Origin of the sequence: Flavobacterium sp. C4GT6 (genome assembly GCF_036347315.1) — a bacterium.
In the GTDB taxonomy this organism is placed as follows: Bacteria; Bacteroidota; Bacteroidia; order Flavobacteriales; family Flavobacteriaceae; genus Flavobacterium.
The window spans coordinates 1-115,343 of sequence record NZ_JAZGZU010000001.1; the positions used below are offsets into that span (position 1 = coordinate 1).

Sequence of the window (115,343 nt, forward strand, 5' to 3'; positions counted from 1 at the left end):
GCTGTAATCATACCTGAAGTCACCTCACATTGTGCCGTTACAGCTGAAAGTGTAGCCACATCAGCCACAGGCGCAGTGGTATCATTAGCTGTAATAGTAAAACTATAAGAAGCAGTACAACTTTTAGCATCGGTCACAGTACATGTCCATGTACCTGCAGTTAGACCTGATACCGATGTTGTTCCGTCACCTGTAGGGTTGCCGGGAGTCCAGTTATAGGTATACCCACCTGTACCACCTGTAGCAGTATTAACACTTGCTGCACCTGTAGCACCACCAAAACATGCTATATTAGTTTGTGATGAAGGAGTAAGTGAAAGAGCAGATGTTGGCTGTGTAATTGTTGCACTGGCTGTGGCTGTACATCCATTAGAATCTTCTATTGTAACATTATATGTACCTGCACTAAGACTGTTTATGGTATTAGTGGTAGAAGATGTATTAGTGGTTGTAGAACCATTACTCCATGTATACTTATAATTAGCAGTACCACCGGAAGCAGTTACAGTAAGACTACCTGTTGAACCGCCATTACAGGCAACATCAGTGTGAGAGCTAATACTGGCTGTAAGTGCACAAGTAGATCCACCAAAAGTACATGTATTTGGTAATGTTACTGTAGTTGCGCTAAGAACCCAGTTTGCAGGATTCATAACAGCTGTTCTTATCTGGCTAGCTGTACTAAGTGATCCTCCGGTACAACTAAAATACGCTGCACCTGGAGTAGTAGTGCCTGATATAGCTCCTGTAAAATAAGCATCAAAACCTCCTGTAAGTCCGGGAGGCATTTGTGAAGCGTTTACAAAGCCATCACAACCAATATTCCAAACAGCAGTAGAGTTTGTTCCTCCTCCACAATGATAAAAATTAATACCGGCTATAATTGTAACACCGCTATCGCTAACCGATCCGCCACCTCCCTGATAAGCGATAATCTGATCACCAAAAGCTGAAAGATTTAAACCTAAAGTAGTAGCTGTACCACCTGCAGTTTTTACAACTGTACCGTTTGGGGTATATGTACCCCCTGCAGGATCAAATACACTTGCTGTAAAACCCTTTATATAAATTTGGGTTCCCAAGCTAAGTGCACCACTTGAAGTCCAGGATATATCTGATTCGGATGTACCTGCTGCAAGCCAACCGCTACCTGCAAAATATCCCCTGTCAGTAAAACTTATCTCTGTGCCGGATGAAATATCTGTAAGTAATACAAATGAGAATGCATCCCCATTAGAAGGGGAATAGGTTGCATCAAAACCGGTAAACAATATGTCCCCGGGGCTAAGGGTGGTTTGTGAATTAGCTTTTTCTCCTGCTAATAAAAACAACCCTATCATAAAAAATCCCGTTAAGCAGAATTTTAATTTAGAGTAAAAATACTTCATATAATATTTATTTATAAATGAACTGGTTAGATTTGATTATAAACTGACAAAATGTTCGCCTTTTTTCACACCAAAAGCAAGCAAACGATGCCCGCTCATGTATCCTTCGTCTGTATAAATAATATCAGCCCTTAGTTGGGTGTTATTATTACATTGTATAATGAGTCCGTTATTTTCATCAATACTTAGTATTGTTCCCGGATTATTTTCTGTTTCTGTAGGTAAATCAATAGCAGAAGCCTCTATTATCCTTATATTCCATCCTTTCCATTGTGTATAAGCCCCTTTATTCCAGGGGTTGCATGCTCTTATTAACGATTGTGCCGATTTTGCATCCTGATTATGCCAGTTAAGGCATACATCTTTTATACCCGGTCTTTTGTAATAGTTTACCTTATTGCTATCCTGTGGAATACCGTTAACACCTGATTGTAGCAGCGATATAGTCTCAGGTAGTATATGTGCACCCAGGTAAGAAAGACTGGTGCATAAAAAGCCATGAGTTGTAGTCGCCTCTACAGGAATTTGTTTTTTGAGTAGTATAGACCCTGTATCTATATCTTTTTCAATTTTATGAATGGTGATTCCGGTTTCCTTTACGCCCTGTCTTAAACACTCAAACACAGGATCGGCTCCCCTCATTTCAGGAAGTAGTCCGTAATGAAAGTTGTAAAATGTATTAGGGAAATCAGCAATCATTTTTTGGGATATTTTCCAGGGGAATGTCATCGTAAAAACATAATTGGCTTTTGTATTGCCAATAAGTTCACTTAAGCTTTTATCTAAAATATCTTTACTTAAAAGCAGAAGAGGTATTTTTAATGCTGTTGCAATAGCAGAGCATATTTCAATAACCTCCTGATTATTTTTTGGAACACCAATAGCACATAACATATTAAGGCTACCCAAGCTTTGCAGTGCCGGTATAGCCATACGGTTGTTACATAATACTATTATTTTTGGAGCTGTTGCTATCATGAATCTAAGCAGGCATAAGAGTTAAGCCATGAATTGGAGATGTTATTTTTTATATACTCAATATCTTTTAATAAGCCATTACGATCTTCGGTAAGGTCGCTTACTTCAGTAATATTGGTTAGAACACAGGTATTAGTATCACTTTTTTTAGTAACTGTGGCATAATACACAGGTGCTTCAGAGTGTTTTGTTGATGGGTTCATGAATACACTTCCTCTCGGTGAATCTATAATAAGTCCGTCAAAATTAAAGTTGTTTGATTTACTTATATACAATGCAGCTTCCCAACCCAGTAGTGAAAAAACGTTTATTTTTTCGGGACGGATGCTCCCCATTATATTTTTGAATTCGTTATTTGCAGGAGTATCTATATTCTTTGACCACGGCACAGCACTATACCAGTCATACCCCGGATAGGTAATTTTATCAAGCCAGTTTTCTTCTGCAGTAAAGCTACTTGCGTAAGTATTATTTTTTGAAAGGCTTTCAAGTTTCGCACTTTCATTTAAGTAATCTTCGGTCATGTCACCACAAAAAGAGGCAAAAATGGCTGTGTCTTTATTTTCGTTCAAGTAGTTAATAAGGGGATCAAGTGTAAAGTCTGCTTTTCGTAAAGGGGTTACATAATTAAATGTTACGGCTCCGCCTTTTTCTTCACTGGCAGCAGAATATATGTATGGTGAACGATATCCGGCATCAAAGAAAGAGCATGCTACCGCAAAATTTTTATTACCATCACTAAAAGCTTTATTAACAATTGCTCTTGAACATAAATTACCCTGAAGTGAAATGAAGTAAGTATTTGGTAATACAGACTCATAAACCGGCAAATGGTAACCACTGTCTAATACCAGTAATGTTTTACCGGAATTCTCAAATAGGGGAGAGATAGCCTCTGCCGCATGCGGGTTTATATAGCCAATAACAATATCAGCCCCTTCCAGTAGCAATTGCTCTGCACACGAATATATTTCATCGTTATTACCTCCTACACCAATATTTTTTGATAGTATTTGATATTCACTTTCACAGCCCTGATTTTTTAGGGAAGCTTTAAGTCCGTCAACAATATCAAAGCCAATTGAAGAATATATTACTGATTTTGTGAGTAGTAAACCTAATTTCATAGTAGGGTTTTTATAACCCCCGGGTTTAAAACCGGGGGGAGTTATTATTAAAATTTAGTTTCTGCTAGGGAATATCCCCTGAACACAAATAATGTAGTTTATACTTAGATAAGGTTGCATAATACTAAAAGGTGCGCCTCCACCTTTATTTCCAATTGTTATGTGTGCATCAGCCGGGTGTAAAGAAGTATTAGGTGGATTTGTAGAGAAAAGCCCACTTGCAGACGCTAAGCCGGCTCCTGTAGGTATTGCGGTATCTCCCTCATCCGAATATGCCGGCAGGGCATAATTTAGTATGCCAGAGTGAATATGTGCCGGTAAGTTTGCAACAGTTGCTGTTACCGTAGCTGTACCACTAACTTCGCCCATAGTGTATGCAGTAATCCCTGTATTTGAGGGGCCTGCTCCTACAGGTACCCTACTTCTAAAATCAGGTAGTTTAAATGTGGTTCTTCCATCACCGCCATAAATGGTGCCAATAAGACTAAAAAGAGCGGTATTACTTGATATTGCTAATGTTTGACCTTCACAAAACGACCAAGATTTTGGAGCAAAGTTTGGGGCAAACAAACGTATTTCTGCCATGGTTCCTTCCATAATTCTAATTTTATAAATTAATTAAAAGTTAGTTTCTGCTTGGATAAATTCCTTCCAGACAAATAATATAGTTTAAACAGGTATAAGGCTGAATAATTTGAAAAGGAACTGATAATCCTGAATTACCAACCTGAGCAGCAGCACTAGTTGCTGTAATTGTTGTATCCTGAGGTTCGGTCGAATAGGTACCTGCTAGTGAAGCAAGAACATGTCCTGTAGGTGTAGGTGTATTACCCGCGGCTGTATTTGCAGGTATTACAGCTGTTCCTGTAGCAGTATGTGTATGTGAAGGCATTTCGCCAACAATCATAGTATGTGTTTCTGCACCTCCTTTTTGTCCTAGTACAGTATTTATGGTATTGCCATCTGCCTGTCCCGGATTTATAGCGACCCTTCCCTGTAAATCAGGTAGTTGAAATGTAGTTCTCCCATCACCTCCATAAATAGTACCTATAAGGCTAAAAAGAGCATCATATGTTGAAATTGATAAAGTTTGTCCTTGGCAAAAAGCCCAGCCTCTTGGGGCAAAATTTCCTCCAAATAAGCGAACCTCTCCTATATATCCTTCCATAATTTTAAATTTTAAAAGTTTTACTTTATTAAGTTTTTAATCCTTTAGTTACGAGACGGAAAAATTCCATACATACAAATAATATAATTTGTAGCCTGTAATGGTTGGGTAATGTTTATGGGATAATTTGATCCTGTAACATTAGTCATAAATGTATTTTGGTATGAACTTAGACTTGTATCAGGGGCTTCAGTACTATACATACCTGATTTTGCGGCAAGAACATGATTTGTAGGAGAATCGGTATCTCCTTCATCCGAATAAGCCGGAGCAGCTACTGTAGCAGTAGCATCATGTGAGTGTACCGGTAAATTATTACTTAATAATGTTCTGGTATTTGTACCTCCCATTTCTCCCGCGTCGTAATAGCTAAGTCCTGCTCCGTGACCGGCACCTATTGCAGTTCTTCCTATAAGGTTTGGTAGTGCAAAAGTCTGTATTCCGTTACCACCATAAGTAGTGCCTAATATTGCAAATAAAGCAGTATTAGCACTTATGGCTATAAGGTTTCCGTTGCAATAAGCCCAATTTCTTGGTGAAAAATTGGCAGCAAAGAGTCTTATTTCTCCAATGTAACCTTCCATAATTTTAAAGTTTTTAAGTGAAACATATATTTGATTTTAAGATTTGGTTATTCACTCCATTTTCGCAGCAGGTTACTGTGACTTTGTTGTAGCACAAGTTGTTCCCTGCTGTTTGAAGCCGATTTTTTTAGAGTGTTTAAAACCTGTTGCATATCATACAATATGCCTCTCTCTTCATTTTCTTTTACCAGGCTTTGTATCCAGGTAACTGCAACATGTCTTTCGCCCGATGTTAATTGTTTTACCCTGTGTAAATACATACACGGGTAACATATAGCATCACCCTTTTTAAGCTTATAAAGCAGTGTACCGCTAGGGGTTTCGAGTTCCAGTTCACCACCCTCATACTCCTCTGGGTCGTTTAAAAATATTGTCATTGCAACATCTGTGCGCATCATGTTACCCATTAAAGGATTATCAACATGCCAGCCGTATTCGTTTCCGGCGGTATATTTGCTAATAAGAAATGGGTATATGTTTTTGGGGTAAAGAGCGTTTCTAAAGGTTTCGCTTTGGTTTAAAGCACCAAGTAAAATTTGCTGTATCATTCCGTATTGCTGACTTTGCATATTTACCTGTAGGTTGCTTTTTACGTCACGTGCCGAATCAGTGGCTGTGTTCTTTCCGTCATCATAGGGAGCAGAAGCTAATAGATTTTTTATATTACTTAACTGATCATTGTTTAGTAATTCTTTAATATGTATGAATGTTGACGAAATGCTCATTCCCAATAGTGTTTTATATTACTTTGTGTATAAGCATGATAGGTTTATATATCATGGTTTGTAACGAAATCTAATAAACTGGATTTCATTATATAAAGGTCTGTATATATACTAAATTACAACAGGTAGGAATTACCCGTTTTAAGAAAACAGGTAATTCTACGTGTTGTACATATTTATCTGTGAAATGCAGCTATTTTTAATTCTTAGTATTGATATTGCCTTGTATTGACCATGCAAAATCTACCTGAACCTCATTTTTATAAAGGCTCATATCATCCATGCTAATGTACTGATCTGCAGTATATCCTACATCTCCTTTAACTGTTGCCAAGGCATGGCAGCTCATACAGTTTGTTTGAACTCCATACTCTAAACCAAGTTTATTAGGATATGTTGAGTTATTATTTTGAAAAGTATTAGGTGCAAAACCAGCTTCCAGATATGGGTTAAAGGCTATAATAGGAGTAACATTTTTATTTGTACCACCGTTTATAGGCTGGTTAGGCCATACCATTGCATAAGCTGTTGCAACAGCATAGTGCGCAGCCGCACCTTTTATTTGTGAAGGGCGTGCGTTTGCTTCTGCAGTTGAGCTTGGTAACGCAGGGCTGTCCGGCTGGTAGCTCCAGTAAAATGTTTGCCATGTCCAGTTACTGATTTCTTTTGTTCCTACGTGCATAGCCACAAGTAAAATAAGATCACCGGCTTTAAAGTTTGAGTTACCATCTATATCTTCAGTTTTGTTAAGATAAGCTGCAGCCTCTTCATCAAGTTTGTAGTTTATAAAGTCGCTAACATTACAGGTAGCGGCTTTAATTTCGTCAGCAGTAGGATTTTCTGATGTTACAGGAACCAGTTTTTTATTAGCTGGCTGGCTATTGCTTAAATCAGCATATACATATGTATTCCATGCGTCAGGACCAAAGGTTTTTGCAGGGTTTGGCGTGCCAGGCCATGCCGGTACACGTATAAGTCCGTTTTCATCAGGGATACCGGCATAATAAGTTGGTTTTAGGGTGATACCATTATTTGGGAATTGAGGTATTCTACCTATACCATCCTTTACTTCGTACTTATTTAAAACCGATTGATTGAAAATTTTGTGATCTAAAGCATATTTAGCCGCACCCGGATTATAAGAAACAGTTTCAAAAATTTGGAAACTGGTATCTATTACAGCCTGTTTAGCAAATACCTGTGCATGTACAAACTGTCTAGGTACACTAAGTGCAGTACGGCCTTTTTTAACCTGTTGTGCTTCTTTACCTTTTGTTAAAGGAATTCTGCAAATAGCAGCCAGTTCTTTAACTCCCATCCATGTTTCAAATACACACAGAGAGTCACCTTTGTAAATTTGGTTTGACTTTTTAGTAAGTCCTGCCCAAATACCCCATGCGTGTTCTGTAATACTATTGGTATCCTGATTGTTTAACCATGTGTAGATTTTAGTTGAATCTTCAGGGAAGCTAAAGTTTGCTATTCCTAAGTCATTAGGGAATTCCTGAGGTATAATAATACCTTTTTCAACATTTTCTGCTTCAGGTTTGTTTTCCTCTTCATGTTTTTCTTTACAAGAAGACATTGAAAGTACCATTCCGCCTGCTATCAATACTGATAGTGCCGATTTTTTAAGAGCCGAAGCTACATTTTGCAAAGAGCGCTTTGCAGATAATTGCGGATGTACTATCTCTTCAAAAGAGAAGCCTATCCTGTCGATTGCGTCGCCGTGTAATCCCATAATTTGTGTGATTTTAGAAGGGTTATCTAAAGGCAAACTGTATTTCATATCATCTGTATGAGGTACAGCGCCATAAGTTGTTCCGTTAATTTTAAAGCATCTTACTACAGTGGCCCTGTAATAGTTAGAGTAGCCGGCATAAATTTCAAACTGATCTATTGGTTCACTAAGATTAATCACTATTGGATTAGAATCTGGCGAACCGTATGTTTTACCGTTTACAGTAATGGCACTTATACAGTCGCCACCCCTAGTGTATATAGCAAATGATGAACCTGACTGGATTTGCTCCTGATAGTAAATGGTTTTTACTGAAGCTCCGCCATAAGGACCAAAAGACATAACAGTACCTATTGAACTCGGGTTATTGTAAACAATAGATTTTGGATTATGATGTTCAAGAGGTGATAAGGCAGGGCTTGTAAAAGTTCCGTTTAGGTTTTTCACGATAGATGAAAATGCGTTAAGACCTGTTTGAAGAGCACCTTCTACCCATCCGCCAACCCATGAGTAACTGTCGCCGGCAAAGTAAATTTTTGCCACATTGTTGTTAAGGTTGGTAAAGTTGTAGTATAGCTGACTTAAATAATCTTCCTGAGTAGGTTGGGTTAGAGCAAAAGCACCATTGTAGTATTTTTGCAGTTGCCAGTCTATCATTACGGCATTTGTTTCATCTACATTTTTAGGCATGGCATCAATTATATAATCTATACCTTCAATTTTACCTAAGTCTCTTAAAAAGCGTTGATATCTTTCATCCAGTTCGCCCAGTGCTTCTGCTTTTTCAGAAAGATCTTCCCAAACGTAGTTCATAAGGCAAACAGCCTCGGTATCGTTAGGGTTGTAATCAAGAGTATAGAAGTTTGCCATAGCGGTATCAGTAGTGATACATCTTACCTTATCTTTATTAGCATCGCCTATCCACCATGGTTTTACCTTTAGGAAGAATTTACTGGACTGTGCCACATGAACATTTGTTACCGCTTCGCGTTTGTTCATATCTATAAGGTTGTTAGCTACAACTTTTTGATTAGCCTGCCATAATGAATCAATACCAAGTTCTATTTCGGCAGCACGTGTAGTAGTACAAACTACAAGGTGGTTTATATCGCTTTCAATTACATTCCCTTTATTATCAGTAAGGCTTACGTTGCCACCGTTATTTTTTGGATTTACAACTTTTACCGGAGTATTGGTAACAATAAAATCCCTTACTTTTTTACCGTTAATATCAAAATCAGCCAGTGCGTTTGCTACCGAGTCGGTTCCGGTTACAATAAGCGCATGGTTTTCTTCCAGTTTGTTAAGGGTAAAACGCATCATGCATACAAAACTGATAGGGAATAGGGGAGACTGTCCGCCAATACCTGTACCTACAGTTCCGAATTTTTCTATATCATCAGGATATTGCCACTGGTAGCGATCGCCCCATTGTTTAGTGATAGCATTGTATTTTTTTGGAGCATTAGGCTGACAGAAAATTTCAATAATCCCTTCAATAAACGACTTGTCTTTAAAGTAGTTTACATAACCCTGCCATGCATTTTGCGCTTTTGCCGGATTATAAGTTTCAGGGTTAGAAATGTCCAGCCATTCCATGATTCTTGCTGGAGCATCTAGTTGTACACCATTAGGTAGTAAAATAGGCTCCAGGGTAGTAACAAAACCTGCCCAGCTTTCGTTTATATCCCTAAAAATTTCGGGTACGGGCTGATTTGGCATTATGCTGTACTGTTCCCCTTTGTAACAAACAAGAGTAGGCACCAGTCCCGGATCAGGGAAATCACCATTAAGTTCAATGTTGTGTTTGTTTCTTTCAGGGTTGTCCTGCATGTATTTAATATACCAATACAAACAGTTTTCAGAAGGAGGAAACCTCATGGCTCCCAGTTCGGCAAAGTTGGTTTCATCATTAGGAAACTCATAAGAGTAAAAGCGTCCGCCCACTCTGTCTGTAGCTTCATAGATTTTAAAATTGGTGAAACCTGCCCTTAGCAGTTCAAAACCAGTAACAAGTCCGCTCATACCGGCACCAATAATTGCTATTTTAGCATCTTTTGGTGCGTTAGATAAATCGGCTAACCTGTTGTTAGAAGCCTCAAGCCATTTTTGGTAGTCCATCGCTGGAGTGTCTACCATTGCAGTTGGAATGAGCTCCTTGATTTTACCGTTAACAATGCCATTCTGGCTTTGCTCATCGGTAGTTCTCAGTACTTTAAGAAAAGGATGCATATGTAAAATATTTAGTTGGTTAAGCTGCTTATTTTCAGCTACCAAAGTACTTTACATATACTAGTTAAGTTAGGATAATTTTACGTGTTTTAACAAAACACGTATTTTTACCTGTGTTTATAAAACAAGGTTATTTACATCTATAACATTGTGTTTTATGGCAAATATTACCAGTCCGGCAATGTTTTTTGCACCGGTTTTGGTGAACAGATTGTTTCGGTGTCCTTCTACTGTTCTGGTAGTGATAAAAAGTGTTTCCCCTATCTCCTTTGCTGTTTTTTGCATGCAAATAAGCTTTAGTACTTCCATTTCGCGTTCAGAAAGATCGGTATCATCACTAAGTTCCGGTTTTGGAGCTTTTGAGGATATTTGTTCCCTAACACTTTCAATCTGGTCTTCCATGAAGTAAACGCCAGAGTCGTATACCTTATCTATTACCTGTTTTAATACTACAGGAGAAATACCTTTAGGTACAAATGCAGATGCTCCTGTTTTAAACATAAACCCTAAAAAGGAGCTTTGGTAATGTGAGGAAATTATAATAATTTTTATGGTTGGGAAATTATTTTTAAGATGCTCTGTAGTTTCCACACCATCCATTTCCTTCATTTTAAGATCAAGAAGCAGGATGTCAGGAAGTATGTCTGATGCGTTAAGTTTTTCAATCAGGTCCAGACCGTTAGATGCTGTAAGGAGTACTTTATAGTTTTCAATACTGTCTAAATAGTCTTTAAGGAGTGTAGTGATAAGGTTATCATCGTCGGTAATGGCAATCAGTTTTTTACTCATTGGATATAAAGTTTGTAAGGTTTAGAGCAATAATGGTTGTTGTTCCTTTATTTCCCGATTTGATTTTATATTTTCCTTTCAGGTAAAGCATTCGTAATTCAATATTTTTAAGGCCAATACCTTTTTTACCTTTATTAATATCAAATCCTTTACCGTTGTCTCTTACTGATACTGCAAGATGTTTATTTGAAACCCTCAAATTAATAAATATATCAGTAGCTTCGGCATGCTTATGAGTATTGATTATTATTTCCTGTACAATACGTATTATCTGTATTTTTAAGTCAACGTGAACTTCTGTTTCCTGATTAATGCTTTTGTGGAAATGAACCTTAAACTGTTCTTTCCAGGGAGCAATGGTATTTTTTAAAAGTTCATATAGTGTGGCATGATCTAACATTGGCGGACTCAAATCGTGTGATATTCTTCTTGCCTCTGCAATACTTTCTCCCAGTAAATGGTCTATATCCTGAATATCACATTGGGTTTGGTTTTTTAGGCGTAGTACGGTTAGTTTACCTATAAGTGAATCATGCAAATCTGCAGCGATACGTGTTCTTTCCTGTTCCTGTGCTACCACACTGGTTTCAAGTAACTGTTTTTGGTGCTCTAACTGCATGCGTGATTCTTTCAGGCGTTGTTCTACCATACGCCTAAAATTAATTCTTACAAGTCTGATAAATGAAACTGCCAAAAGGGATATAACTGCAAGAACAATTATAATCCAGAGTGCAATTGTTTTTGGGTCAAGCCATTTCTCCATATCTCTCTGCCTAAATATATATAAAAAGCTATTATAAGAAAAAAGTTTGCACACCAAAAATAATACTTAATAGAAGAAGGTACATTTATAAGAAAGTTAATTGGTAAGTAAAATATAAGGTGTAGTGAAAAAAAGATTATAATTACTGAATTTAGTTTTACAATATTATTGCTTTTATGTTTATTCTCTATTTTTTCAAATAAATAATTAATAGCCATAATTATTATTAAAAATGAACTCAGAGTTCTTGAGTAAGTTTGGAATTCATTAGGAGGGGTATTCCATAATGAAATTATTTCCCATAATATATATAATGTAGAAACAGTACTGGCTACTATATAGGGTAATATTTTTCTTTTATAAAGGCATACTTGGTAAAAAATAGAAAAGAATAATAGCTCAAAAAAACTGAAAACTATTATTAAAATGAGATTATTGTCATATAAAGTTCCTAAAACCCGCCCTAATATATCAGTTACAAAACATAAAGTAAGATAAAACAGCAGGAAACGATACTCAAATTTTATGAACTTGAAGTAATAGATTCCTGCTGAAATACCTAAAAAAAGTAAAATAGGTATTAGATAAGTAAGTATGTCGAGTATTTCATAAAACGACATTAACTTAACTAATTGTTAGCAGGTAAAAACTACTTTGTGAAACTGGTAAAGCATGAAAAGGTGGTACAGGCCTTGCTGTATCGTAGTATACATTAGCTTGTCTTAGATCGGTAGTAATTAGGTCAGCATCAAAACCGGTTGCGGCAGTAGTACTTGTTTGTAATCCTAAATAAGTGATATATTCATCATACTGCACCAAATAATCTGCAGGCATATAAAATGCTTGAAAAACACCTCCGCTAACAACTGATTTTGTAATTTGATTTCTGGTCCATGTAGGATAATCTTTTTTCCATGTATCTATTCTAAGAATTGCTTCCTGCGAAGGTATCTCGTGAGAATTTCCGATATTAGGTTCTACTTCGCATATTGTAATAGCATTGAATAATGCACTGTCTGATTGAGCGATATCTTCGGCCTGAGGTATTAAAAACATATAAAAAGTACCCTGATCATCCATTCCCGGATAAACATGTAGTACTTGATTTGCAGCTGAATATTGAGACATGTCATACTCATTTTTATATTTAAATGAGTTTCCCTGATCAAAACAATTCATTATAGAACTATCGTTACCTCTGTTTCCGTTCCAGTTTTTGATACATTTTTTAATCTCGTTGAAATTTGCAGGTTTTGCCATATTTAAAGGATTTTGGTTGTGGTTATACAATGGACCAAAATTACTTTTTTGTAGTTAAGTAACCAAGTCCAGTACTAAAGTAATTGAAAATATTTTTAACAATCCCTTTCTTAAAAAAAAGTAAGTTAGGGAATAAATCGCTGCTAAGCTCTCATGAAAGTAAAAAAATAATCTTAACTTTAGTTGAATTAGGTAGTGAATATTATTCAAATACAATTAAATAATATTTGCTTTACTTCTTGTAAACCAACCAAATCACCAAATAAATGAAAACAAAGTATTTAATTGTGGTATTAAGTTTATTACTACTTTCCTGTAAGAATAACGGAAAACAGAGGGAAGACTTATCTGAAGTTAATGCTACAGCAAATAGTAGTGATAGTTTAAATGAAGCCGTGCCTGCAGAAAACCCTAAAGGTATGATGTGGATAAAAGGAGGTCGTTTTATGTTAGGAAACAGTAATACCGATTCCCGACAAACAGAAGGCCCTGCTGTGCCTACAGAGGTTAAAGGATTTTGGATTGATGAAACTGAGGTTACAAATGCGCAGTTTGCAGCTTTTGTGAAGGCCACAGGATATAAAACAATTGCCGAGAGGGAAATAAACTGGGAAGACCTAAAAAAACAGTTGCCTCCGGGAACGCCTAAACCACATGATTCGTTACTGGTGCCGGGTTCGCTGGTTTTTACACCACCGTCTAAGCCGGTTCCTTTAAATGATTATACTTTATGGTGGTCATGGATACCGGGAGCAAACTGGAGACATCCTGAAGGACCGGACACCAATATTGAAGGAAAAGACAATTACCCGGTTGTACAGATAGCTTACAGCGATGCTGTGGCATATGCCGAATGGGCAGGTAAAAGACTACCTACTGAAGCCGAATGGGAATATGCAGCCCAAGCAGGAAATAAAGATACCAATTATGCATGGGGTAGTGAACTTAACCCGGGAGGTGTATATATGGCCAATTTTTTTCAGGGGGATTTTCCTTATAATAATACCAATGCCGATGGTTTTAATACCCTAGCTCCGGTAAAAAGTTTCCCTGCAAATGCTTACGGACTTTATGATATGATTGGTAATGTATGGGAGTTAACCAGTGACTGGTACAGGCCGGACACTTATTCGTCATACAAAAAAGGTGACGATAGTTGCTGCCGTAACCCTACAGGGCCTAAAGACAGTTACGACCCTAATGAGCCTTACACTCCAAAAAGGGTTATAAAGGGAGGGTCTTTTTTGTGTAGTGAACAATACTGCTCCAGTTATAGGCCCGATGCCCGTATGGCAAACTCTGAAGACAGCGGGCAGGAGCATGTGGGATTCCGTTGTGTGAAAGACATTGAGTAAATAAAGAAATATAATTACTTTTAGGCCTGTAATACTATTGCTGGCTTTTTTATTATAAGCATATAACCGTTAACAACCAGAAATTAAAAATTTATCACACTCAGGAAAAGGAAGATACCGTATTAACTGCAGAACGGCTATGGTTTAACCCTTATTGCAGACTAAGAATTCGCCATTGGGAAGAAACAAGGGCGCACTGGTAAATATGGTAAGTGCGGCAAACCAGTTACAAAAAGAAGTTATACAAGTTGTTTATACAGTTTTTAATAAATTTCCCCACAGACTTAATTGTATTGTGGGGATTTTTGCTTTTCACTACTAAAAACTGATACTTAATAAAAAAGCAGCTATTTAAATAGCCACTTTTTTATTGTTTATGAAAAGAAGTTAGTTTTTTAGTAACTTATAAGTAAAGGACTTATTATCTATAAGCACTTTTATAATATATACACCTGTTTGAAGGTTAGATACATCAATGCGGTTAACGTTTTGGTTTTGCTTTACCTTAACACCGTTAATGGAATAAATAGCAATATCTTCAATCTCTTTGCCAGTAATATTATCTATATTAAGGATACCCGAAGCAGGATTAGGATATAACCTTATATCATTTTTAAACGTATTTTCATTAATTCCTAAGTTTTCAATATCAAGATAGTCAGGTATACCGTTATTATTAGAGTCATCATCAGTAGGGTCACCATTTTGATTAGCATCTTCATATCTGGTTGGTATACCGTCTCCGTCATCATCATCATCTAAATAATTAGGTCTACCGTCTCCGTCACTATTATCGTCTGTTGGGTCATTGTTGTTATTTAAGTCTTCATCAACAGTTAGTACTCCATCCCCATCATCATCGGTATCCAGATAATTAGGAATTCCATCATAATCCAGATCATAAATAGCAGAAGAATTTGGATAAAATAGTTCAGTCTCGGTAGGTACACCATCACCATCATCATCAGTATCGAGGTAGTTTGGAATGCTGTCATTATCGGTATCATCATCTAACGGATCATCATTTTGATTTCTGTCTTCATGTTTTGTAAGAACACCGTCGTTGTCATCATCCTCATCAAGATAGTTAGGTATGCTATCATTGTCTGTATCATCATCTGCTACATTATCATTATTATTCAGGTCTTCACTAACCGTAAGTATATTATCACCGTCGTCATCGTTATCAACATGGTTAGCAATCCCGTCATTATCAGTATCATCGTCTGTAGGATTACCATTCAGGTTCAAATCTTCATTAACTGTTAGTATTCCGTCACCATCATCATCAGTATCCAAATAATTAGGAATTCCATCATTGTCGTTATCATCGTCTAACGGACTTCCATTTTGGTTAAAATCTTCAAGTGCAGTAGGTACCCCATCTCCATCATCATCGTTGTCTAAATAATCAGGTACACCATCTGTATCGTTATCAATATAATCATTGTTAGTTTCGTCAAAAACAGATTCAAAAGAAGTAAGGACTATATCATTATCATCGTCACTGTCTAAAAAATCAGGAATACCGTCACTATCATAATCATCATTGGCAAGATTACCATCGTTATTCATATCTTCATTGATAGTGGGTATTGTATCATTATCAATATCCTGACTACAATCTATCATACTTAATATTACAGGAATAATATCTTCATTATTTTTGGCATAAATTATTGTTGCTTCAAAAGGTTCAGTATTGGTGTAAGTACTACCTGTCAGCAAGTTTGTTTCGGTTTGAGCATCAGTTTCAGTGAGGTAAAAAGTAGTATTTGCACCAATATCATTTTGCATCAATATAAAATCAAATGTTTCTATACCATCAGCATCAGTATCACATTTTATATATGTATATGCATTTGTTGTGTTTTGTGGTGTAAATCGCCAGCCTTCTCCATATCCTTCTTCAACTTGCCATTGCCCTGAATTTCGACCTGGTGCTGCATAGCCGTCTAATCCGGTATCATTAATAATTCCTATATTAGCACCACCACCATTCCAACTTACACATACATCTTTTCGTAAAATTTGTACGTCGATAATGTTTAATGTTTCATACAAAATGACTTGAAAACTACTACGTTTTTCAAAACAGTTAGTTGAAAAATGAGGGTGATTATCAAAAATTAATACAAACTTTCTGTAGGGAGTATTACCGGTAATATCATAAGTGATAGAACCTTCATTACTGCTATTATCCATATCATGAAAACATGCCAGTATAGAGTTTTTAACAGAGGAACTTGCTGATGGTATATAAGGTACATCGTAAGAAGAACCGGTAGTTGCGAGTTCGGTTCTAAAATCAATATAACCGTTATTACTTACAATAAACTGATTGTATTCTTCTCCAAAAAATGTGAAATTGAAAGGAATTGTTATGACGTCAGAATACCTGTCATCAATAGGTAGATCAATGATTGTAGAAGCACTGTAGGTTTGATGTGCTATTGCCTGTACAGTATAAGTGTCCTGTGCATTTACTTTAGAAATAATACTTAAAGTAAACATTGAAACAGATAATAAAAGTGTTTTTAAATAATTTTTTTTCATAGTAAGTGTGGTTTGGATGCTAAAGTAAGAAATTATTTATAGTGTTTGTTTTTTATATAAAATATCTTATTAATCAACTCTTAAGAATAATTAATTCAGTCGAAAAAAAATTATTTATTACTTTTACCCCAATGCAACATACTAGGAACATAGTAACAAAAGTTTTGTCGGTATATCTTCTTATACTGATGTTTATACCATGTAGTGATGAGCATGCAAGCTTATACAATAATCAGAGTACTGAGGTTACTCAGGCTAGCGATGATTACCATGTAGGTATTGAAGTTTGTACACCTTTTTGTGTGTGCGGGAGTTGTGTTGCAGCTGTAATTATACATCAAATTACAGAATTTTCCCTTTTTATCCCTAAGCAGGGTAATAAACTTATTTCCAACTTTTATCAGTCACTTAAACACGATTTTTTTGGTTCCATCTGGCAGCCGCCCCAATTAATATAATGATGTGCCGGTGATGAACCGGCTATAACAGCGTGGCCTTATCCCAACCTTTAAGGCTGTTTTATAATCATTATAGTAATAAAGTAAATCGATGTTAGATAAGATTATCCATTTTAGCATCAACAATAAGTTTATTGTTGGTCTTTTTACATTGGTATTAATAGTGGTAGGTATTTTTTCACTTAAAAACCTTTCTATCGATGCCCTGCCTGATATTACCAATAATCAGGTACAAATAATAACCACTTCGCCCTCACTTGCCACGCAGGATGTAGAGCAGTTTATAACCTATCCCATAGAACTTTCGGTAAAATCTATTCCTAACATAGTAGAGTTACGTTCCATAAGTCGTTTTGGTTTAAGTGTTGTAACTGTTGTATTTGAGGAAGATGTAGATTTATACTGGGCACGTGCCCAGATATCTGAAAGGATACGCGAAGCAGAGGACGTTATCCCTAAAAGCCTTGGTACTCCAAGTATGGCCCCTATAAGTACAGGACTTGGGGAAATATATCAATATGTGGTATTCCCTGAAAAAGGATATGAAGATAAATATGATGCTACCGAGCTCCGTACCATACAGGACTGGATCATCAAACCACAATTAACCGGAACGCCTGGTGTAGCCGAAGTAAATACACTGGGAGGCTTTTTAAAGCAGTATGAAATTGCTGTGGAACCCGACAGGTTAAAAAGCATGGATGTTACCCTTTCGGAAATTTTTACCGCACTGGAATCCAATAACGAAAATACGGGTGGTGCCTATATTGATAAAAAACCTTATGCTTATTTCATTAGAGGAATAGGTATGGTTAGCGGTATAGAAGACATCAAAAAAATAGTAATAAAAAACAAAAACGGTATTCCTATACTGGTTCGTGATGTTGCTGAGGTGAAAATAGGAAGCAGTATTCGCTATGGTGCTGTTACAAAAGATGGTAACGGTGAAGAGGTAAGTGGTATGGTAATGATGCTTAAAGGTGAAAACAGTGGAGAGGTAGTTACCCGTGTGAAGGAGAAGATGGAGCAGATTAAAAAATCACTTCCAGAAGGTGTAGCTGTAGAAGCTTTTTTAGACAGGGCAAAGCTGGTAGATAATGCCATAGGTACCGTGTGTACTAACCTTATAGAAGGAGCATTGATTGTAATTTTTGTACTGGTTTTACTTTTAGGGAACTGGCGTGCAGGACTTGTAGTAGCTTCGGTAATACCATTATCATTACTATTTGCCATAACCATGATGCGTATTTTCGGGGTAAGTGGCAACCTGATGAGTTTAGGGGCTATTGACTTTGGTATTATAGTAGACGGGGCTGTAATTATAGTAGAAGCTATTATTCACAGGCTCGAAGCCAGGAAAAAAGCAATACTTACTGCAGATGAGATGAATGCAGAGGTGTATGAGGCATCTTCAAAAATAAGAAGCAGTGCCGCTTTTGGTGAGATTATCATTCTTATTGTATACCTGCCTATACTAGCCCTTGTAGGTACCGAAGGAAAAATGTTCGGGCCAATGGCACAAACGGTGTCGTTTGCTATATTAGGAGCATTTTTACTGTCGTTAACCTATGTACCTATGATGAGTTCCCTTGTGCTTAAAAAAGTAACGGGACACACTCCAAACTTTAGTGATAAAATTATAAATACCATATACGGTTTTTATCGTCCGGTTTTAAATAAGGCGTTGAAAATAAAAAGGTTTATAATAGGTGCAGCAGTTGCCATGTTTGCAGTTACTCTTTTTATTTTCAATTCTCTTGGAGGGGAGTTTATTCCTACGCTGGACGAAGGCGATATAGCCACCCACCTTATCATAGCTTCAGGTAGTTCGCTGTCGCAGGAAGTGGAAGCTACCACTAAAGCCGAAAAGCTCCTTAAAGCTAATTTCCCTGAAATTAAAATGATTGTCACCAAAATAGGTAGTGCCGAAATTCCTACCGATCCAATGCCTATTGAAGCAGGTGATATGATGATTATACTTAAAGACAGGGACGAATGGACATCGGCAGAAACAAAAGAGGAACTGATGGAAAAAATGGAAAAGGTTCTTGAAAACATACCGGGAGCTATTACCGAGTTTTCTCAACCTGTTCAAATGCGTATGAACGAACTTATGACAGGGGTTAGAAGCGATGTTGCCATTAAGATATTTGGTGAGGATATTGATATGCTTGTCAGCAAGGGAGAAGATGTTATGCAACTTATACAGGGTGTTGAAGGTGTTACCGATGCCAGAGCCGAAAGAGTTGCAGGACTACCTCAAATAACAGTAAGATACAACAAAGACAGGCTTGCACTATACGGACTAAACATAGGCGACCTAAACAGAGCTATACGTATGGGATTTGCCGGAGAAGCCGCAGGGAGAGTATATGAGGGAGAAAAACGTTTTGATCTTGTAGTTCGCCTTTCAGAAGAGAGCAGACAGGATATAGACAATATCAAATCACTTTATATTCCGCTACCGTCGGGTAACCAGATACCTTTAGGTCAGGTAGCTGAAATCAAATATGAAGACGGGCCAATGCAAATAAGCCGTGAAGACGGTAGGAGGCGTATTGTGGTTGGTTTTAATGTTCGTGGTGCCGATGTGGAATCTGTTGTTAAGCGAATTCAGGAAAAACTGGATACTAACCTAAAACTTCCGGCTGGATATTATATTACTTATGGCGGACAGTTTGAAAACCTCGTAGAGGCTAACAAACGCCTTATGGTAGCTGTGCCAATAGCATTGGGGTTAATATTTATTTTGCTGTATTTCACTTTCAGGTCGGTTAAACAGTCGGTATTAATATTTACAGCCATACCGCTTTCGGCTATTGGAGGTGTGTTTGCCCTTTGGCTTCGTGATATGCCTTTCAGTATATCGGCAGGTGTTGGATTTATTGCCTTATTTGGTGTGGCGGTACTAAACGGAATTGTATTGATAGCTTACTTTAACCAGTTAAAAGAACAGGGTATGGATGATATTTATGAACGAATTAAAGAAGGTACTAAAGTGAGGTTACGCCCTGTAATACTTACGGCTTCGGTAGCTTCAATGGGATTCCTTCCTATGGCTTTAAGTACAGGAGCCGGTGCCGAGGTACAAAAACCACTGGCAACTGTAGTTATTGGCGGACTTATAACCGCTACTTTACTAACCCTTATCGTATTGCCAATATTATATTACTACTTTGAAAAAGGTTTTTCTTCAAAACATAAAGGTACGGCTGTAACGGTTTTAGTACTATTGCTTTCAATTACCGGAGCTAATGCACAAACCCAGCCAATGGACCTGAACAAGGCTATCGCAATAGGACTGGAAAGCAATAAGGGAATACAGGTTTCGGCTCTGGATAGCGAAATGCAGGTACAGTTAAGAGGTACGGCTTATGACCTGCCTAAAACACAGGTTACAGGTACTTTTGGGCAGGTAAATACCAATGAAAAAGACAAGTATTTTAGCGTATCCCAAACGTTTAGTCCGTTTCAGTATGGAGCCAAGCGTAAGCTGTTAAATGAAAATGTAACAGCCGGAGAAATAAGGCTTGGTGTAACAAAACAACAGGTTATATATAATATCCGCCAGTCGTGGAATGCTCTGTTGTATTATAACGAACTGAATAAGGTATTACAGGAGCATAATAAATATATGCAACGTTTTGTAAAAGCATCTGATTTAAAGTTCAGGGTAGGTGAAACCGGTTCGCTGGAAAGTACTACAGCACTTGCCAAACAACAGGAACTGGAGCAACAGATATTGCAATATGAGGCGATGTTTAAAGTAGAGAAATCAAAACTAAAGGTATTGCTTAACCTTAAGGAAGATTTCACGATAGCTGACACTACATTCACAGCTTTGGCTGCTTTTAAAGTGACCGATTCGGCACGTATAAAGGATAATGCTAATATCAAACTGGCATTACAACAGGTAGAAATAGCCAAGGCTAATAAACGTGTGGAAAGTTCAGTATTGTGGCCTGATTTTACAGCGGGTTATTTTATACAGTCTATGAGAGGGGTGCAGGATGTAAACGGTACAGAAGTTAATTATGACGGAGCCTTGAGGTTTCAGGGATTTTCTGTAGGTGTGGGGATTCCTATTTTTGCGGGTAATAATATCTCGAAGATAAAAGCGGCAAAAACCAATGCCGAAATGCAGCAAATGCAGGCCGATTACCTGCAGGAACAAATAAGCAGTCAGTATACCCAACAAATGGATCAGTTGGAAACATTTCAGTCGCTTGTAAATTACTATATTACTACGGCGTTGCCTAATGCAGAGGTGATTTCCAACAATTCGTCTAAGGCGTACCTTAACGGTGATATTTCTTATGTAGAATATGTACAGGGACTGGAAACGGCTCTTAACATCAGGATAAACTACATTAATGCTATTAACAACCACAACAATGCAGTGATTAACCTGCAATACCTATTAAATCAGTAACATAAGATGAAAAAGATACAACTTAATATAGCCCTTTATACTATTACGGCAGCTTTTTTGTTTACAGGCTGTGGTAAGAAAACAAATGATGAGCATACTAACGAAGCTCAGACAGAAGAGGCGCACAATCATGCAGAGGAAGAAACAGGAGTTAAGGAAGTAGAACTTAATGAGGCGCAGTTTAAGGCAGCCGACATTGAGTTAGGAACTTATTCCATGAAAAACCTGAGCGAAGTAATAAATGCCAACGGATATACAAAGCTTCCGCCGCAAAACCAGGCCGATGTATCGGTACATATGACGGGGATTGTTACGGCAATCAAAGTGATAGAAGGCGAGGAGGTTAAAAAAGGTCAGGTACTGGCAGTGTTGGAAAGTCCGGAGTTTGCCCGTTTGCAGGAGGCTTACCTTACGTCAAAAAATAATCTGCAGTTCCTGGAACTGGAATACGAAAGACAAAAGATATTAAGCGAGGAGAATGTAAACTCTAAAAAGGTATTTCAGCGTACCAAGTCGGATTACGAAATCGAAAAGGCAAAATTCAATTCGCTTGATAAGCAGCTTAGCATGCTTAACCTGAGTAAAAGCTCTGTAAATTCTATTATGGCAATTACGGCACCAATCTCTGGGCATGTTACAGAAATCAATATCACACTTGGTGCTAATGCAGAGGTTGGTAAACCACTGCTTACCATTGTAGATAATTCTCAACTGCATGTGGATCTTTTAGTTTATGAAAAAGACCTGTATAAAGTTAAACCGGGACAAAACGTTCGTTTTGTACTTACCAATCAAGGTAATACCGAGATTACGGGTAAGATATTCAACATAGGCAAATCGTTTGAAAACGATACTAAGTCGGTTGCCGTTCATGCCGATATTATGAACAAGGAAGAGAAACTGATTGCGGGTATGTATGTAAATGCGCTTATAGATGTAGGAGAAAGGGCAGTACAGGCATTGCCTAATGATGCTATTATAAAGGCAGACGGAAGGGAGTATATTTTTGTTTTGGAAGAAGAACATCATCATGATGAAAAAGAAGGTCACTCTCATGATGACGGACACCATCATGACGACGAAGATACGCATAACCATGATGCTACCGAAGGACACTCTCATGATGATGGTCATGATCATGATAAAGAGGGGGAAATGTACCATTTTCAGCGTATAGAGGTGAAAACCGGTACATCTCAGTTGGGATATACTCAGATTACGGTACTTCAAAAAATAGACAACCATGCTAAAATAGTACTTAAAGGTGCTTATTACATTCAGAGCCATCTTATTAAGAGTGATGGTGGCGGTGGTCATGCTCATTAAAAAATAAAATCTACTTCATAGAAATAAAGCCTCCTCTTTTGGGAGGCTTTATTTTTTAACAGAGCTAACTGTAAGTTTTAATAAAAAAACTATAGATTTGTAATCTACTTTAGGGGTGTCTGCATATTTGCAGGCTGAGATTTTACCCTCTGAACCTGATACAGTTCATACTGGCGTAGGGAAAAGTAAGATGACTTCTTAATAGTGCTGTTGTGCACTTTTTTGCAGCCATTCCTAAAGTATATTATTTAACCTAATATACTGTGAGCGAATGGAATTACTCATTAACAATCAAAAAAAACAATTTGCACAGGAAACGCTTACTATTCAGGCATTGCTTGATATTGAGTCGCCCCAAAAGCAAAAAGGTATTGCTGTTGCCATAAACAATACCGTTATCCCAAAAACCAACTGGGATTCTTTTCTGTTACATCCTTCATATCAAATCCTAATCATTTCTGCCACTCAGGGCGGTTAATCCTTTATACCCAATTCTTAAAACTATTATTATGGAAAACAAAAAGCATCAAATATCCAGAACCCCGTTTGCTAATTCAAAAAAAATATATGTAGACGGACAGATTCACCCTATAAAAGTAGCCATGAGGGAAATTACCCTTAACGATACCCGAATGGCAAACGGAGGTTTGGAAAAAAATCCTCCGGTAACGGTTTATGATACATCAGGACCATATACTGATGAAAATATAGAAATTGATGTAAGGAAAGGACTGCCAAGAATAAGAGAGCAATGGATACTGGACAGGGGAGATGTGGAGGAACTTACCGAAATTTCTTCAAACTATGGTAAAGAACGTCTTAATGATTCGGGTTTGGATAACCTGCGTTTTGAGTACCTGCATAAGCCATTAAAAGCAAAAAAGGGAGCAAATGTTTCTCAGTTATATTATGCCAAAAAAGGGATAATAACACCAGAGATGGAATATATTGCCATTAGGGAAAATCAAAAACTGGAAGCTTTTGAGAAAGAAAACAATAACCTTTGCCAGCAGCACCCGGGTAACAGCTTTGGTGCTAATACACCAAAAAATAAAATAACTCCCGAGTTTGTTCGTAGCGAAGTAGCTGCCGGACGTGCCGTAATTCCAAATAACATAAACCACCCTGAAAGTGAGCCTATGATTATAGGACGTAACTTTCTTGTAAAAATCAATGCCAATATTGGTAACAGTGCCGTTACATCGAGCATTGAAGAAGAGGTTGAAAAAGCCGTATGGGCCTGCCGTTGGGGAGCCGATACTATAATGGATCTTTCGACCGGGAAAAACATCCATGAAACAAGGGAGTGGATTATACGTAATTCTCCGGTGCCTATCGGCACGGTGCCTATTTATCAGGCATTGGAAAAAGTAAAAGGAAAGGCTGAAGACCTTACCTGGGAAATTTTCAGGGATACCCTTATTGAGCAGGCAGAACAGGGAGTATCTTACTTTACAATTCATGCCGGGGTGCTTTTGCGTTACATCCATCTAACAGCCAGTCGTGTTACAGGCATAGTATCGAGAGGAGGCTCTATTATGGCTAAGTGGTGTTTGTTCCATCATAAGGAAAATTTCCTGTATACTCATTTTGAAGAAATATGTGAGATTATGAAAGCTTATGATGTGGCTTTCTCACTGGGTGACGGATTACGACCGGGATCTATAGCCGACGCTAACGATGCTGCCCAGTTTGCCGAACTGGAAACATTAGGTGAACTTACCAAAATAGCATGGAAACATGATGTACAGGTATTTATAGAAGGACCGGGACACGTACCAATGCACATGATTAAAGAGAATATGGACAAACAACTCGCGCATTGTGGTGAGGCTCCGTTTTACACACTTGGACCATTAACTACCGATATTGCTCCGGGGTATGATCATATTACATCCGCCATTGGTGCTGCAATGATAGGTTGGTACGGTACTGCTATGCTGTGTTATGTTACCCCAAAAGAACACCTGGGACTACCTAACAAAAAAGACGTTAAGGATGGTGTGATAACCTATAAAATTGCTGCCCATGCTGCCGATTTGGCCAAAGGACACCCTGGTGCACAGTATAGGGATAATGCTTTAAGTAAGGCACGTTTTGAATTTAGATGGGAAGACCAGTTTAACTTAGCCCTTGACCCCGATACTGCTCGTGAGTTCCATGATGAAACCCTGCCTGCAGATGGTGCTAAAGTGGCACACTTTTGCTCTATGTGCGGACCTAAATTCTGCTCTATGAAAATATCTCAGGAAATAAGGGATGTAGCCGAAAAAGGGATGAAAGAGAAGTCAGACGAGTTTGTGGAAACAGGCAAGGAAATCTATCTGTAAAACCATGATTATAATCACATCTCCACATAGTATAGCCAATGAGGCCGAAACGATTAATAACCTTTTTGAAGAAGGGTTACCGCTTTTGCACCTCAGGAAGCCCGAAATATATACTTCTAAACTAAGAAGGCTTATTGAAAGTGTAGACAGTGAATACCATTCCAAACTGGTGTTGCACCATAACTATGAAATTGCAGCAGATTACAATATAAACAGGCTGCATTTCACAGAAATGAATAGGGAAGGTTTTGATGGTATTTTGAAAGAATTAAAAACCGGTGCCGAATATATTATTTCGGCATCGGTACATACTATGCCTGATTTTAATCAATTATCATCACGATTTGATTATGCCTTTTTCAGTCCGGTGTATAACAGTATATCCAAGCCTGGACATAACCCTAAAAATGATTTGGGAGAAATACTAAAAAAACGTATCGCTTTTGATACAAAACTGGTGGCATTGGGCGGAATTACAGCTAACAACTGTGCTTCCCTGCTTACTAAAGGGTTTGATGATTTTGCTTTGCTGGGCGGTTTTTGGCAGGCAGAAAAACCAATGGAGGAATTTAGAAAATGTCTAAAAATAAGTAATGATCATGTACGATAAAATTCAGTATATATCTCAGGGAAATTCGATAACAGAACAGCTTACCAATATAAAGCAGGTTCTTGATGCGGGCTGTACCTGGTTACAGTTACGCTATAAAAACGGTACACAGGCAGAAATGAGTGAACTGGCAATTGCCACCAAAAGCCTTACCGAAAACTACAACTGTACTTTTATAATAAACGATTATCCTGAACTTGTAGTAGCAATAGGAGCCGACGGAGTGCATTTAGGCTTAGCCGATATGCCAATTGAAAAGGCAAGAGCAATTGTTGGAGACGATAAGATAATAGGTGGTACAGCCAATACTCTGGAAGATGTTTTGCAAAGGCATAGGGAACAATGTGACTATGTAGGACTGGGGCCATTTCGTTTTACCCAAACCAAGGAGAAACTGAGTCCGGTACTGGGGCTGTCGGGGTATAAAAGTATAATGACACAACTACAGGAGGGGGATATAAATATTCCGGTTTTCGCCATTGGCGGAATACAGCAGGAAGACATTCAACCCATACTCGATACCGGAATTTATGGGGTAGCCCTATCAGGGTATATTACCCAACATGAAAATAAAAAACAACTATTATATCAACTATACACACTATGCAGCCACTAACCATAGCAGATAAAACCTTTACGTCAAGACTGTTTTTAGGAACAGGAAAATTCGGTTCTAATGTTCAGATGGAAGAAGCTGTACTGGCATCTCAAAGTGAACTGGTAACTGTTGCACTAAAACGTATTGACAGGGAGACTGATACAGATGCTTTACTATCCTGCCTAAACCATGAAAGCATTAATTTATTGCCTAATACATCGGGTGCCAGAAATGCTAAGGAAGCTGTATTTGCAGCACAATTAGCAAGGGAAGCGCTGGAAACCAACTGGCTGAAACTGGAAATACATCCTGATCCTAAATATTTATTACCCGATCCTATTGAAACCCTAAAAGCTACCGAAGAACTGGCTAAACTCGGGTTTGTGATACTTCCTTATATTCATGCCGACCCTGTTTTATGCAAGCGCCTGGAAGATGCAGGGACATCGGCCGTAATGCCGTTAGGAGCGCCTATTGGTACGAATAAGGGATTAAAAACACTCGATTTTCTTGAAATAATACTGGAACAAAGTAATGTGACTGTTATTGTAGATGCCGGTATAGGTGCGCCGTCACACGCTGCACAGGCAATGGAAATGGGTGCCGATGCCGTTTTGGTAAATACAGCTATAGCCGTAGCAGGAAACCCGAAACTGATGGCTGAGGCTTTTAAGGAGGCTGTAATTGCCGGAAGAAAGGCATATGAAGCCCAACTGGCAGGTACTTTACAAAATGCGCAGGCATCGAGTCCGCTTACCTCATTTTTATACGAATAACATTGCTGATGACAACATTTAAGGAAGTTTTTGAAAACTACGAATGGGATACCATAAACAGTAGACTAAATCAGGTTACAGCAAGAGACGTGGAGAGGGTATTGGCAAAACCAAGAAAGGATATCAATGATTTTTTGGTTATGATTTCTCCTACTGCTACTCCGTATCTGGAGCAAATGGCACAGTTAAGCAGGTTGCTAACCCAAAAGCGTTTTGGGAAAACCATACAGATGTATGCCCCTATGTACCTGAGTAACGAATGCCAAAATATATGTACTTACTGCGGTTTTAGTTTTGACAACAGACTAAAAAGGAAAACCCTTACCGACAAAGAAATACTTATTGAAGCTGAAGCCCTGAAAAAACAGCGATTTGAGCATGTATTACTGGTAACGGGAGAGGCTAATTATACCGTAAACATAAACTATTTTTTAAATGCGGTAAAGATACTTAAAAATGAGTTTGCTAATATCTCGGTTGAGGTACAGCCGTTAAGTACAGAAGAGTATAAAGCCCTTCATGAAAGCGGAGTACATACAGTACTGGTATATCAGGAAACCTATCATAAGGAGGTATATAAACAATACCACCCAAAGGGAAAGAAATCTAACTTTGATTTCAGGCTGGAAACACCCGATAGGGTTGGTATGGCAGGTATCCATAAAATAGGGCTCGGAGTATTACTGGGACTTGAGGACTGGCGTATAGACAGTTTTTTTACGGCACTGCATTTAGATTATCTTCAAAAAAGGTACTGGCAAAGTAAGTATTCGGTCTCTTTCCCGAGGCTTCGTCCTGCCGAAGGTATTATAGAACCTAACTTTATTATGGACGACAGGGATATGGTTCAGCTTATTTGTGCTTACAGGTTGTGGAACGAAGACCTTGAAATATCAGTCTCTACAAGAGAGAATGAAAAGTTTAGGAATAATATAATTGCTCTGGGCGCTACGAGTATGAGTGCGGGCTCTAAAACTAATCCTGGGGGATATGTGGTAGACCAGCAGTCGTTAGAGCAGTTTGAAACCAGTGACGAACGTACTCCAGCACAAATTGCAGCCATAATAAAATCAGTAGGTTATGAACCCGTTTGGAAAGACTGGGACAGGGCTTACACATCTGTTTAAAATAGAATAATGATATCAATACAAAATATTTTACGTTACGGTAGGCAAATGCAGTTGCCGGAAATAGGGGAGGCAGGTCAGGAAAAATTACTTAATGCCAAAGTATTGGTTATTGGTGCAGGCGGGCTGGGTTGCCCGGTATTACAGTATTTGAGTGCGGCAGGTGTAGGAACCCTTGGTATTGTTGATTTTGACAGGGTAGAGTTACATAACCTGCACAGGCAGATTTTGTATAATGAAACTCATGTAGGGAGTTATAAATCGGAAACTGCTAAAGCTGTTTTGCAGCAGTTAAACACCGCTACAAACCTGATTGTTTATAACGAAAAACTCACTGCCGAAAACTGTGAAAGCTTATTAGCTGATTTTGATGTGATTGTTGACGGATGTGATAATTTTACTACCCGTTATATAGTGAATGATACCTGTGTTAAAATGGGTAAGCCGCTGGTATATGGCAGTATTTTTAAAAATGAAGGTCAACTGGCTTTATTCAATCATAACGGAAGTAAAAACCTAAGGGATATTTTCCCCGAACCTCCTAATCCTGAAGATGTGCCAAATTGCAGTTTAAATGGTGTTATAGGTACGTTACCCGGTATAATTGGTACTATGATGGCGCACGAAACCATTAAGATAATTGCAGGATTGCCTACTCTAAATAACGAACTGGTATTATTTAATACCCTACACTGGAATTTTACCAAGCTTATCTTTTGAGGTTCTTTTTGAGTTTTAATGTATTGGTTTACTGTTTTTTATGTAACTTTAATAGTACTAACCAACACGATTGTCAAAATGAAAAGAGCCTTATTATTTTTTATGTGCTGTGTTTGGTTTCCCATATCAGCGCAGGTTGACAGTGAAATTTACCTTGACACTATAGCAGTACAAACAGAGGAGGAACTGCCAGAGTTATATCAGGATGGTTTACCGGCTTGGTATGCACGCCGTTTCAGACTTAATTTAGGTGTCTTTTTTCCGTTAAACAATACTCAGGTAAGGGTTGGTAACAATAATGGGAATTTAGGTACTACTATAGACCTTGAAGACGATTTGGGCTTTACCAAAACAAGTGCTTCATTCATGGCAGATTTTCAATGGCGTATATCCCGAAGGTCAAGACTGGTATTGGAATATTTTTATTTGAGAAGGGAGTCATCTTACGTGTTAGACAGGGAAATAGAGTTTGGTGATAATACTTACCCTATTGATGCTTCCGTTACGGCTTATTTTGATACAAATATTGCCCGTTTAGCATATAGTTATGCCATTTTGAGCAAGCCTAAATATGAAGCAGGACTACTTATTGGTGCCCATGTTGTACTTGGCGATATGGGACTTCAGTTGGATACCAATATAGGCTCGGTAGGAGTTGAAGATGATTTCAGTTTCACGGCTCCCTTGCCTGATATTGGTGCCTGGGGAGAATTTGTACTCTCTCCAAAGTTCGGACTGTATACTAATATAAACTATCTGGCACTAAAAGTTGATAACATCAGGGGGCGTATAATAAGCTATAATCTTTCGGTGCTTTATAATGTATATCGTAATTTGAGCCTTACAGCCGGATATACCGGACTAAATATTCGTGTTGATGTTGAAAAGCAAAGACTTAACGGATTTTTTAAATGGGGCTACAATGGCCCTTCATTAACAGCAACTTACACTTTCGGTAACCAAATTCGTTTTTCCAAAAAGTAGTTTAGGGATTCATAACAAATTTTAAATTTTCAATAATTAATCTTTCAAAAACCTCAAAATCGTTTGGAATTTCTATTTTTGCAGTCCTAAACAATAAGAATAATGAAAATAGAAGAACAGCTTCAGCAACGAAGCGGTAATCAATGTGAATTAAGTGGTGCTACAAACGACCTTGTAACGTATGAGGTTCAGTCTATACATAAAAAAGGAATTGACAATACGATTTTAGTTACACAAAAATGTGTTGACCAGATTGAAAGAAGGGAAGAACCGGATGGTACTTTTTGGGAAAATATACTTCCTACTTCAATGTGGAGCGAAGTACCTGCCGTACAGGTAATGTCGTGGAGAATGCTTAACCGATTTAGGAATGAAAGCTGGGCTGCCGATGCTCTGGATATGATTTATCTTGAAGATGATAACCTGGAGTGGGCTAAAGAAACCGGAGATCATTTAAGTGATGTTAATGCCCAACTTCATAAAGACAGTAACGGAAACATTCTGCAAAACGGCGATACCGTAACCCTTATTAAAGATCTTGACGTGAAAGGATCATCCCTAAATGCAAAGATTGGTACAGCGGTTAGAAATATTAGGCTTGTACACGATAATCATGAACAGATTGAAGGAAAAGTAGAAGGTCAAATGATTGTTATACTTACCAAATACGTTAAAAAACAATAATATACTAAGAGAGTCGGTTTATCCGGCTCTTTTTTGTTTTTAAGGTTATTGTATAAATATAATACAGGTATAATTTGATTATCTTAGCAGTAATAATCAACCTAACCTTACTTATACCATGGATAAACCAGTACGCTATATAAAATTCCCTCTTACTTTTGATGTACATCGCCTAAAGGAAGATCTTGAAAAGGTTTTGTCCAAGAAATGGACATCCCATTATAATACTAATAACTACAGAGGAAACTGGACATCGGTTGCCTTAATGTCACAAAACGGGAAGTCTGATTCTATTTATGCAATGCCGTCAAACGATGGTAAACTTATAGCTACCGATGCTCTTGAAATATGTCATTATTTTAAAGAAGTTCTAGATAGTTTTCCGTTTGATAAAACCGCTGTACGCCTTTTACAGCTTGAGGCAGGAGCCGAAATAAAACCGCATACCGATAATGATCTTGGATATGAAGATGGTAGTTTCAGGCTGCATATTCCTATTGTTACCAATAGTGAGGTTGAGTTTATTTTAGACGGAAACAGGCTTGAAATGAAAGAAGGCGAATGCTGGTATATCAATGCTAATTTTACCCATTCTGTAGCGAATAGGGGAACCGCAAACCGTGTACACTTGGTTATTGACGGACTTCAAAATGAATGGACCGATGAAATGTTTTACAAAGAAGCTCCTAAAGAAAGTTTTGATAAGCCTAAACCTGTTATTAGTGATGAACAGAAACAGCTTATGATAGCCGAATTGAAAAGAATGAATTCTCCTGCTGCAGAGCAGCTTCTTAAGGAACTGGAGCAATAACAAAACTATTTTTCTACCATATAATTTTCCAGTACCATAATATCAAGGGCAGTAATATCAAACAGATTAAGGGCTTCCTGTGGCGTTTCAACTATTGGCATACCTTTTTTATTAAGGCTGGTGTTTAGCAGTACAGCAATTCCGCTTTGTTTGTAGAACTCTTCGAGTAATAAAGCAAATACAGGATTCCAATTTTCTTCTACGGTCTGTACCCTTGCCGAACCGTTTTTATGGGTAACGTTTTTCAATTGCTCCATATATTCTGGTTTAGTTTGGTCTACCAAAATCATATAAGGACTGTATCGACCTTTGGTAAAATACTCATTTACCTGGTCTTTGAGTACGGCAGGAGCAAAGGGACGAAAATCTTCCCTAAACTTTATATCTCTGTTAATATGATTTTTCATATCGTTTATACCCGGATGCGCAAGTATACTTCGCCTTCCCAGTGAGCGCGGTCCAAACTCTGAACCCGACTGAAACCATCCCACTGTTTTACCTTCATTAAGTTTATCTGCCACATAACTAACCATTTCATTATGGCGACTAAACTTTTTAGTAGTATATTGAGAGTAATTTTTTAAAGCCGATTCTATTTCGGTATCGGTGTATTGTTTACCAAAACAGGTACTGCCATTGTGTTTTTGTTTAGGCATTTTTAGGTATTCAAGCCAACCGTAAAAAGCGCAACCTAATGCGAGTCCGTTATCAGCAGCAGCCGGTTCAAAGTAAATATTTTCGGTAATACCGCTATCTTCCAGTTTCGAATTGGCTACTGCGTTAAGAGCCACTCCACCGCTATAACATAGGTTTTTATGAGGAAACTGTTCCAGCTTGTAGGTAATACATTGTAATACTGCTTTTTCAACCTGTTGTTGTGCCCATAGTGCAACATTGGCATAATAGTCAAAATTCTGCTTAAAGTACTCGTATCCCTGTGACGGATTGTTAAACCTGTTTTTCCAGTCGTTTTTTACAAACAGTCTTCCACTTTCAAATTTAAAAGCCTCAAAATCAAAAATTCCGCTTTCTCCAAAAGGGGCTAATCCCATTAGTTTACCTACATCGTCCATATCACCAAAAACATATTCACTTATTGCAGAATAGAAACCACCTATGGAATGCTGTGTTGTTGGCAGTGTAAAGGCAGTTTCCTCTTGTTTTGACATAGGGCTAAAATCCTTTACCAAAGGGATGAGCTCCTTACCATTGTAGTGGTAAAAGCTATCCTTTTCACAAAGCATTTCCATTGCATTGAGTATATCTTCAGAAACATATTTTTGCTGTTCAGGATGTATCTTCAGGAACTGCTCTAAAGGACTGCCGCAGCCATCAATAACCATTACGGCACATTCATCAAAAGGCGAGGTACCCACAGCGCTGTAGGCATGTGCCAAGTGATGTGATATATTTATAATTTCGGGTTTATCAGTTTCGGCAAATATTCTTTTTCCTTTATAACGATCTCTTTCAGGTATTTCAAAATTAGCACATTGTACCACCAGTGAAACATCTTTGAGTGTTATGCCTTCGGCATCCAGGCAGTACTGAATAGCCTCTGTATCATTACCACCATCATGTTTTATGCGGGTTAACCTTTCCTTTTCTATAGCGACACATATATGTCCGTCTTTTAATAAAACTGCCGATCCGTTGTGTGAAAGTCCGATACCTAAAACATAAACAGGTGTACTCATTATTATGTGTGTATTAATAGAGGGTTATCCGGTTGTAAATATACCCGAAACGTAAGTTTTTTTTGCAGGTATAAGTACCTGAAAAGTAAAAACAGGTGTTTCCTACCTAACTGTCAATTTTATTGCCCTATTACCTGTGTGGTTATTTCACTGTCATCAAGTAAATTAAATTCCTGTATTTTGTTTTCTGTGTTAAACAGAAAGTTACTTGTTACCTTTTCTTTAGTTTTTGGTTCAACAAAATAAAGATAAACCCTTGTAGCATTGGTCTCTTCTTTAACCTTTGTTACTTTATAAGAATCAAAAGGAGGGAGCTGCTCTACAAGTTGAGGGAGTATCTGTTTTTCAAAACCTTTAGGCATACCGGCTATGGTAAAGTTTTCGGCTAAAACAGTATTTAGTTTTGAAACATCCTGATTTTGAAATGCTTTTAGTACAGTATTGAGTTGTGGCTCAAACTTACTGCTGTCCTGGGCTGTGCCTGCTACAGATACTAATAGGGCAAATACGAAATAAATAATTTTTGTGGTCATAACTGTTATAAATTAAAGTTTATATGTTAAAGAGAGTAGCAGGTATCTTGGTTGTACAGTATACAATGAGGTACTGCTTGAAAACTGACTGAAATTGTCACTGTTTATCGTTTTTGTATTAAGTAAATTAGTAGCACTTATCCTGTAATCCCAAGCACCATCAGGTTTATGGTAGGATAATGAAAGGTCAAGGAAATCATATTTATTTTTAATGGTTTTAGAGTGGTTGCTATAGTTGTACAACTGATAGTTAGACACTAAACTAAAGCCGTTAAGAAAATAATACTCCAATTTGGCGTTTGGCCTATGGGTTAAATAAGCATCATTAGGGTAATTACTTACGTTTAATGAGTATCCAAGCGTTAGTGAGGGTAAGTTGTTAAACGTGGTAGTAATGGCCGTACTGTATTTTTGGTTGTATGACTCTAATGGTGATTCTGTCCACTCTCCGGTTTGGTCATTTTTCTGTATGTTATGAGCTTTAGACCACCCTAAGTTTGCTCCCACATTTATTTTATAGTTCCTAAATACCGATCTCCCATAACCAACTGAGGCTGTAAGGTTCTGATTGGCATACGCTGAATTGAATGATGTTTGTACACTGTTTATGCCATCAAAGTCGGCTTTAGCATTAACAGCATCAGTCACTTTATTGTAATTAATATTGGCGTTAAGATGACTCATGTTAAACGAGTTGAAGTTTTGATAGTAAAGCGAATGGTTTTGAGAAACCGAATTGTTTAACGCCCTGTTACCATTATAAAGGCTATTGTAGCTGTTTAAAAAGGTTCCTTCTGCCAGGTAGGTTATATCGGTAAAGTTGTTTACCAGTGCAAAATCATAACGTATGGATTCGTTTTTACCAATTGTATAATCAACATTAAAATCAGGTAACAGCCTTGTAAAGTTGTTTTTATAGTCGCTGTCCAGTTGGTTACTGGTGGTATTGTAAGTATGGAAAGTAACCCCTGGGTTCAAAGTGAAATCACCTAACACAAACTTATAGTGAATACCCGCAAAGGCATCGTTAAACCTATAGTTTACCTTATTGTTTAGCGTAGCATCATTAAAATCATTTTTAGTACCATTGTCCAGTAACTGGAAAATGTGTGAATTAAAATTTTGATAAGCATACGTATTGGCAAAAGTCAAATTAAGCTGATTTTGTTTATTGATGATGTAGTAATAATCCAGCTTAGCATCCAGTTTACTTGTTTTTACAAATTTTTCCTGATTAAGATTATTCCTTTCCTGCCCGGCAATAAACTCAGGGAATGTAAACGGAGTTTGTTGCTGTATGGCATTATAAAAAGGATCTTCATCCTGATAAAGTTGTTGTACGTTAAGCGCAAATACATTTTTCTCGTTTTTTGAGGTATGATATATATCCAGATTCTGACTTAGGGAAAACGGATTTTTTGAGTTACTATCAGTAATTTCCTGTCCCTGTTCGGTATTTGGGTATACGGTTGTATTGCTGTAATTACGGGTATTTAGTTTGGAACCCTTTACAAAAAGATCATAGTTTACCTCAAACCTGTCATTAGGTTTAAAATTACCATTCAGTTTAAGCATTGCCAAAGTGTTTTTACTAATAGCAGTACCTTCTTTGTACTGGGTTGTTACAGCCTCTCCTGTTTGGGTATCCAGTATGGAGCTTAATGTATTATTTTGGGTATCAATACTGTTGTTTGATAAGATTCCAAACCCATTAAAACTCCATTTTTTGTTTGGGTTATAGCCAAAGTTAGCTGCATTAAAACGCGATGTGACTTGTTTTGCCTTATTGTTTTGCATGATAAGCGACTCTAATTCGGGAGGGATTACAAAAAAGTTACTTCCGCCTTTTTTCATAAACTGTTTTAACCCGCCTGAGAACTTAAAGTAATCTTCAAACGTAAAAGGTATTTCTCCTGTATTATTATAATTACCTATAAGGTTAACCGAATATTTGGGGCTGTAATAAAACAGGTTAGGGTTAAAAGCAAAGCGTTCATCCGGACCTCCGCCTGCTGTAATATCTCCAAACCAAAAGTTCTTTTTACCTTCTTTCAGTTTAATATTCATGGCAACGTTATCCTTATTGTCTTCTACATATTTAAGCTGGCTTACCTCATTATAGTTTTTTAGTACCTCAATTTTATCTACCGCATCAGCAGGAATATTTTTAGTACCAATTTTGGTGTCGCCGTCAAAAAAATCCTTACCCTCTACCATCAGTTTGGTAACCTGTTTACCTTCGGCAATAATGTCGCCTTCAGGTGTAACCTCAATGCCTGGTAATTTTTTTAGTACTTCACCCAGTTTTCTTTCGGTGCCGTTAGTAAACGAGTCAGAGTTATATACAATAGTATCACCGCTAATCCTTACGGGGATATCGTGTACAATTTCTACCCCTTCAAGTAATACTCCTTCCTTAAGTTTTATTTCCCTTAAAACAGTCCTGTCGGTAGTGGTGAGTTCAAACTCTTCTGGCTCAAAACCTATAAAGGAAGCCTGTATCTTGTATGTTGTGTTCTTTTTTAAACCCAGTGAGAACTTTCCGTTCTCACTGGTTATACTATATGCTTCCGTCTCATTGTTACTGCTGTTTACAGCAAGCACATTAGCCATTTCCAGTGGTTGACCCAAGGTGTCTTTCACAAAGCCTTCAAATTTTATACTTTGCGCTTTTAACCCCGTAGCAGCAATAAGAACCAGCAATAAAATAAAACGTTTCATGGTTGTTTAGTTTTTAATTAATTACCTATAACTTCAATTTGGAAATTACCCTTACCGTTAGGATACTTACGTTTAATATCTTCCTGAATTTCTTTCATTTTCTGTTCAGATATTTTTTCAAACTCCTTAGCAGTAACCTTTTTACCTTTTTTAGGTGCTTTTATTTCAGGTCTTTTTTTAGGATTAAGTACAATTTGGGAACAAAGTATGGTTTGGGCTCCATCGTTTAACTCAAGAATAAGTCCGGGTAGACCACCATAATTAGCAGGACCAAACTGAACCGGTATTTGCGGAGTGTACCAAGCTGTTATTTCTTTATCTTCAGGAGTTTGATTACAAGCAGTTTTTGCCTCTTCTCCTTTTAAAATGTAGGTAGCCTTATAGGCCGTGTATTCACCTATTTTTTTAGTTTCCTGAGTTATTTTCCACTTGTAGTTGTTAATAGAGTCGGTTATAAGGAAAAGTTTGTTATACAAATCTACCTGCGCAATACTGATTCCTTCTTTTAGGTTGGTGTAATTAACTTGATCGCCACCTTCTGTCTGAATTATTATACTACTGTTTTGATCTATAGATTTTGGTGTTTCCTTTTTCTCATATAAAGACTCTGTTTTATTAAAGTTAAGCGTATAGGTATTTTGTCCTGCTGCCTGTAGTTGTTCTTTAATAAGAGCTTGCATGTCTTCAGGGATTTTTTGAGCCTGATCTTCGGGAATATCAAAATCAGGTATACTCAACTTAGTTTCATAAGTAACGGTTCCGAAAAAATCTTGGGCCTGTGTAGGCAGACTTATTAATAAAGCCAAAATGGCTACCGATGTATTTATTAGTTTTTTCATGGTTGTAATAATTTTTTTGTTATGATACAAAGTAAGTTGAGCCTGTTTTTTTATTAGGTTAACTAAGGTTAACGAGTGTTACCGTTTTTAAAAAATGAAGGAAATCCTTTATTAACAGGGGATAGCGGGAGTTTTTACAGTAGAAAAAGAAGTTTGTGATAACTGCTTTGTATAATGAAAGTTAACGTATGTTAACCGAAATGAAAAATGGTTTTTTGTTGCTATTTTTGAAGTTATGAAAAGAAGCAGTCAAACAAGGTTGATCTATTTTATAGGTATAGTTATCCTGATAACCTTATCTATACAAGCCTATTGGAATATTAAAAACTACAAAGCCAATAAAGTTGTACTTACCAATGAGGTTCTTTCGGGGTTAAACAATAGTATTGACGCTTATTATGCCGATTTGGTAAAAACGGATATTAAAGGCAGAGCCTCTACAGATAGTGTTTCGGGAGAGATGCGTACTATTACTATCGAAGCAACATCTGACGAAAACCTGGACGGATTATTGGATAGCCTTAAGGCAAAATATAACTTTGAAGATTCGGCTGTGGTGCTTTCCCCTTCACAAATGGGGCAAAATAGGAATATAACTATTACATCTGAAAGAAAAGCCGGAGCTCCGGGAATTAATGGTATACTAGGACACAATATTGTACCAATAGACAGCCTTACACAGCTTACAGAGATGGCTTCGAAAATTGTGGTATCCATGCTTAATCAGGATGTAGAGCTGGATAAGCTATCAGGCTATGTTAAGGATGAGTTTGAGCGTAAGGGATTTCATTTTGATTATGCTCTTTCGCAAACAACAAATCAGGAAACTATTAATACATATAATAACCCTGACGACAGTAAATTTAAATTGTCGATTGAAGCAAAATCAGGTTACCTGGCACGTAATAGTGCCATAAATATATTCTTCCCTAATATTACTTTATTGGTATTAAAGGAAAGTTTTGCAGGCTTATTTCTGTCATTTTTACTTTCGGTATTTATCATTGCATGTTTGCTGTATCTGCTAAAAATTATCAGTCAGCAAAAACAGATTATGCTCAGCAAAAATGATTTTATAAGTAATATTTCCCATGAGTTAAAAACACCTATAGCAACATCTATGAGTGCTCTTGAAGCCATTCAGCGTTTTAATAATGATGAAGACAGAGATAAGACCGACAGGTATTTATCCATTGCTTCAGGGCAGTTAGGTAAACTGAATATAATGGTAGAGAAAATATTGGAAACCGTATCTCTGGACACCAATAAAGTTGCTATTGAAAAGGAAGAATTTAACCTTATCGATATGGTTAAGAGTGCAGTTGAGAAACATCAGTTAAACACGAATAAAGAAATACTATTTGTTACCGACAGGGACGAACTAAAAGTAATGGCCGATTTGTTTCATTTTGAGAATGTAATTTCTAATATTATCGAGAATGCCATTAAATATGGTGGTGATAAAATTACGGTAAGTATAAAAGCGAATTATCTTAATGCCGATATACTGGTAGCCAATAATGGAAAACTGATAGATAAAAGCCAAAGGGAAAAGATATTTGATAAGTTTTACAGGATACCTACTCAAAACAAGCACGATGTAAAAGGTTATGGTATAGGATTGTACTATTCTAAAACTATAATGGAAAAACACAAAGGAAGCTTAACCCTGTTACCAGATACTAAAGAAACCACCTTTAAAATCACCCTGCCTTATGCCTGATACCATAAAAATATTATTAGCCGAAGATGAACCATCGTTAGCGCTTATTGTAAAAGAAAGCCTTGAAACGAGGAACTTTAAAGTAGTAGTTTGTGCTGATGGTGAAGAAGCCCTGCAAAAATATAACGAAGAGAAACCAGAGTTGCTGGTACTGGATGTTATGATGCCAAAAACGGATGGTTTTGCTGTTGCCGAACAGGTTAGGAAAACAGATAAAAGGATCCCCATAATATTTCTTACGGCAAAATCACAAACCAAAGATGTAGTAGAAGGTTTTCAACATGGAGGTAACGATTACCTCAAAAAGCCTTTTAGCATGGAAGAACTGATTATAAGAATACATGCACTTTTAAACAGGGTAGTAGGAGGCAATGAAGAACAAAAAAAGGATAATGATATTGCTATAGGCAGTTATGTGTTTAATCCCACCAAGCAAACGTTAACTTACAAAGAAGAGAGTGAAGTACTTACCCACAGGGAAACAGAGGTGCTTAAGCATTTGTACCAAAATAAAAATGAAATGGTTACCCGTTCTTTTATCCTTAATGATATTTGGGGTAATGATGATTTTTTTAGTGGAAGAAGTCTGGATGTTTTCATATCAAAACTACGTAAGAAACTAAGTGCCGATCCAACGGTACAAATTATAAACAGTCGCGGATTTGGCTACAAGCTCATTTGTTAACTAAACCCGCAACGTATTTATTTTTCATGTATTCTTTTTGTGAAAGAAGCTGTAATTGTATTCAGTTCTTTTACTTTAGCTGCAAAGTTCCCTTTTAAATGTTTCCTTATATCATTAAGCCTGTCAATAATTACATTTACATCATCAGTGATTTCCTGTTCCAAATATTCTCTTATACGCCTCGCTAAACGGAAGATTTACCATTTGTTGAAACAGCTATTTTCAAATCACCTTTGTTTAGTATTGAGCCCAGATAAAAATCGCATAGTTCCGGCTGATCGGCAGCATTTACCAATATGTTTCGTGAGTTGGCCTGTTGTTTTATAAGTCGGTTAACATACGGTTTGCCTTGTGGTAATTTTTAGAGTACCGGTACCATATTGTTAGGATATATCGTGTAACGACTGCCATTGCTGTGCATTGATTATACCACCGGGTATACGAAGACGTATCTTTAATAGATTCTAATTAAGCGTTTAGTGACCTGTTTTTAAGTTTATGGTAAAAAAAGTAACCAACTTGGAAACCTAGCAGGCATAACATGGCAATTATCTGCACATTAATAACCTGATCTAAAGAACTATGGTATAATACAATCAATAATATTTGTGTACAACCCAATAAGGCAGATATAGCTACCGGGAGGTACTTACCTATGGATAGGAAATAGTAGGCAAAAATGTTTGCTACAGCAAATATGGAAGTAGCTACAGCATATTTCCATAATAACGGAGCTATACTAATGTATTCACTGCCAAATAGCAACTTAACTGCTGTTACAGGGAACAGAAACGTAGCAAAAATGATTAGGACAGAAACTGATGTTACATAGCTAACATATTTAAAAAGTATACGTGTAGTATCACCACCTTCTTTATGCAGTTTAATAACCTTAGGTAAAAGCATCATTACAAACATCCAGGCTACAAAGTAAACCATACGACCTATAAGCGCCAGTGATGCATACAGTCCGGCTTCAACATCATTAAAATAGTGTTTAACTAATAGTATATCACTGTTATTGATTATAATTTGTGAAAGCTCATAAAAGCCCGTTAACATAAAAAATGTCATTATAGGTTTAGCATCTGCCTTATCTTCTACAGATGTAAATGTGAAGGCATCATGAACCAGATTACTTTTAAAAGGTATTAGTCCGAATAAAAGTGAAATGGCAATACCCATGGCAACAAAAACCGAAGATGCTCCAAACGGAATAAGTAATACAAGTGCTAATGTAATAACGAGCCTGCTGAACATTTCTGTTTGGTACGTAACCGATAATCTCTTTAAATCATTTTGTCCCTGATACAACCCTCTGTTTATACTCATTATGAAATACAGGGGTAACCCCATCCCGAAAATGGTAAACATTATAGATGTTTGCGTATTAAATACTTGCTGTAGTGTATCGGCCATCATAATAACGGTGATACCTAAAAGTAATCCGGCAGCAAAAGCCAGCCTAACGATAAACCGTTTAAAGGAAAATAATTTATTGTACTTAAGTACTACTGCATATTTTGCGGTAACAATTTGAAATGTCATACCCGCAAATGAAAGCACTAATAACAGCGTAATAAGAATTGCGGCATCAGAAAATGCAGCAGGTCCCAAAACACGTCCCAGTATAAGATTATAAAAGTAGTTACCGGCATTTACCAAAAGCACAGATAACATAAACACCTGCTCTTGGCTGAGCCTTCTTACAATTGCTGAATGAGTAGTCGTAGCTTTCATAATGCATTGGTTTAATTAGAATGATATTCGCAAAACATTTTGTGGTTTTGTATATACAAATTTCATTTTACTAATTGATTTTTAGCAGATATTTCGATTAACGTTGCTTTTGTATAGTTAAATTATGATTAGCTTTCTTTCAATTGTAGTTTTTACAGTTAGCCTAAACAGGTATTTTTACGCATAGTCAGGTTTATTTTTTGGGATATATTTGAGAACAAACCAATTTATAAATTACTGATTATGAAAAGTATTATTGAGAACAGGAGTGAGGATAATACATCCTGCGGATGCGAAAATCCTATAGAAGGGCTTAGGCACATGTTCTGTGACCTTGTACAGAAAAAGAGGGTAGAACAGGGACAATGTCCTGTGCGCAGACCTGTATTTTTACGTACACACGGTATCATAAAAGGAAATATAACCATACAGGAAGACCTACCGAAAGACTATAAACACGGAATGTTTAAAAAAGGAGGCGACTTTCCTGTATATGTACGCTATTCGTCAGACCTTGCAGATGGCAGACCTGACTGGATGAGTACCATTGGAATAGGAATTAAGGTTTTTGGAATTTCCGGAGAGAAAAAGGTAAGTGACGACGGAGCAGATACTGCCGACTTGTTACTGCAAAATGTACCTTTCTTTTTTGTGGATAACGCTTCCGATATGTGCAATTTCACAAAAGCAAGCCTTGAAGGTTGGGGTGACGATTGGGTACAGCAACATGCTCCAAAAACCAATGAGCTACTGGATAAAATGGCAAAACCTATACATTCGGTACTGGAAACACAACTTTGGAGTGTGGTTCCGTTTATGCTGGGACCGGATAATTACTGTAAATACATACTACGCCCGGGAACATCAACTTTTGCGGGAGAGGTAGATATAAACGACCCTGATTTTATGGGTAAAGATCTTGCTGCACGACTGGCAGCAGGACCTGTTACACTGGATATCCTTATCCAAAAAAGACCTGATGCAGCCCAATTTGGCGAGGCTTACATAGAACAGCATTTCCCGCTAGACAGAGCTACTGTAGTTTGGGACGAAACAGTTGCCGTACCTCTAAAAGTGGCTACTATACACCTGCCGCAACAGGATATTACTATTGATGAGCAGGAAATTTATGGCGACTGGTTGTCGTTTAACATAGGTAGAGTACCGTTAGAAAATCAGCCGGTAGGTAGCGTTGCCGAAGCCAGGATGAGCGTATATCAAACCAGTGCGAATTACCGCAGGGAAATTAACAAACAGCCTGTAACCGAGCCTAAAAAACCGGGTAAGCCTGTTATTAAAAATCCTAAATGTCCGTTTTCGGGGCATAGCCCGTCTGACAAGGAAAACCCAAAAGAACTGACTGACGACCAGATAAAAAGAATAACCCATGTAAGGATACACCCGGGTATAGGTATTGCCCGTGTAGGTGATAGTCCTGACGGATATTATATTGGTCCGGAAGTATTTAAACCTGAACCTACAAAATTTGGAAGTACCAGAGATGCCGGAGGTGCTATTAAGCGACAGGCAGCCCGTTTCCGTATATATGCTTACGATAAGTATGGCAATGTGGTGGGCGAGGTACAGCAAACCAAAAAATCAAGCGTTCAATGGTCGGTACATCTTGCTAATAAAAAAGCAGCCTGGTACCAGTTTAATGCAGCGCTTGATATACCTGCAACCGTAAGCCTTAGCGTACCTTTACGAAATGCTGATGTTAAAGGAGACGACAGGAGCGCCCTTTGTGTTGATACCGGTAAAAAATCTATTATGGGTATTGAGATGAAAGATTCCAGCTATGTAATGTCGGGTGATTTTGAAGGGACACCAGTTACTTTAGGGGAGTTAAGAACAGATGCTGTAGGGCGCCTGTTGGTTTTACCGGGCTTTGGAGTTTCTGCAAGTCCGTCTAACCAACCTGTATACAGACCTGCCGATCCGGATAGTTTTAATAATGCCAATGGATGGTATGACGATATTGCTGACGGACCTGTTTATGCAAAAGTGACCATAGGAGGTGTTGATTATGAAGCCGACCCGGCTTGGGTAGCTTCGGCACCGCCAAACTTTGCACCTGATTTGGTGGGATGGAGAACTATGGACGACCTTATGCAAAACCTGTATATGGAAGTAGGTATGCTAAAAGTGCCTCAGCAAATATCTTTTAATGATCATGTGCGACCTATACTGGAACGCCTTAGTGAACTACAGTGGGTAAATAAAGGATTCCTTTCCATGTTTGGTGCGGGAGGACCTCTAAACTTCAAGGACCCTGAGTTCATGAAAAAATTGTCTTACGCTCCTTTAGATAACTCTATGTATCCTGATCCTTATGCTGAACTGCGAAGGGGTATATACAACAGTTTCAGGCCTACTAATACTAAGATAGCAGAGGTAGCCGCATGGCCACCTATTTATGGCGATGCCTTTGGATATACTAACCCTGATCCTAACCTGCCACCGGCTCCGTCTACTTATTTACAGCTTCCGCCATTTTATACCTACGTACTTACCAACTGGGTAAACGGATTGTTTATTAACGACTATAATCCTAACTATAAAGAACCACATAAAATTGAAGATGTAGACTTGCAAAAGCAGCCTGAAACGCTGGACAGGACAGCAATGCACTATTGCCTTGCTGATGCTTTCCACCCGGGAGCAGAGCTTACATGGCCTATGCGAAACGCTTCAATGTACAGGGCACCTTACAGAATCAGGGAGCGTGAGGAAGGTTTAACAGAGCCTAATTATGGCGCTACGCTGGACAACAATTCGGTAATGAAAGTTAACGGACCTTTATACGGTCAGGCTGCCGGTGACCTTACCCGCTGGATGGCACTGCCATGGCAGGGAGATACTGCTTTCTGTCGTTCGGGTTACGATTTTGAGTATGATCCTTATTTACCAACATTCTGGCCGGCAAGGGTACCAAATCAGGTTTTAACCGAAGTAGATTACAATACCCTTTGTGATACGAAACAGCCAATGGAAATACGTATTGCCGCTTTCCAAAACAGGCCGCAATGGTTAAGGCAATTACCGTTACAAAACCCGGCTCCCGAACAAATGATGTACATGATTGCTCACTTTGGCAACATGGGGATACTGGAGGCAAAACCAAGACCTGAAGATATGGACTGGTTACCGGAAAATATTTACGTAGAGAACCTTACTAAAGCACAGCAGGCTAATCTTAAATCAGACCATAGTATGTATGAAAAAGCCTTTGATGAGCTTGGGTTATACAACCGCCAGTTAGCTGAAGCAGGCTGGATAAGTGAAGAACAACGTAATGAATTTGTAAACATAAAACGCAGAGGTAACTAATGAGTACCAATGTTTTTGAAATAATTGTAGCAGGTGGCGGCCCTTCGGGCTGCGCCACTGCAATTGTATTAAAGCAGGCAGGGCTTAATGTGTGCCTGATAAACAAAGATTATAACATGCCCTATAAGGCAGGGGAATCCATCCCAGGGGCTACCATACGCCTTTTAAAGCGCTTAGGCATAGATACTATTACCGATTTACTTGATGATACCGAATATAAACGTTGCAGTGCTAATGTCTCATCATGGGGTAGTGAGGACTGGGTGTATAGTAGTGGTATGCTAAACCCCGAAGGGGCTGGTTTCCATGTAGACAGGGTAATGTTTGATAAGGCATTATTAATGAAAGTTGATACTTTAGGTATACCGATATATTCTGCCATGATTGATGATGTTGTTTTGAGTAATAACAGTGATGTAAGATTTAAAGTAAGCTTAAGGGAAGGGGAGATACAAGAAGTTTCTGCCAACTGGCTTATAGACGCTACAGGGCGTAAAGCAGTTATAGGGAAAAAACTGGGTTATAAACGTACTAAGGTAGATAACCAGATGGCGGTAGTTAATTGGGTGTCTGTTCCTAAGCAGGATAATGATAATAGTACCCGAATAAAATCAGTGCAGGAAGGCTGGTGGTATACTTCACTTTTACCTGGAGGGAAAAGAGTTGTAAGTTTTCAGGGGCTTACTGATTATATAGGTACACTGTATAAAAACCCTGAACTGTTACTGGAAAAGTTTAATAATGAAGCTATATTACCGTATAAGCTGACTACAAAATCATTGCTTCACAGTAATGCGGTAGAGGCAGGTGTTTCTAAGCCTGAATCGGTTATTTATAACGGAGTTTTGTTTGTAGGCGATGCTGCCTTATCATTTGATCCACTTTCTTCACAGGGTATCTTTTTTGCGCTGTATAGCGGTATAAAAGCTGCCGAGTCTGTTATAGGTTGTTTAGATACCCCTTTACAAAAAGATAGTATCCTTAATCATTATCAGCAGCTTATAGGCCGTGTATTTATCGAAAACCAAAAGTCCAGAAAGTATTTCTATTCAACAGAGATGAGGTATTTTAATAAACCGTACTGGAAAGCCAGACGTGTTTTTTAATTATCCGAATTAGCCATAACCCTATAAAGCGCTACATTACTCATTAATAAACTGTTTTCCATGTTTATTTGCTGTATTCTAGCAGATATAAGGTTAGTTTCGCGCGAATTGATAATAAAGATGGAACTTTCCCCAAAAGAGAAAAGTCGGTCTTCGGCATCAAGCATGGTTTGGTAATCCTGTACAAGTGCGTTTAGTAAATCAGATTGTTTTTTAAGCGATTGTATTTCAGTTAACTGTGCATCAATCTTGTTTTTAATTTGAAGCTGTTCCTGCTGTAGTTCTAATTTTGTGTCCTGTAATTTGATTTTAGCCATATTAAGCGCACCTCTTTCTTTCCTTAAAAATATAGGGAAAGAGAAGTTAATCCCTATTTTATAATCATCCGTGCGGAAATTATCAATATAGGAAGGCTCTGAAAGATAATAATACCCCAAATCAATTTTAGGAAGCAGGTAGTTTGCCTTGAGTTTTCTTTCAATATCAAGCATCTCAACTTTAGTTTCCAGCATTTTAAGTTTAGGATGTGCTGAAATTATAGCCTCGGTATCATTAATTCCTCCGGTATTCAGTATATCTTCAATCTCTGTAAGAAGTCCCACTTCAGGTTTTAAATCTTCAGATGGTTCTACAGGAGTCTCATTTATCCATAAATAATTAGCCAGTTCGAGCCTCGCTTTATTTAATTTAAGTATGGAATTTTCCAGACTCAGTCTTCGGTTCTTCACCGAAATTCCTGTTTCCACACTATCTATAGCCGGTTTATCACCCTGTTCAATAAGCCTTAAAACACCTGTGTAACGTTCTTCTGCAGCAGCTAGGTATTCCTTATACATTACCATTTCGTTGTAATGCTTAAGCCAGGAGAAATAAGCAGCCGACGCATCATACAATACATCAAGGGCAGCAAGTCTTTGCTGTGATTTACTAAGGTTTATTTGTAGTTTGGCTTTTCTTAAATCGGCCATACGCTGATTGATAAAAAGCCCCTGTCCAACAGGTACGGTAATACCAAGTGACGTTAATCCCTGATTAGGAGTAGTATTTTGCGGGTTAAGATAATAGCCTTCACTATTGTCAAAAGCAGCTTTTATTTCAATACCATACCATGTAGGTATTTTAAAACTACTGTTTAGTAAAGAATAATATTCGGTATCCTTGAATTGTTTTTTATCAAAATCAACTTCAATTTTAGGGTCAAAACCGCCGCGAGCCTGCATTAACTGTGCTTCGGCCCTGTCTATTTCAAGATTGGCCCGGCTAACCAAAGGGTGGAATTTTTTTACATACCCCAAGTATTCCCTGTAGCTTAGTGTTTCTTCATTAAATTCCTGCGAAAAAACACAAACCGGAATTAAAATTAGTATTATATAGAATAAATGCCTCATTCCTATTTCTTTTCGTTATCCTTTGCTGTTGTGGCTTTATCTGTATTTTTTGCACTGTAATAGTTAGGAGGGAATCCGTTAAGGTTTCGCCATATTTCATACCATACCGGTACATTATCAAGTAGTGCGATGGTTTGTGCACCTGCACCTATACTTAACTGTTCCGGCCATGCCTGTTCATCGGCATCCGGTGATACAAGTACCCTGTATTTTCCGTTAGGACTAATAAAGTTTTCTATGGCAACTATACGTCCACCAAAGGTACCGTATGATATACCCGGCCAACCGGAAAATACAATTGTAGGCCAACCGTCAAACCACACCCTTATTTTAGAACCTCTTTTAATTAACGGAAGGTCAATAGGGTCTACATAGGTTTCTACTGCTATGTCATAACCTGCCGGCATAATACTCACAACAGAGGTCCCTTCCTTAATAGTTTCTCCAATACCGCTAAGTAAGGCTTTGTTAATATAGCCGTCCTGAGGTGCTTTTATGTAATACAACCCGTTACGGATGCTGTAGTTAACATACTGGTTTTCCAGTTTTGTAACCTGAGCATCGGTATCATAAAGGCTGCTCATGGCAGTATATTTGTCGCTGTTTGCTTTTGCTATCTTTTCGGTATACTCAGCTTTAATACGATTTATTTCAACACGTGAGTTAATAAGCTCGTTTCGAGAACCTAAAAGCTTGTTTTCCTGCGTAATGATTTTTGCCTGTGCTTCCTGTAATTTAAGGCGCTTTTCCTCTACATCGGTTAACGGTTTCAGTCCGTCTTTATTTAGAGTAACAGCCCTGTCAAATTGGGTTTGTGCAATGGTTAACTGAGTGTTTACCGCTGCAAGATCCATACTGTCGCTTTTTACTTTTAGCTGAGCCTGTTTTATTTTATTGCGTCCCTGTTCCAGTTTAAGGTTTAACTCGTTGTTTAGGGAAACTATTTGATTTTCCAGTGCCAGTACTTTTCCGTCATACGACTTGCGGGCCATTTTTTTAGCATCTACTTGTTGTTTTGTGTTTTCTACAAGGTTAGGGTCAAAGTAGTTCTCCTTAACTTCAGATATAAATACAATAGTATCACCTTTTTTTACAAAATCACCTTCCTGTACATACCATTTTTCAACCCTTCCGGCAATAGCCGAATGAATGGTTTGCGGACGCTGATCGGGCTTTAATGTGGTAACCGAACCAGTACCTCTTATATTTTGCGTCCATGGTAAAAACAGGCCAATAAAACATAAAAGACATACAAGTACTATTATCCTGTTCAGGATTTTATAATGAGGCCTGCTGTTAAGCACCTTAATGGTTTCATATCCGGTTGGGTTTTCAACGCGTACCGGATTGTTGTTAGATATATTAAGCATTGCCGTTTATGTTTATGTCGTTAATCACTTGTCCGTTTTCCATTTCAATTTGCCTTTTACAGGCTTTTTTCCAGTATTCATCAACCGAAGAAATAACTATTGTCCAGTTGTTTTCGGGGCTTACTAAAAAGTCGATTATTTTTTTAGCCGATTGCACATCCATACTAATGGTAGGTTCTTCCAGGAAAAGAATTTTAGGACGTTTTATAATAGCTCTTGCAATCATTATTTTTTGAATAATCGATTGGGTTAATTGTCTCCCGTCAGCATTAACAGGGGTGTCCAGTCCCATAGGCAGCCTTTTTGTAGCAGTTGTTAAACCCACGGCATTAAGCGCCCATTTTACATCTTCACCATTTATATTAGGGTTATTGAATGTAATATTTTCCAGTAATGTCCCTTCAAACGGAGTATCCTCTTGCATTACAACACCTATATGGCTTTTGTAACACTCACCCTCAGATCTTTTTACTATGTTATCATTAATATACAATACACCTGAGCTTGGAGAAAGGAATCCTGATAGCAGTCTTACTAATGTTGTTTTACCTGAATTGTTAGCACCTGTTATAAATACCTTTTCTCCCTGATTTATTTTAATGTTTACCTTTTTAATGATGTCTTTATCATTATCAGGGTACCTGTATGTCATGTCCTCAGTCTCTAATGTATAGTCGGTTTCTACACAATCTATGTTAGTATTTTTTGTACTTTTTTCAATTTCAAGATCGGTTACTACACCTATTTTTTCAACTGCTGTAAGTACATCATAAAGGGTTTCAAATCCTAAAATAAGTTTTTCTACAGAGTTGATTATTAAAAGTATAATAATCTCTGCAGCCACAAACTGACCAATATTCATTTGCTGGTTAAGTACAAGGAAACCTCCAACCGAAAGGAGCCCGGCGGTTATGAATACTTTATAGGCAATAAGTTGTGAAAACTGCCTTTTAATTACATTAAAGTGCTTTTCCCTGAAAGAAATGTAGTTGTTTACCAGTTTATCATTTTTATCAAGAGCATATTCAAAGTTGTTTTTACGGGAAAAACTGCTTTTGTTTCTTGCTATTTCCTGTAACCAGTAAGCTACCTTATACTTAAAGGTAGATTCTTTTAAACTGGTATTTAAACCATCCTGAAACGAAAACTTAAATATGATGTAAAGCAATATAAGTAGTAATACACCAAATATTATAAAGAACGAATGGTAAAGCGACAGTAGTACCAAACCAAGTCCAACCTGTAATATAGCTGTTGTAAAATCCAGCAATAGTTTTGATGTACCCTTTTGAATGGTTAATGTATCAAAAAAACGATTGGCAACCTCGGGCGGGTATTTATCATACAGGGAGTTAAAAGTAAGCTTAGGTAAACGGTGAGCAAATTCAAAAGAAGACCTGATGAATATTTTTTGCTGAAGGTTCTCTGTTATCCTTAACTGCATTAGGGTAAGTATACCTACCAATGCCACACCCAGGGTTACAATAATAATAAGTACAATCCAGGAAACACTTATTTGTCCTCCCTGTATAAAATTAACTATGGCCTGTATACCAAGAGGTAATGACATACTTATTAGTCCTGAGAAAGCTGCATAGAAAACAATCTGGTATATATCTTTCTTATCCAGCTTTAAAAGGTTATAGAAGCGTTTTAATGGGGTCATATATTTTTTAGTTTAAAACTTTATTAATCAAATTGAGGTAAAAATCACTTGGAGAAATTTCATCACTACAATTAGTGATGGATGTTAGGTGCTGTTTTAAAAAATGCTGATGCAATGCTCCTTCAACTATTGTACTGGCAAGCGAATCAGGGTAGGGATAACTGCTGTTCACTTCTTTAATTATTCCTGAAATGCGGTGTATTACTCTTTTGTAAATTACAAAAAATCCGTTTCTGTTCTCTTCATCAACCTCCTTGGTAAGTAAGGTTTTAGTAAAGTCAGATATTATTATTTGTTGTAACAGTGCCTCATTAATATGTTCGGTAGATTCATCATCTTTAGTTTCTTCTGTAAATAATGCAATGGTTTTATTAAGACGGTCTTTAGGGCTGGTTAAGTTAGCTGTTTCAAAAACAAGGCGGTATTCCATCCAGCTCCAGTACCATGAGGTAAGATAAACCAACAGTTTGTGTTTGTTTTCAAAATATCTGTATATGGAACTTTCGTTACTTTCAATACGCTGTCCCAGCTTTTTAAAGGTAAATGCCTCAAAGCCTATTTCCTTAATAAGGAGTATACTTTCATTCAATATTTTTTTTCCCAGTGCCGAGCTTTCGGGGTCTTTCAGATAAACATTTTCGTTTATCATAAGCTTTACATTGGATAGTACTATTCTCATTTTTGAAATATTTACATGCAAAAATAATAGTAATACTTTTAAAAATGAATTTTAAATTTAATTTTAACGTTTATTTAGTTGGTTTTGTAAAGGTTAAATTGTTGAAATTGTTTTAATAACATGATTTAAGTTACTCATTTTGATCGAAATTTCTTTACTGTAATATTAAAATAATTAAGTAATGCACTACTAAATTTATATTTTTGCACCTCTTTAAAAGATAAATTATGGCTTCAGGTATTTTTGCAGTTTTAGATGATATAGCTGCCCTTATGGATGATGTTGCTGTTGCAAGTAAAGTCGCGACAGAAAAAACGGCAGGTATATTAGGTGATGACCTTGCGGTTAATGCCGAGAAGGCTACAGGCTTTGTATCGTCAAGAGAGCTGCCAGTACTTTGGGCTATAACTAAGGGATCGCTTATCAATAAACTGATAATAATTCCTATCGCTTTACTTTTAAATACATTTTTCCCTATTGCCATCAAAGCAATTTTGGTAATGGGCGGATTTTATCTTGCTTATGAAGGGGTAGAAAAAATAATAGAGTATTTTTTCCATCATTCAGACCATAAAGAAGCTGCTGACGTAAAAGAAGTTACTCCTGTTGATATGGAGAAAAACAAAATTAAGGCAGCCATTACTACCGATTTTATTCTTTCTATAGAGATTGTGATAATAGCACTGGGTACTGTTTTAGACAAAAGCCTTACCATACAAATTGTAACAGTTACTATTGTGGCATTTTTGGCAACAGTTGGTGTGTACGGACTTGTAGCTGTTATTGTAAGGATGGATGATACTGGTTATAAACTGATAAAATATTCTAAAGGAAGTAGTTTTTTTACAGCTATTGGTAAAACCTTAATTAAGCTTTTGCCTTTAACCATTAGGTTCCTTGCAGTAATAGGTACTATAGCGCTTGTTTTAGTTGCCGGAGGTATATTTGTTCATAATATAGAATACCTGCATCATATATATCCTGATTTACCCTCGATTGTAAAAGAAACAGCAGCCGGTTTGATTGCCGGTTTGGTAACTGTAGCAATTATTACCGGTATTAAAAAAGTAGTTTCCCTTTTTAAAAAGAAATAATTATCTGTTTTTAATTTCTAAGGATTAAACATAAAAAACATCTAAAGCACTATGGGTTTTAGATGTTTTTTTAATTGATATAACTTTTAGCCTATTACAGCCTTTCTAATACTTTAATTTTTTGAATTAAAGCTTCTGATTCCTGAAAATTAAGTGTTTGCTGTCCGTCAGACAGTGCTTTTTCCGGAGTAGGGTGTACTTCATATATCACACCGTCGGCTCCGGCAACAAGAGCTGCCAGTGCAATACCCGGAACATAGTCTCTTATTCCTACACCGTGAGAAGGATCGGCAAGTATAGGTAAATGGGTTTTATCCTTTAAAACCTGTATGGCGTTAATATCAAAGGTATTTCTGTAGCTGGTTTCAAAAGTCCTGATACCTCTTTCACATAAAATAATATCTTCGTTACCGGCACTAAATACATATTCGGCAGAATATAACAGTTCGTCAATACTACCGCTTATTCCCCTTTTTATCATAACGGGCTTGTCACTTTCCCCCAGTGCATCCAGCAGATTGTAGTTTTGGGAATTGCGGGCACCCACCTGAAAGATGTCTATATACGGATAAAGTTCCTCAATTTGTGAGGCCTGCATTACTTCGGTAATAATTTTGATATCTCTTTTTTTACAGGCATTGTGAAATAGTTTCATTCCTTCAATGCCCAATCCTCTAAAAGCATAAGGCGAACTTCTGGGTTTAAACACACCGCCACGCATTATTTTAATACCTTGCTGTGAGAGGTGTTCTGCAATACTTTCAGCCTGGTCTTCGCTTTCAATGGAACAGGGACCTGCTATTATGGTTTTCTCTTCACCACCAATATATACATCATTCCCTAAAGCTATTGATGTATAGTTGGTTTTCCATTTGCGGGAAACCAGTTTGTATTGATCGGAAACATGGTGTATATCTTTCACAACAGGTAAATGCCCTAGTTGCCTTATGTCTATTTCTTTGTTACCAATACATATAAGATAATTTTCCCGTTGTGTTTTTACTTGGGTCGATTTATACCCTAATCCAGTTATGGTTTCGGTAAGGGAGAGTATGTCTTTTGGTTCTGTATTATGTTCTAACTGTAGTATCATGGCTTACTGTTTTAATGAAATTTGTAATTTGTTGTTTGAGCTCTCCCTGTGCTATGGCTTTAATAAATGCCGTACCTATAATTGCTCCGTCAGCATATTTGCTTACCTGTTTTACATCTTCTTTATTTTGAATACCAAAACCTACCACACAAGGATTATTCAGTTTCATGGAGCTGATTTTACTGAGATAAGCTTCACGTTTTTCTGAAAAACCTTTATTTTCTCCCGTTGTTGCGGATGACGATACTACATAGATGAATCCTCCCGACACAGAGTCGATGTATCTTATTCGACTATCAGAAGTTTGTGGAGTAATAAGCAGGATGTTTTTTAGGTTTAACCGTTTAAAATCAGTTTTATAATTCTCCTGATATTCTTCTATAGGCATATCGGGTATTATGAGTCCGTCAATACCAATAGCTGCTATTTTTTCCAGGAAAGTGGCAACACCATATTGCAGTATAGGGTTGTAATATCCCATAAGCAGTACAGGGATAGCGATATGTTCCCTTAGTGTACTTAATTGTTCCAGTAACAGTTCAATACACATTCCGTTGTCTATACCTATTTTACTGCTGTTTTGTATAACAGGACCATCTGCCAATGGGTCACTAAACGGTATACCTATTTCCAACATATCTACGCCGTTAGCCTCCAGTTCTTTTGCTATTGCAAGGGTGTCGTTCAGGTTGGGGTAACCTGCCGTAAAGTATACCGACAGTACGGTTCCCGACTTATGTTTAAATAATGAATCAATTCTGTTTTCCATGAGGTAAGTGTTTTGTATAGGTTTCTAAATCTTTATCGCCTCGACCTGATAGGTTTATGACTACAACATCATCTTCCTTAAAAGAGATTTGGTCAAGGCAGGCAAGAGCATGAGCACTTTCAAGAGCAGGGATAATCCCTTCCAGTTTACACAGTTCATATCCTGCTGACAGCGCATCTTTATCGGTTATGGCAATAACTTTAGCTCTGCCTGTTTGTGCTAAATGAGCATGCATAGGACCCACACCGGGGTAATCCAATCCGGCAGATATACTATAAGGCTCAACTATTTGTCCGTCGCGGGTTTGCATCATCATGGTTTTACTCCCATGAATGATTCCGGTAGTACCTATAGAGATAGAAGCAGCCGTATGGTTAGTATCGATACCTTTACCTGCGGCTTCGGCAACAATTAGTTTTACATCGGGTTCGTCTATAAAGTGATAGAAAGCCCCCGCAGCATTACTACCCCCACCAATACAGGCTATTACATAATCAGGGTTTTGATTTCCTGTTCTATCCTTTAGTTGTTGTTTGATTTCCTCACTTATTACCGACTGAAATTGAGCTACCATATCAGGATAGGGGTGTGGTCCCACTACCGATCCTATGATGTAATAAGTATCTTCCGGGTTATTGATCCAGTCCCTAATGGCTTCGTTTGTTGCATCTTTCAGGGTTTTACTTCCGCTAAGGGCAGGACGGACTTCAGCACCTAATAAACGCATTTTCTCAACGTTAGGAGCTTGTCTTTTAATATCTGTTTCTCCCATATACACAATACACGGAAGTCCCAGTAAAGCACATACCGTAGCGGTCGCAACACCATGCTGTCCTGCACCTGTTTCGGCAATAATGCGTTTTTTGTTAAGGTGTTTTGCCAGTAATATCTGCCCTATGGTGTTGTTTATTTTATGGGCACCTGTATGGTTAAGGTCCTCTCGTTTTAGGTAGATTTGTGCACCGTATTTTTGTGAAAGTTTACCAGAATAGTAAAGTGGGCTAGGCCTCCCTACGTAATCCCTTAACAGAGTTTTAAGTTCTTCTTTAAATTTCTCGTCATTTAGTACCGTCCTGTAGTTTTGAAGAAGTTCTTCAATATTACTATACAGTAATTCGGGGATGTAGGTACCGCCAAAATCACCATAAAATCCTTTGTCGTTTATATGATATTGTGTTTTCATACTCTGCTGAATAATTGCTTTAAAAGTGTTACATCCTTTAAACCATTAGGCTTTTCAAACCTGCTGTTTACATCTATACCTATACATTTGGGATGAATGAGGTTTTCAATAATTGCGGTAGCAGTTTTAAGATTGAGTCCGCCACTTATTAGAAACGGAGTTTCTAAATGATACCCTTTAAGCAGGTCGTGGTCAAATAGTTTTCCGCTACCGCCATAACTTTCTGTAGATGTGTCAAACAGAAATAAGTCGGCGAATCCCTCATACTCCTTACAGCTATTGAAATCAAATGAGCTATTTACCCCAAAGGCTTTTATTACAGGAACATGTTTTTGGATTTCTTTGCATACCTGCACCGATTCATCACCATGCAACTGAACGCTATCCAAACCGTATTTTTTAACCAGATTAATAATGTTTTCTTCAGTTTCATTTACAAAAACCCCAACTTTGTTGATAGTTTTTGGGATTTTTGCTATTACTTCCTCATTAATAGTTGGGGAAGCATATCTTTTTGATTCTATGTAAAAAATAAACCCCATATAGTCAGGTTCCAAACCTGAAATCTGTACTATGTTAGCCGGGTCTTTTAACCCACATACTTTAATTTTCATAACCAACAGTTTTAAGGCTTAAAGCATGTTGTACTTTAGAGATAAGTTCGTGGCAGGCTTTTTCGGGTTTTGCGTGCTTCATAAACTGTTCTCCAATAAGGAAACCGTTAAATCCGTTTTCTTTGAGTAATAGTATATCATCGGCTGTTTTGATCCCACTTTCAGATACTTTTACAACATTATCCGGTAGATGAGCTGCAAGTTTTAAGGAACGTTCAATATCAACTGTAAAGGTTTTCAAATCCCGGTTGTTTATTCCCAAAACATCTGTTTCCGGTAAGTAATAGTCCAGTTCGTTAATGGTGTGGGTTTCCAATAGTACCTCTAAACCAAGCTGATGGGCAAGGGTAGTGAACATTTTACACTCTTCTTTAGTGAGCACATTAGCTAATAACAGTATGGCATCGGCACCAATAGATTTAGCTTCAATAATTTGGTACTCATCAACTATAAAATCTTTCCTTAAAATAGGGCAGTAGTTAAACTTGCGGGCGGTTGTCAAATCGCTGTTGTTTCCGCCAAAATAAACATCATCTGTAAGTATGGATAAAGCACTGGCACCTGCCTGCATATAGCCAATAGATATTCTCTCTACATCTACATAAGGGTTTATATTACCTTTTGACGGAGATTTACGTTTAATCTCGGCTATAATACCAACTCTGTCCTTACACTGTAAATAGTGTTTTAACGATACTATGGGGCTGTCAAAGTAAATACTGCTTTCCAGTAGTTTTATTGGATAGAGTTCTTTTCTCTCAACTACTTCTTTCTTTTTATTTTCAATTATCTTATTTAAAATATCCATGTTAATTGCTGCTTATAAGTTGTTTAAATGTGTGGTATGCCTTGCCACTTTCTATAATTTCCCTGGCTAGGGTAATGCTTTCAAGCCTGTCTTTTCCGGTAGCCGACTCAATCGCTATACCCGCATTTACCGCAATGGTGTTGTTTTGTACAGCTGTGCCCTCGCCCTTAATGATATTGATGAAAATATCGGCAGCCTCTTTTACACTGTGCCCTCCAAATAATGCTTCGGGTGAAGCTGTAGGAATGGTAAGGTTCCGCATACTGATTTGCTCTTCGCCTTTACGGCTAAACAGTTTAAAGTCGCCCGTAGTAGAGATTTCATCATAACCGTCAATAGAGTGTACTATGGCATATTTGCATTCCTGTTGTTGTAACAGATAGTGGTAGTTACGGCCTATTTCGGCATGGTATACACCAATCATCCTGTTCTTGGGAAATGCAGGGTTAATTAAAGGACCCAGCATATTGAAAAAGGTTTTTATACCCAGTTCTTTCCTTACCGGAGCTGCGTGTTTTAGCGTAGGGTGAAACAATGGGGCATGTAAAAAGCAGATGTTATAATTATCCATTTGTTTTTTAAGAACATCAATATCATTGGTGAACGTGTACCCTAAATGCTCCAATACATTTGACGAACCGCTTATAGATGAAACTCCGTAGTTACCGTGTTTTGCGACAGGTACTCCATAGGTAGATACTATAAGTGCCGTAATGGTAGAGATATTAAAAGTGTTTTTACCATCGCCACCTGTACCGCAAACATCTATAACTTCCTGATCAAAGGAAACAGGGATGCATAATTGTAAAAGGGCATTGCTAAATCCGTTAAGCTCTTCGGTTGTCATACTTCTCATTAGGTATACTGTGATGAACGATGCAATCTGGCTGGGATTTGCCTTTCCGGTGGCAATCTGCTCCAGTGCATTATAAGCTTCGTTACTGCTAAGTGTTTGATAATGATATAGTTTTTCCAAATATGTTTTCATGTTAGTGAATTTAAGTTTAGACAATAGTTATCCGGGGTGAGTAAATCACCTTTATTTTTTTGGCTTCAGCCGATTAGTTATATGGAGGGGAAGAGTTAGGCGCTAAGCCAGCTGTGAAGTATCTGTTTACCGTATTGAGACAGTACAGATTCAGGATGGAACTGAACACCGCGAACATCCAGTGTTTTGTGTTTTATGGCCATAATATTCCCCTTGTCATCTGTAGCTGTGACTTCAAGTGTATCGGGTAAAAAGTTGTTGTCTATGGTCCATGAGTGGTAACGTCCGGCTAAAAAGCTATTAGGGCAGTCGTTAAAAATAGTATCGAGATTAGTGATAGTAATGGCTGTAGCAATACCATGATATACCTGTTCCTGATTTTTAAGTTTGCCCCCATAAGCCTCACCAATAGCTTGTAGCCCAAGGCAAACCCCCAAAATACTTTTGGTTTTACCGTAGGTTTTAATAATATCGGGCAGTAAACCTGCTTCACGGGGAATACCTGGGCCGGGAGACAAAAGTATTTTATCAAAACGATTTATGTCCTCAAGGTCAATCTTATCGTTTCGGTGTACTTCAAACGCCATATCACTTACCTGTTCTACTAGCTGAACAAGGTTGTAAGTGAAGCTGTCATAATTATCTAAAATTAGCAACCGTTTCATCTTCTGTTTTATTAATCATTTTTAAATTATTATTTGAATTGGCATTTTGGATAGCCTTTCTTAACGCGTTTATCTTATTGTTTACCTCCTGCAGTTCGCCTTCTTCACTGGATGAATGTACTATACCTGCACCTGCCTGATAGTGCAGTATGTTGTTTTTACTTAAAAACGAACGGATAATAATAGCGTGCTGGGTTTGATTATTAAAATCGATGTACCCCACACTGCCACCGTAAAAACTACGCCCCGATGTTTCATACTCATGGATAAGCTGCATAGCTTTGTGTTTAGGAGCTCCGCTTAATGTACCGGCAGGAAAGGCATCCAGTAAGGCGTTATATGCCTGATGGTTTTCTCTCAGCTCTCCCGAAACTTCCGATACCATATGGATGACATGGGAATAGGAGTGAAGTTCTTTATAGTAGTTTACGGTAACACCGGTAGCGTTTTTACTAAGGTCGTTACGGGAAAGGTCGACAAGCATAACATGTTCGGCATTTTCTTTAGGATCGTTTTTCAGTCTTTCAGCAGCCATGAAGTCTTCGGTTTCGTTGCCACTTCGTTTTACAGTTCCGGCTATAGGATGCACTGTAAGCCTGTTGTCTTTTACGATAATCTGAGATTCGGGAGATGACCCAAACAGTTTAAAGCTACCGTAATCCAGGTAAAAAAGATAAGGCGAAGGGTTTATACTACGCAAAGCCCTGTATACGTTAAACTCATCTCCATTAAAATGCTGGGTGAATTTTCTGGAAAGTACCATTTGAAAAACATCTCCGCGCAGGCAGTGTTTTTTTGCGGTACTAACCATGTCTTTGAAACTGTTGTCATCAATCTCGGTTTCTTCAGTACCTATGGTATAAAAGTCGTATACGTTAGCAGGCTTGTTTACTATATGTGAGCTGATATTGTCAAGGTTACTTTCAGCTGTTTCCTGCTTTGTGTGGTGAGAGAAGATATAAAGCTCATCATATTGATGATCAAAAACCAAAACATACTGATAAATAGCATAGAAAAGGGTAGGTATGCTTTCGCCCGATTTACTAAGTTTAATGTCTTCGGCATATTGTATTGTGTCATATCCGGTATATCCAAACAGTCCGTTTGAAGTAAAAGGGAAATCGAATTTTTCGACACCGAAAGATTTAATGTAGTTTGAAATGAAGTCGGTTATACTTTGATTACTGTCAACCTTTTCATTATCTATGTAGAAGGCTTTACCTTCTATCTGGATACTTGAAAGCGGATTAAGGCAAATGTACGAGTAACCGTGTTTCCTGTTTAATATCTCAGAATTTTCAAGTAGTAACGGTTTCTCAAAACTATCCCGTACCCTGAGGTATACCTGTATGGGCGTCAGCGTATCTGACGAGATTTTTTTATAGGATGAATACATCTTTTTTGTGTTCATATTGTAGGATTTAGGAGTGAATTAAAAACAAAAAGCCCGCTGTTAGTGAACAGCGGGCCCGTGTATATTGGTATCCTTTGAGTATATATAATAACTTAGCTGTTCACAATATTTATTGTAAACCACCACCAGTTGTTATTTAGGATATTTGTTGTCATATTTAATGCAACATTATAACAAATAAATTACATATCAAAACACTTTATCCTTTTTTAATATAAAAAAAGGAATGCTTTTATTTGAAAAGGTAGTTTGTAACGTGTTTATTATGAGTTTTTTAAAGCCTCTCTTATTTCGGGTATTTTTATTTCAAAAACTTCAAACAAGCCTATTTTCTCTAAAACAAGCGCCTGTTCTTTAATGGTATTCATAGTTGTTTTATACTCATTTGAGTTTTTATCCAGTTTCATTACTGCCTTACAGTTTAGGAGAAAAGCACCTATACTTCCTTTTCGTATTTCCTGTCCGTTAATGGTTATTTGGTTTTGATTATCGGGTAAAAGTTCTTCTGCTTTCATTTTATCTTTTTTTAGTTATTGAGCAAAATTCGGTATGTATTATTTTTTAGACGATAACAATTGTTAAGAAGCGTAAACAGAGTTTGATGCAGATGGAAACTTATTTTCTCCTAGTATACCAATCTTAATACTATCTTTATGGCAAATAAGCATTCATGAACTATATCATACCTGTTACCATAATTATAATCATCGCACTTTTCTTTATTCTTAAAAAGCCTAAAAAGGCTGTTGCAAAACCTTTTCCGCCACATTGGCACCAATTATTGTTGGATAATGTATTGTTTTACCGAAACCTTACACCTGAGAGGCAAACCGAATTTCAAAAACGTATTATGCAGTTTCTTAGCGAAGTTTATATTGAAGGTGTACAGCTTGAGGTAACAGATTTAGATAAAATACTTGTGGCCTGTAGTGCGGTTATTCCTGTTTTTGGTTTTACCGAATGGCATTATTATAACCTTAGTGGTGTATTGCTGTATCCTGATTACTTTAATGAAGATCTTGAATTTGCCGATACAGCCCAATCACGTAATATAGGCGGACTGGTAGGGACAGGCAGGTTTGAAAACCAAATGATTTTGTCCCGAAAAGCTTTATATCACGGTTTTTCTAATACTACAGATAAAGGGAATACAGGTATACACGAGTTTGTACATTTAATTGATAAAATGGACGGACTTGTAGACGGGGTGCCCGAAAAACTACTGGGACACCAATATGCAATACCGTGGTTAGATTTGATACATAAAAAAATGGAAGCTATTAATGATGATAAGTCCGACATACGTGAATATGCAGGTACAAATCAGGCAGAATTTTTTGCAGTGGCTTCAGAGTATTTCTTTGAACGCCCTGATTTATTAAAACGTAAGCATCCGGAATTGTATAAAATGATGGAAATGTGCTTTAATACAAACAAGTAATAAAATAGTATAGCTTTATCTCATTCGACAGGAAATATTAATTATGTAAACATTCTATATTATTCATCAAATCAGTTAATTATTTTTTGAATAAATAAATGTTTTTGATAAACTTAAAAAACGCCTTTATTTTTAAGGGTTATAGCTATTAATTTTAACAGATGTAATAAATAAATTACTATCTTTAAAATTAAATTCCACTTTAAATATAGGTATGGTAAAAGTGAATCTTTATCAAAAGTTTATCAGGTATATTGCTTTTGTACTTTGTTGTGTTTCATTATTGGCAATATTAGGCTGGATTTTTCATATAGAAATCTTTACACAGGTTCACAGCGAGTTACCCACAATGAAGTTTAACACTGCCTTTTGTTTTTTCCTATTGGCATTTGTTATTTTTTGTACAAGGGAGGATAGGTGTTCTAAAATTTCAATGGTTTTAAACCTACTACTTTTTACTATAGCTTTTGTAACATTTTTGCAGGATGTAGGCGATTTTAATTTAGGAATCGATCAGTTTGTGACAACTGACCATAAAGGTGTTGCAGCAGGAAAGCCTACCCCAGGAAGGATGTCAATGGCAACTTCATTATGTTTTACCCTTTTAAGTATTTCCCTTGGTTTAGTAAGGTTTAATAATGATAAAGCTAAAAAGGGAGCTTCTTATCTGTCTCTAATAGTAATTGTAATTTCATTTTTTGCCATTGTTACATTTATATATAACATTCCTACTTTCGACAAAGTAAGTTTTATATCATCAATGGCGATTCATACCGCTATAGGCTTTTTTATAGCAGGTTTGGCAATTACCTTAACTATTCCTAACCACGGAATAACAGAGCTTTTTACCAGTAGGAGAATAGGTAGTTACATGATACGCAGGATGTTTTTCCAACTTACTACTGCCTGTTTGTTATTATCATATGTAATACTTTACTATTACAGACAGGGCTATTTTGCAGCCGATTTCTCAATAACTATGGTAGCAGTGATTGTAATTTTTGCCACGCTGATACTGCTTGTTATAGTTTCGCGCAGTATGAATAGTATTGACAGGGAAAAAAGGGCAGCTGAAGAAGAACTGAATGTAATTAATATGTACCTTAATGCCACACCCGATCCTTTAATTGTGGTTAATAAGCAAGGTACTATTGAATTGACCAATAATCTTATGTCTGAGGTATTTGGATATACCGAGGAAGAACTGAAGAGCAAAACAATGGATTCCCTTATTCCGGTAAGGTATCACGCCGAATACAAAAAGCACTTTAAATATTACTTTGACTATATAAATGACGTTGAGAAAAAAGGAAAGGAATACCATGGCTCTTCGGTAATTGAGATTTATGCGAATAAGAGAGGTGGGGAAGAGTTCCCTGTAGAGATGACCCTAAACTCAACATGGTCTCCTAAAGGGTTGATTACAGTAGCTGCTTTTAGGGATGTTACCCGAAGAGTTAATGCTGAGAATAAGTTACAGGCAGCACTGGAAGCTTCTATTATAGGTATTTGGGATTATGATATTTTACAGGGTAAACTACATTGGGATGAAACTATGTATAAACTATATGGTGCTGATCCTGAAAAGAAAGAATCTCTTTATGACTTATGGACTACTAGAGTACACCCTGAAGATAGAAATAAAATAGAAACATTGTTAAACGATTCTATTGCTGGTCATTCGGTTTATGATACTGATTTCAGGATTATCCTTACAGGTGGTACTATACGCCATATGAGGGCAAAAGGTACTGTTTACAGGGATGAAAATAAAAAGCCTGTCCGTATGCTGGGAACAAACTGGGATATAACAGGGCAAAAAACACTTGAAGCTTCACTTATTGAAGCAAAAAAAGCAGCTGAGTCAGCAAGTAAATCAAAATCAGAGTTCCTGGCAAATATGAGCCATGAAATACGCACACCTCTTAACGGGATTATTGGTTTTACAGATCTTCTAATAAAAACACCTTTAAACGAGAGCCAGGCTGAATACCTTAAAAATGTAAATAATTCGGCGAACCTACTGCTGGATGTTATTAACGATATATTAGACTTCTCAAAAATTGAAGCTGGTAAACTGGAACTACATTATGAGGAAGTAGATGTTTATGAGCTGTGCGAGCAAACGATTGATGTTATTCGCCACCAGGCAGAACAAAAGAAACTGGAAGTTTTATTAAATATCCCACCGGACATTCAACGATATGTGTATGCTGATCCGGTAAGGTTGAGGCAAATATTAACTAACCTGTTGTCAAACGCTATTAAATTTACACATACAGGAGAGATAGAACTACATTTAGAGTCAAGAATAGCTGATGAGGATGAGAATAAAACATATTTCCAGTTTTCGGTTAGGGATACAGGTGTAGGGATAGCTTCAGATAAGTTGAGTAAAATTTTTGGAGCTTTTGATCAGGAAGACAGTTCAACCACCCGCAAGTATGGAGGAACAGGTTTAGGGCTTACCATAAGCAATAAGCTATTGGCCTTAATGGGTAGTAAACTTAATGTGGAGAGTGAATTAAATAAAGGTACTGAGTTCTCTTTTGAAGTACAGTTTGAAATCCCTGATGGGAAACTAACTGAGAAGACAGCGCTTTTCCGTAATGTAAAAAAAGTACTTGTTGTTGATGATAATGAGAGCAACAGGCGAATTTTAGAAGTAATGCTTGCCGAAATGAATATTGAAAGCCTGCTTGCTAATAATGGTATTGAGGCAATGGAGTTGCTGGAAGAGCATAAGGACTTTGATTTTGCAATTGTAGATTATAATATGCCCTATATGTCGGGAACCGACCTGATTTCGCAAATAAGAAATACACTCAACCTGTCTGCAGATAATCTCCCTATAATGCTTTTACACAGTACGGCAGATGACGATATTATTTTTAAAGCAATTAAAGATTATAATATTAATTTCAACTATACGAAACCAATACATTCCGGTAAGTTAAAAACCGTATTAGACAGATTAGCTAATTATTCTACTGCTACGGTAGCTATAGCTAATGGTAAATCTATTTCTTTACAGGTTGATGATGTTGTTTCTTTCTCAGGAGAAAATACAACCATATTGGTTGCAGAAGATAACCCTGTTAATCAATTACTGGCTCGTGAAATTTTAATGAAAATTGTTCCTGATGCTAATTTGATAATAGCCGAAAACGGGAAAGAAGCCGTAGAGATGTATCAAACTGAAAATCCTGATATTGTTTTTATGGATATTCAAATGCCTGAAATGAGTGGGTTAGATGCCACTAAAAAAATCAGGGATATTGAAAACCAGCAAGATAAGCATATACCAATCATAGCTTTAACTGCAAGAGTTTTAAACGGAGAACGCGAAACCTGTATTGAATATGGAATGGATGATTATCTTTCTAAACCTATTATTTTAGACAGGGTGAAAGCTATAGTAAAAACATATCTTATAAAATAGTATCAAAAATTTATTTCCACGATTGTAAAAGAAGAGAGTGGGGTTTTAAATTAGGAAATCAGGGAGATAAAATTTTACCGATTTCCATATATTTGCCTTAATTCATTAAACACCTTTCTTTTTGAAATCACTTATTATCTTTTTTGTTGCCATATTATCATCCGTAGGGTTAAGCGGACAGGGCTTATCTTCTGCAAAGCAGGAATTGGATAATGCCTTACTGCAAAAAGAGCATTTTGCAGACAGTAAAAGAAAAAGGATTGCCAGTTACAAAAAAGAAATTACTCCCGGTTTAGATTTAAAAGAAGAGTACGGGATTAATGAAAAGCTCTATGAACAGTACAGAAAGTTTTATCTTGATAGTGCTATTTACTACATAAACAGAAACATCTCTATTGGGAATACTCTTAATAATCAATACTACAGAGACCGATCATCAATACAACTGGCAAACCTATATTCTTCAAAAGGAAATTTTCTGGAATCACAGTCGTTACTGGAAGGTATCAATATTACAAAACAGCCTAATGATCTTAAAGCCTTATATTACGAGTTTTACAGTCAGTTTTACGAGCACTATACAACTAATAACCCAAGTGAGTATTATGCAAAACAAATAGAGGTATATAGAGACTCTCTGTTACAGGTGCTTAATCCTGATTCTAATAAGTACAAAATTAATTTGGCTCAGCAATTAATGTACAAAAAGGATTATTCTAAAGCCCGCGAACTGCTTAAAAAAATGGAAAGTAGCAGTACGGTAAAAGATCCTGATTATGCTATGTATGTTTACCTTTTAGGGGATATTTATATGCGGGAAGATAAGCAGGAGGAAGGTGTAAGGTATTATTACCTTGCAGCAGTTACTGATATTGAGAATGGTATTAGGGATCATGGGGCTATACAAAACCTTGCAATTTACTATTACTATCAGGGTAAAATTGATTTGGCTTATAAATACGCACAGTCGGCATTGGCAGATGCCGTAGCCTGTAATGTGAAATTCAGAACCCTTATGATGTCTGAATTTTATTCGATTATAAATGCTTCCTATCAGGAAAAAGAAAATGCTTCTAAAAGCACCTTACGTACTTACCTGACTTTAATAAGCATTCTCAGCTTCTTTTTGATTTTAGCAGTAGTCTATGTTTATAGCCAGATGAGGCGAATTTCAAAAGTAAAGGAAGAACTGCTTGTATCAGGAGAAAGGCAAAAAGATCTTAACATAGAGCTCAAAACCGCTAATGAACAGCTAAAGATATTTAACTCCCAATTACATGAATCTAACAGGGTAAAAGAGGAGTATATAGCACAGTTTTTTGATATATGTTCGTCCTATATAGCTAAACTTGATGATTATAGAAAAAAGCTCAACAAAAAGGCTATGAACAAACAGTTTGATGAGCTGTCTAAAATATTAAAATCAAGCAGTGTGACTAATGAAGAACTTCATGAGTTGTATGAACGATTTGATACCATTTTCATAAATCTGTATCCTAATTTCGTAAGTGAGTTTAACGATATGTTATTACCCCATGAAAAAATTGAACTCAAGCCCGGTGAATTACTAAATGCCGAATTACGAATTTTTGCACTGGAGAGACTCGGGATTAGTGATGCAGTTAAGATAGCCTCCTTTTTACGATACTCTTTAAGTACTATTTATAACTACCGTACCAAGGTGCGAAATAAAGTTGCAATATCGCGCGAAGAATTTGACGAAAGGCTTAAAACTATAGGTTAAGTAAATTGTTAAATTTCCCTTCTTCATTGCATGCTGTGGTAATGATGAGGCTATAATTACTCTGTTTTTTTCTACATAAACCCTTTTAAATAGCTACAATTTCTGGCTAATTATTTTATTTAATTAACTGATTATTAGTGTTTAGTGTTTTGTTTCTGTCTACATTTTGACTTATAGTATTTCGTATTGCTACTATAACGTTTTAGTTTTACCCTCAATAACATCTGTCGGTAATTAACGACGCTTAATACGAAATACAATGAAAAAAATTATGACAGTAGTACTTGCTCTACTAGCAGGTCTGCCATCAATAGCTCAGGACAGGAATACTGAAATGGATAATTTCATAGATAACCTTATGGGCAAAATGACCTTAGAAGAAAAGATAGGTCAGTTAAACCTACCAAGCGAAGGCGATATTATCACCGGCCTTGGCAGTAACAGTAATATAGCAGAGAAAATACGTAAAGGACAGGTGGGAGGAATGTTCAATATTAAAGGAGCAGATAAGATACGTGAAATACAAAAAATAGCGGTTGAAGAAAGCAGAATGAAAATCCCTATGCTTTTCGGGATGGATGTTATACATGGTTATGAAACAGTTTTCCCTATACCACTTGGGCTTGCCTGTACCTGGGATATGGATGCCATAGAGCGGTCAGCTAGAATAGGGGCAATTGAAGCCAGTGCAAACGGAATAAACTGGACCTTTAGCCCAATGGTTGATATTGCCAGAGACCCAAGATGGGGACGTGTTTCTGAAGGAAGTGGAGAAGACCCCTTTTTAGGTGGTGCTATTGCCAAGGCAATGGTAAGAGGCTATCAGGGAAAAGATAATTCGTTTTCTGAAAACTCAAATATACTGGCCTGTGTAAAACATTTTGCACTTTATGGAGCAGGAGAAGCAGGAAGGGATTATAATACGGCAGATATGAGTCACATACGTATGTATAATGATTATTTCTATCCTTACAAAGCAGCTGTAGAACAGGGTGTAGGTAGTGTTATGGCATCATTTAACGTTGTTGATATGGTTCCGGCTCACGCTAATAAATGGTTGCTTACAGAAGTGTTACGAAACGAATGGGATTTTACAGGTTTTACTATTGCCGATTATAATGGAGTAGGAGAAATTTCAAGTCATGGTTTGGGCGATATGAAGAATGCCAGCAAACTGGCTCTTGATGCCGGTTTGGATATGGATATGGTATCTGAAGGATATTTAAATAACCTTTCGGTATTGGTTAAAGAAAGTAAAGTAGATTTAGAACAGGTTGATAAGGCTTGTCGCCGTATACTGGAAGCTAAATATAAACTGGGACTGTTTAAAGATCCATACAAGTTTTGTGACAGTAAAAGAGCTAAAAAGGATATTTATACCAAAGAGAATAGAGCAATAGCAAGAAAAACAGCATCAGAGAGTTTTGTGCTGTTAAAAAATGAAGGTAATGTTTTACCGTTAGATAAAACTAAAACCATTGCAGTTATAGGTCCTTTGGCAAATACGGCATCTAATATGGTAGGGACATGGAGTGTGGCTGCAAAACTGGATAAACCGCTAACACTTTTAGAGGGGTTAAAAGAAGTAGCAGGAAAAAAATCAAATATACTTTATGCAGTAGGCTCTAACCTTTTAACTGATGCTAAAATGCAACAGGATGCTACTATGTTTGGCAGGGACATTCCCCGTGATAACAGAAGTGAAGAGGAATTAACTGCAGAAGCACTGGCTATAGCAGCAAAGTCTGATGTGATTATTGCAGCTATGGGTGAAGCATCTGAAATGAGTGGAGAGTCTAGCAGCCGTACTGATATTGGTATTCCGGCAGTTCAAAAACGATTATTGGAAAAACTGGTGGCAACAGGTAAGCCTGTAGTACTAGTATTATTTGCAGGACGTCCTATGACATTGGTTTGGGAACAGGAAAATGTACCTGCAATCCTTAATGTGTGGTTTGGCGGAAGTGAAGCAGCACAGGCTATTGGTGATGTGGTATTTGGTGATGTTAATCCTAGTGGCAAACTGGTTTCTACTTTCCCAAGGAGTGTTGCTCAAATTCCGTTGTATTATAATCACCTAATGACAGGAAGACCGGCTTCAGATAAAGGATTTGAGAAGTTCAGGAGCAACTACATGGATGAGAAAAATGCACCTTTATATTCTTTTGGATACGGGTTAAGCTATACTACATTTGAGTACACTGATATTACACTTAGTAGTACAGAGATGACTGCTAACGGTAGTATTCAGGCTAGTGTTACAGTTAAAAACACAGGTAACAGGGCAGGTAAAGAAACGGTACAGTTATACATAAGGGATATAGAAGCGAGTATTTCAAGACCTGTTAAAGAGTTAAAAGGATTTGAGAAAGTAAGTCTTAAAGCGGGCGAATCAAAAACAATCACGTTTACGATTACAGAAGACCTTCTTAAATTTTACAACAGCGAGCTACAGTATACAAGCGAACCGGGTGCTTTCCGTGTAATGATAGGAGGTAGTAGCGATGCTGTTAAAACAGCTTCATTCAATCTTAAATAGTAAACAAACAGTATATGATACGTAAAATCACCTTAGCCTGTTTATTCCTTTTGGCTTTTAATGCTAAAGCGCAACAGGTACTACCAATCTATCTGGATGATACAAAACCTATGGAAGAGCGTGTTGAAGATGCACTTTCCAAAATGACTACTAAGGAAAAAATAGCCATGATACATGCACAGTCAAAATTCAGTTCACCGGGTGTACCAAGGCTTGGTATCCCTGAAAACTGGATGACCGACGGACCTCACGGTATTCGTCCGGAAGTACTGTGGGATGAATGGGAACAGGCTAGCTGGACCAATGACTCCTGTATTGCATTTCCGGCTCTAACAGCGCTTTCTGCAACATGGAACAGGGAAATGGCACTTCTTTACGGTAAAAACCTTGGAGAAGAAGCCCGTTACCGTAATAAGAATGTACTATTAGGACCCGGAGTAAATATTTACCGTAGTCCGCTAAACGGAAGGAACTTTGAGTACATGGGAGAAGATCCTTTCCTTGCCGGAGAAATGGTTGTGCCCTATATAAAAGGGGTTCAGTCTAACGGGGTGGCAACCTGTGTAAAGCATTTTGCCCTTAATAATCAGGAAACCAACAGGCATGGTGTTAATGTAATTGTAGACGACCGTGCTCTTTATGAAATTTACCTTCCGGCTTTTAAAGCTGCGGTACAAAAGGGTGGTACATGGGCCATTATGGGAGCTTATAATAAGTATAAAGGTCAGCAGGCCTGTCATAATAGTTACCTGCTTCAGGATATTTTACGTGACGAATGGGGCTTTGACGGTGTTGTTGTAGCCGACTGGGGTGGTGTTCATGATACCAAAGAAGCTATTTATAACGGATTGGATATTGAGTTTGGTACCTGGACCGACGGACTTACTTGGGGCAGGAGTAATGCCTATGATAATTACTATATGGCAGCGCCATACCTTGAGTTAATTGAGTCAGGTGAGGTAGGAACAAAAGAACTGGATGAAAAGGTAAGGAACATATTACGCCTTTCATTCAGAACAACAATGGACAGGAACAGGCCATTTGGTTCTTTCGGTACAGATGCACATGCTAAAGCAAGCCGTGCTATAGCAGAAGAAGGTATTGTACTTCTAAAAAATAAAAACTCACTGTTACCACTGGATATAAAAAAGCATAAAAAAATTGCCGTAATAGGGGAAAATGCTGTTAAGATGATGACCGTAGGAGGTGGTAGTTCTTCACTTAAAGTGCGATATGAAGTTTCTCCGCTTGACGGAATAAAAAACAGGGCAGGGAATGATTTTGAGGTAGTTTATGCCAGAGGTTATGTAGGAGATGCCAGCGGAGATTACAATGGGGTAGTTTCAGGTCAAAACCTGAAAGACGACCGTAGCACAGCTGAGCTTAGAGAAGAGGCTTTACGTGTTGCTAAAGATGCCGACATTGTTGTGTTTGTGGGTGGACTGAATAAAAGTGATTTTCAGGATAGTGAAGGGAATGACCGTAAAGAGCTTGAGTTACCTTACGGGCAAAATGAATTACTACGTGCCTTAGCAAAAGCCAACAGTAAGCTTGTATATGTAAATATTTCGGGTAATGCTGTGGCGATGCCGTGGGAAAAAGAAGTGCCTGCAATTGTACAGGGATGGTTTTTAGGGACAGAAGCAGGTAATGCCATAGCTTCGGTACTGTTTGGTGATGTAAACCCGTCAGGGAAACTAACGTTTACTTTTCCGGTTCAGTTACAGGATAATGCAGCACATGCTTTAAATGCATTTCCGGGAAATGATGAGGTAACCTATAAGGAAAGTATTTTTGTGGGGTACAGGTGGCATGAAAAACAAAAAATAAAACCATTGTTTCCTTTCGGACACGGATTAAGCTATACCACATTTAAGTATAGTGATATAAAGGCCGATAAAACAGCGATAAATCAGAATGAAACCCTTACTGTATCTGTAAAAGTTAAAAACACAGGTAAGCGTGATGGGGCAGAGGTTGTACAGCTTTATATATCAGATACTGAATCGTCACTTGCAAGACCTATTAAGGAATTGAAAGGGTTTGAAAAAGTATATCTGAAGGCAGGAGAAGAGAAGACTGTAACATTTAGTATTGCTAAAGAGGATCTTAGTTATTTTGATGATAAGAAACACCAATGGGTTGCAGAACCGGGTAGTTTTAAGGCAATAATAGGTGCTTCCTCTCAGGATATAAAAGGAGATGTTAGGTTTACCTTAAAATAAGCATAATATAAAAATTTAGTTAGAGTCGTTTGGTTGACGCAGGTTCCGTAAAGGGGTAGTATTGAGCTCAATATGCTACCCTAATACGGAACTATTTATTTTATATAATAGCTTGTAAAACTTGTAGTTTGGTGTTTTTTAAACTTTCAAATGTATATTAAAGCGGACTAAATTCTAAATAATATTATTCTTGACGGATGGTCTGTGTCTTCATTTATAAGTTCAATCTTTTCTTTGGTACGGTTTAAAATATGGTAGTTATGTCCCAGTTGTTCCAGTTTATGTGGGGCATAGGCTGTAAACAGTAAATCAAGATCTATATCTGTAGCCGGGGAGTCGTCTGTACCGTTGTCACTAATTACGTTCCATTTTCCTTTATAGCTTTTTTCATTATCATCTACTGTGAATGATAAGTCTTTATTGAAATGAAAAGTATAATCGGTATAGTCGTCATGAAGTTTACTGTCTATTATTTCAAAATGCCATACTCCCATAGTAAAGCTTTTGGTGAGTTTAGGGTATGTAATAAATGAATGACATTCTGTTTTTTTAACACACGAAACATTAAATAGAAATAATATAAAAAGAAAACGAATTATATTTTTCATGATAAAATAGTTTAGCAAATTACTTTTAGGGATGCAGGAATTATTTCAATATGTATATAATTGGTTTTTAGGCTATGATACTCTCCGTCAATTTGTATATCAGTATAAATCCTTTCCGGCTGATATATGGTAAGTGATTGTGCAAGGTTATGCTGAGCCGCTTTAAACTTTAAAAAGTTACGGTTAAGAACAAGGAAACCCATTTTCATTTTTTGAAGGAAACCCATTTTTGGGGCCGTTACCAGGTTAAGGTATCCGTCATTAAGTTTTGCCTGTGGCGTTAGGCTCATATCATACCCCATTTGGTTACTGTTTGATATAAACAGTAAAAACGGATTAATATCCAGTTCTTTATCACCAAACTTAATAGTTGTATTGTAATGCTTAAAGGATAAACTTGCTTCCAGTGAAGCGACTATGTATGCCCATAGTTTTCTTTTTCCTTTTTGCTCGTATTTTTTTATGACTTCGGCATCAATACCCAGGCCTGTATTACTAAAGAAATAATTATCATTAACACAACCACTGTCTATAACGGTAATGTTTTGTTTTTTGATGGTAGAAATTACTTCCTGCAGACTTCCCTTAATTCCTAAATTAGACGCCAGTCCGTTACCCGAACCTACCGGGACTATACCCAAAGGCACCTGACTACCGATAAGGGCAGAAGCCACTTCGTTAACCGTTCCGTCACCTCCGCAGGCAATCACACAGTCGGCACCGTTTTTCACTGCCTTTACCGCTAATGTTTTCGCGTGGTCTTTACCTTCGGTATCGCTTATTTCAATCCTGTATTCGTTTTCAGGAAATATAGAAACCAGTAGCTCTTTGTCTATTACATGGTTTCCTTTGCCCGAAATAGGGTTAACTATAAAATGCAGGTACTTCATGGGTTACTGTAATAATTTGTTATTATAAAGATAATCAGCGGTTTCATACCAGGAAATCGTTTCGTCAAGAAAACTCTTATCCATTGATTTTAGTGTTAACTCATTCTTATCTTTTTGCCACTTGTAGAAATCCTGTCCTTTTTGATCGGATAATATCATAACCTTATCCTGTTTCATAAGTACAAGCTTCCTGTAAGTGCCCAGTAACGAACGTTCCTCAAAATCATTACATAGTACATCTTTACCAAAGAAGTCTGACTCATAGCTCCAGTGGAAAAGAGAGAACAGGGTAGGGAATAGGTCTATTTGAGAACATTGTTGTTCTATTTTTCTGTTAGGCTGTCCGTCAAAATTTACAATAAATGCAGGGATATGGTAGTTAGCCACATCAATAGCATCTTTACCGGCACTACTGGCACAATGGTCGGCCACAATTACAAATACAGTGTTTTTAAACCACGGCTTTGTTGAAGCTTTTTTAAACAACTCACGTAAAGCATAGTCGGTATATTTAACCGCGCCCGCTCTTCCCGTTCCCGACGGGATATCAACTTTCCCCTCAGGATAGCTATATGGCCTGTGGTTTGATGTTGTCATTATGTAATTAAAAAACGGTTTGTTGTTTTTGTACTGTTCATCTGCAACCGATAGCATTTTATTAAAAATATCCTCATCACAAATTCCCCATGCATTTTCAAAAGTAACTTCCTCATCTGTTATGTTATGACGAACGGTTTGTATCTTGTCACTCAGTACACTCCCTCTGCCACGATCGTAAATAGAGAAGCCGTTTCCCCCAAAGTAAGCGTTCATGTTATCAAAATACCCGTCACCGCCATAAAAGAAATTACAGTCATATCCCTTATCACCAAACACGTTTCTTATGGTATACAGGTTGGAGTTTTCAGGACGTTTAACAATGCTTCTTCCCGGTGTTGGTGGGATACATAGCGTTACGGCCTCCATACCCCTCACGGTTCTTGTACCTGTAGCATACAGGTTTTCAAAAAATATACTTTGCTGTGCCAGACTGTCAAGAAATGGCGTAAGGTTTTCTTCGTTACCAAATTCTTTCATAAAACTCCCGCTAAGGCTTTCCACCATTATGAATACCAGATTTTTTTTGGATGATGAATCAAGTGTATCAATAATGGTACGGTGAATAGATTTGCTTTTATCGGTAAATACCGAATTACTGCTTTTAAGTTTGTTTTCTACTATTTGTAATGCTTTCTTCTGATCGATTGAAGTATAAAAATCATTATACTTCATTTGGTTGTTTCTAAAGGCAGCGAAAAACGAATACACTCCGTTTTTGGAAATTTCAGAATTATATCGGTTTACAGACCATTCTGCCGAAGCATTGTTTATAAAAAAGCCGAATAAAAGCGCTGTGGCTGTTACGGTTGATATTACAGCAATACGCTGTTTAGTAGTGGCTGTACTTTTAAAAGTAAGGTTAAAGGTTTTCCTTTTATAAAATATTAATAATATAAGGGCTGAGATTAAAACAATCCCACTAATGAGAAAAGGAAGGGGGTATGACTCATTTATATTAGCCACTACCTCGTGTGTATAGATAAGATAATCTACAGCTATGAAGTTGAAACGTCTTGAGAATTCTTCCCAAAAGGTAATTTCTGCAAAAAAGGAAAACGTAAAAATAAATACATTAAGGGCGGTAAAAAAAACAACGATTACCTTATCTACAAAGCTGCCAACCCATTTGTTTGGCATCAAAACAAAGTACAGGGCTGGTAGCAGGCATATAAATGCTATAGCACCTATATCAAAAAATAATCCTGTAATAAGTGTACGCAACAGGTTAACTATGTTCCATGATACTTCGCTGTTTTCCCATATAAAAAATGTAAAGCGAAGCAGTAATGAAACTGTTAGAAACCAAAGTACAAAATTTGCAAGTAGTGTAAATCGTCCTGTATTACGAAATATCTTGAACATGTTTGTGTGTTTTTTGATACAATGTTCGGGACCAATTTTGAAGAAAATTAGAATTTTTACTCAGGCGGTTAGAATTTGTAGTTGTAACCCACACGTATTATCTGCGTTTCATAATAGTTGTTGCTGGTATAGTTAAACCTGTTTGCCTGAACTTTTTGCCTTATTACAAGCGTACCGAAAAGATCTGTTGCGTTGGCGTAAATTTCTCCTTTACCTTTTTGGATTGTTTTTTTAACTCCTGCATCTACCGAAAATCGTGAACCGGTACGTCCCTGAGGTACAATATCAGGGGCCAGATAAACCATATTTACCTGTGCACTAAGGTTATTACTAAACTTAAGATTACTGTTCCATTTTACATTACCTGATGTAATTTGCTGTTTTGTACCTGTGTATGTTGTAGGTACAGGGTAAACTATATTTACAGTAAAAGGATCTATAGTGTTTTGATACAGGTTTCCGTTAATATTGAAAGTATACCATGATGATACTTTTTTAGAAAATATAAGTTGTGTACCCATAGCACGGCTTTTGCCTGCATTTTCAAATACATTGTAAATTATTGTATTACCGGGTACTGTAGTGGCTATTCTGGTTATGGTACCATCTATAAACTTACTGTATAGTGATGCAAAAAAGTATCCGCCGTTAATATAGGCCTTATAGCCTAATTCTACCGAATTGGTGTACTGTGGTCGCAACCCCGGGTTACCTACTTTAATAATCTCTGCATCATCATATTTTGGGAATATCCTAATATCAACCTCATTAGGTCTGTCAACCCTTCTGTTATAGAAAACAGATAGCTTATGGTTGTCATTTATTTTATAACCAAACCTAAGGGAAGGGAAGGGCTGGAAATAATGATAGCCGTCACTTTTATAAACAGGATGGTTAGGATTTACTTCATATTCTAAATCCAGATATTCCATTCTTACACCTGCTTCGGCCTCAATTTTATCACTTTCGTATACATAGTTACCGTATAAGGCAGGAATGGTTTCCTCATAGTCGGCTTTGCCTCCGGCATTAGCATCAATAACAGAATTAGTGCCAGGATAAAACAGCATGTCTGTAGGGATTATCCTGTTTCTAAATTTGAATCCGGTTTCAAGGCGTCCCTGTTTTAACGGTTTTATATAATCGATATTCAGATCAACCACATTTTCGTCTGACAGTAGTTTGAAAGCATCGGTACCTGTATAATCAGGCATAATGTTACTGAAATTATACTTTTCGTCTTCCCTGTGGAAGGTATAATTCAGTCCGGTATTTAATACATGTCCAGGCTGGCTGAACCTATGCTGGTAACTGGCTGAACCCATTACCGTGGTTTTTACCTCATCTTCAAGAAATTTCCAAAAACGTAAACGTTCACTGTAGTTTCCGTTAAAAAAGGGTTCTTCACCATGATCGAGTATTTTTTCACGTCCATACATTACAGATAGTGACAGGGTATTATTAGGATTGTATTCCCAGTCAATTCCGCTTTTAAAAGTTGTGAATCGGGTATCTCTGTTGCGTTTTGTCTGTTGGTTAATAATAGTACCATCGTCGTAGGTACGGGTAACAAACTCATTTTTATTTAGAGCTTCGGTATACAGGTAATCTCCCTGTACATAGAAGTTAACTTTGTTCTTTCTGTAATTTAGCGACAGTGAAGGGTTTATTTTTGGAGTTAAGTTGTATTGCGGACTCATACCCGGCAAATTTGCCTTTCGTTCCCATAATGCGCCATAGCCACCTGCAAGACCAGCCTTACCTGTTAATCCATCACTTTTTTCCTTTTTGTAGATTATATTGATTATTCCCGCATTGCCGTTAGCATCATATTTAGCCGACGGGTTTTCAATAATCTCTATCTTATCAATAGCCGAAGCCGGAATATTATCAAGACCATACTGAGTATTAAATCCGGTAAGGGCTGTTTGTTTTCCGTTAATCAAGACCATTACTTTGTTGTTACCCCTAAGTTCCAGCTTTCCGTCATTAACCGTAACTCCCGGTAGGTTTTGCATAGCTTGTAGTGCTGTGCCACCCCCTTGAGTAATATTATCGGATAAAGAGAATACCTTTTTATCCATTTTGTCTGATACGGCATCCTGCTGTTTGTTTATTACAACTTCATTAAGGGCAGTACTTTCTTCCTGTAATGTAGTTTCTCCTAAATCCTGATAATTGCTTAGCGAACCTACAAATATTGGGATAATAGATTTTGCATAGCCCAAACCGCTTATCTCTATATTGTATTTGCCCGAAGGAATATCTTTTAAGGTGTATATCCCTGTTTCTGTGGTAAGAGTACCTGCAATAACTTTATTATCTTTTTGTGTAGCAATTATAACATTTACAAATGGAACAGCACCTTGTGCATCTCTAACTTTACCTGATAGGGTTACTTTTTTATCCTGTGCTAAACCGGTAATGCTTATTAAGGAAATTACCAGTAGTAAAATATGTTTTAAAGGCAGGTATGTTTTTTCTTTGTTCACGGTATTATAGTTTGTTTTTTGGGTAAAACTATACAGTGATTTAGAAGGAAATCTGAATTTTAAAACTTTATGGTAAAACTGTGACTGTTATTATTAAACTGATATCCAATATTCCAGTTATTTACCTCGATAATCCTTTTAATAATAGCTAATCCCAGCCCGTTTCCGGGAGAGGAAGGGTCTAATTTTGAGAAGCGGTTAAACAGTTTTTCCTCATCAAGAGATATACCGTTTCCTGTATTACTAAAATTAAGGCTGTTTGTGCCTGTGGTTATGGTAATACTGCCATTTTTTACATTATGTCTTATAGCGTTTAGAAACAGGTTGTTAATCAATACTTCTGTAAGTATTGGGTTTGCTGTTAAAGTAAGCTCATGAGAGAGCTGAGTGTTTACGGTAATATGTTTTGAGTTTGCCTGTTCGGTAAAAAAGTCAAGGTGTTTATTGATATAATTATTTACAGAAACCGATTCTTTTTCAAAGTAAGCCTCGTTGTCAATTTTTGATAATAATAGTAGGTTTTTGTTTAACCGGTTGAGTCTTGACACATCATTATTTAGTGACTCCAATATTTCAAACTGATCTTCGGTAAGGTTTTCAGCTTGTGAGAGGTTGTCCAGTTTGGTTTGGAAAAGCGCTAAAGGTGTTTGTAGTTCGTGGGCAGCATTTTCTACAAACTCCCTTTGGTTTTTATAAATAGCAGTATTCTTTTCTATAAGTCGGTCAAGGCTTGTATTTAACTGGTTGAACTCTTCGATACCCGTATTTTGGAAATGAGGCTTGGTGTCCTTATCTATTTCAAAACTGCGTATTTGTGAAAGGGTTTCATAAAACGGTCCCCAAAGGTTTTTAGCCAACCTGTTTGAAAGGAATATAATCCCCAGCATCAAAATTAAAATAATTAGCAGGAACATTAAAGCTACGGTATATACCATGTCTTCCATTTCAACCAGATTATTCTTCTCTATATAAGTGTAACGTTTACCATTTATTTCTATAGGAGCCCAAAGTTCCCTGAAAGGTTCTGACTCATTAGCAAAAGGGTCAAAGTATATGGTACCGAAGATAGAATCTTTTTTTACTCCGGTATCAGGGACAATTTCAACATCACGGTTGTATTTGTTCCATACTTCAATATCCTTTTCAGAGAAGGTCCCATTATGAAGTTCGTTTTCTACAAAGGCTTTTTTATGAAATGAGAGTATTTCATCGGTTTCATATACATATAACCAATGGCTCATAAAATAGAATAACGGAGCGCATATTATTAATATAATTACCGAATAGCGCAGGAAACTGCGGGTTGTTATATTGAGTAGTTTTTTATTCATCGCTCCATTTATAGCCTAGTCCGTATACGGTTTTTATATAATCAGCGCTTCCTGCTTTTGCCAGTTTCTTTTTAAGGTTTTTAATATGGGCATAAACAAAATCGTGATTGTCCAGCATATCTGCCATGTCGCCCGAAAGATGTTCGGCAATTGCACCTTTTGAGAGTACCTTTTTCTGATTTCCTATAAGAAACAACAGTAGGTCTATTTCCTTTTTGGTCACGTCTAATTTAGTATTATTTACGGATACTGACTTAGATAAAATATCTACTGATATTTCGTGAAAGGAGACAATATTATTGCCTCTGAAGTTTTTCCTACGGATAAGGGCCTGCATTCTTACCAGTAATTCAGATAAATGAAAAGGTTTGGTTAAGTAATCATCAGCGCCAAGTTGTAAACCTTCAATACGGGTGTCAAGTGTTTCTTTGGCAGAAATAATTATCACACCATCTGTTTTTTGAAGCATCCTTAATTCACGCAGTATCTCAAAACCATCCCCATCGGGTAACATTAGGTCCAGTAGTATGCAGTCGTAGTTGTATAACTCAATCTTTTCCATAGCTTCTTTTGCTGTGGTTGCCGACTCGCATATAATAGCATTAGGAGTCATGTATTTAATAATGCTGTTAGCAATTGCAGCTTCGTCTTCTATAATCAGGATTTTCATACTGCAATTTAAACAAATAGATTTTGAATTAATTTTGAATTTTTCAGGAGAAGTAAAATTCTAATTCAAGACATTATCTCTAATAGTCTGGTATAATCTGTTTACAGTTTATTTTTTTCTTTCAATTCTGTTATCTTAAACTGAAACTTATCGAAAAGATCCTGATAGCTATTTTTTATATCTCTTTCTTTTAATAGTATCATTGCATTTAGCATTGCTTCCTGTATAAACTGATCATTTTTACCGTAATTCCATATTGGAATGATACATGTTTCGAACATTTCTTTAAAACCGGATGACGGGCAGTATATACGGGGCATATTTTCTTTATCTGTATAAACTTCAGGCAGTTTACTGTATAAGCGGCTGGCTAATACATTAACAAGCGCATTAAGACTCAATACAGCAGTTGCAGGGTCGTTTATTCCCGGACTCAATGCTTTAATGGCTACTTCGCTAAGTTGCAGGCAACCATAATCGGCATTTAGTTCAATAGGCTGGCCATTATATAAGTCTACAGTTGCTATTATCTTTTCTGTCATTTCTTTAGTTATGTGACTTTCGGTAAATACTTCCATTACCGCAATGTCCTTTAACAAAAAACTACTGCGTTTATAGCAAAAATGAATCACTAAATGGTTCTCCATAGCTATTTTAAGAAGATTTTCTGTGTCAAATCCCTGAAAATAACCTGACTTCGGCATTGCTATATTTATACCTGTTAACTGATATTGTTCATATTCTGTAACTTCGGTTTTAAATGTATTAGATATTGCTGTAAGTGTTTTACGTTCTATTCTTTCTATAACTGTTTCATATTTTACTGTCTTGGTAACATAATCCAAAAAGTATATGAAAAGGAAAACAGCTATAACTGTAAGAATAATAAGCAGATAAATACTTAAGGATGGAATTGTAATTGAATCACTAGTATCCCGTATTGTTGATAATATTGCCAGTGAGTACACGATGGTACCAATATAATAACCCAGTACAATCTGTTGAAAACGATTTTGAATCATGCTGGTTAATACCCTGTTACTCATTTGAGAAGCAGCCTGATTAAGTACCACCATTACCATAGTAAAACTAAAAACAGTAAGAGATAGTAGTGCAGCTGCTATTGTAGAAGCAATTGACCTTGCTGTGCTGGCATCTTTTAATTGTAGCCAGTTGTTATTTGATTTAAGTTTAGTGCCAAAAGATGATAAATCAATCTCCAGCATAATGATCGATAATATTAAAAAGCATACAGCAATTATACCTGGTAAAAATGCAATACTGTTAATGATTCTTGTATATAGTATTCTGAAATTATTTTTAATATTCATGAGTATCCTGATTGTTGATATATTAAGATAGAAAAAATATACAGATTTTCAATTTCATTTAGTTTTTGTTTATGTCTCATTGTAATTTTTTTAAAATGAACAGACGTTATTAAAAAAAATATCATTTACCGATACAGAAATTAGCAAGCCTTGATATTGCTGAATTTCGGGCTTTCGAGGTACAATAGGGATACAGTTTTTATCTAAATATCGACAAACATCACAAATAAACCATTTGTTTGATTTTCAAAGACATACCGGCGAAGGGTTGCTGGTTAGGTCACAAATATAAAATATTTTGGATTGGAAATGGGCAAATTTGCTAATTTTTGGTGGTGTTTAAAAACCTATCAAATAGGGGAGGTACAATCAGTTTCTATTTCGGGTAATTTTGTTTAAGGATGATATATTGAAATTTATTTTCTATTTTTACAAACGATGCAGAAAACAAGGCAAATATTTATCAAGTTTTTATCAGTTTATTTACTGGTGCTTATGGTATTGCCTTGCAGTGACGCCCATGCTTCTCTTGGCAACACACACTCAATGCAATTGAGCCAACAGGCAGACAATGACCATCATGATATGGAAATTTGTACACCCTTTTGCGTTTGCAGCAGTTGTGTTGTAGGTATAGTATTACAACCTGTGACGCAGTTTTGTATTTTTATTTCTGAATTACCTTCTGCTTTAATTCCAAGCTTCTACCAATCGGTAAAGTCCGATTTTCATGGCTCCATCTGGCAGCCACCCCAATTAGTTTAATGATTTTGCCGGCGATGAGCCGGGTTATGCCGCATGCTTGTTTGCGGCGAGTAATTAATTAAATTATTATACTAATGCATTATCAATGTTAGATAAGATCATTCATTTTAGCATCAACAATAAGTTTATTGTTGCTTTATCCACTTTGGTATTGGTTGTAGTGGGCACATACTCATTGTATAACCTTCCAATCGATGCCTTGCCTGATATTACAAATAATCAGGTACAAATTATTACCAGTTCTCCAACACTTGCAACCCAAGAGGTTGAACAACTTATTTCTTACCCTATTGAGCAATCCGTAAAGTCGATACCCAAGATAGTAGAACTTCGCTCCATAAGCCGCTTTGGGCTAAGCGTGGTGACCGTTGTTTTTGAAGAAAATGTAGATATATATTGGGCCAGGGCGCAAATATCAGAACGTATTAAGGAGGCAGAGGATATTATACCCAACAGCCTCGGGAGACCGGAAATGTCCCCTATAAGTACAGGTCTTGGTGAAATTTACCAGTATGTAGTTTTTCCAGAAAAAGGTTATGAGGATAAGTATGATGCGACCCAATTGCGCACCATACAGGACTGGATCATAAAACCACAATTAACCGGGACACCCGGGGTGGCAGAGGTAAATACCCTTGGCGGCCTGCTCAAGCAATATGAGATAGCTGTGCAGCCGGACCGCCTAAAGAGCATGAATACGACGGTTGCCGAAATTTTCGAAGCGCTGGAAGCCAATAACGAAAACACAGGTGGAGCCTATATTGATAAGAAGCCTTATGCCTATTTTATCAGGGGTATCGGTATGGTAGGCAGCATTGATGACATCAATAAGATCGTCATAAAGAATGTCAACGGTATCCCTATCCTGATCAGGGATGTGGCAAAAGTCCAGATTGGCAGCAGCATCCGCTATGGGGCAGTTACCAAAGACGGTAAGGGCGAGGAAGTCAGCGGATTTGTGATGATGCTCAAAGGCGAGAACAGCGGTGTGGTCGTTGAGCGTGTGAAGGAAAAGATGGAGCAGATTAAAAGAACCTTGCCGGAAGGCGTTACTGTTGAAGCATTTATCGACAGGACGGTAATGGTCGACAATGCCATCGGCACTGTCCGGACGAACCTGATAGAAGGCGCCCTGATCGTGATCTTCATATTGGTGCTGCTGCTGGGTAACTGGCGTGCAGGCCTGGTAGTTGCGTCTGTTATTCCACTTGCACTTCTGTTTGCCATCTCGATGATGAAATTATTCGGTGTGAGTGGTAACCTGATGAGCCTCGGGGCGATCGATTTTGGTATTATTGTCGATGGTGCAGTCATTATTGTGGAAGCGATAATACACAGGCTCGAGGTCCGTAAAAAACAAAATCTGACGGCTGCCGAGATGAATGAGGAAGTCTATACGGCTGCCTCGAAAATCCGTAGCAGCGCCGCTTTTGGGGAAATCATCATACTGATAGTTTACCTGCCCATATTAGCCCTTGTAGGGGTGGAAGGAAAAATGTTCGGCCCTATGGCGCAGACCGTGTCCTTCGCCATCCTCGGCGCCTTTATCCTTTCGCTTACCTATGTCCCGATGATGAGCGCGTTGGTACTCAAGAAGGAAACCGGGCATAAACCGAATTTCAGTGACAAGATCATTTCTTCAATTTACAATGTTTACCGCCCCCTTCTGGATAAGTCGCTGAAGCTAAAGGGCATGATACTGGGACTCTCAATAGCAATATTTGCCATGGCACTTTTAGTATTTAATTCCCTGGGAGGCGAGTTTATACCCACCCTTGATGAAGGCGATGTGGCCACACACCTGATAATAGCTTCCGGAAGCTCTCTTTCGCAGGAAATTGAGGCCACTACGAAAGCAGAAAAAATATTACGGGATAAATTCCCCGAAATAAAAATGGTCGTCACCAAGATAGGCAGCGCGGAAATCCCGACGGACCCTATGCCCATTGAGGCAGGTGACATGATCATCATACTCAAAGACAAGGATGAGTGGACCTCCGCAGAGACCAAAGAAGAGCTCATGGAAAAAATGGAGGAAGCCCTGGAGGAGATACCGGGGGCTACCACGGAATTTTCACAACCGGTACAGATGCGTATGAATGAGCTTATGACCGGGGTAAGGAGCGATGTGGCCATCAAGATATTCGGGGAGGATATCGATATGCTGGTCAGTAAAGGCGACGAAGTTACCGAGATGATCAAAGGCATACCCGGGGTCGCCGATGCAAAGGCAGAGCGGGTGGCAGGCTTACCCCAGATCACAATACGCTATAACAAGGACAAGCTGGCGCTTTACGGGCTTAATGTAGGGGACCTGAACAGGGTAATCCGCATGGGTTTTGCAGGGGAAAAAGCCGGTATTGTATATGAAGGCGAGAAGCGTTTTGACCTGGTCGTAAGGCTGGAGGAAGAAAGCAGGCAGGATATCAGCAACCTTAAATCGCTGTACGTTACCCTGCCGTCAGGCAGCCAGATCCCTTTGGAGCAGGTAGCCGACATCAAATATGAGGAAGGGCCGATGCAGATCAGCAGGGAAGACGGTAGGAGGAGAATCGTAATCGGATTTAATGTCCGTGGGGCAGATGTTGAATCGGTTGTGAACAAAATACAGGATAAGCTCGAGACAAGCCTTAAGCTGCCTACCGGTTATTACATCACGTACGGAGGGCAGTTTGAGAACCTTGTGGAGGCTAACAAACGCCTGATGATTGCCGTGCCTGCGGCTCTAGCACTGATTTTCGTACTGCTGTACTTTACGTTTAAATCTGTGAAGCAATCCATCCTGATCTTTACCGCAATACCCCTTTCGGCGATAGGCGGCGTGTTTGCGCTGTGGCTGAGAGGTATGCCGTTCAGTATTTCCGCTGGTGTCGGGTTTATAGCCCTGTTCGGTGTGGCGGTATTGAATGGTATCGTACTGATTGCCTATTTTAACCAACTTAAATCCGAAGGCATGACTGATATTTTCAAACGCATCCATGAAGGCACGAAGGCGAGGCTAAGGCCTGTAATCCTTACCGCATCGGTGGCGTCCCTGGGCTTTTTGCCAATGGCGCTGAGTACGGGTGCGGGTGCTGAGGTGCAGAAACCCTTGGCAACGGTTGTAATCGGGGGGCTCATCACGGCGACACTGCTAACCCTTGTAGTGCTGCCGATACTTTATTACTATTTTGAGAAGGGATTTGGATACAAACCAAAAATCGGGGGTGTGGCCATTATAGCGCTGATGTTCTCGATCTCGGGCAACGCCCAGACGGCAAAGAGCCTTGATGTGAATTCAGCAATCACCACAGCAGTACAGAATAATAAGGGCGTCCAGTCTTCAGTATTGGAGAGCCGTATGCAGTCACAGCTCAAGGGAACCGCTTTTGATTTGCCTAAGACTGAAGTTAGCGGGACCTTCGGCCAGGTGAACACCGCCGCCCAGGATAAATATATCAGTATTTCCCAGACGTTCAGCCCCTTCCAGTTTGGGGCGCGGAGGAAACTGCTGAATGAGACCGCCGCTGCTTCGGAACTGCGCGTTGCGGTCACAAAGCAGGAGCTGTCCTACAGGGTACGGCAATCATGGAACGCCATGCTTTATTATACAGAGCTCAATAAGATACTTCAGGAGCAAAACGGCTATATGCAGAAATTTGTACGGGCAGCCAACCTGAAGTTCCGGACAGGGGAGACGGGATCCCTTGAAAACACCACGGCAATTGCCAAACAGCAGGAACTGCAACAGCAGATCAAGCAAAACGAGGCCATGATAAAACTAGAGCATTCCAGGATGCGGATCCTGCTGAACCTTGAAGCAGACTTCACTATTACCGATACAACCTTCATTCCGCTTGTGGCTATCGCCGTACGCGATTCGGCTCTCGTGAAGCAAAATGCCAATGTACAGCTCGCACTGCAGGAGCTGGAAGTAGCCAAAGCCGGGTCAAGGGTGGAGCGTTCTGTCCTGATGCCTGATTTTACGGTAGGTTATTTTATCCAGTCCATGCGCGGCGTGCAGGATGTCAATGGTTCGCCGTTCACCTACGACAGCTCCCTGCAATTTCAGGGATTTTCGGTAGGCATCGGGATACCTATCTTCGCAGGGAGCGGGTCAGCCAGGATCAGGGCTGCCAAGACCAATGTTGAAGTGCAGCAGATGAACGCAGATTACCTCCAGGCACAATTACAGGGTGAGTTCCAGCAGCAGCTGGAACAGCTCAGCACTTTTGAATCGCTGATAAACTACTATAATACTACCGCATTGCCTAATGCGGATACTATCGTCAATAATTCGACAAAGGCATACATGAATGGCGATATATCCTATGTTGAATATATGCAGGGCCTGGAAACAGCCCTGGATATAAGGAGGAGCTATATCAATGCGGTGAACAACCATAACCAGGCGGTGATCTACCTTCAATTTCTATTAAACCTATAATCTGACTATAATGAAAAATATAAAGCTTAAACATATACTGTATATTATTTTGGGGCTGTCAGCCGTGCTTGCCTTCGATTACTTCCTGCTGAGCAATACCATGGAAGGCGATGCCCACAACCATGAGCACGAACAGGAAGAAAAGAAGCAGGAAAGCGGTGAAAAGGAGGCGTCTGCCATTAAGGAAGTCGAGCTCAATGAGGCGCAGTTCACAGCTTCCTCAATCGAGCTCGGGACATTTTCATTGAAAAACCTCAGCGAAGTTGTCAATGCCAACGGCTATACAAAACTTCCCCCGCAAAACCAGGCGGACGTCTCAGTGCACATGACAGGTATCGTCAAGTCCATTAACGTCATAGAAGGGCAGTTCGTAAAGAAAGGGCAGGTGCTGGCGACCCTTGAGAGCCCTGAATTTGCGCAGCTGCAGGAAGCTTACCTGACTTCCAAAAGCAACCTGGAGTTCCTAAAGCTTGAATACGACAGGCAGAAGATACTCAGTGAGGAAAACGTAAATTCCAAGAAAGTGTTCCAACGCACCAAATCTGATTATGATATCGAGAAAGCGCGGCTGGCTTCCCTTGACAGGCAGCTGTCAGTGCTGAACCTCAGTAAGTCATCGGCCACATCGGTAATGTCACTTACCTCACCTTTATCAGGCTACGTTACGCAAGTGAACGTCAAACTCGGCAGCAATGCGGAAGTTGGCAAGCCGCTGTTCACAGTCGTGGATAATACCAAGCTCCATGTAGACCTTCTTGTGTATGAGAAGGACCTCCAAAAGGTAAAAGAGGGGCAAAACATCAGGTTCGTGCTGACCAACCAGGACAATACCGAAATAATAGGCAAGGTATTCAATGTGAGCAAGTCCTTTGAAAACGATACCAAGTCGGTTGCCGTACATGCGGAGATACTGAACCCGACCAAGTCACTTATATCGGGGATGTATATCAATGCGCTTATCGATGTGGGCACACGCCAGGTGGAAGCGCTACCAGCCGATGCCGTTATAAGGGCTGACGGCAGGGAGTACATCTTTGTCCTGGAAGAAGGGCATGAGGAACCCCCTCATGATAAGCAGGAAGGCCACAGCCACGATGACGGGCATGGGCACGACCACGACCACGGCGCCCAGGAGGGCCACGCTCATGATGACGGCCACGAGCATAAAGAACCGGAAGGCAAAACCTACCATTTTCAGCGTATTGAGGTCAAGACAGGAACAAGCCAGTTGGGTTATGTCCAGGTGACAATCCTGCAGGATATTGAAAAAGATGCCAAAATCGTGCTCAAAGGCGCTTATTATATCCAAAGCCACCTGCTTAAGAGCGAAGGAGGCGGAGGCCACCAACACTAATCACAAAATTATACACTATGAATAACGACAATGCTTCAATTACACAGGGCTCGACCGCAAAAATTGTGGAAGACAATGAGGGCTGGAAAGGGCACTGGCCGTTGCTTTTGGCAATAGCCATTCTTTTTGTAATGCTTACACTGGAATATGGTTTCGACTATATTCCGGTATTTCCTTATAATTTTATCATTTATGCTATAGCTTATTTGTTATCAGGATATAATGTACTTTTTTTAGCCTGGCGTAAGGCAAAAAGATTTGATTTCTTCAATGAGTTTTTTCTTATGAGCATTGCTACCTTAGGTGCATTTGCTATCGGATCCTACAGTGAAGGGGTAGCTGTTATGGCTTTTTACTCCATAGGGGAGTGGTTCCAGGACAGTGCGGTAAATAAAGCTAAACGCAGTATCAAGGCACTGCTTGATGTTCGACCGGAGGAAGTAACAGTAATCCGTGGCAATAAGACAGAAGTTATTCATCCTAAAGAGGTAAAGGTTGGTGAGGTTATACAGGTGAAGCCGGGGGAGAAAGTTGCCCTGGATGGTGAGCTGGTATCTGATAAAGCCTCGTTTAACACAGCAGCCCTGACGGGTGAGAGTAAGCCTGATACTAAGCAAAAAGGTGAGAGGATTTTTGCTGGGATGATAAATCTCAATACAGTGGCTGAAGTAAAGGTTACAGCTTTGTTTCAGGACAGCAAGCTCAGCCGGATACTGGAAATGGTGCAGGATGCTACCTCACGGAAATCACAGACACAGCTTTTCATAAGCCGTTTTGCTAAGGTGTATACGCCCATTGTTTTTGCATTAGCTTTGCTTGTCTGCCTGGTCCCTTACTTGGTTGTAGAGGACTATATTTTTGAGGTTTGGTTCTATCGCGCACTTGTCTTTCTTGTTATCAGCTGTCCGTGCGCCTTAGTGGTCTCTATCCCATTAGGCTATTTTGGAGGGATCGGCCTTGCTTCACGAAAAGGTATCTTGTTTAAGGGTTCTAATTTTCTAGATGTAATGACGGAGGTTGATGTTGTAGTAATGGATAAAACAGGGACATTGACCGAAGGCATTTTTAAAGTACAGGAAGTTGTAGCTCAGGGTGTGACGGAAAACGAACTGCTTAAATTGGCGGCTGTCTTGGAAAGCCAATCAACACATCCTATCGGACTGGCGGTAGTGGAATACGCCGGTAAGGAAGCTTTGCACAACATCTCGATCTCAAATGTAGAGGAGATTTCCGGGCATGGGCTCAAAGGCATCGTCGATGGGAAAGAAGTCCTTGCAGGCAACACAAAACTGATGAAGAAATTTAATATTGATTACCCGCATAGTGTAGATGCAAAAGTATATACCATAGTTGTGGTAGCTATTGATAATCAATACAGCGGGTACATTACTATAGCTGATCAAATAAAGGAGGATGCACCAGTAGTTATAACTGAATTGCATAACTTGGGTATGCAGACGGTTATGCTCTCCGGAGATAAAGAGGCTGTGGTTAAAAAGGTTGCAAAGGAAATCGGGATTGACAATGCTTATGGAGACCTGCTTCCGGAAGGTAAGGTTGAAAAGGTTCAGGAATTAAAAGACCAGGGTAAACGGATAGCTTTTGTGGGTGACGGGGTTAACGATGCACCTGTTGTGGCACTCGCTGATGCCGGTATTGCCATGGGAGGACTTGGTAGCGATGCCACAATAGAGACAGCTGATATCGTAATACAGAATGATAAGCCTTCCAAAATAGTCACCGCTATTCGTGCCGGAAAGCTAACAAAGAAGATCGTTTGGCAGAACATAATTTTAGCAATGACAGTTAAAGTGATTGTTTTAGGACTTGGTGCAGGAGGAGTTGCCAATTTGTGGGAGGCTGTTATTGCCGATGTAGGTGTTGCACTGCTTGCTATACTGAATGCAGTAAGAATACAGAAGTCTGACATTTAGACATTTCCTTTAAATATAAAGTTGAGAAATAAATACAGGCTAGTATTTTCACTGTAAAATCAATTGTAATGGATACTTTAAGTTATTGGTTAATTTGATAAAGAAGATAGATTTTACAATGTTTTCTGTGACAGTCCACTTTTTAGTATGAAACCCAAAATGGCAGTCAGGTACAAAAGTGGTATTGTCACAAAAATTATTCGATCTTCCATAGTTATTCTCAAAGGAAAAGACCGAAAAGCGTCATGTGTTTTTTCTTATAACAATGATACTTCAGTAAATAATCAGAATCCTTACTGAACTTCGCCTTAAAACAGGTAAAAACTGAACTTTGAAGCGAAAAGGTGTAGAATTAAACAATGCAAAGACGACTACGGGATTAGAATTAAAAGTACATAATAATTTTTTAAAAATTGTGCCTGCGTATTTCCTGCTTCCCATATTTTTTTTAATCATTATATTCCTGTATCTCTTTATTAGGGATGCATTAAATGTTCATGCTTATATCAATATTCAGAAAGAGCAATTCTTTAGTTTAAATGCTATGCTGTCCCAATTCCCGTCCACCCAGTACAACCTAACACAGTTTGGGGATCCCCTAATTTTTTTATCGTTGTTGTCAATTTTAATTATCCGTAGCCCCAAGATTTGGGAATGCCTGATATCCGCACTTCTTGTCTGCGCATTACTTTCCTATTCATTAAAAAGAATATTTGCAGTACCCAGGCCTGCAGCTGCATTTCCTGACAATAGTTTCGTCATCATTGGGAAAACCCTATTAGGAAACACAAGCCTGCCATCAGGACACTCTATTACAATATTTGCTGTCCTTACTGTTTTATTGTACGCGTTTCTACCCAAGAGAAAGAGTTCAAAAATCATATGGGTTGTTTTTGTATTTACTTTGGGGGTAATTTTAATATTTACAAGGGTTGGAGTAGGTGCACACTATCCCCTTGATGTCATTTCAGGTGCTATAATCGGTTATTTATCAGGTATTTTAGGGGTATTCATCAGCAGGGAAAATAATATTTTAGGATGGGTTAAAATCAAAAAATATTATCCGATAGTATTTATTTTATTTCTAATTTGTTGCATCTTTTTGACTGTCAAGATTGCCAGAGAAAATTTAGTGATTTTCTATTTCGCTTTCATTAGTTTAGCCGTTACAACCTTTAAAATAGTACACATGTATGTTAAAAAATAGTATTGGGATAACGAATTTTGTTTTGCTTATGAGCGTGCTAATGTTCCTGCTGTTCCATCTTCCGTTTTACAGGTATGTTTTTGGCAATATTGATTATACGGGCTTTCACGGAATACTGCTTATTATTAGTTTAATGCTTCTTATGCTGTTGGCCAATGCTTTTGCACTGTATCTGATATTTTCGCTTTCACGTATTGTCGGGAAATTTTTATTAGGCCTGTTTTTTATGCTGAATGCTGTGGCGGTATACTTTGTAATGACCTATAATGTCATAATTGATGAAAGCATGATCGGGAATCTGCTAAATACCAATTACGAAGAATCAAGCAGCTTCTTTTCCTTTACTTTGGTACTTTATGTCCTTATACTGGGAATCATACCGTGTATTTATATCATAAAGGTGCGCATTGTATCCGTAAGCTGGAAACGTTTCCTGAAAACTTCCTCGCTAGCCCTTTTATTCATGCTGGTATTGGTCTTTGCCAATGCAAGTAACTGGCTTTGGATCGATAAAAATTCAAAGCGGTTGGGAGGGCTGGCAATGCCTTGGTCATATACGGTTAATACATCGTTGTTTTACATCCATAAATATCAAAAAAACAGGAAGGAGATTTTACTTCCGGATGCCACTATAGCAGATAATGAAAAATCAGTAGTAGTCCTGGTCATAGGTGAATCAGCAAGGAGTGGGAACTTCTCATTATACGGCTACGGTAAAGATACGAATCCCCTGCTTTCAAAAGAGGACAACCTCTATCACTTTAACGCTACATCATGTGCCACTTATACGACAGCAGGGGTGAAGTGTATTTTGGAGCATACAGACTCCAACCAATTATATGAGATTTTACCCAACTACTTGTACAGGAATGATGTTGAGGTTGTATGGAGGACAACCAACTGGGGTGAACCGCCGGTTCACATAAAAAACTACCAAAGAAGAGAAGATCTAAAACCCGGTTGCACAGGCCCCGGCTGTGACTATGATGAAGTTTTGCTGACCGGCCTGAAGGAACAGATACTCGCGAGCACTAAAAACAAAATTCTGATTGTACTGCACACCAGTACAAGCCACGGGCCAACTTACAGCAAGAAGTATCCGCCGCAGTTCGAAGCTTTTACTCCGGTATGTAACAGTGTTGAATTGGGCAATTGTTCCCATGAAGAACTGATTAATGCCTACGATAACACAATTCTTTACACGGATTTTATATTGAGCAGGATAATTGAGAATCTGAAGACACTTAATGGATATAAAAGTACCATGATTTTTGTTTCAGATCACGGTGAGTCGCTTGGTGAGAAAAACCTGTATATGCATGGCATGCCCATGAGTTTAGCACCTAAGGAGCAGTATGAAGTCCCTTTTATCGTATGGGTTTCTGATAGCTCTCAAAAGCTCAAACCGGAAACTACCTTGTCACAAAACCATGTTTTTCATAGTGTGCTGCATTTTCTTAACGTCCAGACTCCTGTTTATAATGAAGGTATGAACATCTTTGAATAAGGAGTAATAGAAATTTCTATTACTTTAATCAGGTCTTTGCAGGCAATAAAATTCAGAATTTCTCCCAATTCTGATGTTAGATTCGTTGAAAAATAGACCGTCATGAAAAAATTACCTGAAATTACACTGGCCTTCTGGATTATGAAGATATGTGCAACCACCCTTGGAGAGACTGCCGGGGATATGTTTTCAATGACGATTAACATAGGTTATGGAATAAGTTCGATGATGTTAATTAGCTTCTTCATAATAACACTTATGTTTCAGCTGTTTTCAAAGCAGTACCGCCCGGCGGTGTACTGGTCGGTAATACTGGCGACAAGCACGGCCGGTACAACCGTTTCCGATTATATAGACCGTTCCCTGCAGTTGGGCTATGCAAAAGGGGCATTGTTGCTGGTCACTTTGCTTTTTATAATATTGCTGGTATGGAAGAAAGTCGAAAATAACCTTTCCGTTGAATCCGTTACCACACGAAGGGCAGAAATATTTTACTGGACAGCTATCCTGGTTTCCAACACTCTAGGGACGGCACTTGGGGATTATCTGGCAGATGATAGCGGTTTGGGTTTTTTAGGAGGAGCAATTCTTATTTCATCACTAATTGCAGGGATAGTGCTGTTGTATTATTTTACAAAAATTTCTAGGGTAGTGTTATTCTGGGCTGCCTTTATCCTAACGAGGCCTTTTGGAGCCACTTTTGGAGATCTATTGACTAAACCAGTAGAGAAAGGTGGGTTTGATTTGGGTACGATAGGCTCTTCCTCTGTGCTGTTTACACTATTACTTGTTCTGGTCATTATTCAGATTTTAAACAATGACTCAAAAACCGGACAGTTAAGCTAGTTTTACGACTGTATGAGCCTGTTGTTATTTCGATTGGTACTCTACTAATGATGAGGTAAGCTTAGCCGTTCTGTTCTATTGAATTACAATTTCAAATACATGCCTTCCCTTTATATGTCTGTATTGTATTGCCCACTGGTTCAGTTCACATATCTTCTTAACAATGGCAAGGCCCAGGCCCCAGCTTTCTTTTCTTTGTGAATTTTTATAAAATCTCTGATACATATGTTCTTCGGGAATAGCCGGATTTTTTGAAGTATTCGAAACGGTAAGGGAGTTCCCTAAGAAGGTAATCAATATTTCACCTTCTGTATTGTTGTGTATAAAGGCATTTTTTATCAGGTTGGTAACGAGTAGTTCCGCCAGCACGAGATTCGCTTTTATCGTAACATTTTTACTGATCATGACTGATACGGAAAGTTTCATCTCATCCTGTTGTTCCTCAAAAAGTAACAGTATATCATCTACCAGTTCCCTTACCCAGATGGTCTGCCTTTCGGGGAACTGTCCGTTTTCGATTTTTGAAAGCAGTAACAGGGTTTTGTTTAGCCGGGACATACGCTGATTAACATTGATCAGTACCGTTATCAGTCCTGACTGGTGCGCTGTAAGGTCCGCATCGCTTGCCAGTTCCTCAAGTTTATTCTGGCTTACGGCTATAGGGGTTAGAAGTTCATGGGAAGCATTTTCTATAAATGTTTTCTGATTTGCAAAAGATTCCTGTGCCCGTGCGGTCAGATCGGAAATGGCCTTGTTGAGAATGGTAAATTCCTGTATTTTGGAATCTACCGGTATGTACTGTAAAGATTTGTCCACTTCAAAATTCCTGAGCCGTTGTAAAGTGATATGAAAAGGTATAAATATTCTCTTGGACAGGACTAGCGATGATAGGTAGAAAACAACCACAATTATTACAAAAACCAATATGAGTGCCACTACCACACTTTGAACCACATCGTCTTTTTCAACCAGAGAGAGTACTATATCTATCCTGTAGTTTACATTATTTATTTTTTGCAGTGCAGAGAGCTTTCGGTACATATAAGATTCATCATCTGATTTGTCAGTAATCAGGGTATCCCTGAACACCTGGTATTCGGGGATATTCTCATCAACAGGTTGTATAAAATAATCAGATAAGGCCAGCTGGGTTAAGGGTAGTGGTTCTTCTGTCGCCTGAAATAGGCGTACTATTCTTTTCTTTTTATTTATCAGTAATTCATCGGTACTTTCATTAGCGCCCAACTGAAGAAATCGTAGAAAGACCCAAAAACTTACAAGAAGCAAGAAGGTAAAAATAAGCAGATAACTTAGTGAGGTAAGGGTGAGCAGCCGTATTGTTTTCATATTTCAGCAATTTGGTATCCCACGCCGTAAATATTTCTGATCTGTATAGCAGCCTGCCCCTGCCTGAGTTTCTTTTTCAGGTTTTTCAGGTGTTGGAAGAGAAAATCAAAGGAGTCCGTATTATCAATACTGTCTCCCCATATATATTCTGCCAGTGCATTCTTTGTAATTACCCTGTTTTTGTTGGCAATCAGATGCAACAGTATATCGTATTCCTTTTTAGTGAGGTTCAGCAGCGATTCTCCTGCCACGACCTTCCTTTCATTCAATTCGATGGACAGGCTGCCAAAGCAAAGCAGATTGGGGGCGTCAAATTTCCTGCGCCTAATTACAGCCTGTATCCTGGCACTTAGTTCTGAGAGATGGAAGGGTTTGGTAAGGTAATCATCAGCCCCCAGGTTTAATCCCTTTACCTTGTCGGTAACCGAATTTCGTGCGGATACAACAATTACACCGTTATTTCTGTCCATCTTCTGCAGGTCCTCCAGAAGCTGAAGGCCGCTTGCATCGGGAAGGTTTATATCGAGCAGGATACAATCGTATTCGTACAAATACACTTTTTCTGAGGCTTCCTGGTAGGTCGTAGCCACATCAGCAGATATTTTTTCCTGTTCTGAAAAGGTGAGAAACCCGGATATGAGGTCTTTTTCGTCTTCTACTATTAATATTTTCATAGGCTTAAATTAGCTTGGAATTTACCGCTCAATTCTGAATATTTTCTGAATACTTTTTTTTTACCCAAGCTGCCCAATTTTTAGTATTTAATCAGAATCACGTAGTAGCTTTGGAATAACATTAAACATATAATTATGAAAAGATATCTTATTATCGGTACCCTGGCCCTGACCACGCTATCGGTAACAGCCCAGGAAAAAAAGGTTCAGGTACCGCAGGCGGTACAATCCGCATTTACCAAAAAGTTCCCGGGGGCTAAAAAAGTAGAATGGTCAAAAGAGAAAGCGGATGAATATGAGGCCGAGTTTAAGTCCGGTGGGACCGAACAATCCGCCAACTTTGACACCAACGGAAAATGGCTGGAAACCGAAACTGAAATAAAAGTTGCCCAGTTACCGGCAAGCGTTGTAAAAGCTATTTCGGCCAAGTATCCCGGCTATAAAATTGAAGAAGCAGAGATGACGGAAAAACCGGGTAGTGTATCCTTTTATGAGGTGACAGTTGAAAAAGGGGAGACCTCATACGAAGTTCAGTTATCAGGAGACGGTAAAATCATCGGTGAGAAAAGGGAAAAAGAGCATGAGGATAACGATGATGAGGACAATGATTAGTACTTTTTTGGGTTATGTTTTTTTGAGGCGGCCGGAAATATTTCCAGTCGCCTTTTCTATTTAATACCAGCCACAATTCATATAATTTCCGGCATTAGCCTAAAAGCGGGACAGCACCAATTTTTCCGGATGTTGCGTATCTTCGTTCAACAACTCAATTTTTTCCATGCTGCGCGCCATTATATGATAATGATGCCCAAGTTTTTCAAGCCGATGTGGGGCATATGCCGTAAACAGCAAATCCATTCCTATGTCAGCGGCAGGCGCATCGTCTGTACCATCAACGCTGTAGACATCCCATTTTCCTTTATATCGTTTTTCGTGGTTGCTTATCGTAAAAGTAAAGTCAGTATTGAAATGCAATACGTACTGACTATAATCATCATCTGCTTTCCCATCGGTAACCGCCATGTGCCAGAGACCTTTGGTAAAGTCTTCCCTGAATTGCGGATAGGTTATAAAGGAATGCCTTTTATTGTTGTTTGTACATGAGATTATACCTACGGAAGCGAAAAGAAAGAGTAGGGTTGTTGTTTTCATAATCAAAATGTTTTAGCAAAGCTCACACCGGCCATTTTTCCGTCATAAAAAGGCATGATGAAGGCAGATGATTTATTTTCACGGGATTTTCCGTTAAACAGTACATTGGTAAGCCAGGGGTTGATCCAGTAGGCGATTTTAGTGCTCAGGATGCCTATTCCCGCCCCGGCCGCTATATCGGTAAACCAGTGCCTGTTGTTGTATACCCTGAAAAGGCCGGTACCGGTGGCCACGGCATATCCCGCTATCCCATACCATACGGACTGGTCCTTGTATTCCTGGTAAAGGAGTTCAGCACCGGCAAAAGCTGTTGCGGTATGGCCCGATGGAAAGGAATTAAAAGAGGTACCGTCCGGGCGTTGTACCTTGGTGATTGATTTCAAACTAAAAACAGTCACCGACATTATTGTAAAGGACGTTGTAAAGAGTACGGCACGGTCCCTTAAGTTGTGTTTTGCCTTAATACCCAGGGCATCCAGTGCAAATACAGAGGCAGCCGGTGCCCACTGGCCAAAATCGTCAACAGTGGTCTTATCGTCAATGTGCTCCTGCACTTCTTCGCGAATTTCGCTGTTAAAGCTTTTTAGCTGGTCACTTTCCAGCCCGACCAGGCCATAACCGATGAGGACACCGGGAATTATCAACTGTTTGTAGTTAAAGGTAAGGTTGGATGTGGTGTCCTTTGCAATGGAATCGGCAACCGATAGGTTTTGCGCCCATAAGCTACCCATACAGAAGTATAGCGCTAATAAAACAACGGATTTTTTCATTTTTAGGAGAATTTTGAATTAGCGTAGTTCTACTTCATTTGAGTCAGTTATTTTAGCGGCAAGATCAGTATGGATTTTGAATTTTTTCTGAACTTTGACTACACTACAACTTTTAAGGCAGCACGAAGGATTTCTATATTAATTTTATTTGTTTTTAAACTATGATATTCGCCGTCAATTTGTATATCTGTATAAATTCTTTCGGGCTGATGTATAAAAAGAGACTGCATACGCAAAGACTGAGCTTTGTTGAACTTTGGGAACGAGCGGTTCAATACATGAAGTCCCAGTAAAAGTTTTTGTACAAAGGACAATCTAGGAATAACAACAAGATCGAGATAACTGTCGTTTAGTTTTGCCTGAGGTGTAAGGCTCATTCCATATCCCATTTCATTACTGTTTGAAACAAAAAGCATTAGCGGGTTTATTTCATTTTCTATATTATCTATACGTACAATAGTTCGATAATATCTGAACGAAAGGGAGGCTTTTAATGCGGCTGATATATAAGCCAATAATTTTCTGGAACCTCCCTGCTCATATTTTTTTATTATTTCTGCATCAATACCAAGTCCGGTATTACTGAAAAAATAGTGTCCGTTGACATGACCGCAATCTATTTCAAGGGCCTCCATGGCCTTAAGTTTCGTTAGTATTTGTGTAAGGGAACCCTGTATACCCAAATTGGAAGCAAGGCCATTGCCTGATCCCATAGGAATAATACCTAAAAGTACCCTTGTGCCTACAATAGCAGAGGCTACTTCATTTACGGTACCGTCACCACCACAGGCAATAAGGCAGTGTGCACCTTCATTTATTGCATTTAAAGCAATTTCGTGTGCATGGCCTTTTCTTTCGGTATAGCTTACCGCTATTTTATACTGTTCTGAAGGGAAAAGATTTAATAGTTCAGTCTGTTCTAAAGTATTATGACCTTTCCCCGAAATAGGATTAACTATAAAATGAAGATATTTCACTATTACTGCAGTAGTTTATTGTTATACAGATAATCTGCTGTCTGGTACCAGGAAATGGTTTCGTTAAGGAAATCATTATTCATACCGATAGGTTTTAGTTCATTGGTTTTCTTGTTCCAGCTATAAAAATCCTGTTTCTTTTGGTCTGACAGCACCATTACTTTATCCTTTTTCATCAGGACAAGTTTTCTATAGGTACCCAATAACGAACGTTCTTCAAAATCATTACAAAGTACATCTCTTCCAAAGAAGTCTGACTCATAGTTCCAGTGAAATAAAGTGAACAGGGTAGGGAATAAGTCAATTTGCGAGCATTGTTTGTTGATTTTAATACTACTGGTTTCATCAAAATTTACGATAAAAGCAGGTATGTGATAATTGCCCACATCAATGGCATCCTTACCGGCACTGCTGGCGCAGTGATCGGCTACAATTACAAATACTGTATTTTTAAACCATGGTTTTTTAGAAGCCTGTTCAAAAAGTTGTCTCAATGCATAGTCAGTATACTTAACGGCTCCGGCTCTTCCTGTACCTGATGGAATATCAACTTTCCCGGATGGATAGGTATATGGCCTGTGATTAGAGGTAGTCATTACGAAATTGAAGAAAGGCTGTTTCTTTTTGTATTGCTCATCTGCAACCGATAGCATCTTATTAAAGATATCCTCATCACAAATTCCCCAGGCATTTTCAAAAGTAACTTCCTCATCGGTTATGTTATGACGTACCGTCTGGATTTTGTCGCTTAAAACACTTCCTCTGCCACGGTCGTAAATAGAGAAGCCATTTCCACCGAAATAGGCATTCATATTATCAAAATAACCATCACCACCGTAAAAGAAATTACAGTCGTAGCCTTTAGAACCAAATACATTCCTTATAGTGTACAGCCCTGAGTTTTCGGGACGTTTTACAATACTTCTTCCCGGTGTGGGCGGAATACATAAGGTAACAGCTTCCATACCCCTAACCGTTCGGGTACCTGTAGCATAAAGGTTTTCAAAAAAGATGCTTTTTTGAGCCAGACTATCAAGGAAAGGAGTAAGGTTTTCGTCATTACCAAACTCTTTCATAAAACTACCACTAAGGCTTTCTACCAGTATAAATACAACGTTTTTCTTTTCTGAAGATGCCACGCTGTCCGTGATGGTCCGATGTATGGAATGGCTACTGTCTTTAAAACTACAGTTAGTGCTTTTTAACTTCTCCTCAACTATACCTAATGCTTTGTTCTGGTCTATACTTGTATAGAAGTCGGTATATTTCATTTGGTTGTTTCTGAAGGCAGCAAAGAATGAATACACCCCATTTTTTGAAATTTCGGAGTTATACCTGTTTTCAGACCATTCTGCGGAAGAATTAGTAATAAAGAAACCGTAAAAAAGTGTCAGTATCATTACACTACTCAATACAGTAATACGTTGTCTGGTGGTAACCTTACTTGTAAATGTTAGTGCAAACCCCTTTGTTTTATAAAAAATGAAGAGGATAACCGAAGTTAAAATTATAATTCCGCCAATTAGTAACGGCAGGGGATATGATTCATTTATGTTGGCTACAACCTCATGAGTATAAATAAGATAATCTACAGCTATAAAGTTAAAACGCCTTGAGAATTCTTCCCAAAAGGTGATTTCTGCAAAGAATGAGAATGTGAAAATAAACACATTAAGGCCAACAAAAAACCACACTATAGCCTTATCGACTATACTGCCTATCCATTTATTAGGTAACAGGGCAAAGTATAATGCGGGTAATAGGGAAATAAATGCTGCACTGCCTATGTCAAAAAATAAGCCTGTAAGCAATGTGCGTAGCAAATCGGTAAAGCCCCATGATACTTCGTTATGTTCCCATACAAAAAAGGTAAAACGCAATAGTAATGAAACGGTTAGGAACCATAGAACAAAATGTGCAAGAAGTGTGAATCTTCCTGTCCTGCTAATTTTTTTGCACATATATAAACGTGTTTTTCAGACAAAATTCCACACCAATTTTGAAGAAATTTAGAATTTTTGACCAGGGCTAGAATTTATAATTGTACCCTACACGAATTACCTGTGTTTCGTAGTAATCATTGCTCGAATAACTAAAACCGTTACCCTGAACTGTTTTTCTTATCACAAGGGTACCGAAGAGATCGGTAGCATTAACATATAGTTCACCACGCCCTTTCTGAATCGCTTTTTTAAGGCCTGCATCAATTGAAAACCTTGATAGTGTGCGTCCCTGCGGTACAATATCGGGAGCCAGATAGACCATACTTACCTGTCCGCTCAGGTTATTTTTAAACTTAAGCATGCTGTTCCATTTTACATTACCCGATGTCACCTGCTGTTTCTCCGATGCATATGTGGTAGGAGATGGATACAATATATTAGCTGTAAAAGGGTCGATAGTGTTTTGATAGAGCGTAGCATTCAAGTTAAAGGTATACCAAGAGGTAATTTCCTTAGAAAGAATGATTTCCGATCCCATCATTCGGCTTTTACCTGCATTTTCAAAAACATTATAAATAATAGTATTTTCAGGAACCGTTGTGGCAATCCTTGTAATTGTACCGTCTATGAACTTACTGTACAGGGAAGCAAAGAAGTATCCGCCACTAATGTGTGCCTTATAACCCAATTCAACCGAGTTGGTATACTGGGGGCGCAATCCTGGGTTACCTACCTTAATAATCTCGGCATCATCATATTTTGGAAATATCCTTATGTCTACCTCATTAGGCCGGTCTACCCTTCGGTTGTAAAAAAGGGAAAGTTTATGGTTGTTGTTTATTTTATATCCGAACCGTAAAGAAGGAAAAGGCTGAAAATAATGGTAGCCGTCAGTTTTGTAAACAGGATGGTTGGGATTCACCTCATATTCCAGATCGAGATATTCTAAACGTACACCTGCCTCAGCTTCAATTTTTTCGGTTTCATATACATAGTTGCCATATACGGCAGGAATTGTTTCCTCATAATCTGCCTTACCTCCGGCATCTGCATCTATAACCGAGTTGGTTCCCGGATAAAACTGCATGTCGGTAGGGATTACCCTGTTCCTGAATTTGAAACCTGTTTCAAGACGTCCCTGCTTTAAAGGTCTGGTATAATCAATATTAAGGTCAACCACATTTTCATCAGATAATAATTTAAAAGCATCAGTACCGGTAAAATCAGGCATTATATTATCAAAAAAATACTTCTCATCTTCCCTGTGAAAGGTATAGTTCAACCCTGCATTGAGTATATGTCCCGGCTGGCTGAATTTATGCTGATAACTTACCGATCCCATAACCGTGGTCTTAACCTCGTCCTCCAGAAATTTCCAAAACCTTAAGCGTTCACTGTAATCGCCATTAAAAAATGGTTCTTCACCATGATCGAGTATTTTTTCACGTCCGTACATTACTGACATTGATAAGGTATTGTTAGGATTATATTCCCAATCAATACCACTTTTTAATGTAGTAAAACGGGTGTCCCTGTTACGTTTTGTCTGTTGATTAACTATCGTGCCATCATCATACGTACGAGTTACAAACTCGTTCTTATTAAGTGTTTCGGTATACAGGTAATCTCCCTGTACATAAAAGTTTATCTTTTCCTTTCTGTAATTTAATGCCAGTGAAGGGTTGATTTTGGGTGTAAGGCTGTATTGCGGAGTCATATCCGGCAGATTGGATTTTCGTTCCCATAAGGCGCCATAGCCTCCTGCCAATCCTGCTTTACCCAATAAGCCTTCGCTTTTATTTTTTTTGTAGACAATATTTATTATTCCTGCATTACCATTGGCATCATATTTTGCAGACGGATTTTCTATAATTTCTATTTTATCAATTGCCGAAGCCGGGATGTTATCCAGTCCATATTGGCTGTTAAAACCTGTAAGGGCTGTATGTTTTCCGTCTATTAACACCATTACCTTATCATTTCCCCTTAATTCCAGCTTGCCGTTATTTACCGTGACTCCGGGAAGGTTTTGCATCGCCTGTAAGACGGAGCCGCCCGCTTGTGTAACATTGTCTCCAACAGAAAACACTTTCTTATCCATTTTTTCTGATACGGCATCCTGTTTTTTATCAATAATTACTTCATTAAGAGTTGAACTTTCCTGCTGTAACATAGTTTCTCCCAAATCCTGATAATCACTTAATGTCCCTACGTAGACTTCAGTTACGGATTTAGCATACCCAATACTGCTGATTTCCAGATTGTATTTTCCTGATGGGATATCCTTTAGCGTATAGACTCCGGTTTCCGAACTCAATGTTCCTCCTATAACCTTATTATCTTTTTGTGTTGTAATTATTACATTAACATAGGGAATAGGACCCTGAGAATCGGCGACGGTTCCCGAAAGGGTCACTTTTTTACCCTGTGCAAACCCGGGTAGGCTTAAAAACAGTAAACAGATTAATAGTACTTGTTTAATGTATTGATAAACGTTTTTCTTTTTCACAGTTTATAGTTTGATTTTGGTGTAAAACTATACTGTGATTTAGAAGGAAATCTGAATTTTAAAATTTGATGGTAAAACTATGGGCATTATCATTAAATTTATATTCTATATTCCAGTTATTTATCTCTGTTATCTTCTTGATAATGGCAAGCCCTAAGCCATTTCCGGATGATGAGGGGTCTGATTTTGAAAAACGTTCAAAGAGCCTTTCTCCATCAAGAGCAGTAGTAACCCCAGTATTGGTAAAAGTAAGACTGTATGTATCAGTAGTTATTATAATATCCCCTTTTTTTACATTATGCCTTATGGCGTTTAAAAAAAGATTATTAATTAATACTTCTGTTAGTATAGGATTTGCTGTGATATTAAGTTGCTCCGAAAGATTTGTAGTAACAGTAATTTGCTGAGCATTGGCCTGTTCTGTAAAAAAGTCAAGGTGTTTGTTGATTACAGCATTAACGAAAACACTTTCCTTGTCAAAATATACATCATTATCAATTTTAGATAATAGCAGCAGATTCTTATTCAGGCGGTTTAATCTTGATACATCATTATTAAGAGATTCCAGTAGTTCAAACTGCTCTTTGGTAAGGTTTTCCGATTGTGAAAAATTATCGAGCTTAGCCTGAAAAAGAGCGAGTGGTGTCTGCAGTTCATGTGCTGCATTTTCAACAAATTCTCTCTGATTTTTATAGATGGCAGTATTTTTTTCTATAAGACGCTCCAAACTTGTATTTAAACGTTTAAACTCTTCTATAGTTGTGTTTTGAAAATTAGGTTTAGTGTCCTTATCTATTTCAAAATTGCGTATTTGTGAAAGGGTATCATAAAACGGACCCCATAAATTTTTAGCCAGCCTGTTAGAAAGAAAAATTATCCCCAACAGCAAAATTAAAATGATAAGCAGGAACATAAGTGCCACGGTATAAACCATGTCTTCCATTTCCACCAGGTTATTTTTTTCTATATAGGTATAGTACTTGCCGTTTATTTCAACCGGAGCCCATAGTTCCCTAAAAGGTTCTGATTCATTAGCAATGGAATCAAAATAAACCGTTCCGAAAATAGAGTCTTTTCTGATGCCGGTATCAGGTACAATTTCTACATCGCGGTTGTATTTATTCCACTCATTTATATCACTATCTGAAAAATTGCCATTGTGAATTTCATCTTCTATAAAAGCATTCTTATGGAATGTAAGTATTTCATCGGTTTCATATACATAAAGCCAATGGCTTATATAATAGAACAATGGAGCACATATAATCAAAATGATTATCGAGTAACGCAAATAGCTGCGCGTAGTTATGTTAAGCAGTTTTTTATTCATCACTCCATTTATAGCCTAGTCCGTAAACAGTTTTTATATAATCGGTACTTCCTGCCTTAGCCAGTTTTTTCTTCAGGTTCTTAATGTGTGCATATACAAAATCATGATTATCCAGCATATCAGCCATATCTCCCGATAGATATTCGGCTATTGCTCCTTTAGAAAGAACCTTGCCCTGATTTCCTATAAGAAACAGCAACAGGTCAATTTCTTTTTTAGTTACTTCCAGTTTGTTACCTTTTACCGTTACAGTACGGGCAAGTATATCCACTTCAATTTCATGAAAGGTAACTGTATTATTTCCGCTGAAGTTCTTACGACGGATAATTGCCTGTATCCTTACCAGTAATTCAGAAAGATGAAAAGGCTTGGTAAGATAGTCATCCGCACCAAGTTGTAAGCCTTCAATACGAGTGTCTAGTGCTTCCTTGGCAGAGATAATTATTACACCGTCGGTTTTCTTTAGTCTGCGAAGCTCTCTCAATACCTCAAAGCCATCTCCGTCGGGAAGCATTAAATCCAAAAGTATACAGTCATAACTGTACAATTCTATCTTTTCCATAGCCACCGCTGCAGTTGGTGCAGATTCGCACATAAATGCATTGGGAGCCATATAATCCGCTATACTTTTTGCAATTGCCGGTTCATCTTCTACAATCAGGATTTTCATACTGCAATTTAAACAAATAGATTTTGAATTTATTTTGAATATCTAATAATTAGGGTTTATGCATCGTTAATGACAAAAATCGCTATTTATGATTGTAATGCTTTTTCTGATATTCTAACATTGTTTCATTCCCTAGATGATTATGTCTCCTTTTTGAATTGTAGTATACTTCAATATATTCTTTTATTGAGGATTGTGCTTCACGTCTACTTTGATAATTATTCTGATAGAGTAACTCGATTTTAATTGTTTTGAAAAAACTTTCTGAAACCGCATTATCCCAACAGTTACCTTTTAGGGACATGCTTCGGATGATTGATTTATACTTATTGAGTTCTTCTGCGAATTCTTTACACGCATACTGTATGCCCCTGTCGGAATGAAAAATCAAATGAGAACTTTCTCTAATCGGCCTGTTTGTAATAGCCTTTTTAAAAGCTTCTATAGTTGTATATCTTGTTTTTAGCGTTGTAGACAGAGACCAGCCTATTACTTTTCTATCATAAAGGTCAATTATAACAGTAAGATAAAGCCATCTTTTTCCCGCCCATATATAAGTTATGTCCGATACCCAGACTAAATTTTTATTGTTTACGATAAATTTCCTGTTCAATATGTTTTCAGCTACAGGATATTTATGTGATGAATTAGTCGTGACCTTATACTTACTTTTAAAGACGCTTTTAAGCGAGGCGGCTTTCATTAGCTTCCTTATCAGTTTTTCCGAAGCATGAAAGCCCAAAACTTTAAGTTCTTTGGCAATTCTAGGACTGCCATACCTTTTTTTGTTTTGAAAATGTATTTTCTTTATTTCCTCAAGTAATACCAGATTGTGTTGAGCTCTTTTTGATTGTGTCCTGCTTCTCCATTTATAATAGCCGCTGGTACTTACACTAAGAATTCTGCACATATCTTTTACTGCAAAATTGGACAACTGACGGTCGATAAATTCAAATTTTACCTTTGTGCTGACTTGAAGGCAGCCAGCACATTTTTCTAATATAGCCTTTTCAAGTTTTATTTTTCTTAGTTCTTTTCTAAGTTGTTTAAGCTCAGCCTGTATTTTTATTTTCCTATTACTTTTGATACTCTTTTTTTATTTAAAATTTACAACGCCACGAAACTCGTTATTTCGTGTCCACTTTTTGGTATGAAGACCAAATGGAAATAAAATCAATAAATACACAGGACAATAGAAAATCCTTAAAGGAAATTGCGCTGCTTTTTATAAAGCTCGGCTGTACGGCCTTTGGTGGCCCTGCTGCCCATATTGCAATGATGCAAAGAGAGGTGGTACATAGGCGAAAATGGATGGATGAGCAGGATTTTCTGGACCTTATTGGGGCTGTGAACCTTATTCCCGGACCGAACAGTACCGAACTGGCCCTTCATCTCGGGCAAAAGCGGGGAGGGGCTAAAGGGCTTATTATCTCAGGGTTGTGCTTTATCCTGCCGGCAGTCCTGATTACGGCGCTTTTGGCCTGGCTGTACCATAGTTACGGGCAGCTGCCACAGGTACAGCCGTTTATTTACGGTATCAAACCAGCCATAGTTGCTGTCATTCTTTCTGCCATATTTCCCCTGGCCAGAAAGTCAGCCAAAAGCACAATGCTGATTCTTTTGGGATTGGCGGTGCTCGCACTTTCCCTTTTGGGGTGTAATGAAATTGTCCTGCTCTTTGGTGCGGGCCTATTGGCACTTGTTTTTAAAATGATCAAAAGGGGCCGTGATACAGGGCTGCGTTCCCTCCTAATTTGGGGTGTCATACCGCTGTCCGGTACAAATTACAATACGGAACTGAATTACAGGTTATTTTTTATCTTCCTAAAGATTGGTGCGATTCTTTATGGCAGCGGCTACGTCCTTTTTGCCTTTCTCGAATCGGAATTGGTTGCTGCCGGAATGCTCAGCCGTAAGCAACTGATGGATGCTATAGCAGTAGGGCAGTTTACCCCGGGGCCTGTCTTCTCGGCAGTAACCTTTGTAGGCTGGCAGGTTAACGGGCCTGCAGGTGCTTTTGCTGCCACGATAGCTGTTTTTTTGCCCTCCTTCATTTTTGTGGCCCTGTTGGGTATATTGGTAAAGAAGTTGCGGAAGTCACCCCTTATGACGGGTTTTCTTGATGCGGTAAATGTCGCATCGGTAGCCATCATCCTCTCCGTTTGCGTGACTATGGCAGCCGAAACGGTTACCGGCTGGAGGACGATACTTATCTGTGCTCTTAGTCTGTACGTTACCTTCCGCTACAGGGAACTCAATACCGCTTATATAGTAATTGGTGGTGCTGTAAGCGGTTATCTGCTAAGTTTTCTCTAAAAACGATTCTTTCCAGTTATCGTACAAATCAATAATTACGTAATATATTTCCAAAATTTCGCAAGGCGTTACAGTAAGCGAATACTAACTTTGTACAGGTTCTGGTTCGAAGCGATTGGAATCCTGAATAAAGTTTTAAGTTGTTTTTAATAAAACTGACGATAAAGTGTTTTAACTTTAGGTCGCTAAAACAAATTGATGGTGTATCGACTGCTAATAGTATTTATTTTCGGACTGTTTTTTACACCTTCGCGGGCATTTGCTTGCGGGGGCAGCCCGCATACTGTAGTGCATTCGTCCGTGTCGGCATCTTCCTGCCGGGAAGATTGCTGCAGGGATAGATCAGGCTGTAGCGAGCACCATCAGGACCATAAGCAATGTAAAGGGGAATGCGGGCATGACTCATGCCACTGCACCCCGAGGCATCACAGCCCCGCAGTACTGACGGTCTTTCATTTTACCTCCGGCAGTACATTCCCAAATTTCAAAAAGCAGATTTTCAGCTACAGTGAAAGGATTGTACAATCCGCCTGTATTGCGCTGCGCCTTCCGCCCAAGATAAGTTAAGCACATTACCGTACAGCCATAGGTGTGCCCGTTCGGGACATCTCATTTCTAAGCAAGACCCGTTAAAGGGCTCTGCAATTACTAACGTTTTATATTATCAGATCATGAACCTATATAAAAAATTGGTGATGCCTGTACTTGTACTGGTATCGCTGCAGCTCCATGCACAAATAAAAAACAGCCAGTCCGTTACTGCGAAAGTATCGGGTAACTGCGGTATGTGCCAAAAAACAATCGAAACCGCCGGAAGCGATAAAAAAGATGCTGCGGTAACCTGGGATAAGGAAACAGGGATCGCAACCATAACCTATGATGCCCAAAGAACCACCCCGGACGCCATACTCAAAAAGATTGCCCTTGCCGGCTACGATAACGAAAAATACCTCGCTCCTTTAGATGCCTATAACAGGCTGCCGGGCTGCTGCCGTTATGAGCGCAGCGGGTTAGCCGCTGTAAAACAGGACGAAACAGCCCCTACGGAGCACAACAGCAAAGCCGTTATGGAAAAGCAGGGAGAGGATACCCTTCTCGGGCCGGTGTACACCGCTTACTTCTTACTGAAGGATGCCCTTGTCAGCTCAGACGGTGTTGCGGCAGCTACAGCGGCAGCGCAATTGACAAAAGCACTCGAAGCGGTACCCATGGACAAGATGCAGCACGGCGCGCATATGGTATGGATGAAAAACCTGCCGGCCCTGAAAGAGGATGCAGCGCACATTGCCGGCACAAATGATGTTAACCACCAGCGTGACCATTTTGTGACCCTGTCGGGTGCGTTGTACGTCGTTGCCAAAGCCTTTGAACCGGAGGGCACGCTCTATTACCAGCACTGCCCTATGTACAATGACGGGAAGGGGGCCAACTGGCTCAGCAGGGATAAGGAAATCAGGAATCCCTATTACGGGGCACAGATGCTTTCCTGCGGAAAGACTGTGGAAACCCTGCAATAGTCCCCAGAATAGACACGCAATACTAACCGTGAAAGCATCAAAATTATGGTAGAAAAAAACAGAATAACGTATCATAAACTGACACTAGCGCTCTTGGCCACACTCCTGTTTCCTGCAATGCTGCTGGCCCAGAGAACCGTTCATTATGACCTGCACGTCAGGGATACTGTAGTGACCTATGGGGGTAAGCCCAAGCAAGCCATAGCCGTAAACGGACAAATACCCATGCCGACTTTGGAATTTACCCAGGGAGATAGGGCTGAAATTACCGTGTATAACCACCTGCAGGAAAGTACAGCACTCCACTGGCACGGCATATTCCTGCCCAATAAGGAGGATGGCGTGCCGTACCTGACCCAGATGCCAATTGCCCCCGGAGAAAGCTATACCTATCGCTTTCCAATTATCCAGAACGGCACCCATTGGTACCATTCCCATGCAGGTTTGCAGGAACAGATTGGAATGTACGGAAGCTTTATCATTCACAAAAAAGAGGACGATATCACCTTCCGTAAGGGGATAGATGATTTGCCAGAAGTGCCCATTGTACTGAGCGAATGGACCAACCTAAACCCAAAGAACGTAAACCGCATGCTGCATGCCGCCAACGATTGGTTTGCCATAGAGAAAGGGGCTACGCAAAGTTATGTTGAGGCTATCGCCAGCGGTAATTTCAGGACAAAGGTCACCAACGAATGGAAAAGGATGCTAGCGATGGATGTAAGTGATGTGTACTACGATAAAATCCTTGTGAACGGCAGTAATGAAAATACCTTTGAAAATTACAAGGGCCAACCCCTCAAAGGAGGGGATAAGGTGCGCCTGCGCATCTCTAATGGTGGTGCCTCATCCTATTTCTGGCTGCGCTACGCAGGTGGGAAAATGACCGTTGTCGCCAGTGACGGTAATGACGTTGAACCGGTAGAGGTGGACCGGCTCATCATCGCGGTTTCGGAAACGTATGATGTAGTGGTTACCATTCCCAATGACGGGGTGGCTTACGAATTGCTGGCCACCACTGAGGACAGGACGCAGTCGGCAAGCTACTATATCGGAAACGGCATCCGGCAGCTGATTTCGCCCATGCCGCGCCTGAAGTATTTTGAAGGGATGAAAATGATGAATGGGATGATGAAAATGAACGGGGACCTGGATGATATGGGCATGAACATGAGCTGGAACCGTATGGATATGAATGTAGTCATGTATCCGGAGATAACCGGCGAAAAAGACAGCCGTATGGACCACTCCCGCATGAACCATAACATGGATATGGGAAGTAACACCAATAAGTACAATGCCAATGCGCTGAGTGATATCGTAACCCTAAACTATTCCATGCTCAAATCCCCAACCCCCACCAGCCTGGACACTGCGGCACCTGTTAAGGAACTGCGCTTCACCCTGACTGGTAATATGAACCGCTATGTATGGAGCATGGACAACCGCGTACTGACGGAGGCTGATAAAATCAAGGTAAAGAAAGGGGAGGTTTTACGTATTACCTTTTATAACAATTCAATGATGCGCCATCCCATGCATTTGCACGGTTATGATTTCAGGTTACTGAACGGTCAGGGCGAATATGCGCCCCTGAAGAATATCATTGACATTATGCCCATGGAGACCGATACCATAGAATTTGCGGCGAATGCCGAGGGGGATTGGTTTTTCCACTGCCATATCCTTTATCATATGATGGCCGGGATGAACCGTGTGCTTTCAGTGGGGGAGTACCCGAACCCAAACCTTCCCGACAAAGAAAAGGCATACGACATGCTACAGCGGGAAAGCGACATGCCGCACCTGACGGCTCAAAATGACTTCGCCACCAACGGTAATGACGGGGAAGCCATGCTGATGAAAGCCCGATGGAATCTGGGAACCGAATGGAGGCTGGGGTACAATGACATGCACGGCTATGAGGTGGAAACCCATCTGGGACGCTATATCGGTAAGATGCAGTGGCTGATGCCCTTTGTAGGCTTTGACTGGCGTTACCGTAAAATGGGCATTGACGGGCAGGAGAAAAACCTCTTCGGGCAAAAAAACGAAAAAGATACCCGCAGGGCGTTCAGCCTCGGGGTGGTCTATACCCTGCCGATGTTGGTGAACTTTCAGGCAGAGGTGTATCACGACGGTATTGTAAGGCTTTCCCTTATGAGGGAAGACATTCCGGTATCCAGCCGCCTGCGGGCTGGCTTTATGGTCAATACCGATAAGGAATATATGGCCGAACTGCGCTACATCGTCACCCGCAATATCGGGATCCGTACCCATTATGACAGCGACATGGGTTTTGGGGCAGGAATCTCCCTGAATTACTGACAGCGGCGCCCATAAAGGATATAGATAGCCAAGGGTGTGCTGCCCTTGTGAAAAAGAACAAAGTAACTAAAAAGATAAAATTATGGAACACACAGCAACGGACAAGAAAAAGAACCACTACCTGACTTTTGTACTGATGCTCGCCGCATCATTTATTGCCATGTACATTACCATGTATTTCAATACCTACGCCTGGGACCATATCTATTTCAGTCTCACGCGCCTTTATATGACCTGTATGGGAATCTCCTTTATGGCGCTTATCATGTGGTTTTTTATGCGCGGAATGTACCCAAGTAAAAAGAAGAACCTCGCCATAGTATTAGGTAGTGTCGCCCTGTTTTTTACGGCATTGGCCCTTGTACGGGCTCAGCGCCCTGTTGTAGGGGATGTGTTGTACATGAAAGCCATGATACCGCACCATTCCATTGCGATACTGACCAGTGAGCGGGCAGATATTAAAGACCCGGAGGTACGTAAATTGGCCGATGGCATCATTGAGGCACAAAAGAAGGAAATCGCGGAAATGAAAAAATACATCAAGCGCCTTGAAGCGGAAAAATAATGTACGTTAATATACAAATAAGGACCGGCACTAGCCGGTTTTTATTTGTAACATCTTTATAGCGATACTACCCTGGCGCATATAAAATTAACCCTGAACCATTAGTGCTGTACTTTTGATGATAGGGTACAGTTGACCTACAAAACAGCCTGCCCTATAGCATCAGTTTTTGGATTCTTTTGTCAATAAGTTCAGTTGATTCCTTTGAAACACCTGCATCCTTAGCGAGCGATTTCCATTGCGATACAGCATCTGCTACCTGTTCCAGAATTGGCGCTGCATTTCTCATACCGAACTCAGAGGCCAATTCCCTTAAGTGCCTTCTTGTTGGATTGGCACTCTCACCGGCTATAGCGGTACTGTGCATGCCATGTGAGGAATTGGAGTAGGTGAGGTCATAGGCGGGTGCAAGCTGCCAGTTCCCTTTGGAATCCATCAGGTAGGAGATGTTCTTGCTATGGTCGTCACGGTTATGCGAAAACACATTAAATGCTGCTATTCGTAGCACCTTTTCAAGCCCGGATACATTGCGTTCCAACCTGAATGCGGCATCCATAAGATTGCCGTAATCCATGTTGCTGTACCTGAAGTTGTCGTTGAGCATCGCGGCAGCGGAATGCAGATGAAATCTTCCGTCCCCCTCGCGGTCAAATCTTTTCGTGCCGAAAAACTTATGGTCTGATGCGGAGCTGAATAGCCTGCAGTCGGCCATCGGAATTCCGGCAGCCACTGCCATTTTATGGTAGGCATATTCTATTTGCGCAATATCCTGCCGGTCATTCGAGGAAGGAAACTTTATGAGCCAATGTTCATAGGATTCCGGCAAAGTGTCGGTGCCGTGGATCAAATGGTCAGTTTTGGGATTGTATCCGACAAGTATTTTAGGCCGGGCGCCTCCCGATGATCCACCCATTTCGTACAGTTCGTCGATAATCGATGAACTTGATCCCTGCAATACAGCATTCATTTCTTTGGATATCGCATCCAGTTCGACCTGCATTATTTCCTGTGCTGAAATTTCGAGCTGGGGGCGGTAGGTCAATGCACCCATACCTTTCAGGCCCACGTACGCCAGGCGCTGTAATGCGGTTACATCCTGTAGGAGCATGCCTTTCGCTGTCAGGGTCCTGTCCAAAAGCAAACGTCCCCAACCATCAGGCAGGGAGTCATAAAAAACGCCAAATAAGCCTTCAAAGGGCTGTGCGGGCGCTTCAAAAATTTTATCACCCAATGGCAGGTGGAAAGGCGATATTTCAATACCGGACTGTATAAAATCGGTATAGTATTTAAAGAAAATGCGCCTTCCTTGTTGTATCAGTTCACCTACCTGAAGCTCTTCATTCCCAAAATCAATGGAAACGGTAATCTTTTGGATCGGTTTCATTTTTATCGTGTCTTATTGCTGAATAATTTTTCCACTCTTTCCAGGCTTTCTTCAATCTGGAATACCGGGGTAAAATCCTCAAGGCGATTAAAAAAATAAGCTAATTTCAAAAGCGACTCCAGCGAGATGTGCCCTGATGTTTCAAAACGTTTCAGGCTACCGAAAGACACGCCCGAACGTTTCGATAGTTCAAGTTGCGAAATACCGTTTTTTTTACGTAATTGTTGTGCCTTTGCAGCAAGTTCCTTCATTACGGTCGCAGGTGTTTTTGTAACGCTGTATATTGACATAAATGGATAATATATTATACAAATATAGTGAAAATTCGTGATAATAGATAATATATTGTATATGATAAAGTATCTGAGAAATTGTTGTTATCCCGCGCTGACTAGATCTGATGTTTCTGCCTTAAGAAACTGGTAACACCTGTCGCTTCCGGTTAGGGATGGTTAAATGTTTTATTGGATTCTATAGGCTTTGTCGTGTAGACTCGAAGATTGCTGATACAGCACTATTGAAAACCATATCACTAAGTAGCCAAGAAAGAATCTTTTTTGAAATTATGTGCTGTATTCTTGCAATGCGATTTATCTAATAGCATACTACTTTAGTTGTCAAAATATAGTACAATGGAACGATATCCCATGACCCAGGACGGCCTGGAAGCTTTTTTCATGGAACTGCAACCTTATGGGGCTGCGGATCTGCTCCTTGAAGCGGATGCAGTCGCAAAGGATCCCCTGAGCTACCTGACACTGAAGTTTGAACTGGATGTTTTCATGGTGGAAAGGCTACGGTCAATTGGCATTGCCGGACTACGTACCATGGGCTGGTGCCTGGCTACGGCAATCCTCCACAGGGAATCTTTCCAGCCGACCGGAGAAGGGATCCGCATTAGCGCAGCATTGCTTCTGGGAGACGGTACAACCCCGGCCCAGCTGGCGTGCAGCATCACCCTAAGGGATTTCTCCTGACACAGGCGGGGTATAGCACTGTTGCGGGATTTACATTTGCCTTTTTTACTTTAGCGGCTAATCATCCAGGATACTGTCCGGTGCCGCTATTGTCGGGTCATACCAGTCAGCCTTTGCCCGTGCCCAGTCCATCCACTGCTTTGTTTCTTGTGAGATTTCACCCCCTGTCAATACCTTACGCTCTGTCTCTGCTACAAGAGCCCTTATCTTTTGTGCCTTAGCAAAGTTATCGGCCTGCGTGAGCAGCGTATCCAGCCTGGCCTGTTCGGCCCTTCGTAACCGTTCCTTTTCCTGTCGCAGCTGTTCTTCCTTTTCACGCTCTATGGCAGCAAGTCTTGCCTGTTCCCTCCACCGGGCTTCCTTTTGCCCGTCAAGTTCAAGCCGTGCTACAATCCGTGGAAGCATGTCCTCAAGCCTATTTTTATTATCACGCCATTCCTTATCAAAGGAATACTTTCCTGATTTCAGGATGAGCTTCCCGTTGGGTACCAGTTCAGAGGTAAGCCATTGTGATTCGGTGTTGTAGACCCTGTTGGAAGCTTCCCGAAGCGAGAGCTTTATCTCAATGCCCTCGATAAGGGCAAAAGTACCCCTTTCGTTGATGGCAACTCCATGCCCGCGGTATTCCAGCAATTTTATAAGGGTATCAAAGAAAAGCAGTGCCCTTGGTCTGTTGGCTTTCTCTGTGCCGATACTCAGGTGGGGCATGGCATTCCCAAAACGGAAGCGGTCGCTGTGCTTGTTTTGTTCCGCCCAGTAGCGCTTGGTTTCCCTAATATGGGAATGCGGTTTGGTAAGGGTTTCGGGTACGATCAGCGGTGCATTAGTGTCAGCCTTCAGTTTCCGTACCAGAAGTGTTTCAGGCGAGGCGTCAAGGTTAAAGGGATTTTCATGTCCGCGGAGAGTGAGTTCAATGACATCGTTACCCATAGCAAAAGCAGGCAGCTTCTCGGGCTTTACCGGCTTGTTGAACTTCAGTTTCTGCCAGTAGCCGTTAGGTGGTATCGGGACCTTATATTTTTTACACATCTTACGAAGGCCGTTATCCTATATGGCATAGGTCTTTGCCAGCTTGCTCAGCGGAGTACTCCATACCAGGTTATAAAATTCTTTTCGGGTTAAGGTTACCTTTTCCATCCTTTATATTTTCAGGGGATAAACAGATGCCTGTTCCCTTCCAGTAATCCGATTACTTCCCGAAGGCTATAGGCTTTCGATTTATGTTTATAATAAATTTCCATAATATCATTCTTCAGGCGGTGATAATAAAACAAGTCACCCCCGGTTGCATTTATTTTTCGGAAATCCATTTTAGAGAGCCTTTCAATTACCATAGTACAGGTAGCAGCATCATAATTCTTACAGATATTTATCAGCGCTTCCGAGGCAATGCGGGTCGGTAGTGTAAACCTATCGTAAATTGCCTGGCTGTCGGGAGTTGTAAGGTACAGTTCCATCAGAGCTACAAGATCATCTATGCCCTCAACATTGCTGTAGCGTTGCCAATCATCGTTACGGAATTGTATGGTTACAATCTTTTTTTCCTTAAGTCGTGCAGCAATATAACCGAGCAGACTATTGAATGCATTTGGGTCGTTGCAACCGACCATGTGCCTGATAATATCAATCTCATCATATACCTGATTATCTATCAGTTCCCGCTCATTCTGTAATAGGAATGTCCTTATTTTGTCATTTTTTTCGCTCTTGCTCCAAATATCAATAATTGTATCATAGACCATGCGGCGTATCCTTGAATCTCCCTGGTAGTGCATAAGTTCGTCAAGTACATTGTCGTCATTTTCGTAAAGCCGCTTAATTAATTGTATGGCAGTTACTTCACTGCCGTAATCAAGATAACGGTAAATGATATCCAGAAAGTTTATATTTAGGGACAGAATGTCGATATCATGGTCCAGGCAATAGGAGAGGTGACCGTAAAAACAGGATGCCGGCAGCTGGGCATGGACAAGGTTCCAGACAACACGCTGCCCAATCTCTTCATTGGTCAGACCGTCAGAGGTAAGGTTCTCAGATGGATTAGCCTGTCCCGAAAGTTGAATGTTTATGCCTTCCCATAGTTTAAAATACAGGAAATTCAACAGTGTCTCCTTATCCAGCGGAAACCTGAAATATTTCTGGAAATTGTGGATCAGTTCGTAGACTTTAAATTCTTCGGTATAACGCAGCTCTTTATCTTCAATTAATCTTGACTTGTAGAACTCTCTTAGATTATCCGCCGTATTTACACACCAATTTTCAATATATTTCACCTGCATCTGGGAAACCTCGATCTTCTGGTCTTTCTCATCCTTTTTGGGAAGAGCCTGATAGATGTCAAACATGATGTCAGTTTCCATAGCGGCTAACCTTTTCGGGGCATCAGAAAGCTTCATTCCTTTTTTGCGGCGTATCATTTGCCCGAGCAGGTACTTGGCATTGCTACGGACTGCCTTAAAAAGGTCAAGGTCGTGGTAATACTGCCTGTAAATAGTTTCCAGATCCTTATTGGTCATGGTATCCTTGCCGAGATACCCATACAT

Annotated in this window: 89 protein-coding genes, 2 pseudogenes and 1 riboswitch (1 of these 92 running past the window's edge); of the genes and pseudogenes, 37 read left to right on the forward strand and 54 right to left on the reverse strand. The window is 38.8% G+C overall.

Annotation, left to right across the window (positions count from 1 at the left end; translation table 11 throughout):
* The 11 genes and pseudogenes from V3Z67_RS00005 to V3Z67_RS00055 all read right to left on the reverse strand — a co-directional run.
* A pseudogene (locus V3Z67_RS00005) lies at positions 1 to 1,388 on the reverse strand (SprB repeat-containing protein); the annotation flags it as partial.
* A gap of 36 nt (positions 1,389 to 1,424) precedes the next feature.
* Positions 1,425 to 2,366, reverse strand: a complete 942-nt coding sequence (locus V3Z67_RS00010) for a methionyl-tRNA formyltransferase (protein ID WP_330441376.1) — start codon at positions 2,364 to 2,366, stop codon at positions 1,425 to 1,427.
* Positions 2,363 to 3,493: an ABC transporter substrate-binding protein gene (locus V3Z67_RS00015; protein WP_330441377.1), complete on the reverse strand. Its 1,131-nt coding sequence runs from the start codon at positions 3,491 to 3,493 to the stop codon at positions 2,363 to 2,365. Before V3Z67_RS00015 ends, V3Z67_RS00010 begins: the two co-directional genes overlap by 4 nt.
* 54 nt (positions 3,494 to 3,547) lie before the next feature.
* A complete protein-coding gene (locus V3Z67_RS00020; protein WP_330441378.1) occupies positions 3,548 to 4,090 on the reverse strand; it encodes a phage tail protein in 543 nt (180 codons plus the stop codon).
* A gap of 28 nt (positions 4,091 to 4,118) precedes the next feature.
* Positions 4,119 to 4,661 (reverse strand): phage tail protein, encoded by a 543-nt coding sequence (locus tag V3Z67_RS00025; RefSeq protein WP_330441379.1) that lies wholly within the window; start codon positions 4,659 to 4,661, stop codon positions 4,119 to 4,121.
* A 44-nt stretch (positions 4,662 to 4,705) separates the two neighbouring features.
* Positions 4,706 to 5,245 carry a phage tail protein gene (locus V3Z67_RS00030; RefSeq protein ID WP_330441380.1) on the reverse strand — a complete coding sequence of 180 codons (540 nt, stop codon included), beginning with the start codon at positions 5,243 to 5,245 and terminating at the stop codon, positions 4,706 to 4,708.
* Between the two features lie 47 nt (positions 5,246 to 5,292).
* Positions 5,293 to 5,970 (reverse strand): Fe2+-dependent dioxygenase, encoded by a 678-nt coding sequence (locus tag V3Z67_RS00035; RefSeq protein ID WP_330441381.1) that lies wholly within the window; start codon positions 5,968 to 5,970, stop codon positions 5,293 to 5,295.
* Between the two features lie 199 nt (positions 5,971 to 6,169).
* Positions 6,170 to 9,943, reverse strand: a complete 3,774-nt coding sequence (locus V3Z67_RS00040) for an FAD-dependent oxidoreductase (RefSeq protein WP_330441382.1) — start codon at positions 9,941 to 9,943, stop codon at positions 6,170 to 6,172.
* 117 nt (positions 9,944 to 10,060) lie between these two features.
* Positions 10,061 to 10,732 carry a response regulator transcription factor gene (locus V3Z67_RS00045; protein ID WP_330441383.1) on the reverse strand — a complete coding sequence of 224 codons (672 nt, stop codon included), beginning with the start codon at positions 10,730 to 10,732 and terminating at the stop codon, positions 10,061 to 10,063.
* Positions 10,725 to 11,495 (reverse strand): sensor histidine kinase, encoded by a 771-nt coding sequence (locus V3Z67_RS00050; RefSeq protein ID WP_330441384.1) that lies wholly within the window; start codon positions 11,493 to 11,495, stop codon positions 10,725 to 10,727. The genes V3Z67_RS00045 and V3Z67_RS00050 overlap by 8 nt, the downstream gene beginning before the upstream one ends.
* Before the next feature lie 624 nt (positions 11,496 to 12,119).
* Positions 12,120 to 12,755, reverse strand: a complete 636-nt coding sequence (locus tag V3Z67_RS00055; protein WP_330441385.1) for a hypothetical protein — start codon at positions 12,753 to 12,755, stop codon at positions 12,120 to 12,122.
* A 266-nt stretch (positions 12,756 to 13,021) separates the two neighbouring features.
* Between V3Z67_RS00055 and V3Z67_RS00060 the strand changes: the two genes are divergently transcribed.
* Positions 13,022 to 14,110 (forward strand): formylglycine-generating enzyme family protein, encoded by a 1,089-nt coding sequence (locus tag V3Z67_RS00060; RefSeq protein ID WP_330441386.1) that lies wholly within the window; start codon positions 13,022 to 13,024, stop codon positions 14,108 to 14,110.
* 387 nt (positions 14,111 to 14,497) lie between these two features.
* Here V3Z67_RS00060 and V3Z67_RS00065 read toward each other — a convergent pair whose 3' ends face one another.
* A complete protein-coding gene (locus tag V3Z67_RS00065; protein WP_330441387.1) occupies positions 14,498 to 16,666 on the reverse strand; it encodes a T9SS type A sorting domain-containing protein in 2,169 nt (722 codons plus the stop codon).
* A gap of 131 nt (positions 16,667 to 16,797) precedes the next feature.
* Here V3Z67_RS00065 and V3Z67_RS00070 point away from each other — a divergent pair, with 131 nt between their 5' ends.
* The 13 genes from V3Z67_RS00070 to V3Z67_RS00130 all read left to right on the forward strand — a co-directional run bounded on the left by V3Z67_RS00070 (position 16,798) and on the right by V3Z67_RS00130 (position 31,522).
* The gene (locus tag V3Z67_RS00070) at positions 16,798 to 17,124 is read left to right on the forward strand and encodes a DUF6660 family protein (protein ID WP_330441388.1); all 327 of its coding nucleotides are present in this window, start codon (positions 16,798 to 16,800) and stop codon (positions 17,122 to 17,124) included.
* A 91-nt stretch (positions 17,125 to 17,215) separates the two neighbouring features.
* On the forward strand, positions 17,216 to 21,556 hold the full coding sequence (locus V3Z67_RS00075) for a CusA/CzcA family heavy metal efflux RND transporter (protein ID WP_330441389.1): 4,341 nt from the start codon (positions 17,216 to 17,218) through the stop codon (positions 21,554 to 21,556).
* Between the two features lie 6 nt (positions 21,557 to 21,562).
* Entirely contained in the window at positions 21,563 to 22,882 is a 1,320-nt protein-coding gene (locus V3Z67_RS00080) for an efflux RND transporter periplasmic adaptor subunit (RefSeq protein WP_330441390.1), read from the forward strand.
* A gap of 101 nt (positions 22,883 to 22,983) precedes the next feature.
* Positions 22,984 to 23,081: riboswitch (TPP riboswitch) on the forward strand.
* 72 nt (positions 23,082 to 23,153) lie between these two features.
* Positions 23,154 to 23,360: a sulfur carrier protein ThiS gene (gene thiS, locus V3Z67_RS00085; protein WP_330441391.1), complete on the forward strand. Its 207-nt coding sequence runs from the start codon at positions 23,154 to 23,156 to the stop codon at positions 23,358 to 23,360.
* Positions 23,361 to 23,391: 31 nt separating this feature from the next.
* Positions 23,392 to 25,212 (forward strand): phosphomethylpyrimidine synthase ThiC, encoded by a 1,821-nt coding sequence (gene thiC / locus V3Z67_RS00090; protein ID WP_330441392.1) that lies wholly within the window; start codon positions 23,392 to 23,394, stop codon positions 25,210 to 25,212.
* A 4-nt stretch (positions 25,213 to 25,216) separates the two neighbouring features.
* On the forward strand, positions 25,217 to 25,822 hold the full coding sequence (locus tag V3Z67_RS00095) for a thiamine phosphate synthase (RefSeq protein ID WP_330441393.1): 606 nt from the start codon (positions 25,217 to 25,219) through the stop codon (positions 25,820 to 25,822).
* Positions 25,812 to 26,438 carry a thiamine phosphate synthase gene (locus tag V3Z67_RS00100; RefSeq protein WP_330441394.1) on the forward strand — a complete coding sequence of 209 codons (627 nt, stop codon included), beginning with the start codon at positions 25,812 to 25,814 and terminating at the stop codon, positions 26,436 to 26,438. The genes V3Z67_RS00095 and V3Z67_RS00100 overlap by 11 nt, the downstream gene beginning before the upstream one ends.
* Complete coding sequence (locus V3Z67_RS00105; protein WP_330441395.1) at positions 26,426 to 27,196, forward strand: thiazole synthase; 771 nt, start codon at positions 26,426 to 26,428, stop codon at positions 27,194 to 27,196. The genes V3Z67_RS00100 and V3Z67_RS00105 overlap by 13 nt, the downstream gene beginning before the upstream one ends.
* A gap of 8 nt (positions 27,197 to 27,204) precedes the next feature.
* Positions 27,205 to 28,323 carry a 2-iminoacetate synthase ThiH gene (thiH, locus tag V3Z67_RS00110; protein ID WP_330441396.1) on the forward strand — a complete coding sequence of 373 codons (1,119 nt, stop codon included), beginning with the start codon at positions 27,205 to 27,207 and terminating at the stop codon, positions 28,321 to 28,323.
* A gap of 9 nt (positions 28,324 to 28,332) precedes the next feature.
* Positions 28,333 to 29,043: a HesA/MoeB/ThiF family protein gene (locus V3Z67_RS00115; protein ID WP_330441397.1), complete on the forward strand. Its 711-nt coding sequence runs from the start codon at positions 28,333 to 28,335 to the stop codon at positions 29,041 to 29,043.
* Between the two features lie 78 nt (positions 29,044 to 29,121).
* Positions 29,122 to 30,027 (forward strand): hypothetical protein, encoded by a 906-nt coding sequence (locus tag V3Z67_RS00120; protein WP_330441398.1) that lies wholly within the window; start codon positions 29,122 to 29,124, stop codon positions 30,025 to 30,027.
* Between the two features lie 102 nt (positions 30,028 to 30,129).
* A complete protein-coding gene (locus V3Z67_RS00125) occupies positions 30,130 to 30,711 on the forward strand; it encodes a PhnA domain-containing protein (protein ID WP_330441399.1) in 582 nt (193 codons plus the stop codon).
* Between the two features lie 118 nt (positions 30,712 to 30,829).
* Positions 30,830 to 31,522 carry an aspartyl/asparaginyl beta-hydroxylase domain-containing protein gene (locus V3Z67_RS00130; RefSeq protein WP_330441400.1) on the forward strand — a complete coding sequence of 231 codons (693 nt, stop codon included), beginning with the start codon at positions 30,830 to 30,832 and terminating at the stop codon, positions 31,520 to 31,522.
* A gap of 5 nt (positions 31,523 to 31,527) precedes the next feature.
* Here the strand turns inward: V3Z67_RS00130 and V3Z67_RS00135 are convergent, their stop codons facing one another.
* From V3Z67_RS00135 to V3Z67_RS00150, 4 genes are all read right to left on the reverse strand, one after another.
* Positions 31,528 to 33,219 (reverse strand): carbamoyltransferase family protein, encoded by a 1,692-nt coding sequence (locus V3Z67_RS00135; RefSeq protein ID WP_330441401.1) that lies wholly within the window; start codon positions 33,217 to 33,219, stop codon positions 31,528 to 31,530.
* Between the two features lie 119 nt (positions 33,220 to 33,338).
* Positions 33,339 to 33,752: a hypothetical protein gene (locus V3Z67_RS00140; RefSeq protein ID WP_330441402.1), complete on the reverse strand. Its 414-nt coding sequence runs from the start codon at positions 33,750 to 33,752 to the stop codon at positions 33,339 to 33,341.
* Between the two features lie 12 nt (positions 33,753 to 33,764).
* The gene (locus V3Z67_RS00145; RefSeq protein WP_330441403.1) at positions 33,765 to 36,473 is read right to left on the reverse strand and encodes a TonB-dependent receptor; all 2,709 of its coding nucleotides are present in this window, start codon (positions 36,471 to 36,473) and stop codon (positions 33,765 to 33,767) included.
* Between the two features lie 17 nt (positions 36,474 to 36,490).
* Positions 36,491 to 37,312, reverse strand: a complete 822-nt coding sequence (locus V3Z67_RS00150; protein ID WP_330441404.1) for a GLPGLI family protein — start codon at positions 37,310 to 37,312, stop codon at positions 36,491 to 36,493.
* A gap of 235 nt (positions 37,313 to 37,547) precedes the next feature.
* On the opposite strand from V3Z67_RS00150, the gene V3Z67_RS00155 reads away from it, so the two are divergent.
* Positions 37,548 to 39,035, forward strand: a complete 1,488-nt coding sequence (locus V3Z67_RS00155) for a sensor histidine kinase (RefSeq protein WP_330441405.1) — start codon at positions 37,548 to 37,550, stop codon at positions 39,033 to 39,035.
* Positions 39,028 to 39,720, forward strand: a complete 693-nt coding sequence (locus tag V3Z67_RS00160) for a response regulator transcription factor (RefSeq protein ID WP_330441406.1) — start codon at positions 39,028 to 39,030, stop codon at positions 39,718 to 39,720. Before V3Z67_RS00155 ends, V3Z67_RS00160 begins: the two co-directional genes overlap by 8 nt.
* A 17-nt stretch (positions 39,721 to 39,737) precedes the next feature.
* On the opposite strand, the gene V3Z67_RS00165 is transcribed toward V3Z67_RS00160, so the two are convergent.
* From V3Z67_RS00165 to V3Z67_RS00170, 3 genes and pseudogenes are all read right to left on the reverse strand, one after another.
* A complete protein-coding gene (locus V3Z67_RS00165; RefSeq protein WP_330441407.1) occupies positions 39,738 to 39,884 on the reverse strand; it encodes a hypothetical protein in 147 nt (48 codons plus the stop codon).
* Between the two features lie 20 nt (positions 39,885 to 39,904).
* Positions 39,905 to 40,054: pseudogene (locus tag V3Z67_RS17435) on the reverse strand (precorrin-2 dehydrogenase/sirohydrochlorin ferrochelatase family protein); the annotation flags it as partial.
* A 134-nt stretch (positions 40,055 to 40,188) separates the two neighbouring features.
* A complete protein-coding gene (locus V3Z67_RS00170; protein WP_330441408.1) occupies positions 40,189 to 41,460 on the reverse strand; it encodes a sugar isomerase in 1,272 nt (423 codons plus the stop codon).
* 243 nt (positions 41,461 to 41,703) lie between these two features.
* Between V3Z67_RS00170 and V3Z67_RS00175 the strand changes: the two genes are divergently transcribed.
* Positions 41,704 to 44,790: a LodA/GoxA family CTQ-dependent oxidase gene (locus V3Z67_RS00175; RefSeq protein ID WP_330441409.1), complete on the forward strand. Its 3,087-nt coding sequence runs from the start codon at positions 41,704 to 41,706 to the stop codon at positions 44,788 to 44,790.
* On the forward strand, positions 44,790 to 45,896 hold the full coding sequence (locus V3Z67_RS00180) for an NAD(P)/FAD-dependent oxidoreductase (protein ID WP_330441410.1): 1,107 nt from the start codon (positions 44,790 to 44,792) through the stop codon (positions 45,894 to 45,896). Before V3Z67_RS00175 ends, V3Z67_RS00180 begins: the two co-directional genes overlap by 1 nt.
* On the opposite strand, the gene V3Z67_RS00185 is transcribed toward V3Z67_RS00180, so the two are convergent.
* Genes V3Z67_RS00185 through V3Z67_RS00200 form a run of 4 tightly spaced genes read right to left on the reverse strand, consistent with a single transcriptional unit; the run spans position 45,893 to position 50,999 of the window.
* Entirely contained in the window at positions 45,893 to 47,284 is a 1,392-nt protein-coding gene (locus tag V3Z67_RS00185; protein WP_330441411.1) for a TolC family protein, read from the reverse strand. The genes V3Z67_RS00180 and V3Z67_RS00185 overlap by 4 nt on opposite strands.
* Positions 47,285 to 47,286: 2 nt before the next feature.
* Complete coding sequence (locus V3Z67_RS00190) at positions 47,287 to 48,654, reverse strand: HlyD family secretion protein (RefSeq protein WP_330441412.1); 1,368 nt, start codon at positions 48,652 to 48,654, stop codon at positions 47,287 to 47,289.
* On the reverse strand, positions 48,647 to 50,320 hold the full coding sequence (locus V3Z67_RS00195; RefSeq protein ID WP_330441413.1) for a peptidase domain-containing ABC transporter: 1,674 nt from the start codon (positions 50,318 to 50,320) through the stop codon (positions 48,647 to 48,649). Before V3Z67_RS00195 ends, V3Z67_RS00190 begins: the two co-directional genes overlap by 8 nt.
* Positions 50,321 to 50,327: 7 nt before the next feature.
* On the reverse strand, positions 50,328 to 50,999 hold the full coding sequence (locus V3Z67_RS00200) for a TetR/AcrR family transcriptional regulator (protein ID WP_330441414.1): 672 nt from the start codon (positions 50,997 to 50,999) through the stop codon (positions 50,328 to 50,330).
* A gap of 227 nt (positions 51,000 to 51,226) precedes the next feature.
* Here V3Z67_RS00200 and V3Z67_RS00205 point away from each other — a divergent pair, with 227 nt between their 5' ends.
* On the forward strand, positions 51,227 to 52,093 hold the full coding sequence (locus V3Z67_RS00205) for a DUF808 family protein (RefSeq protein ID WP_330441415.1): 867 nt from the start codon (positions 51,227 to 51,229) through the stop codon (positions 52,091 to 52,093).
* Between the two features lie 94 nt (positions 52,094 to 52,187).
* Here V3Z67_RS00205 and V3Z67_RS00210 read toward each other — a convergent pair whose 3' ends face one another.
* The 9 genes from V3Z67_RS00210 to V3Z67_RS00250 all read right to left on the reverse strand — a co-directional run bounded on the left by V3Z67_RS00210 (position 52,188) and on the right by V3Z67_RS00250 (position 60,142).
* Positions 52,188 to 53,186 (reverse strand): bifunctional 3-deoxy-7-phosphoheptulonate synthase/chorismate mutase, encoded by a 999-nt coding sequence (locus V3Z67_RS00210; protein ID WP_330441416.1) that lies wholly within the window; start codon positions 53,184 to 53,186, stop codon positions 52,188 to 52,190.
* The gene (trpA, locus tag V3Z67_RS00215) at positions 53,164 to 53,955 is read right to left on the reverse strand and encodes a tryptophan synthase subunit alpha (RefSeq protein WP_330441417.1); all 792 of its coding nucleotides are present in this window, start codon (positions 53,953 to 53,955) and stop codon (positions 53,164 to 53,166) included. The genes V3Z67_RS00210 and trpA overlap by 23 nt, the downstream gene beginning before the upstream one ends.
* Positions 53,939 to 55,138 (reverse strand): tryptophan synthase subunit beta, encoded by a 1,200-nt coding sequence (gene trpB / locus V3Z67_RS00220; RefSeq protein ID WP_330441418.1) that lies wholly within the window; start codon positions 55,136 to 55,138, stop codon positions 53,939 to 53,941. The genes trpA and trpB overlap by 17 nt, the downstream gene beginning before the upstream one ends.
* Positions 55,135 to 55,752, reverse strand: a complete 618-nt coding sequence (locus V3Z67_RS00225) for a phosphoribosylanthranilate isomerase (protein ID WP_330441419.1) — start codon at positions 55,750 to 55,752, stop codon at positions 55,135 to 55,137. Before V3Z67_RS00225 ends, trpB begins: the two co-directional genes overlap by 4 nt.
* A complete protein-coding gene (trpC, locus tag V3Z67_RS00230) occupies positions 55,742 to 56,560 on the reverse strand; it encodes an indole-3-glycerol phosphate synthase TrpC (RefSeq protein ID WP_330441420.1) in 819 nt (272 codons plus the stop codon). The genes V3Z67_RS00225 and trpC overlap by 11 nt, the downstream gene beginning before the upstream one ends.
* Before the next feature lies 1 nt (position 56,561).
* Entirely contained in the window at positions 56,562 to 57,548 is a 987-nt protein-coding gene (trpD, locus tag V3Z67_RS00235; protein ID WP_330441421.1) for an anthranilate phosphoribosyltransferase, read from the reverse strand.
* Between the two features lie 95 nt (positions 57,549 to 57,643).
* A complete protein-coding gene (locus V3Z67_RS00240; RefSeq protein ID WP_330441422.1) occupies positions 57,644 to 58,213 on the reverse strand; it encodes an anthranilate synthase component II in 570 nt (189 codons plus the stop codon).
* Positions 58,188 to 59,624: an anthranilate synthase component I family protein gene (locus tag V3Z67_RS00245; protein WP_330441423.1), complete on the reverse strand. Its 1,437-nt coding sequence runs from the start codon at positions 59,622 to 59,624 to the stop codon at positions 58,188 to 58,190. Before V3Z67_RS00245 ends, V3Z67_RS00240 begins: the two co-directional genes overlap by 26 nt.
* A 266-nt stretch (positions 59,625 to 59,890) precedes the next feature.
* The gene (locus tag V3Z67_RS00250) at positions 59,891 to 60,142 is read right to left on the reverse strand and encodes a hypothetical protein (protein ID WP_330441424.1); all 252 of its coding nucleotides are present in this window, start codon (positions 60,140 to 60,142) and stop codon (positions 59,891 to 59,893) included.
* Between the two features lie 155 nt (positions 60,143 to 60,297).
* Between V3Z67_RS00250 and V3Z67_RS00255 the strand changes: the two genes are divergently transcribed.
* The 5 genes from V3Z67_RS00255 (at position 60,298) to V3Z67_RS00275 (ending at position 71,018) form a co-directional block, all read left to right on the forward strand.
* Complete coding sequence (locus tag V3Z67_RS00255) at positions 60,298 to 61,068, forward strand: zinc-dependent peptidase (RefSeq protein ID WP_330441425.1); 771 nt, start codon at positions 60,298 to 60,300, stop codon at positions 61,066 to 61,068.
* Positions 61,069 to 61,501: 433 nt separating this feature from the next.
* Positions 61,502 to 64,510 (forward strand): response regulator, encoded by a 3,009-nt coding sequence (locus V3Z67_RS00260; RefSeq protein WP_330441426.1) that lies wholly within the window; start codon positions 61,502 to 61,504, stop codon positions 64,508 to 64,510.
* 121 nt (positions 64,511 to 64,631) lie between these two features.
* Complete coding sequence (locus V3Z67_RS00265; RefSeq protein WP_330441427.1) at positions 64,632 to 66,254, forward strand: DUF6377 domain-containing protein; 1,623 nt, start codon at positions 64,632 to 64,634, stop codon at positions 66,252 to 66,254.
* Between the two features lie 259 nt (positions 66,255 to 66,513).
* The gene (gene bglX / locus V3Z67_RS00270; RefSeq protein ID WP_330441428.1) at positions 66,514 to 68,793 is read left to right on the forward strand and encodes a beta-glucosidase BglX; all 2,280 of its coding nucleotides are present in this window, start codon (positions 66,514 to 66,516) and stop codon (positions 68,791 to 68,793) included.
* Positions 68,794 to 68,807: 14 nt separating this feature from the next.
* Positions 68,808 to 71,018: a glycoside hydrolase family 3 C-terminal domain-containing protein gene (locus V3Z67_RS00275; RefSeq protein ID WP_330441429.1), complete on the forward strand. Its 2,211-nt coding sequence runs from the start codon at positions 68,808 to 68,810 to the stop codon at positions 71,016 to 71,018.
* Between the two features lie 167 nt (positions 71,019 to 71,185).
* Here V3Z67_RS00275 and V3Z67_RS00280 read toward each other — a convergent pair whose 3' ends face one another.
* From V3Z67_RS00280 to V3Z67_RS00310, 7 genes are all read right to left on the reverse strand, one after another.
* Positions 71,186 to 71,626, reverse strand: coding sequence for a hypothetical protein (locus V3Z67_RS00280; RefSeq protein WP_330441430.1), 441 nt, complete (start codon positions 71,624 to 71,626; stop codon positions 71,186 to 71,188).
* An 11-nt stretch (positions 71,627 to 71,637) separates the two neighbouring features.
* A complete protein-coding gene (locus V3Z67_RS00285; RefSeq protein WP_330441431.1) occupies positions 71,638 to 72,516 on the reverse strand; it encodes a diacylglycerol/lipid kinase family protein in 879 nt (292 codons plus the stop codon).
* A 3-nt stretch (positions 72,517 to 72,519) separates the two neighbouring features.
* A complete protein-coding gene (locus V3Z67_RS00290; protein WP_330441432.1) occupies positions 72,520 to 74,478 on the reverse strand; it encodes an LTA synthase family protein in 1,959 nt (652 codons plus the stop codon).
* 68 nt (positions 74,479 to 74,546) lie between these two features.
* Entirely contained in the window at positions 74,547 to 76,970 is a 2,424-nt protein-coding gene (locus V3Z67_RS00295; RefSeq protein ID WP_330441433.1) for a TonB-dependent receptor domain-containing protein, read from the reverse strand.
* Between the two features lie 59 nt (positions 76,971 to 77,029).
* A complete protein-coding gene (gene porY / locus V3Z67_RS00300; protein WP_330441434.1) occupies positions 77,030 to 78,301 on the reverse strand; it encodes a sensor histidine kinase in 1,272 nt (423 codons plus the stop codon).
* Entirely contained in the window at positions 78,294 to 78,971 is a 678-nt protein-coding gene (locus V3Z67_RS00305) for a response regulator transcription factor (RefSeq protein ID WP_330441435.1), read from the reverse strand. The genes porY (V3Z67_RS00300) and V3Z67_RS00305 overlap by 8 nt, the downstream gene beginning before the upstream one ends.
* Before the next feature lie 101 nt (positions 78,972 to 79,072).
* Complete coding sequence (locus tag V3Z67_RS00310; protein ID WP_330441436.1) at positions 79,073 to 80,302, reverse strand: DUF2254 domain-containing protein; 1,230 nt, start codon at positions 80,300 to 80,302, stop codon at positions 79,073 to 79,075.
* Positions 80,303 to 80,740: 438 nt separating this feature from the next.
* Here V3Z67_RS00310 and V3Z67_RS17440 point away from each other — a divergent pair, with 438 nt between their 5' ends.
* The 7 genes from V3Z67_RS17440 to V3Z67_RS00340 all read left to right on the forward strand — a co-directional run bounded on the left by V3Z67_RS17440 (position 80,741) and on the right by V3Z67_RS00340 (position 92,341).
* Complete coding sequence (locus tag V3Z67_RS17440) at positions 80,741 to 81,067, forward strand: DUF6660 family protein (RefSeq protein WP_442902251.1); 327 nt, start codon at positions 80,741 to 80,743, stop codon at positions 81,065 to 81,067.
* A gap of 85 nt (positions 81,068 to 81,152) precedes the next feature.
* Positions 81,153 to 85,493, forward strand: a complete 4,341-nt coding sequence (locus V3Z67_RS00315; protein WP_330441437.1) for a CusA/CzcA family heavy metal efflux RND transporter — start codon at positions 81,153 to 81,155, stop codon at positions 85,491 to 85,493.
* A gap of 10 nt (positions 85,494 to 85,503) precedes the next feature.
* Positions 85,504 to 86,847: an efflux RND transporter periplasmic adaptor subunit gene (locus V3Z67_RS00320; protein ID WP_330441438.1), complete on the forward strand. Its 1,344-nt coding sequence runs from the start codon at positions 85,504 to 85,506 to the stop codon at positions 86,845 to 86,847.
* Positions 86,848 to 86,864: 17 nt separating this feature from the next.
* Positions 86,865 to 88,781, forward strand: coding sequence for a heavy metal translocating P-type ATPase (locus V3Z67_RS00325; RefSeq protein WP_330441439.1), 1,917 nt, complete (start codon positions 86,865 to 86,867; stop codon positions 88,779 to 88,781).
* A 331-nt stretch (positions 88,782 to 89,112) separates the two neighbouring features.
* Positions 89,113 to 89,988, forward strand: a complete 876-nt coding sequence (locus tag V3Z67_RS00330) for a phosphatase PAP2 family protein (protein WP_330441440.1) — start codon at positions 89,113 to 89,115, stop codon at positions 89,986 to 89,988.
* Positions 89,975 to 91,495: a phosphoethanolamine--lipid A transferase EptA gene (gene eptA, locus V3Z67_RS00335; protein WP_330441441.1), complete on the forward strand. Its 1,521-nt coding sequence runs from the start codon at positions 89,975 to 89,977 to the stop codon at positions 91,493 to 91,495. The genes V3Z67_RS00330 and eptA overlap by 14 nt, the downstream gene beginning before the upstream one ends.
* A 102-nt stretch (positions 91,496 to 91,597) precedes the next feature.
* On the forward strand, positions 91,598 to 92,341 hold the full coding sequence (locus V3Z67_RS00340) for a COG4705 family protein (protein ID WP_330441442.1): 744 nt from the start codon (positions 91,598 to 91,600) through the stop codon (positions 92,339 to 92,341).
* Between the two features lie 75 nt (positions 92,342 to 92,416).
* Here V3Z67_RS00340 and porY (V3Z67_RS00345) read toward each other — a convergent pair whose 3' ends face one another.
* Both porY (V3Z67_RS00345) and V3Z67_RS00350 read right to left on the reverse strand, forming a co-directional pair.
* On the reverse strand, positions 92,417 to 93,688 hold the full coding sequence (gene porY / locus V3Z67_RS00345; RefSeq protein WP_330441443.1) for a sensor histidine kinase: 1,272 nt from the start codon (positions 93,686 to 93,688) through the stop codon (positions 92,417 to 92,419).
* Entirely contained in the window at positions 93,685 to 94,362 is a 678-nt protein-coding gene (locus V3Z67_RS00350) for a response regulator transcription factor (protein ID WP_330441444.1), read from the reverse strand. The genes porY (V3Z67_RS00345) and V3Z67_RS00350 overlap by 4 nt, the downstream gene beginning before the upstream one ends.
* Before the next feature lie 135 nt (positions 94,363 to 94,497).
* Here V3Z67_RS00350 and V3Z67_RS00355 point away from each other — a divergent pair, with 135 nt between their 5' ends.
* On the forward strand, positions 94,498 to 94,974 hold the full coding sequence (locus V3Z67_RS00355) for a PepSY-like domain-containing protein (RefSeq protein ID WP_330441445.1): 477 nt from the start codon (positions 94,498 to 94,500) through the stop codon (positions 94,972 to 94,974).
* Positions 94,975 to 95,073: 99 nt separating this feature from the next.
* Here V3Z67_RS00355 and V3Z67_RS00360 read toward each other — a convergent pair whose 3' ends face one another.
* The 8 genes from V3Z67_RS00360 to V3Z67_RS00395 form a co-directional block, all read right to left on the reverse strand.
* The gene (locus V3Z67_RS00360; RefSeq protein ID WP_330441446.1) at positions 95,074 to 95,514 is read right to left on the reverse strand and encodes a hypothetical protein; all 441 of its coding nucleotides are present in this window, start codon (positions 95,512 to 95,514) and stop codon (positions 95,074 to 95,076) included.
* 2 nt (positions 95,515 to 95,516) lie between these two features.
* The gene (locus V3Z67_RS00365) at positions 95,517 to 96,284 is read right to left on the reverse strand and encodes a phosphatase PAP2 family protein (RefSeq protein WP_330441447.1); all 768 of its coding nucleotides are present in this window, start codon (positions 96,282 to 96,284) and stop codon (positions 95,517 to 95,519) included.
* Positions 96,285 to 96,382: 98 nt separating this feature from the next.
* A complete protein-coding gene (locus V3Z67_RS00370; protein WP_330441448.1) occupies positions 96,383 to 97,261 on the reverse strand; it encodes a diacylglycerol/lipid kinase family protein in 879 nt (292 codons plus the stop codon).
* A 2-nt stretch (positions 97,262 to 97,263) separates the two neighbouring features.
* Complete coding sequence (locus V3Z67_RS00375; protein ID WP_330441449.1) at positions 97,264 to 99,222, reverse strand: LTA synthase family protein; 1,959 nt, start codon at positions 99,220 to 99,222, stop codon at positions 97,264 to 97,266.
* A gap of 67 nt (positions 99,223 to 99,289) precedes the next feature.
* Entirely contained in the window at positions 99,290 to 101,713 is a 2,424-nt protein-coding gene (locus V3Z67_RS00380) for a TonB-dependent receptor domain-containing protein (RefSeq protein WP_330441450.1), read from the reverse strand.
* A gap of 58 nt (positions 101,714 to 101,771) precedes the next feature.
* Positions 101,772 to 103,043 carry a sensor histidine kinase gene (gene porY, locus V3Z67_RS00385; protein ID WP_330441451.1) on the reverse strand — a complete coding sequence of 424 codons (1,272 nt, stop codon included), beginning with the start codon at positions 103,041 to 103,043 and terminating at the stop codon, positions 101,772 to 101,774.
* Positions 103,036 to 103,713 carry a response regulator transcription factor gene (locus V3Z67_RS00390; protein WP_330441452.1) on the reverse strand — a complete coding sequence of 226 codons (678 nt, stop codon included), beginning with the start codon at positions 103,711 to 103,713 and terminating at the stop codon, positions 103,036 to 103,038. Before V3Z67_RS00390 ends, porY (V3Z67_RS00385) begins: the two co-directional genes overlap by 8 nt.
* Before the next feature lie 82 nt (positions 103,714 to 103,795).
* Entirely contained in the window at positions 103,796 to 104,800 is a 1,005-nt protein-coding gene (locus V3Z67_RS00395) for an IS3 family transposase (RefSeq protein ID WP_330441786.1), read from the reverse strand.
* Positions 104,801 to 104,874: 74 nt separating this feature from the next.
* On the opposite strand from V3Z67_RS00395, the gene chrA reads away from it, so the two are divergent.
* Positions 104,875 to 106,029, forward strand: coding sequence for a chromate efflux transporter (gene chrA, locus V3Z67_RS00400; RefSeq protein WP_330441453.1), 1,155 nt, complete (start codon positions 104,875 to 104,877; stop codon positions 106,027 to 106,029).
* A 402-nt stretch (positions 106,030 to 106,431) separates the two neighbouring features.
* On the opposite strand, the gene V3Z67_RS00405 is transcribed toward chrA, so the two are convergent.
* Positions 106,432 to 106,602: a hypothetical protein gene (locus V3Z67_RS00405; RefSeq protein ID WP_330441454.1), complete on the reverse strand. Its 171-nt coding sequence runs from the start codon at positions 106,600 to 106,602 to the stop codon at positions 106,432 to 106,434.
* Positions 106,603 to 106,700: 98 nt separating this feature from the next.
* Here V3Z67_RS00405 and V3Z67_RS00410 point away from each other — a divergent pair, with 98 nt between their 5' ends.
* From V3Z67_RS00410 to V3Z67_RS00420, 3 genes are all read left to right on the forward strand, one after another.
* Entirely contained in the window at positions 106,701 to 107,546 is an 846-nt protein-coding gene (locus V3Z67_RS00410) for a DUF3347 domain-containing protein (protein ID WP_330441455.1), read from the forward strand.
* 117 nt (positions 107,547 to 107,663) lie between these two features.
* Positions 107,664 to 109,874, forward strand: coding sequence for a multicopper oxidase family protein (locus V3Z67_RS00415; protein ID WP_330441787.1), 2,211 nt, complete (start codon positions 107,664 to 107,666; stop codon positions 109,872 to 109,874).
* Positions 109,875 to 109,956: 82 nt separating this feature from the next.
* Positions 109,957 to 110,439 (forward strand): DUF305 domain-containing protein, encoded by a 483-nt coding sequence (locus tag V3Z67_RS00420; protein ID WP_330441456.1) that lies wholly within the window; start codon positions 109,957 to 109,959, stop codon positions 110,437 to 110,439.
* 154 nt (positions 110,440 to 110,593) lie between these two features.
* Here the strand turns inward: V3Z67_RS00420 and V3Z67_RS00425 are convergent, their stop codons facing one another.
* Positions 110,594 to 111,823 carry a type II toxin-antitoxin system HipA family toxin gene (locus V3Z67_RS00425; protein ID WP_330441457.1) on the reverse strand — a complete coding sequence of 410 codons (1,230 nt, stop codon included), beginning with the start codon at positions 111,821 to 111,823 and terminating at the stop codon, positions 110,594 to 110,596.
* Between the two features lie 2 nt (positions 111,824 to 111,825).
* Complete coding sequence (locus V3Z67_RS00430) at positions 111,826 to 112,113, reverse strand: helix-turn-helix domain-containing protein (RefSeq protein ID WP_330441458.1); 288 nt, start codon at positions 112,111 to 112,113, stop codon at positions 111,826 to 111,828.
* 342 nt (positions 112,114 to 112,455) lie between these two features.
* Here V3Z67_RS00430 and V3Z67_RS00435 point away from each other — a divergent pair, with 342 nt between their 5' ends.
* Positions 112,456 to 112,800, forward strand: a complete 345-nt coding sequence (locus V3Z67_RS00435; RefSeq protein WP_330441459.1) for a hypothetical protein — start codon at positions 112,456 to 112,458, stop codon at positions 112,798 to 112,800.
* Positions 112,801 to 112,857: 57 nt separating this feature from the next.
* Here V3Z67_RS00435 and V3Z67_RS00440 read toward each other — a convergent pair whose 3' ends face one another.
* Both V3Z67_RS00440 and V3Z67_RS00445 read right to left on the reverse strand, forming a co-directional pair.
* On the reverse strand, positions 112,858 to 113,829 hold the full coding sequence (locus V3Z67_RS00440; protein ID WP_330441460.1) for a hypothetical protein: 972 nt from the start codon (positions 113,827 to 113,829) through the stop codon (positions 112,858 to 112,860).
* Positions 113,830 to 113,948: 119 nt separating this feature from the next.
* On the reverse strand, positions 113,949 to 115,343 hold the final stretch of the coding sequence (locus tag V3Z67_RS00445) for a hypothetical protein (protein ID WP_330441461.1). 1,755 nt of this gene lie beyond the right edge of the window; only the last 1,395 of its 3,150 coding nucleotides appear in the window; its start codon lies off the right edge, out of view; its stop codon occupies positions 113,949 to 113,951.

Bases quoted from the DNA above. Each gene is read 5' to 3' on its own strand.
- V3Z67_RS00405 (WP_330441454.1), bottom strand. From the start codon at position 106,602: ATGTGCTTAACTTATCTTGGGCGGAAGGCGCAGCGCAATACAGGCGGA.
- thiC (WP_330441392.1), top strand. From the start codon at position 23,392: ATGGAAAACAAAAAGCATCAAATATCCAGAACCCCGTTTGCTAATTCA.
- V3Z67_RS00200 (WP_330441414.1), bottom strand. From the start codon at position 50,999: ATGAGAATAGTACTATCCAATGTAAAGCTTATGATAAACGAAAATGTT.
- V3Z67_RS00020 (WP_330441378.1), bottom strand. From the start codon at position 4,090: ATGGAAGGAACCATGGCAGAAATACGTTTGTTTGCCCCAAACTTTGCT.
- V3Z67_RS00425 (WP_330441457.1), bottom strand. From the start codon at position 111,823: ATGAAACCGATCCAAAAGATTACCGTTTCCATTGATTTTGGGAATGAA.
- V3Z67_RS00285 (WP_330441431.1), bottom strand. From the start codon at position 72,516: ATGAAGTACCTGCATTTTATAGTTAACCCTATTTCGGGCAAAGGAAAC.
- chrA (WP_330441453.1), top strand. From the start codon at position 104,875: ATGGAAATAAAATCAATAAATACACAGGACAATAGAAAATCCTTAAAG.
- thiS (WP_330441391.1), top strand. From the start codon at position 23,154: ATGGAATTACTCATTAACAATCAAAAAAAACAATTTGCACAGGAAACG.
- V3Z67_RS00080 (WP_330441390.1), top strand. From the start codon at position 21,563: ATGAAAAAGATACAACTTAATATAGCCCTTTATACTATTACGGCAGCT.
- V3Z67_RS00340 (WP_330441442.1), top strand. From the start codon at position 91,598: ATGAAAAAATTACCTGAAATTACACTGGCCTTCTGGATTATGAAGATA.
- V3Z67_RS00435 (WP_330441459.1), top strand. From the start codon at position 112,456: ATGGAACGATATCCCATGACCCAGGACGGCCTGGAAGCTTTTTTCATG.
- V3Z67_RS00070 (WP_330441388.1), top strand. From the start codon at position 16,798: ATGCAACATACTAGGAACATAGTAACAAAAGTTTTGTCGGTATATCTT.
- V3Z67_RS00095 (WP_330441393.1), top strand. From the start codon at position 25,217: ATGATTATAATCACATCTCCACATAGTATAGCCAATGAGGCCGAAACG.
- trpC (WP_330441420.1), bottom strand. From the start codon at position 56,560: ATGGATATTTTAAATAAGATAATTGAAAATAAAAAGAAAGAAGTAGTT.
- V3Z67_RS00205 (WP_330441415.1), top strand. From the start codon at position 51,227: ATGGCTTCAGGTATTTTTGCAGTTTTAGATGATATAGCTGCCCTTATG.
- V3Z67_RS00255 (WP_330441425.1), top strand. From the start codon at position 60,298: ATGAACTATATCATACCTGTTACCATAATTATAATCATCGCACTTTTC.
- V3Z67_RS00275 (WP_330441429.1), top strand. From the start codon at position 68,808: ATGATACGTAAAATCACCTTAGCCTGTTTATTCCTTTTGGCTTTTAAT.
- V3Z67_RS00390 (WP_330441452.1), bottom strand. From the start codon at position 103,713: ATGAAAATCCTGATTGTAGAAGATGAACCGGCAATTGCAAAAAGTATA.
- porY (WP_330441451.1), bottom strand. From the start codon at position 103,043: ATGAATAAAAAACTGCTTAACATAACTACGCGCAGCTATTTGCGTTAC.
- V3Z67_RS00040 (WP_330441382.1), bottom strand. From the start codon at position 9,943: ATGCATCCTTTTCTTAAAGTACTGAGAACTACCGATGAGCAAAGCCAG.
- V3Z67_RS00245 (WP_330441423.1), bottom strand. From the start codon at position 59,624: ATGAACACAAAAAAGATGTATTCATCCTATAAAAAAATCTCGTCAGAT.
- V3Z67_RS00115 (WP_330441397.1), top strand. From the start codon at position 28,333: ATGATATCAATACAAAATATTTTACGTTACGGTAGGCAAATGCAGTTG.
- V3Z67_RS00015 (WP_330441377.1), bottom strand. From the start codon at position 3,493: ATGAAATTAGGTTTACTACTCACAAAATCAGTAATATATTCTTCAATT.
- porY (WP_330441443.1), bottom strand. From the start codon at position 93,688: ATGAAAACAATACGGCTGCTCACCCTTACCTCACTAAGTTATCTGCTT.
- V3Z67_RS00030 (WP_330441380.1), bottom strand. From the start codon at position 5,245: ATGGAAGGTTACATTGGAGAAATAAGACTCTTTGCTGCCAATTTTTCA.
- V3Z67_RS00310 (WP_330441436.1), bottom strand. From the start codon at position 80,302: ATGAATATTAAAAATAATTTCAGAATACTATATACAAGAATCATTAAC.
- V3Z67_RS00185 (WP_330441411.1), bottom strand. From the start codon at position 47,284: ATGAGGCATTTATTCTATATAATACTAATTTTAATTCCGGTTTGTGTT.
- V3Z67_RS00135 (WP_330441401.1), bottom strand. From the start codon at position 33,219: ATGAGTACACCTGTTTATGTTTTAGGTATCGGACTTTCACACAACGGA.
- V3Z67_RS00430 (WP_330441458.1), bottom strand. From the start codon at position 112,113: ATGTCAATATACAGCGTTACAAAAACACCTGCGACCGTAATGAAGGAA.
- eptA (WP_330441441.1), top strand. From the start codon at position 89,975: ATGTTAAAAAATAGTATTGGGATAACGAATTTTGTTTTGCTTATGAGC.
- V3Z67_RS00060 (WP_330441386.1), top strand. From the start codon at position 13,022: ATGAAAACAAAGTATTTAATTGTGGTATTAAGTTTATTACTACTTTCC.
- V3Z67_RS00160 (WP_330441406.1), top strand. From the start codon at position 39,028: ATGCCTGATACCATAAAAATATTATTAGCCGAAGATGAACCATCGTTA.
- V3Z67_RS00280 (WP_330441430.1), bottom strand. From the start codon at position 71,626: ATGAAAAATATAATTCGTTTTCTTTTTATATTATTTCTATTTAATGTT.
- V3Z67_RS00315 (WP_330441437.1), top strand. From the start codon at position 81,153: ATGTTAGATAAGATCATTCATTTTAGCATCAACAATAAGTTTATTGTT.
- V3Z67_RS00325 (WP_330441439.1), top strand. From the start codon at position 86,865: ATGAATAACGACAATGCTTCAATTACACAGGGCTCGACCGCAAAAATT.
- V3Z67_RS00140 (WP_330441402.1), bottom strand. From the start codon at position 33,752: ATGACCACAAAAATTATTTATTTCGTATTTGCCCTATTAGTATCTGTA.
- V3Z67_RS00170 (WP_330441408.1), bottom strand. From the start codon at position 41,460: ATGAAAGCTACGACTACTCATTCAGCAATTGTAAGAAGGCTCAGCCAA.
- V3Z67_RS00045 (WP_330441383.1), bottom strand. From the start codon at position 10,732: ATGAGTAAAAAACTGATTGCCATTACCGACGATGATAACCTTATCACT.
- V3Z67_RS00050 (WP_330441384.1), bottom strand. From the start codon at position 11,495: ATGGAGAAATGGCTTGACCCAAAAACAATTGCACTCTGGATTATAATT.
- V3Z67_RS00420 (WP_330441456.1), top strand. From the start codon at position 109,957: ATGGAACACACAGCAACGGACAAGAAAAAGAACCACTACCTGACTTTT.
- bglX (WP_330441428.1), top strand. From the start codon at position 66,514: ATGAAAAAAATTATGACAGTAGTACTTGCTCTACTAGCAGGTCTGCCA.
- V3Z67_RS00305 (WP_330441435.1), bottom strand. From the start codon at position 78,971: ATGAAAATCCTGATTATAGAAGACGAAGCTGCAATTGCTAACAGCATT.
- V3Z67_RS00410 (WP_330441455.1), top strand. From the start codon at position 106,701: ATGAACCTATATAAAAAATTGGTGATGCCTGTACTTGTACTGGTATCG.
- V3Z67_RS17440 (WP_442902251.1), top strand. From the start codon at position 80,741: ATGCAGAAAACAAGGCAAATATTTATCAAGTTTTTATCAGTTTATTTA.
- V3Z67_RS00240 (WP_330441422.1), bottom strand. From the start codon at position 58,213: ATGAAACGGTTGCTAATTTTAGATAATTATGACAGCTTCACTTACAAC.
- V3Z67_RS00055 (WP_330441385.1), bottom strand. From the start codon at position 12,755: ATGGCAAAACCTGCAAATTTCAACGAGATTAAAAAATGTATCAAAAAC.
- V3Z67_RS00025 (WP_330441379.1), bottom strand. From the start codon at position 4,661: ATGGAAGGATATATAGGAGAGGTTCGCTTATTTGGAGGAAATTTTGCC.
- V3Z67_RS00260 (WP_330441426.1), top strand. From the start codon at position 61,502: ATGGTTTTAAACCTACTACTTTTTACTATAGCTTTTGTAACATTTTTG.
- V3Z67_RS00125 (WP_330441399.1), top strand. From the start codon at position 30,130: ATGAAAATAGAAGAACAGCTTCAGCAACGAAGCGGTAATCAATGTGAA.
- V3Z67_RS00320 (WP_330441438.1), top strand. From the start codon at position 85,504: ATGAAAAATATAAAGCTTAAACATATACTGTATATTATTTTGGGGCTG.
- V3Z67_RS00175 (WP_330441409.1), top strand. From the start codon at position 41,704: ATGAAAAGTATTATTGAGAACAGGAGTGAGGATAATACATCCTGCGGA.
- thiH (WP_330441396.1), top strand. From the start codon at position 27,205: ATGACAACATTTAAGGAAGTTTTTGAAAACTACGAATGGGATACCATA.
- V3Z67_RS00180 (WP_330441410.1), top strand. From the start codon at position 44,790: ATGAGTACCAATGTTTTTGAAATAATTGTAGCAGGTGGCGGCCCTTCG.
- V3Z67_RS00350 (WP_330441444.1), bottom strand. From the start codon at position 94,362: ATGAAAATATTAATAGTAGAAGACGAAAAAGACCTCATATCCGGGTTT.
- V3Z67_RS00375 (WP_330441449.1), bottom strand. From the start codon at position 99,222: ATGTGCAAAAAAATTAGCAGGACAGGAAGATTCACACTTCTTGCACAT.
- V3Z67_RS00010 (WP_330441376.1), bottom strand. From the start codon at position 2,366: ATGATAGCAACAGCTCCAAAAATAATAGTATTATGTAACAACCGTATG.
- trpD (WP_330441421.1), bottom strand. From the start codon at position 57,548: ATGAAAACATATTTGGAAAAACTATATCATTATCAAACACTTAGCAGT.
- V3Z67_RS00210 (WP_330441416.1), bottom strand. From the start codon at position 53,186: ATGATACTACAGTTAGAACATAATACAGAACCAAAAGACATACTCTCC.
- V3Z67_RS00120 (WP_330441398.1), top strand. From the start codon at position 29,122: ATGAAAAGAGCCTTATTATTTTTTATGTGCTGTGTTTGGTTTCCCATA.
- V3Z67_RS00440 (WP_330441460.1), bottom strand. From the start codon at position 113,829: ATGTGTAAAAAATATAAGGTCCCGATACCACCTAACGGCTACTGGCAG.
- V3Z67_RS00225 (WP_330441419.1), bottom strand. From the start codon at position 55,752: ATGAAAATTAAAGTATGTGGGTTAAAAGACCCGGCTAACATAGTACAG.
- V3Z67_RS00150 (WP_330441404.1), bottom strand. From the start codon at position 37,312: ATGAAAAAACTAATAAATACATCGGTAGCCATTTTGGCTTTATTAATA.
- V3Z67_RS00415 (WP_330441787.1), top strand. From the start codon at position 107,664: ATGCTGCTGGCCCAGAGAACCGTTCATTATGACCTGCACGTCAGGGAT.
- V3Z67_RS00195 (WP_330441413.1), bottom strand. From the start codon at position 50,320: ATGACCCCATTAAAACGCTTCTATAACCTTTTAAAGCTGGATAAGAAA.
- V3Z67_RS00250 (WP_330441424.1), bottom strand. From the start codon at position 60,142: ATGAAAGCAGAAGAACTTTTACCCGATAATCAAAACCAAATAACCATT.
- V3Z67_RS00035 (WP_330441381.1), bottom strand. From the start codon at position 5,970: ATGAGCATTTCGTCAACATTCATACATATTAAAGAATTACTAAACAAT.
- V3Z67_RS00190 (WP_330441412.1), bottom strand. From the start codon at position 48,654: ATGCTTAATATATCTAACAACAATCCGGTACGCGTTGAAAACCCAACC.
- V3Z67_RS00075 (WP_330441389.1), top strand. From the start codon at position 17,216: ATGTTAGATAAGATTATCCATTTTAGCATCAACAATAAGTTTATTGTT.
- V3Z67_RS00065 (WP_330441387.1), bottom strand. From the start codon at position 16,666: ATGAAAAAAAATTATTTAAAAACACTTTTATTATCTGTTTCAATGTTT.
- V3Z67_RS00290 (WP_330441432.1), bottom strand. From the start codon at position 74,478: ATGTTCAAGATATTTCGTAATACAGGACGATTTACACTACTTGCAAAT.
- V3Z67_RS00100 (WP_330441394.1), top strand. From the start codon at position 25,812: ATGTACGATAAAATTCAGTATATATCTCAGGGAAATTCGATAACAGAA.
- V3Z67_RS00105 (WP_330441395.1), top strand. From the start codon at position 26,426: ATGCAGCCACTAACCATAGCAGATAAAACCTTTACGTCAAGACTGTTT.
- porY (WP_330441434.1), bottom strand. From the start codon at position 78,301: ATGAATAAAAAACTACTCAATATAACAACCCGCAGTTTCCTGCGCTAT.
- V3Z67_RS00360 (WP_330441446.1), bottom strand. From the start codon at position 95,514: ATGAAAACAACAACCCTACTCTTTCTTTTCGCTTCCGTAGGTATAATC.
- V3Z67_RS00130 (WP_330441400.1), top strand. From the start codon at position 30,830: ATGGATAAACCAGTACGCTATATAAAATTCCCTCTTACTTTTGATGTA.
- trpA (WP_330441417.1), bottom strand. From the start codon at position 53,955: ATGGAAAACAGAATTGATTCATTATTTAAACATAAGTCGGGAACCGTA.
- trpB (WP_330441418.1), bottom strand. From the start codon at position 55,138: ATGAAAACACAATATCATATAAACGACAAAGGATTTTATGGTGATTTT.
- V3Z67_RS00145 (WP_330441403.1), bottom strand. From the start codon at position 36,473: ATGAAACGTTTTATTTTATTGCTGGTTCTTATTGCTGCTACGGGGTTA.
- V3Z67_RS00155 (WP_330441405.1), top strand. From the start codon at position 37,548: ATGAAAAGAAGCAGTCAAACAAGGTTGATCTATTTTATAGGTATAGTT.
- V3Z67_RS00365 (WP_330441447.1), bottom strand. From the start codon at position 96,284: ATGAAAAAATCCGTTGTTTTATTAGCGCTATACTTCTGTATGGGTAGC.
- V3Z67_RS00355 (WP_330441445.1), top strand. From the start codon at position 94,498: ATGAAAAGATATCTTATTATCGGTACCCTGGCCCTGACCACGCTATCG.